General features: G+C 62.1%; 136 protein-coding genes, 4 tRNA genes and 1 pseudogene. 71 read left to right on the top strand and 70 right to left on the bottom strand.

Annotated features, from left to right (window positions below; all coding sequences use genetic code 11):
• On the top strand, positions 1-298 hold a 298-nt coding region (locus tag G3N61_RS08090; protein WP_205822122.1), incomplete at its 5' end, for a hypothetical protein.
• A gap of 79 nt (positions 299-377) precedes the next feature.
• Positions 378-854, top strand: a complete 477-nt coding sequence (locus G3N61_RS08085) for a hypothetical protein (protein WP_205822121.1) — start codon at positions 378-380, stop codon at positions 852-854.
• On the opposite strand, the gene G3N61_RS08080 is transcribed toward G3N61_RS08085, so the two are convergent.
• From G3N61_RS08080 to G3N61_RS07980, 21 genes are all read right to left on the bottom strand, one after another.
• Complete coding sequence (locus G3N61_RS08080; protein ID WP_205822120.1) at positions 848-1,051, bottom strand: hypothetical protein; 204 nt, start codon at positions 1,049-1,051, stop codon at positions 848-850. The genes G3N61_RS08085 and G3N61_RS08080 overlap by 7 nt on opposite strands.
• Positions 1,035-1,295: a hypothetical protein gene (locus tag G3N61_RS08075; RefSeq protein ID WP_205822119.1), complete on the bottom strand. Its 261-nt coding sequence runs from the start codon at positions 1,293-1,295 to the stop codon at positions 1,035-1,037. The genes G3N61_RS08080 and G3N61_RS08075 overlap by 17 nt, the downstream gene beginning before the upstream one ends.
• Complete coding sequence (locus G3N61_RS08070; RefSeq protein WP_205822118.1) at positions 1,292-1,597, bottom strand: hypothetical protein; 306 nt, start codon at positions 1,595-1,597, stop codon at positions 1,292-1,294. Before G3N61_RS08070 ends, G3N61_RS08075 begins: the two co-directional genes overlap by 4 nt.
• A complete protein-coding gene (locus G3N61_RS08065; RefSeq protein WP_205822117.1) occupies positions 1,597-1,818 on the bottom strand; it encodes a hypothetical protein in 222 nt (73 codons plus the stop codon). Before G3N61_RS08065 ends, G3N61_RS08070 begins: the two co-directional genes overlap by 1 nt.
• 52 nt (positions 1,819-1,870) lie before the next feature.
• Positions 1,871-2,671: a DUF4942 domain-containing protein gene (locus G3N61_RS08060; protein ID WP_205822116.1), complete on the bottom strand. Its 801-nt coding sequence runs from the start codon at positions 2,669-2,671 to the stop codon at positions 1,871-1,873.
• A complete protein-coding gene (locus tag G3N61_RS08055) occupies positions 2,668-2,877 on the bottom strand; it encodes a hypothetical protein (RefSeq protein ID WP_205822115.1) in 210 nt (69 codons plus the stop codon). The genes G3N61_RS08060 and G3N61_RS08055 overlap by 4 nt, the downstream gene beginning before the upstream one ends.
• A 41-nt stretch (positions 2,878-2,918) precedes the next feature.
• On the bottom strand, positions 2,919-3,137 hold the full coding sequence (locus tag G3N61_RS08050; RefSeq protein ID WP_205822114.1) for a hypothetical protein: 219 nt from the start codon (positions 3,135-3,137) through the stop codon (positions 2,919-2,921).
• A 128-nt stretch (positions 3,138-3,265) separates the two neighbouring features.
• A complete protein-coding gene (locus G3N61_RS08045) occupies positions 3,266-3,517 on the bottom strand; it encodes a hypothetical protein (protein ID WP_205822113.1) in 252 nt (83 codons plus the stop codon).
• Between the two features lie 35 nt (positions 3,518-3,552).
• Positions 3,553-3,732, bottom strand: a complete 180-nt coding sequence (locus G3N61_RS08040; RefSeq protein ID WP_205822112.1) for a hypothetical protein — start codon at positions 3,730-3,732, stop codon at positions 3,553-3,555.
• Between the two features lie 24 nt (positions 3,733-3,756).
• Positions 3,757-3,960 (bottom strand): hypothetical protein, encoded by a 204-nt coding sequence (locus tag G3N61_RS08035; RefSeq protein ID WP_205822111.1) that lies wholly within the window; start codon positions 3,958-3,960, stop codon positions 3,757-3,759.
• On the bottom strand, positions 3,960-4,184 hold the full coding sequence (locus G3N61_RS08030) for a hypothetical protein (protein ID WP_205822110.1): 225 nt from the start codon (positions 4,182-4,184) through the stop codon (positions 3,960-3,962). The genes G3N61_RS08035 and G3N61_RS08030 overlap by 1 nt, the downstream gene beginning before the upstream one ends.
• A gap of 98 nt (positions 4,185-4,282) precedes the next feature.
• The gene (locus G3N61_RS08025; RefSeq protein WP_205822109.1) at positions 4,283-4,924 is read right to left on the bottom strand and encodes a hypothetical protein; all 642 of its coding nucleotides are present in this window, start codon (positions 4,922-4,924) and stop codon (positions 4,283-4,285) included.
• Between the two features lie 28 nt (positions 4,925-4,952).
• A complete protein-coding gene (locus tag G3N61_RS08020; protein WP_205822108.1) occupies positions 4,953-5,165 on the bottom strand; it encodes a hypothetical protein in 213 nt (70 codons plus the stop codon).
• A gap of 104 nt (positions 5,166-5,269) precedes the next feature.
• Positions 5,270-5,806, bottom strand: coding sequence for a zinc-finger-containing protein (locus G3N61_RS08015; protein WP_205822107.1), 537 nt, complete (start codon positions 5,804-5,806; stop codon positions 5,270-5,272).
• Entirely contained in the window at positions 5,803-6,105 is a 303-nt protein-coding gene (locus tag G3N61_RS08010; protein ID WP_205822106.1) for a hypothetical protein, read from the bottom strand. The genes G3N61_RS08015 and G3N61_RS08010 overlap by 4 nt, the downstream gene beginning before the upstream one ends.
• A 59-nt stretch (positions 6,106-6,164) precedes the next feature.
• Complete coding sequence (locus tag G3N61_RS08005; RefSeq protein WP_205822105.1) at positions 6,165-6,422, bottom strand: KTSC domain-containing protein; 258 nt, start codon at positions 6,420-6,422, stop codon at positions 6,165-6,167.
• Entirely contained in the window at positions 6,419-6,637 is a 219-nt protein-coding gene (locus G3N61_RS08000) for a hypothetical protein (protein ID WP_205822104.1), read from the bottom strand. The genes G3N61_RS08005 and G3N61_RS08000 overlap by 4 nt, the downstream gene beginning before the upstream one ends.
• 5 nt (positions 6,638-6,642) lie before the next feature.
• Positions 6,643-6,879, bottom strand: a complete 237-nt coding sequence (locus tag G3N61_RS07995; protein ID WP_205822103.1) for a hypothetical protein — start codon at positions 6,877-6,879, stop codon at positions 6,643-6,645.
• A 57-nt stretch (positions 6,880-6,936) separates the two neighbouring features.
• On the bottom strand, positions 6,937-7,149 hold the full coding sequence (locus tag G3N61_RS07990; protein WP_205822102.1) for a hypothetical protein: 213 nt from the start codon (positions 7,147-7,149) through the stop codon (positions 6,937-6,939).
• A gap of 53 nt (positions 7,150-7,202) precedes the next feature.
• Entirely contained in the window at positions 7,203-7,937 is a 735-nt protein-coding gene (locus tag G3N61_RS07985) for an SAM-dependent methyltransferase (protein WP_205822101.1), read from the bottom strand.
• A gap of 28 nt (positions 7,938-7,965) precedes the next feature.
• The gene (locus tag G3N61_RS07980) at positions 7,966-8,145 is read right to left on the bottom strand and encodes a hypothetical protein (RefSeq protein WP_205822100.1); all 180 of its coding nucleotides are present in this window, start codon (positions 8,143-8,145) and stop codon (positions 7,966-7,968) included.
• A 159-nt stretch (positions 8,146-8,304) separates the two neighbouring features.
• Between G3N61_RS07980 and G3N61_RS07975 the strand changes: the two genes are divergently transcribed.
• Positions 8,305-13,284 carry a helicase-related protein gene (locus tag G3N61_RS07975; protein WP_205822099.1) on the top strand — a complete coding sequence of 1,660 codons (4,980 nt, stop codon included), beginning with the start codon at positions 8,305-8,307 and terminating at the stop codon, positions 13,282-13,284.
• A gap of 38 nt (positions 13,285-13,322) precedes the next feature.
• On the opposite strand, the gene G3N61_RS07970 is transcribed toward G3N61_RS07975, so the two are convergent.
• On the bottom strand, positions 13,323-14,282 hold the full coding sequence (locus G3N61_RS07970; protein ID WP_205822098.1) for an SGNH/GDSL hydrolase family protein: 960 nt from the start codon (positions 14,280-14,282) through the stop codon (positions 13,323-13,325).
• Between the two features lie 140 nt (positions 14,283-14,422).
• On the opposite strand from G3N61_RS07970, the gene G3N61_RS07965 reads away from it, so the two are divergent.
• Positions 14,423-14,686, top strand: coding sequence for a hypothetical protein (locus tag G3N61_RS07965; protein ID WP_205822097.1), 264 nt, complete (start codon positions 14,423-14,425; stop codon positions 14,684-14,686).
• Positions 14,687-14,691: 5 nt separating this feature from the next.
• On the opposite strand, the gene G3N61_RS07960 is transcribed toward G3N61_RS07965, so the two are convergent.
• From G3N61_RS07960 to G3N61_RS07820, 29 genes are all read right to left on the bottom strand, one after another.
• A complete protein-coding gene (locus G3N61_RS07960; RefSeq protein ID WP_205822096.1) occupies positions 14,692-15,246 on the bottom strand; it encodes a hypothetical protein in 555 nt (184 codons plus the stop codon).
• Between the two features lie 57 nt (positions 15,247-15,303).
• Positions 15,304-15,792: a hypothetical protein gene (locus G3N61_RS07955; protein ID WP_205822095.1), complete on the bottom strand. Its 489-nt coding sequence runs from the start codon at positions 15,790-15,792 to the stop codon at positions 15,304-15,306.
• Between the two features lie 103 nt (positions 15,793-15,895).
• Positions 15,896-16,180 carry a hypothetical protein gene (locus G3N61_RS07950; RefSeq protein ID WP_205822094.1) on the bottom strand — a complete coding sequence of 95 codons (285 nt, stop codon included), beginning with the start codon at positions 16,178-16,180 and terminating at the stop codon, positions 15,896-15,898.
• Positions 16,174-16,398: a hypothetical protein gene (locus G3N61_RS07945; protein ID WP_205822093.1), complete on the bottom strand. Its 225-nt coding sequence runs from the start codon at positions 16,396-16,398 to the stop codon at positions 16,174-16,176. The genes G3N61_RS07950 and G3N61_RS07945 overlap by 7 nt, the downstream gene beginning before the upstream one ends.
• Positions 16,388-16,621 (bottom strand): hypothetical protein, encoded by a 234-nt coding sequence (locus G3N61_RS07940; protein WP_205822092.1) that lies wholly within the window; start codon positions 16,619-16,621, stop codon positions 16,388-16,390. Before G3N61_RS07940 ends, G3N61_RS07945 begins: the two co-directional genes overlap by 11 nt.
• Complete coding sequence (locus G3N61_RS07935; RefSeq protein ID WP_205822091.1) at positions 16,618-17,016, bottom strand: phage protein NinX family protein; 399 nt, start codon at positions 17,014-17,016, stop codon at positions 16,618-16,620. The genes G3N61_RS07940 and G3N61_RS07935 overlap by 4 nt, the downstream gene beginning before the upstream one ends.
• Positions 17,013-17,411: a hypothetical protein gene (locus G3N61_RS07930; protein ID WP_205822090.1), complete on the bottom strand. Its 399-nt coding sequence runs from the start codon at positions 17,409-17,411 to the stop codon at positions 17,013-17,015. Before G3N61_RS07930 ends, G3N61_RS07935 begins: the two co-directional genes overlap by 4 nt.
• Positions 17,408-17,668, bottom strand: a complete 261-nt coding sequence (locus G3N61_RS07925) for a hypothetical protein (RefSeq protein WP_205822089.1) — start codon at positions 17,666-17,668, stop codon at positions 17,408-17,410. Before G3N61_RS07925 ends, G3N61_RS07930 begins: the two co-directional genes overlap by 4 nt.
• 96 nt (positions 17,669-17,764) lie before the next feature.
• Positions 17,765-18,190 (bottom strand): hypothetical protein, encoded by a 426-nt coding sequence (locus G3N61_RS07920; protein ID WP_205822088.1) that lies wholly within the window; start codon positions 18,188-18,190, stop codon positions 17,765-17,767.
• Positions 18,187-18,477 (bottom strand): hypothetical protein, encoded by a 291-nt coding sequence (locus G3N61_RS07915; protein ID WP_205822087.1) that lies wholly within the window; start codon positions 18,475-18,477, stop codon positions 18,187-18,189. Before G3N61_RS07915 ends, G3N61_RS07920 begins: the two co-directional genes overlap by 4 nt.
• Positions 18,477-18,701 (bottom strand): hypothetical protein, encoded by a 225-nt coding sequence (locus tag G3N61_RS07910; protein WP_205822086.1) that lies wholly within the window; start codon positions 18,699-18,701, stop codon positions 18,477-18,479. Before G3N61_RS07910 ends, G3N61_RS07915 begins: the two co-directional genes overlap by 1 nt.
• Before the next feature lie 247 nt (positions 18,702-18,948).
• Positions 18,949-19,497: a hypothetical protein gene (locus tag G3N61_RS07905; protein ID WP_205822085.1), complete on the bottom strand. Its 549-nt coding sequence runs from the start codon at positions 19,495-19,497 to the stop codon at positions 18,949-18,951.
• 1 nt (position 19,498) lies between these two features.
• Entirely contained in the window at positions 19,499-19,711 is a 213-nt protein-coding gene (locus G3N61_RS07900; protein ID WP_205822084.1) for a hypothetical protein, read from the bottom strand.
• A gap of 5 nt (positions 19,712-19,716) precedes the next feature.
• On the bottom strand, positions 19,717-20,121 hold the full coding sequence (locus G3N61_RS07895; protein ID WP_241017633.1) for a hypothetical protein: 405 nt from the start codon (positions 20,119-20,121) through the stop codon (positions 19,717-19,719).
• 7 nt (positions 20,122-20,128) lie between these two features.
• The gene (locus G3N61_RS07890) at positions 20,129-20,602 is read right to left on the bottom strand and encodes a Lar family restriction alleviation protein (RefSeq protein ID WP_205822083.1); all 474 of its coding nucleotides are present in this window, start codon (positions 20,600-20,602) and stop codon (positions 20,129-20,131) included.
• A 3-nt stretch (positions 20,603-20,605) separates the two neighbouring features.
• Complete coding sequence (locus tag G3N61_RS07885) at positions 20,606-21,121, bottom strand: hypothetical protein (RefSeq protein ID WP_205822082.1); 516 nt, start codon at positions 21,119-21,121, stop codon at positions 20,606-20,608.
• Positions 21,122-21,129: 8 nt separating this feature from the next.
• Complete coding sequence (locus G3N61_RS07880) at positions 21,130-21,315, bottom strand: hypothetical protein (protein ID WP_205822081.1); 186 nt, start codon at positions 21,313-21,315, stop codon at positions 21,130-21,132.
• Positions 21,309-21,506: a hypothetical protein gene (locus tag G3N61_RS07875; protein ID WP_205822080.1), complete on the bottom strand. Its 198-nt coding sequence runs from the start codon at positions 21,504-21,506 to the stop codon at positions 21,309-21,311. Before G3N61_RS07875 ends, G3N61_RS07880 begins: the two co-directional genes overlap by 7 nt.
• Complete coding sequence (locus G3N61_RS07870) at positions 21,503-21,847, bottom strand: hypothetical protein (RefSeq protein ID WP_205822079.1); 345 nt, start codon at positions 21,845-21,847, stop codon at positions 21,503-21,505. Before G3N61_RS07870 ends, G3N61_RS07875 begins: the two co-directional genes overlap by 4 nt.
• The gene (locus G3N61_RS39450; RefSeq protein ID WP_241017632.1) at positions 21,844-23,301 is read right to left on the bottom strand and encodes a hypothetical protein; all 1,458 of its coding nucleotides are present in this window, start codon (positions 23,299-23,301) and stop codon (positions 21,844-21,846) included. The genes G3N61_RS07870 and G3N61_RS39450 overlap by 4 nt, the downstream gene beginning before the upstream one ends.
• Positions 23,298-23,636, bottom strand: coding sequence for a hypothetical protein (locus tag G3N61_RS07860; protein ID WP_205822078.1), 339 nt, complete (start codon positions 23,634-23,636; stop codon positions 23,298-23,300). Before G3N61_RS07860 ends, G3N61_RS39450 begins: the two co-directional genes overlap by 4 nt.
• Before the next feature lie 137 nt (positions 23,637-23,773).
• Complete coding sequence (locus G3N61_RS07855) at positions 23,774-24,169, bottom strand: hypothetical protein (protein ID WP_205822077.1); 396 nt, start codon at positions 24,167-24,169, stop codon at positions 23,774-23,776.
• Positions 24,166-24,531, bottom strand: coding sequence for a hypothetical protein (locus G3N61_RS07850; RefSeq protein WP_205822076.1), 366 nt, complete (start codon positions 24,529-24,531; stop codon positions 24,166-24,168). Before G3N61_RS07850 ends, G3N61_RS07855 begins: the two co-directional genes overlap by 4 nt.
• Positions 24,528-24,806: a hypothetical protein gene (locus G3N61_RS07845; protein WP_205822075.1), complete on the bottom strand. Its 279-nt coding sequence runs from the start codon at positions 24,804-24,806 to the stop codon at positions 24,528-24,530. The genes G3N61_RS07850 and G3N61_RS07845 overlap by 4 nt, the downstream gene beginning before the upstream one ends.
• 41 nt (positions 24,807-24,847) lie before the next feature.
• Positions 24,848-25,171 carry a hypothetical protein gene (locus G3N61_RS07840; protein ID WP_205822074.1) on the bottom strand — a complete coding sequence of 108 codons (324 nt, stop codon included), beginning with the start codon at positions 25,169-25,171 and terminating at the stop codon, positions 24,848-24,850.
• Between the two features lie 66 nt (positions 25,172-25,237).
• Positions 25,238-25,801, bottom strand: coding sequence for a hypothetical protein (locus G3N61_RS07835; protein WP_205822073.1), 564 nt, complete (start codon positions 25,799-25,801; stop codon positions 25,238-25,240).
• A 44-nt stretch (positions 25,802-25,845) separates the two neighbouring features.
• Positions 25,846-26,394 carry a hypothetical protein gene (locus G3N61_RS07830; protein ID WP_205822072.1) on the bottom strand — a complete coding sequence of 183 codons (549 nt, stop codon included), beginning with the start codon at positions 26,392-26,394 and terminating at the stop codon, positions 25,846-25,848.
• On the bottom strand, positions 26,391-26,732 hold the full coding sequence (locus tag G3N61_RS07825) for a helix-turn-helix transcriptional regulator (RefSeq protein ID WP_205822071.1): 342 nt from the start codon (positions 26,730-26,732) through the stop codon (positions 26,391-26,393). The genes G3N61_RS07830 and G3N61_RS07825 overlap by 4 nt, the downstream gene beginning before the upstream one ends.
• 5 nt (positions 26,733-26,737) lie before the next feature.
• Positions 26,738-27,148 (bottom strand): hypothetical protein, encoded by a 411-nt coding sequence (locus G3N61_RS07820; protein WP_205822070.1) that lies wholly within the window; start codon positions 27,146-27,148, stop codon positions 26,738-26,740.
• 100 nt (positions 27,149-27,248) lie between these two features.
• Here G3N61_RS07820 and G3N61_RS07815 point away from each other — a divergent pair, with 100 nt between their 5' ends.
• From G3N61_RS07815 to G3N61_RS07635, 37 genes are all read left to right on the top strand, one after another.
• A complete protein-coding gene (locus G3N61_RS07815) occupies positions 27,249-28,448 on the top strand; it encodes a site-specific DNA-methyltransferase (RefSeq protein ID WP_205822069.1) in 1,200 nt (399 codons plus the stop codon).
• Between the two features lie 7 nt (positions 28,449-28,455).
• Positions 28,456-28,890, top strand: coding sequence for a Gp49 family protein (locus G3N61_RS07810; RefSeq protein WP_205822068.1), 435 nt, complete (start codon positions 28,456-28,458; stop codon positions 28,888-28,890).
• Positions 28,887-29,120 carry a hypothetical protein gene (locus tag G3N61_RS07805; protein WP_205822067.1) on the top strand — a complete coding sequence of 78 codons (234 nt, stop codon included), beginning with the start codon at positions 28,887-28,889 and terminating at the stop codon, positions 29,118-29,120. The genes G3N61_RS07810 and G3N61_RS07805 overlap by 4 nt, the downstream gene beginning before the upstream one ends.
• Positions 29,120-29,668 (top strand): hypothetical protein, encoded by a 549-nt coding sequence (locus tag G3N61_RS07800; RefSeq protein ID WP_205822066.1) that lies wholly within the window; start codon positions 29,120-29,122, stop codon positions 29,666-29,668. The genes G3N61_RS07805 and G3N61_RS07800 overlap by 1 nt, the downstream gene beginning before the upstream one ends.
• Positions 29,665-30,012 (top strand): DUF3307 domain-containing protein, encoded by a 348-nt coding sequence (locus tag G3N61_RS07795; RefSeq protein ID WP_205822065.1) that lies wholly within the window; start codon positions 29,665-29,667, stop codon positions 30,010-30,012. The genes G3N61_RS07800 and G3N61_RS07795 overlap by 4 nt, the downstream gene beginning before the upstream one ends.
• Positions 30,009-30,443 (top strand): hypothetical protein, encoded by a 435-nt coding sequence (locus tag G3N61_RS07790; RefSeq protein ID WP_205822064.1) that lies wholly within the window; start codon positions 30,009-30,011, stop codon positions 30,441-30,443. Before G3N61_RS07795 ends, G3N61_RS07790 begins: the two co-directional genes overlap by 4 nt.
• Before the next feature lie 75 nt (positions 30,444-30,518).
• Entirely contained in the window at positions 30,519-31,406 is an 888-nt protein-coding gene (locus G3N61_RS07785; RefSeq protein ID WP_205822063.1) for a hypothetical protein, read from the top strand.
• Entirely contained in the window at positions 31,403-32,089 is a 687-nt protein-coding gene (locus G3N61_RS07780) for a hypothetical protein (protein ID WP_205822062.1), read from the top strand. The genes G3N61_RS07785 and G3N61_RS07780 overlap by 4 nt, the downstream gene beginning before the upstream one ends.
• Before the next feature lie 84 nt (positions 32,090-32,173).
• The gene (locus tag G3N61_RS07775) at positions 32,174-33,568 is read left to right on the top strand and encodes a hypothetical protein (protein WP_205822061.1); all 1,395 of its coding nucleotides are present in this window, start codon (positions 32,174-32,176) and stop codon (positions 33,566-33,568) included.
• Positions 33,569-33,648: 80 nt separating this feature from the next.
• Positions 33,649-33,933, top strand: a complete 285-nt coding sequence (locus G3N61_RS07770) for a hypothetical protein (protein WP_205822060.1) — start codon at positions 33,649-33,651, stop codon at positions 33,931-33,933.
• A gap of 72 nt (positions 33,934-34,005) precedes the next feature.
• Positions 34,006-34,785 (top strand): hypothetical protein, encoded by a 780-nt coding sequence (locus G3N61_RS07765; protein ID WP_205822059.1) that lies wholly within the window; start codon positions 34,006-34,008, stop codon positions 34,783-34,785.
• A complete protein-coding gene (locus G3N61_RS07760) occupies positions 34,786-34,965 on the top strand; it encodes a hypothetical protein (protein WP_205822058.1) in 180 nt (59 codons plus the stop codon). It abuts the gene before it with no gap.
• Positions 34,965-35,600, top strand: a complete 636-nt coding sequence (locus G3N61_RS07755) for a hypothetical protein (RefSeq protein WP_205822057.1) — start codon at positions 34,965-34,967, stop codon at positions 35,598-35,600. The genes G3N61_RS07760 and G3N61_RS07755 overlap by 1 nt, the downstream gene beginning before the upstream one ends.
• Positions 35,600-35,929, top strand: a complete 330-nt coding sequence (locus tag G3N61_RS07750) for a hypothetical protein (protein ID WP_205822056.1) — start codon at positions 35,600-35,602, stop codon at positions 35,927-35,929. The genes G3N61_RS07755 and G3N61_RS07750 overlap by 1 nt, the downstream gene beginning before the upstream one ends.
• A complete protein-coding gene (locus G3N61_RS07745) occupies positions 35,926-36,741 on the top strand; it encodes a hypothetical protein (RefSeq protein WP_205822055.1) in 816 nt (271 codons plus the stop codon). The genes G3N61_RS07750 and G3N61_RS07745 overlap by 4 nt, the downstream gene beginning before the upstream one ends.
• A gap of 22 nt (positions 36,742-36,763) precedes the next feature.
• Positions 36,764-37,585 carry a hypothetical protein gene (locus G3N61_RS07740; protein WP_205822054.1) on the top strand — a complete coding sequence of 274 codons (822 nt, stop codon included), beginning with the start codon at positions 36,764-36,766 and terminating at the stop codon, positions 37,583-37,585.
• Positions 37,586-37,598: 13 nt separating this feature from the next.
• Entirely contained in the window at positions 37,599-37,916 is a 318-nt protein-coding gene (locus tag G3N61_RS07735) for a hypothetical protein (RefSeq protein WP_205822053.1), read from the top strand.
• Between the two features lie 14 nt (positions 37,917-37,930).
• On the top strand, positions 37,931-39,661 hold the full coding sequence (locus G3N61_RS07730; RefSeq protein ID WP_205822052.1) for a hypothetical protein: 1,731 nt from the start codon (positions 37,931-37,933) through the stop codon (positions 39,659-39,661).
• A 52-nt stretch (positions 39,662-39,713) separates the two neighbouring features.
• The gene (locus G3N61_RS07725) at positions 39,714-40,094 is read left to right on the top strand and encodes a hypothetical protein (protein ID WP_205822051.1); all 381 of its coding nucleotides are present in this window, start codon (positions 39,714-39,716) and stop codon (positions 40,092-40,094) included.
• 13 nt (positions 40,095-40,107) lie between these two features.
• Positions 40,108-40,410 carry a hypothetical protein gene (locus G3N61_RS07720; protein WP_205822050.1) on the top strand — a complete coding sequence of 101 codons (303 nt, stop codon included), beginning with the start codon at positions 40,108-40,110 and terminating at the stop codon, positions 40,408-40,410.
• Positions 40,395-41,027: a hypothetical protein gene (locus G3N61_RS07715; protein WP_205822049.1), complete on the top strand. Its 633-nt coding sequence runs from the start codon at positions 40,395-40,397 to the stop codon at positions 41,025-41,027. The genes G3N61_RS07720 and G3N61_RS07715 overlap by 16 nt, the downstream gene beginning before the upstream one ends.
• Entirely contained in the window at positions 41,024-41,524 is a 501-nt protein-coding gene (locus G3N61_RS07710) for a hypothetical protein (protein WP_205822048.1), read from the top strand. Before G3N61_RS07715 ends, G3N61_RS07710 begins: the two co-directional genes overlap by 4 nt.
• Positions 41,521-42,090, top strand: coding sequence for a hypothetical protein (locus G3N61_RS07705; protein WP_205822047.1), 570 nt, complete (start codon positions 41,521-41,523; stop codon positions 42,088-42,090). The genes G3N61_RS07710 and G3N61_RS07705 overlap by 4 nt, the downstream gene beginning before the upstream one ends.
• Before the next feature lie 70 nt (positions 42,091-42,160).
• Positions 42,161-42,367 carry a hypothetical protein gene (locus tag G3N61_RS07700; protein ID WP_205822046.1) on the top strand — a complete coding sequence of 69 codons (207 nt, stop codon included), beginning with the start codon at positions 42,161-42,163 and terminating at the stop codon, positions 42,365-42,367.
• Positions 42,368-42,370: 3 nt separating this feature from the next.
• Entirely contained in the window at positions 42,371-42,778 is a 408-nt protein-coding gene (locus tag G3N61_RS07695) for a hypothetical protein (RefSeq protein WP_205822045.1), read from the top strand.
• 167 nt (positions 42,779-42,945) lie between these two features.
• Positions 42,946-46,443 carry a glucosaminidase domain-containing protein gene (locus tag G3N61_RS07690; protein WP_205822044.1) on the top strand — a complete coding sequence of 1,166 codons (3,498 nt, stop codon included), beginning with the start codon at positions 42,946-42,948 and terminating at the stop codon, positions 46,441-46,443.
• The gene (locus G3N61_RS07685; RefSeq protein WP_205822043.1) at positions 46,440-47,951 is read left to right on the top strand and encodes a hypothetical protein; all 1,512 of its coding nucleotides are present in this window, start codon (positions 46,440-46,442) and stop codon (positions 47,949-47,951) included. Before G3N61_RS07690 ends, G3N61_RS07685 begins: the two co-directional genes overlap by 4 nt.
• A complete protein-coding gene (locus G3N61_RS07680; protein ID WP_205822042.1) occupies positions 47,951-48,700 on the top strand; it encodes a hypothetical protein in 750 nt (249 codons plus the stop codon). The genes G3N61_RS07685 and G3N61_RS07680 overlap by 1 nt, the downstream gene beginning before the upstream one ends.
• A gap of 10 nt (positions 48,701-48,710) precedes the next feature.
• Complete coding sequence (locus G3N61_RS07675) at positions 48,711-48,974, top strand: PAAR domain-containing protein (protein ID WP_205822041.1); 264 nt, start codon at positions 48,711-48,713, stop codon at positions 48,972-48,974.
• 29 nt (positions 48,975-49,003) lie between these two features.
• Positions 49,004-50,185, top strand: coding sequence for a hypothetical protein (locus G3N61_RS07670; protein ID WP_205822040.1), 1,182 nt, complete (start codon positions 49,004-49,006; stop codon positions 50,183-50,185).
• Entirely contained in the window at positions 50,182-50,796 is a 615-nt protein-coding gene (locus tag G3N61_RS07665) for a hypothetical protein (protein ID WP_205822039.1), read from the top strand. The genes G3N61_RS07670 and G3N61_RS07665 overlap by 4 nt, the downstream gene beginning before the upstream one ends.
• 1 nt (position 50,797) lies before the next feature.
• A complete protein-coding gene (locus G3N61_RS07660; protein ID WP_205822038.1) occupies positions 50,798-51,919 on the top strand; it encodes a baseplate J/gp47 family protein in 1,122 nt (373 codons plus the stop codon).
• Positions 51,920-51,922: 3 nt separating this feature from the next.
• A complete protein-coding gene (locus G3N61_RS07655) occupies positions 51,923-52,936 on the top strand; it encodes a hypothetical protein (RefSeq protein ID WP_205822037.1) in 1,014 nt (337 codons plus the stop codon).
• A gap of 55 nt (positions 52,937-52,991) precedes the next feature.
• Positions 52,992-53,435: a hypothetical protein gene (locus G3N61_RS07650; protein WP_205822036.1), complete on the top strand. Its 444-nt coding sequence runs from the start codon at positions 52,992-52,994 to the stop codon at positions 53,433-53,435.
• Between the two features lie 9 nt (positions 53,436-53,444).
• On the top strand, positions 53,445-56,753 hold the full coding sequence (locus G3N61_RS07645; RefSeq protein WP_205822035.1) for a hypothetical protein: 3,309 nt from the start codon (positions 53,445-53,447) through the stop codon (positions 56,751-56,753).
• Between the two features lie 11 nt (positions 56,754-56,764).
• Complete coding sequence (locus tag G3N61_RS07640; protein WP_205822034.1) at positions 56,765-57,190, top strand: tail fiber assembly protein; 426 nt, start codon at positions 56,765-56,767, stop codon at positions 57,188-57,190.
• 43 nt (positions 57,191-57,233) lie between these two features.
• Entirely contained in the window at positions 57,234-57,779 is a 546-nt protein-coding gene (locus G3N61_RS07635) for a hypothetical protein (protein ID WP_205822033.1), read from the top strand.
• Between the two features lie 91 nt (positions 57,780-57,870).
• On the opposite strand, the gene G3N61_RS07630 is transcribed toward G3N61_RS07635, so the two are convergent.
• The 19 genes from G3N61_RS07630 to G3N61_RS07540 form a co-directional block, all read right to left on the bottom strand.
• Entirely contained in the window at positions 57,871-58,182 is a 312-nt protein-coding gene (locus G3N61_RS07630) for a hypothetical protein (RefSeq protein WP_205822032.1), read from the bottom strand.
• 4 nt (positions 58,183-58,186) lie between these two features.
• Positions 58,187-58,474, bottom strand: coding sequence for a hypothetical protein (locus tag G3N61_RS07625; RefSeq protein WP_205822031.1), 288 nt, complete (start codon positions 58,472-58,474; stop codon positions 58,187-58,189).
• A gap of 4 nt (positions 58,475-58,478) precedes the next feature.
• Positions 58,479-58,916 (bottom strand): DUF29 domain-containing protein, encoded by a 438-nt coding sequence (locus G3N61_RS07620; RefSeq protein WP_205822030.1) that lies wholly within the window; start codon positions 58,914-58,916, stop codon positions 58,479-58,481.
• A 21-nt stretch (positions 58,917-58,937) separates the two neighbouring features.
• Positions 58,938-59,783, bottom strand: coding sequence for a plasmid replication initiator TrfA (gene trfA, locus G3N61_RS07615; RefSeq protein WP_205822029.1), 846 nt, complete (start codon positions 59,781-59,783; stop codon positions 58,938-58,940).
• 535 nt (positions 59,784-60,318) lie between these two features.
• Positions 60,319-60,690, bottom strand: a complete 372-nt coding sequence (locus G3N61_RS07610) for a hypothetical protein (RefSeq protein ID WP_205822028.1) — start codon at positions 60,688-60,690, stop codon at positions 60,319-60,321.
• On the bottom strand, positions 60,687-61,349 hold the full coding sequence (locus G3N61_RS07605; RefSeq protein ID WP_205822027.1) for a ParA family protein: 663 nt from the start codon (positions 61,347-61,349) through the stop codon (positions 60,687-60,689). The genes G3N61_RS07610 and G3N61_RS07605 overlap by 4 nt, the downstream gene beginning before the upstream one ends.
• A gap of 163 nt (positions 61,350-61,512) precedes the next feature.
• The gene (locus G3N61_RS07600) at positions 61,513-62,190 is read right to left on the bottom strand and encodes a metallophosphoesterase (protein WP_205822026.1); all 678 of its coding nucleotides are present in this window, start codon (positions 62,188-62,190) and stop codon (positions 61,513-61,515) included.
• 56 nt (positions 62,191-62,246) lie between these two features.
• A complete protein-coding gene (locus G3N61_RS07595; protein ID WP_205822025.1) occupies positions 62,247-62,858 on the bottom strand; it encodes a hypothetical protein in 612 nt (203 codons plus the stop codon).
• 339 nt (positions 62,859-63,197) lie between these two features.
• Positions 63,198-63,713: a hypothetical protein gene (locus tag G3N61_RS07590; protein ID WP_205822024.1), complete on the bottom strand. Its 516-nt coding sequence runs from the start codon at positions 63,711-63,713 to the stop codon at positions 63,198-63,200.
• Positions 63,714-63,788: 75 nt separating this feature from the next.
• Positions 63,789-64,073 (bottom strand): hypothetical protein, encoded by a 285-nt coding sequence (locus G3N61_RS07585; RefSeq protein ID WP_205822023.1) that lies wholly within the window; start codon positions 64,071-64,073, stop codon positions 63,789-63,791.
• A 7-nt stretch (positions 64,074-64,080) separates the two neighbouring features.
• A complete protein-coding gene (locus G3N61_RS07580; RefSeq protein WP_205822022.1) occupies positions 64,081-64,356 on the bottom strand; it encodes a DUF968 domain-containing protein in 276 nt (91 codons plus the stop codon).
• A gap of 15 nt (positions 64,357-64,371) precedes the next feature.
• Positions 64,372-64,800 carry a hypothetical protein gene (locus tag G3N61_RS07575; protein WP_205822021.1) on the bottom strand — a complete coding sequence of 143 codons (429 nt, stop codon included), beginning with the start codon at positions 64,798-64,800 and terminating at the stop codon, positions 64,372-64,374.
• A 49-nt stretch (positions 64,801-64,849) separates the two neighbouring features.
• The gene (locus G3N61_RS07570; protein ID WP_205822020.1) at positions 64,850-65,323 is read right to left on the bottom strand and encodes a single-stranded DNA-binding protein; all 474 of its coding nucleotides are present in this window, start codon (positions 65,321-65,323) and stop codon (positions 64,850-64,852) included.
• A gap of 49 nt (positions 65,324-65,372) precedes the next feature.
• A complete protein-coding gene (locus tag G3N61_RS07565) occupies positions 65,373-66,125 on the bottom strand; it encodes a hypothetical protein (RefSeq protein WP_205822019.1) in 753 nt (250 codons plus the stop codon).
• Entirely contained in the window at positions 66,122-66,751 is a 630-nt protein-coding gene (locus G3N61_RS07560) for a hypothetical protein (RefSeq protein WP_205822018.1), read from the bottom strand. The genes G3N61_RS07565 and G3N61_RS07560 overlap by 4 nt, the downstream gene beginning before the upstream one ends.
• A complete protein-coding gene (bet, locus tag G3N61_RS07555) occupies positions 66,727-67,761 on the bottom strand; it encodes a phage recombination protein Bet (RefSeq protein WP_205822017.1) in 1,035 nt (344 codons plus the stop codon). The genes G3N61_RS07560 and bet overlap by 25 nt, the downstream gene beginning before the upstream one ends.
• Positions 67,762-67,782: 21 nt before the next feature.
• Complete coding sequence (locus G3N61_RS07550) at positions 67,783-68,133, bottom strand: hypothetical protein (RefSeq protein WP_205822016.1); 351 nt, start codon at positions 68,131-68,133, stop codon at positions 67,783-67,785.
• A gap of 153 nt (positions 68,134-68,286) precedes the next feature.
• A complete protein-coding gene (locus G3N61_RS07545) occupies positions 68,287-68,535 on the bottom strand; it encodes a WGR domain-containing protein (protein ID WP_205822015.1) in 249 nt (82 codons plus the stop codon).
• 44 nt (positions 68,536-68,579) lie between these two features.
• On the bottom strand, positions 68,580-68,996 hold the full coding sequence (locus tag G3N61_RS07540; protein WP_205822014.1) for a hypothetical protein: 417 nt from the start codon (positions 68,994-68,996) through the stop codon (positions 68,580-68,582).
• Positions 68,997-69,139: 143 nt separating this feature from the next.
• Here G3N61_RS07540 and G3N61_RS07535 point away from each other — a divergent pair, with 143 nt between their 5' ends.
• The 30 genes and pseudogenes from G3N61_RS07535 to G3N61_RS07390 form a co-directional block, all read left to right on the top strand.
• Entirely contained in the window at positions 69,140-69,352 is a 213-nt protein-coding gene (locus G3N61_RS07535; protein WP_205822013.1) for a hypothetical protein, read from the top strand.
• A 37-nt stretch (positions 69,353-69,389) separates the two neighbouring features.
• Positions 69,390-69,875, top strand: a complete 486-nt coding sequence (locus G3N61_RS07530; protein ID WP_241017631.1) for a RusA family crossover junction endodeoxyribonuclease — start codon at positions 69,390-69,392, stop codon at positions 69,873-69,875.
• A gap of 133 nt (positions 69,876-70,008) precedes the next feature.
• Positions 70,009-70,923, top strand: a complete 915-nt coding sequence (locus G3N61_RS07525) for a helix-turn-helix domain-containing protein (RefSeq protein WP_205822012.1) — start codon at positions 70,009-70,011, stop codon at positions 70,921-70,923.
• The gene (locus G3N61_RS07520) at positions 70,910-71,719 is read left to right on the top strand and encodes an ATP-binding protein (RefSeq protein ID WP_205822011.1); all 810 of its coding nucleotides are present in this window, start codon (positions 70,910-70,912) and stop codon (positions 71,717-71,719) included. The genes G3N61_RS07525 and G3N61_RS07520 overlap by 14 nt, the downstream gene beginning before the upstream one ends.
• On the top strand, positions 71,716-72,102 hold the full coding sequence (locus G3N61_RS07515) for a hypothetical protein (protein WP_205822010.1): 387 nt from the start codon (positions 71,716-71,718) through the stop codon (positions 72,100-72,102). The genes G3N61_RS07520 and G3N61_RS07515 overlap by 4 nt, the downstream gene beginning before the upstream one ends.
• Before the next feature lie 5 nt (positions 72,103-72,107).
• The gene (locus G3N61_RS07510) at positions 72,108-72,569 is read left to right on the top strand and encodes a DUF1367 family protein (protein ID WP_205822009.1); all 462 of its coding nucleotides are present in this window, start codon (positions 72,108-72,110) and stop codon (positions 72,567-72,569) included.
• Positions 72,566-73,081: a hypothetical protein gene (locus G3N61_RS07505; protein WP_205822008.1), complete on the top strand. Its 516-nt coding sequence runs from the start codon at positions 72,566-72,568 to the stop codon at positions 73,079-73,081. The genes G3N61_RS07510 and G3N61_RS07505 overlap by 4 nt, the downstream gene beginning before the upstream one ends.
• On the top strand, positions 73,081-73,452 hold the full coding sequence (locus tag G3N61_RS07500) for a hypothetical protein (RefSeq protein ID WP_205822007.1): 372 nt from the start codon (positions 73,081-73,083) through the stop codon (positions 73,450-73,452). The genes G3N61_RS07505 and G3N61_RS07500 overlap by 1 nt, the downstream gene beginning before the upstream one ends.
• Before the next feature lie 75 nt (positions 73,453-73,527).
• Positions 73,528-73,806, top strand: a complete 279-nt coding sequence (locus tag G3N61_RS07495; protein WP_205822006.1) for an HU family DNA-binding protein — start codon at positions 73,528-73,530, stop codon at positions 73,804-73,806.
• Positions 73,806-74,417, top strand: coding sequence for a hypothetical protein (locus G3N61_RS07490; protein ID WP_205822005.1), 612 nt, complete (start codon positions 73,806-73,808; stop codon positions 74,415-74,417). Before G3N61_RS07495 ends, G3N61_RS07490 begins: the two co-directional genes overlap by 1 nt.
• Positions 74,418-74,478: 61 nt before the next feature.
• Complete coding sequence (locus G3N61_RS07485) at positions 74,479-78,357, top strand: ADP-ribosyltransferase (RefSeq protein ID WP_205822004.1); 3,879 nt, start codon at positions 74,479-74,481, stop codon at positions 78,355-78,357.
• Between the two features lie 37 nt (positions 78,358-78,394).
• Entirely contained in the window at positions 78,395-78,814 is a 420-nt protein-coding gene (locus G3N61_RS07480) for a hypothetical protein (RefSeq protein ID WP_205822003.1), read from the top strand.
• 69 nt (positions 78,815-78,883) lie between these two features.
• The gene (locus G3N61_RS07475) at positions 78,884-79,270 is read left to right on the top strand and encodes a hypothetical protein (RefSeq protein ID WP_205822002.1); all 387 of its coding nucleotides are present in this window, start codon (positions 78,884-78,886) and stop codon (positions 79,268-79,270) included.
• A 26-nt stretch (positions 79,271-79,296) separates the two neighbouring features.
• Positions 79,297-80,136 carry an NUDIX hydrolase gene (locus tag G3N61_RS07470; RefSeq protein ID WP_205822001.1) on the top strand — a complete coding sequence of 280 codons (840 nt, stop codon included), beginning with the start codon at positions 79,297-79,299 and terminating at the stop codon, positions 80,134-80,136.
• 55 nt (positions 80,137-80,191) lie between these two features.
• Positions 80,192-81,607 carry a phage terminase large subunit gene (gene terL / locus G3N61_RS07465; RefSeq protein WP_205822000.1) on the top strand — a complete coding sequence of 472 codons (1,416 nt, stop codon included), beginning with the start codon at positions 80,192-80,194 and terminating at the stop codon, positions 81,605-81,607.
• A gap of 231 nt (positions 81,608-81,838) precedes the next feature.
• Positions 81,839-82,069 (top strand): hypothetical protein, encoded by a 231-nt coding sequence (locus G3N61_RS07460; RefSeq protein WP_205821999.1) that lies wholly within the window; start codon positions 81,839-81,841, stop codon positions 82,067-82,069.
• A gap of 349 nt (positions 82,070-82,418) precedes the next feature.
• Positions 82,419-82,841 (top strand): hypothetical protein, encoded by a 423-nt coding sequence (locus G3N61_RS07455; RefSeq protein WP_205821998.1) that lies wholly within the window; start codon positions 82,419-82,421, stop codon positions 82,839-82,841.
• Between the two features lie 115 nt (positions 82,842-82,956).
• Positions 82,957-83,184 carry a hypothetical protein gene (locus G3N61_RS07450; protein WP_205821997.1) on the top strand — a complete coding sequence of 76 codons (228 nt, stop codon included), beginning with the start codon at positions 82,957-82,959 and terminating at the stop codon, positions 83,182-83,184.
• A gap of 25 nt (positions 83,185-83,209) precedes the next feature.
• On the top strand, positions 83,210-83,419 hold the full coding sequence (locus tag G3N61_RS07445) for a hypothetical protein (RefSeq protein ID WP_205821996.1): 210 nt from the start codon (positions 83,210-83,212) through the stop codon (positions 83,417-83,419).
• 84 nt (positions 83,420-83,503) lie between these two features.
• On the top strand, positions 83,504-85,354 hold the full coding sequence (locus G3N61_RS07440; protein ID WP_205821995.1) for a phage portal protein: 1,851 nt from the start codon (positions 83,504-83,506) through the stop codon (positions 85,352-85,354).
• Positions 85,354-85,872, top strand: a complete 519-nt coding sequence (locus G3N61_RS07435) for a hypothetical protein (RefSeq protein ID WP_205821994.1) — start codon at positions 85,354-85,356, stop codon at positions 85,870-85,872. Before G3N61_RS07440 ends, G3N61_RS07435 begins: the two co-directional genes overlap by 1 nt.
• Positions 85,869-86,243: a hypothetical protein gene (locus tag G3N61_RS07430; RefSeq protein WP_205821993.1), complete on the top strand. Its 375-nt coding sequence runs from the start codon at positions 85,869-85,871 to the stop codon at positions 86,241-86,243. Before G3N61_RS07435 ends, G3N61_RS07430 begins: the two co-directional genes overlap by 4 nt.
• Before the next feature lie 4 nt (positions 86,244-86,247).
• Positions 86,248-87,417, top strand: coding sequence for a hypothetical protein (locus G3N61_RS07425; RefSeq protein WP_205821992.1), 1,170 nt, complete (start codon positions 86,248-86,250; stop codon positions 87,415-87,417).
• Between the two features lie 89 nt (positions 87,418-87,506).
• A complete protein-coding gene (locus G3N61_RS07420; protein ID WP_205821991.1) occupies positions 87,507-87,653 on the top strand; it encodes a hypothetical protein in 147 nt (48 codons plus the stop codon).
• Positions 87,654-88,670: 1,017 nt separating this feature from the next.
• Positions 88,671-88,755, top strand: a tRNA-Ser gene (locus tag G3N61_RS07415).
• A gap of 2 nt (positions 88,756-88,757) precedes the next feature.
• Positions 88,758-88,834, top strand: a tRNA-Pro gene (locus tag G3N61_RS07410).
• Positions 88,835-88,937: 103 nt separating this feature from the next.
• Positions 88,938-89,011: transfer RNA gene (locus G3N61_RS07405), tRNA-Gly, on the top strand.
• 80 nt (positions 89,012-89,091) lie between these two features.
• Positions 89,092-89,191 (top strand) — tRNA-Thr (locus tag G3N61_RS07400).
• Positions 89,192-89,633: 442 nt separating this feature from the next.
• Positions 89,634-90,152: a hypothetical protein gene (locus G3N61_RS07395; protein WP_205821990.1), complete on the top strand. Its 519-nt coding sequence runs from the start codon at positions 89,634-89,636 to the stop codon at positions 90,150-90,152.
• A 69-nt stretch (positions 90,153-90,221) separates the two neighbouring features.
• Positions 90,222-90,485: pseudogene (locus G3N61_RS07390) on the top strand (hypothetical protein); the annotation flags it as partial.

Raw genomic sequence — 90,485 nt, 5'->3', positions numbered from 1 at the left:
CCCGAAGGCGCCGGCCGACGACTCGGACGGCTCGCACGGTCACGTCGATGGTGACGCTGGCGACGCCGGTTCCGACGCGGCCGGCGTAACCGGTGACGAAGGCGACGCGGGCGATGCAGGCGACGCGACGGGTGATCCGGCTGACGAGGCTGCAGCCGCAGCCGACGAATCGGAGCTCGGCAACCTGCGCGCCAAGCTCGCGAGCGCCAAGGCCGAGCTGATCGCGATCCTGACCGGCATTCGCACGCGCGCGCATAACGGCGAAGCGCATCTGGTGTCGCTCATCGAGCGCCTGTAAGCGATCACGCTGATGACCAAGGCCGCCCCGTGCGGCCTTTTTTTACGACTGGGGGAAGGCAGTGAATATTCGGGCTCTCATGGCTCAGCTGGTGGCGGCATACGCGACGCGCGGCGTCGGCCATACGACATGCGCGCTGCGTGGCATGGGCGAGCGCGTCGAGTCGGCGACGATTCGGCCGTTGCTCGTGGTCGGGACGCATTACCAGGGCATGCATCTCGCGCCCTCCATCGGGCGCGGCAACTTCGTCTCGCTCGGCAGTATCGAATCCGGGAAGCTGCGCGGGGTGCGCCGGCCGCTCGTGTGGGACAACCATGCGATCGAGATGGTGATCTGCGGGACTGAGCGCGAGCTGGCGCGGATGGACCGCGAGTGCGAAGAGAGGAAGGCGTACGGGCAGGAGCTGCGCCGGCAGCTGTCGGTCGCGGAGAGCGAGATGGATTGGGTGAAGCGTTCGCTTCGCGAGTCACAGAACGCAAACGCGCGCCTGCGCGAGCAGCTCGCGGACGCGAGCGCCGAGCTCGAGATGGCGCACGCGTCGTCGCCGCGCTACTGAGCGCGCAGAATCTCGTTCAGCGCTTTGGTCGGCGACACCCCCCACTCGGCGGCCAGCTGATCCAGCTTCGCGATGGCGTCGGCCTCGAGCATGAACGTGCGCCGCGCGGCGCCGGTGGCGAGCTTCTTCGCCACGCTGGCCGCCACATATTCGGCGTTGGTCTTGCGCGCCGGCGCGCGCTTAGCTTTTTCGGTCATCTTGCTTTCCTTCGAGTGAAACCTGGCCGGACAGGATGCGATCGGCCGTCGCCCGGTATTCGTCTTGATCCATGCGCGCCAGGTCGCTCACGGTGTGCAGCGGTGCCGCGTCCTGGATCTCGCGCCCGTTGATATAGAGCCGCGCTGAGCCGTCCGGCATGAGCACGGCGAAGCAGTCCTCAGTCGGGTGCCAGCCGGCCAGCTGCGCGCCATCTGGCGCGGCGGAAAGGTGCGTCGGATTCATGGTGACTCCAGGTCGATTGGTTCGCGATCGGCGATCTTCATCGCGTCACGCAGTTGCTCGCGCGAGAAGCCGAGCTGCTCGGCTGCGTCGCTCACGTTCGCCATGACTCGGTGCGCGTTGCGGTTGATGAGCGCGCGCTCGCGCGGCGTGGCCGGCATGATGCCATCGCGCGTCATCGGGCCGGTGCACACGTGGCGGTCGTAAATTTCAGTGTTGCGATAGTACGAGCGTGCGAGCTCGAGCAGCTGTGGATCAGTCGGCTCGGGCAGCGCGAAGTACAGGCTGCGGAGGTCTTCCGGCATCACTGTTTCGCCTCGACCAGTGCGAGGCGAATCGCTTTGACTATCCGGTCGCCATTGACTTTGCGGCGCTCGACTGCTGATTCAACGAAAATCAGTTCACTATTCGGGTAGGTGGTCGCGTAATAGGCAGCGCCCTGTTTGGTCGGCGTTGATGGAAATTCCACTTTCCACAGAGTTTTCGCAGGTGACTCGGACACCTTTGTAAGCTTCGGTAGCTTCATGTTGGTCGAAAGGTGAGAATGTTCGGGAGCCGCTCGTGCGGCTCGTTAGTGGTTATCGTACTTCAGATGCCAGGGCGTTCGGGAAATGCTTCGCCAGGATCAGGTTGAGCTTCTCTACGAGCTCGAGCCGCTTGAAAGTCACGTGGCCGTTGCCGTTCTTGAACCAGCGGATCTCGAAGTAGTCCAGGTTGATCCAGTGAGTGCGCGTGTTCGAAGCGTTGCTCAGGTGCATGTACATCGCGTGCCGGTGATCGGGCTCGGGCTTGCCGTCGAGCACGCTGAATACGCGCACGAGGTCGTCCATCTCGTTAGCCTTGTCATGGTTGACGTTTTGGTGAAACTTGCTGACCGCCGCGTAGTACAGGTTTTTGATGACAAGGCGCTTGCCGAACTTGAACGGCTGGTTGGTCTTGTAGTTCCAAGACAGCCGGCGGAAGCAGTTGATGACGCCTCGCTCGAACAGCTCGGCACGGCCGTCGTACAACATCCCGAACGTCGAAGTGACGTTCGCGAGCGTCAGCTCGGGCGTTTTGAACTCCATCACGCCGTTGTCCCATTCGCCACGCGCTTTCGCGTCCATCAGCGTGCGCAGGCCGGACTCGTCCATCAGGTGCTTCCAGCCGGCCGCATCGACGCGCTTGCGCATGCCGTCCATGAAGTCGGCCGAGCCAATGCGCGGGCCGTAGTGCGAGTATCGGTCGCCGATGTGGCCGCTGATGGAACCGAACCCGGCGGCCGCCGCGATCGTGTCGGCTTCATCAATCAGGTTCTTGGCTGTCGTCAGGCGCTCGATGATGGCGTCGCGTTGACGGAGCATGTTCTCGATACTGATGCTCTTGACCAGTTCGTTCATTGTGCGGCTCCTTTCTTCTTGGCGAATTCTGCTGCGGTCTGCTGGCGGATGCGCTCGACCGTGAACAGGGCGAACGCTTCCGCGTACTGGCGGCACATATCGCGCTCACCATAGGTCAGCGCGTTCTCGATCGTCCGCGCGCTGCGGTGGTGAATCGTGCAGAGCGCACGGAGCACGACGGTGCGGGTGGTTTCGTTGTCGGTCATGGCCGGATCCTTCTGATTGCCCGCTGAGCGGGAGCGGTTGGTCAGACAGCTGCAGCGCGTTGCGCTTCCTCTTGTGCTTGCGCAGCAGCGAGGATGACTGCGTTATCGATCCAGTCGCCAATCTGCGCCGGGCACCAGCCGTTGCGCTGCTGACGGCCTCGTGTCGTGCTGGCGAGGTGACAGTACGTCTTTCCGTCGCGCGTAGCGCCTTCACCGATGATTCGGTATGTATCGCCGTCGTGCTGGATTGTGATTGCCATCTTCGTTCGCCTTCGTGTTGCGTTGTCGATATGGCTATATTAGGCGACTAAGTTATTTGAGGCAAGAAATATTTATCTGACAGGTACACAAGAAACCCGGCGCGCGGCCGGGTTCGTCGGTTCGGGGCTTAGAATGGAAGCGCCCACTCTCCAGCGTTTATCGGGGCCGGCGGCCGCACTACGCGCTTGCCGTTTTCCCACACCTGAATGTTTGTGCCGTCCCCAAGGTCGAGGTGCCACTCGTCATGGATCAGCGCGGCTTTGCGCGTCGCCCATCCGAGTGTCTCGAACGCGCCGAACTCCGGAAGCGTGCTGGTGCGCGTGCCGACAATGCAATCGCGGTTGTCGAAGATGGGGGACTGGATCGCGAGCGTGTACATAGTGTCCTCAGTGCCAGGGAATCGGGGGCGATTGCTCAGACTGTCGATTTCATGTGGCCGTGCTTGATGAGCCATTCTTCAACATCGCCTTCGGCCGACGAGCATGCGCGACGGTAGTTTTGGAGCGTGTCCGGCCCGAATCGACGCGCGTGCATCAGGTTGTGTTTGAGCGCCTTCAGCAGATTCACTGCGCTCGCGAGTTGTTCTTCTGGCATGGTCTTTCTCCTGTAGCGGGGTGTTTAGCACCAAACGACGCGATCCATTTGCGCCAGCTCGCGGCCGGCGTTGATGGCTGCATCAGCTTGCTTCCACGTTCTCAGTTCGCGCGGGCCTTCGAACGCGATGCCCGATGCGCCGAAGCCTTGGCGGTGGTGCATGTCGTAGGCAATGCGGCAAGCCTTGACGCCGTAGTTGGCGATCGCGCGGGCGGTGGTCTTGGTCATCATCCTTTTCCTGTGGCCGGCGCGATTGTGTTGCTGACGGGCATCGCCAGTGCGATCGCGTCCAGAGCTGCGCGGTGTGCGCGCGGGTCATTGGGGTTGGCTTGCAGTTCGCGCAGCGCGATCAGCAGCTCGGCCGCACAAGACGACATCTCGGTGTATGTTCTCAGCCCTGCGTTGTTCAGGTGCGCGTCCGCATTTGCGATCGCTTCGGCTTTTGCATCCATCGTCGTACCCCATCAAGTTGCTGACGGCCATCGTCAGGCAGCGTCACACGCTGCGAACACGCCGCGATGCTCTGCGGCGGTCGTTTTCGGCCTTGTGGTCAGTCGGCAAGAGCAAAGCGCCGCCATGACTGCGTGCCTGTCCAGCTCTTGAAGCCCTTCGAATCCTTCCAGTACACCCGGCCGCCGCGCAGCTCGGTCGCTTCGAGGACGCGCCCGTTCCCGCTGCTGATGCGCTTCTCGCCGAGCTTGATCGGTGCGGGGCCGGCGTCCACCTTGACCTCGCGCAGCGCGGTGCCGTGCACCTTGTCGGCGAACTGCACCATCTCGTCGGCGAGCTTGAAGCCGTTGCGCGAGCGGCTCTCTGCGCTATAGATGGCGGAATCGATTGCCTGCCGCTGCTGGTACGCGTTGGCCTCGGCGAATGGGATTTCCTTTGCCTTGCTCGACGGGCCTTCCTTTGCCGTCTCCGGCTTCACGCTGCCGTCGCGGAGCGCGCGTGCGCGGCGCTCGAGGTTCGCTGAGTCCTTGCGGATAACGACGACGATCGTGTCGAGGTGGCTACGGTCTTTCTGCAGCGGACGGTGGTGCTGGCCGCTGCATATGCCCGAGAACCAGCCGTATCCGGGGCCGCCCTTGACTGTGTAGCCGTGCTTGCTCATCCGTCCAGTGTCGAGCACCGCTTGATCGCGCATGCAGCATTGGCAGTTGCCGCGCATCTGAGTCTTGTTCGTGGTGGTCATGGTCGCTTTCCGTTCGTGATTGTGTTGGTCAGGCCGAACGGTCGATAACCGACCGGAGCACCGCAAGCTCGTTGTCACGCACATCTGCACGCCACTTCGCGCGCGTGTACGAGAAAACGGTTGCTGCATTCAGTTTGCGTTCCGCAGCAGTAGCGGCGGCAAGCAGCTCGGAATAGGTTGGGAGGCCGGCATTGTTCAGGTGCGCATCTGCAATGGCGATTGCTTCGGTCTTTGCGTTCATCGGAGGTTCCTATCGGGCGATGCGTTGGCGATGTGTGAATCTTAGTCGCCTAATAGTCGAAGCGCAATACCTGTTGGGTAAATAAATTGCCCTGATTGGGAAATTTACGCGGCCCCTCCGTGGTCGCCTGAGGTGTGTCGTTGAGCGATCGCGTCGTGCGCTGGCTTGTCCTTGATGATCCACTCGACGCATGCGCACTCTTCGGCGCTGAACCATCCGAAGTGGCATTTCTCGAGCTCGATGCCGAGTCGGCCAGCGAGCCACGCGTAAGCCTCGGTGCGCGTCATGCGTCCGGACTCGTAGAGCGGAACGAAGAGCGCCTTCGCATGCTTGCGGGCCTCGCGCGTCGCCTTGTCGGCCAGGGTGCCGAGGGGAATGTTCGTGAACGGGTGCATGCCCACGTAGGCGCGGCAGCGCCACTCGGTGCACGCATAGGCCCAGGGCCATTCGCCGTATTCGCGGCCGTAGATTGCCTTGTTGTTGACGATGCCCACGGTCGCCCCGCAGTAAGGGCAGCTGGTCGGCTCCGGGAGCGGGTTCTTGACGCGCGCGGTCGCGCGGCGCGACGGGTTCCACGGCGAGACGGGCTCGCGGCGCGGCGCCACGCCGGCGCGCGAGAATGCTTGCTGGATGGCGTTCATTTGCGCGCCTCCCGGCCGAGGTGCACTTCGGCGCGGTCGAAGATGACGGCGCGCGACGACAGGTGCGCCATGTCGCGGCGCTCGCCAGTCGAGATGTTGACGAGGAAGAGGCTGCGCTCTTCGTCGTAGAGGCCGTGCGTCATGCCGGGGCGTGCTGAGCGCTTGTCCTTGTCGGGCACGACGCACACGAGATACGTCGAGCCTTCGCTGAGCATGTTGCCGTCTACCAGTTGCACAACGTCGCCGGGGTTGGCGTGGCACAGCTTTATAACGTCCTGCTCTTCGGTCATTACTTTCATGTTGGGCCTGTCGTTTTTGAGATGGGGGAGCCCGCCGAAGCGGGCCAGGTGTGCGTGGATCAGCCTTCGATGCGGGTGCACGGGAAGCGGTCGGAGTTCTTGATCGCCTTGTAGAAGTGCGAGCCAACAGATTCGGCGTCGCGCAGGGCGGCAAAGTCGGCCGGGGTGACGTTGCTGTAGTGGTACAGCGGGCCGGTGTCGTCGCCTTTGCGCGGCTTGAACCGGACGGCGAGGGTGTTGGTGGCTGCGTCGTGGCCGATCGCGTGCAGCTGCGACGAGGCGACTTCGGTGGTGGCGATGGTCGGGGGGGTGGTCATGCTTTTTTCTCCGGTGGGGGAAGGGTTGCAACTGCTTCGTCAATCAGGTCGGCGCGGCGCAGCAGGATCGACGCGTTGAGGCGCATGCTGGCGGCAGCGTCCGTCAGCGCATCGCGGGACTGGTCGCGCACCAGGACAACAGCCTCACGCTTCGGCGATCTGATGTGCGCGTAGAAGCCGGTTCCTTCATCCGCGCGGGTGTAGTTGATCTGCATGGCGCTCACTTGGTGGGTTGGGCCGTGTCGCGAACGCGCGCGCTGGTGCCAAAGCCGCCGCATTCGCTCACGCCGTACACCGTCTGATGCGGGCCGGCGGCGCCGATGAGGCGCTCGGCGACGAAGGTGCGCGTGTTGCCGATCAGGCGGAACTTGTCGCCGACGTTCAGCGCGTCGTTCAGCAGCAGCGGGGCGACTGGCTCGCCAGTGCGAGCGTCGGTGCGCTTGATGGTGCGGTTCATGATGAGGCTCTATAGGGTTGCGGTACTGGCAAAGCCCGCGCGCGGCGGGCTGTTTTGTCATGCGATGGGCGTCCACAGGCCGCCTCGCCACGTGTAGAGCTCGGGCGCGTGAACGTCGCGGTCGAGGCTGGCGTGGATCTCGGAAAGCGTCGCCTTCCTGAATCCCTTCTCGTTTGCTTCGCGCTCGAGGGCCGGGTATTCCGGCGCGGCCATGTATTGCTTGTGCGCCGCCTCGCGCTGCTCACGGGCGAAAACCGCCCACATGCTCATTCCCATGTGCTGGGCCCTCGGGGTAGAAGAGGCCCGTCAGCGCGGGCCGGCAGTTACGCAGGGATGGTGACGATCACGGTGTTGACCATCGTTCCGGACGACTTGAACGAGCCTTCGGGTACGGGCTCGATCGAGCCGCCGCGCTCTTCGATGAGCTCGCGAAACTCGGTGGCGAGCCGGTCGGTGCGGAAGCTGACGGCTGCCGACATGACGGAAACGAGCAGGCCGCCGGGGATGAGGAACTGGAGCGCATGCTGGACGTGGTGAATGTCGGCCCGCTTCTCGAACGGCGGATTCATGACGACGCGGCTGTAGACCGGCTTCGGTTCGACCTGCAGGAAGTCGGCTTGCGTGACGTTCCAGTTGGAGTGACCGAACGATTTCAGGGCTGCGACGTTGTCCGGGAGGATTTCGTAGCAGTCGATGATCGCCTCGGGGAAGGCGCTGGCGATGTTGCCACGGCCGGCGCTCGGTTCGAGCATGCGGTGTCCGGAGCGCATATCAGCCAGTTCGACAAGTCGCTCCACCACTGCCGGCGGCGTCGGGAAGTAGCCGAAGTCCTGCGGCACGGTGATTTCTCCGCTCAGGAGGATTTGCTCGATGGCGTCGCTTGCCTCGGCCGGGAACAGGTGAGCCTTGGCCTTTCGATTCCAGACGCCGCCGGCCGCTTCGATCACCTTGTTGGTGCGGGTGTAGAGGCCGCGATCGAGTTGCCCCGTGAGGGTAAGGGCGTGGCCGGCGGTGGTGGCGGACGAGAGTGCTGCGAGTACGTCAGTGGTGACTTTCATGATTTTTCTGATGAGGGTGGACGGCGGGTTAATAGTTCGCTTCGACGCGGCAGAAGTCGGAGAAGCTGAGCCAGCTTTCCGCGTCGCTGAACTTGTCGTAGTCCTCGTAGCGGACGCGCATCTCTTCGAAGGCTGCGACTGCCTCGGGCGGTGCTGCGACCGGTGCGCTGGCTGCGTGGGTGCGATCGTTCGTTTGCTGGTTGCTCATTTCTGACTCGCTTCGGTGCTGGTTTCGATGGGTTGAATCATAGTCGCCTAAGGTAAATCATGCAATACCTATCAGGTAAATACTTTACCTCAAGCGAACATCGGTTGACGAGCGGAAAAGTCGTGACGGGCGGCCCGGTCGTGACTCGACAATGGAGGCATGACTCAAGAAACCGTCTCCGCTTTCTGCCTGCGCGATGGCGCACTGGCGTTCTCGTTTGGCGTATCGCTGGCCGCGCCGCTGAAAACTGACTCGAGCTCGATCGCCGAGCCTGGCGCCGCAGAGGCGGTGCTGTCCAAGGCTGACGCGTGTGGGTGGCTGTACAACGGGAGCGCGGGGGAGTTCTGCGCGCAGCTGGTGGTGGCGGCCGGTGATGTGGCCGTGCGCCTCGAGCCCGAGCCCGCGCTCGCCGATATCGCGGCGAACCGGGTGACGCACTTCCGCCCGGTGGCTGTGTGCCTCAAGTCGGAGGTGGGCGGCCTGCCCGTGCTGGCGCCGGCGGCCGTGAGTGCTCACGACACGCCGCGCATCGGCATTCCGTTCGACTGGTCGCGCGTTGTGCCTCAAGGGTCAATTTTCACGCCTGAGGCCGAAGAGGGCCATTCCGTAGAGGGGGAGATACTCCAGAAGGCAGAGGGGGGAACAGAATCGACGCCGGCCGGTTCCCGGTGGATTACGGTGCATCCGCATGGGGAGGGCGCCAAGGGGGTTCCGGTGCTGGTGCAGGAGGTTCACCACGGCTCCGGGGTGTTCCACGTCATCGGGGGTGCGGGTGGGAAGCTGAACTACCTGAAGCTCAAGGGCGTCAAGTCGGAGGGGGAGTACCGACAAGAAAGCGCTGAACGACAAGCGTCCGCGCGACAAGCACGACAAGCTCAGGTCGATCAGGACAAGCAGAACGGCACGCACGAGGCGAAACAGCTTGCTCGCCAGAAGATAAATGATCAGAAGCGCGAAGCCGAGAACGACTTCATCTCTACCGTCGCTCAGGCAATGGGATGGGACGAAAGCTCTCTCTCACTGCCTGCCTCATCTGTAGCGGGCTTGTCCGACAAGGCGCAAAAAAAGGCTCAGGAGGCTTTCCAGCGCTCGCTTCTGGCCCGCGCCAAGGAGGCTGTCAACGTCCAGCGTCAAGCGCTTCTCGCTGATCCAGACAACATCGACCAGGCATTCGGGCCGGACGTGCCGCTCGTGAGCGACAACACGGCGCTGCTGTCGGTGGCCGATCTGGATCCGGTCAAGCCGGTGAACGAGAGCGGCATCGATGCGGATTTCAAGGGCCGCGCAGAGGCGAATGGACTGACGGACGACGCGCTTGATGATGAGGTGGCGGCGATCCAGCACAAGGACGCGACCGAGATTGCAGCCAGCAAGGAAGCGGCGCAACAGAAGCGCGACGAGGCGGCAAAGATTCAGGCTGAGATTGAGGCGGCGCAGCTCGACAAGCCGGACTTGACGCTGAAGGTGGCCGGCGTCAAGCAGGCGGCCGCGCTGCTGATCGCACAGAAAAAGCTCGCGTCGATCCAAGTGGCCGCGCGCAAAGCGCTGTCGGACGTGGACAAGGCCGCGATGGTCGAGCCGAAGGCCTACGTGCTCGAGGTGCATCCGGCGGCCGCTGAGCAGGCTGAGGCGTCGGTAAAGGACGATCTGCGCACCATCTCGACGCGCTCGTTTCTCGCCCAGGTGGCGAAGAGCAGCGAGGAATCGCTCGGCACGCACGTCGCGGCCGGCGCGTTCAACTCGTTCAATGCGCTGTCGCAGGCCGCCGGCGGGGCGTCGCTGATGGATCGGACGGTCGTGGACGTGCTCGGCGTCGCCGGCGCCGCCCAGGTGCTCGCCCGTCGTCTGCGTGCTGACTTGGGCGCGGACAAGGCCGACCAGATGGCCGACGCGTTCGCCGATTTCCACACGCACCGGTACATGGAAGTGGCCGGCGCCGCGCTCGATCAGGTCAAGCAGCTGCACGCGGAGGCCGAAAGCCTGACCATGCAGGCCGCCCAAGGCGCCGATGACGTGATTACCAAGGCGGGCATCAACAAGCGGCGTGTGAACGCTCTGGCGGCCGCTGACAAGGTGCTTGGCATGTCGCTCGGCGAGATGGAGGCGAATGCCGCGCTGGTGGCGGCGATGCGCGAGAAGAAGCGATCCATCGTCCAGGTGTCGCTCGGCAATGCGCCTCTCGATTCGGCTGTGCGCCAGGTGCGCGCGCTCGGCATGGTGCCGGGTGACTACAAGCTCGATCGCGTCGGGGTGAACGTGTTCCTGACGGTCGGCGAGTCGGGGCTCGACAAGCTCGCGAAGAACGTGGATCACGAGGGGCTGGCGCGAGTGCGCCGCAACCTCGACATCATGGAGGGAAAGCAGGATGAAAACGGATGGCTCCCTCAGGGCTTCGCAAACCGCGCCGATCTCGCTCTCAAAAGCGATCCAGGCGTTGCGCAGCGCCTGTCAATGCCTTTTGACGGCTCTTCGGACGACCTTCAAGCGGCTCTGCGCGACTATATCGGCGGGCGCTATGCGGATGGCGACGCGGCCGCTGACATTCTCTCTGACGTGCAGTCGGGGGATTTCTTTGCCAAGGTGGGCCCGGCGCGCGCGGAAGATTACCGCGCTGCGCTCGACGCAGTGGCACCAAACAAGGTCGGCGGCAAGCAGTTGCAGCGCGCCGAGCAGCTCGCGCCGCTGTTCGACGGCTACGCGAACGCGTTCGTGCAGGCGCACTACGGCGGCAAGCGCTCGACGCTGAACGCTCAGACGTTCGACGCCGACGACAAGGCGCAGGATGCGGCGCACAGGGCGCTCGCGGCCGTGCCGGAAGGGGTGATTGCCTACAAGGCGATCGGAAGCCTCACACGGGCCGATCGCGCGGCTCTGCGCGGGTGGTTTCATGCCAACGTCGCGCACGACTCGCCGGAACGCGCCGCGCTCATGGCGCAGTACGACAAGCTCATCGAGCAGGAGCCGGACAAGACCGTGCTCGACATGTTCGGCGAAGAGTCCGCGAATCCAAACTGGTCGGCGTGGGCATCGGCGCGCGACGAGCTCGCAGGGAACATCAAGGCATCCGGCCTGACGTGGGCGGACTACACGAAAACGCTGCGCTCGCAGCCGAAGGCCTACGAGGCCGTGCAGGACTTGATCCGCTCGCGGGTGACGGACGAGTTCGCGAAGGCGTACAACACGCTGAACAAGGACGCGCCGTTGAAGCTCGGCCGCACCGTCATCCGGCACAACCTGAACCACCTGGACGCGGTTGATCCAGCCGCGCGCGAAGAGCGCATGGCGAAGGAAAAGGGGCTGATGGCGGGGCTGCAGAAGGGCGCGGACGGCAAGTTCCAGTCGGGCAGCGTCAAGGACAAGCTCGACGCCGTGAAAGAGCAGAAGGCCGCGTTCGAACAGGCGCAGATGGGCTTCTTCAGCTCCGACGACGAGCCGGTGCACCAGGACAAGCCGCTGGCGCAGGACGAGCGCCGCACGATCGGCCACGCGGCCGAGAACAAGCTCGCCAGCGTCATCCAGACGATCGGCGGCCAGTTCAAGCCGGGGCAGCCGGTGAAGCTGTTCCACGCGTCGATGAGCGGGCCGGAAGGCATCAAGCGCCAGCGCGCGGTCAAGATGATCGGCGCCAATGAGCGGGTCGCGCTCGGTTTCGGCGTCGGCTCTGGCAAGACTGGCATCGGGCTCGGCGGCTTCGCGCAGCTGCACGGCGAGGGCAAGGTGAAGAAGGGCATCTTCGCGGTGCCGTCGATCGTGCAGGGGCAGTTCGGCGCCGAAGCGCTGCGGTTCCTGAAGCCTGGCGAGTTCAGCTGGCACTGCGAACCCGGCGGCACGCGCGAGAGCCGTATCGCGTCGTACAAAGACCCGGCGAACCATTTCACTGTGGTGACGCACCAGGCGCTGCGCGACGATCTGCTGCACCTGGCCGCGCTGCACGACGGCACGACGCCGGACGCGGTGCGCGACAAGCTCGCGTCGATGGGCCCGATGGCGCGCGCCGACTACATGAAGGCCGCCCTCGCGTCGCACGGCATCAACTTCGACTACACGATGGTCGATGAGGGTCACGGGCTGCTGGATCGCGAAGGGAAGGAAGACTCGGGAATGTCGCACGCGATCGGCGCCATGTCGCACGCGTCGCGCTTCTACGTGCACGCGTCAGGCGATCCGGTGAAGAACGACGCGTCGGAGGCCTTCTCCCTGCTGCAGAAAATGGATCCGGCGCGCTACAGCGACCGGGCCGCGTTCATGCGCATGTACGGCGGCGACACGATCGCGGCGAAGGACGGGCTCAAGCGCGAGATGGCGCGGCATCTGTACACGGCATCGATCAAGCCTGACGTGCAGGTCACGCGCAGCGAGGCGCACACCGACCTGTCAGAAGGGCAGCAGAAGGCGCTCAAGGCGCTCGACGCGAACCTGGGCAAGATCAAGGTCAGCAAGCTCACTGGCAAGCTCGACGTGGGTGCGGTGAAGGCGATCGCGCCGCATCTGTTCGAGGGTGCGCCGGCCGATCAGCACGCGGCAATCGCGGAAGAGGTCGGCAAGTCCGCCGGCCTGCTGCGCAATGCGGCTGAGCGGTCGATCATCTATGACCATCCGGACGCATCCGGACTCGATCGCGTCGCGCATGAGGCGATGAAGCGCAAGGGTAAGGCCGGCGTCGTGTTCGCCACGTCGCGCCGCGCCGTCGAGAATCTGCGCAAGCGGCTGGAGGCGGAAGGGCACCGCGTCGTCACCATCACGGGATCGGATTCGTCCGCCGACAAGGCTGCGAAGATCCGCGCGTTCAACCCGGACAGCGGCGAGCGGTCGGCCGATATCGTCGTGTGCTCGGATGCGGCCGCCACGGGCGCGAACCTGCAGTCAGGCCAGTGGCTGATGAACTACGACACGCCGGACACGGCGATGGTGCACGCGCAGCGGCAGGGCCGAATCAACCGGATCGGTCAAAAGAACGCGATCGAGCTGATTGACCATGTGCCGCGCCACGCGTCGGTCGTGCGGTCGCGTGAGCGCCTCGCGAAGAAGTACGTGCTGCGCGAGCTGCTCACGAGCCCGATGGAAGGGATGGACGATACGGGGCTCGCGTCGTTCCTGCACGGGCAGAAGGTCGAAGAGGCGCAGGGCTCGCTGCTGTGATTGCGTGAGGCGCGGCGCGATACCGCGCCGTCGCTGGCCTAGCGGCCCGGAAGTGCCGCGCGCGCAAAGGTGCGAACAAGATTGCGCATCCTTTCAATCGGTGCGGCGCCCCGCGTCTTCTTCGCCGATCGCTCGAAAATTGCGCCAAGTTCGCCGGCCATCCACCGGCCTACTTCACGAGCGCCATGCTCGTTCATGTGAATGTCGTCGTACAGCAGATCGCTGCGGCCGCTGAATTTCTTGTGAACGTCCAGCAACGGGACGCGCAGTTCCGAGCAAACGTCTCGAGTTGCCTTGTGAGTGCCTTTCCACCTTGAGAGGCGTTCTGCATATCGTTCGTCCGAATAGATGCGCTGCATCAGTTCGTCACCGTCGCGCAACCGGTGATGAGAGGTGGAAAACGCAACCGGAATGCCGAACTGATTCGCCAGATAGACCATCGATCTCAGGATGCGCTTACGATCCTCGAAGTCCGGAGACTGGCGCTCCTCAATGTACGGGTGATCCACATCGACATACCCATACGTGAACGGATCGAAGTACTCGTGCTTTGTCCAAAAGCTGCTTGTCTCGATGGCGCACTCCGTGTCAATGGTGCCGTTCATCACGAGAATCAGCTTGGGCTTCAGTGCCAAAACCTTGGACGCGATGACGTTCAGCGTGTGGAGGCTGCTTGCCCCCGAGACGCCACCATTCAGCACGCGGACACGGTGCCCTTGCTCTCGAAGCGCCAGCTCGATCATTCTGCACAGGCGTTTCTCTGCGGGAACGAAAGTGTTTTCTGGAATCGAGTCGCCCAGGACGATGATGTCGCCGAGGTCGTCGCTTTTCTCAAATGCCGAGGAAACGAACCCATCCGAATCGACTTCCATCACGAATGGCCCTGGGCCCAAGGTCGCATCCGCAAGGGATCTCTGATACTCGGAAACCGTGGCCTCCCATCTCTGGCCGCGCTGATGTTCCTTCAGGCGGATTTTTCGTTCTGGATAGTGTTCCATTTCAGTCGGCTAGATTAAATCGGGCGAATGCTATCACGGCACTTTTTGCCCTGGAAAGAATTGCGTTGATTATACCTGACAGGTAAACTTCCGCGCATGAGCCTAGCAATCACGCTGATCCATCTGAGCGAAGCGACCCAATGACCGATCTGAACAAACTGAGCCCGAAGGCACTTTCAGCAGCCATGCGCGGCGGCACACATGGATGGGGCGTGGTTGGGTCATCGACCGACCACATACGCTACAGCGAGCCGCTCGAGAAGCGGCCAGGGCGGCGCAAGCGCTGCTGGTGTGGATGCGGCAACCCTCGTACTCATCGTGGCATGGCGAACGGCGTCGCGCTCACGAGCGCATGCGAGCTCGGCATCGCCCGGTGGGTGAAAACGGGCAACGTGAAGCCGTAGACCGGTCACATGCCTGCCGGCCGTGCGTATCCCTGATTCAAGTAGGCCGCCGCGCGCCGCTGCTCTTCCTGATTGCGGTCTATGGCAGCCTGAGGCGGCGGAAGCGGTGCCGCAGGCGGGGCAGGGACGGCCGGCGCTTGCGCGGCGACTCTCTGGACGCACCGCGCGTCGCTCTTGTGGATCTCGAGCATCGCGGTCACGTCGCCGAGGTTGAGCGGCACGGTCGCGAAAACGGTCATGTACTGGTCGTCGGTGTCGTCAAAGACGTTGACCTTCTGCGACGGCAGGTAGGTCACGCCGTAGCAGTCGGCATCGCCGCTTTGCGCCTGCACGTTGCACGTCATCGGCATGGCGCGCGCGGCGCTCGCGCGGTTCGATGCGCGGTCGAGCTTGCGCAGGTACAGGGCTCGGCCGGCATAGCCGTGCACGACGGCGACGGCGCATTCCTGCTTGCGCGCCGCGCGCTTCTTCCAGTACGCGGCGGCGTCCTGGTCTTGCGCGAGCGCTGATCCAGCGGCGAATAGCACGCTGGCTCCGAGTAGCAGCGCGGCGGTTCTCATTGTGAATCCCGTGGGTGGTTTTCGCGAGATTCTACCCTGAGCGCCGCCAGCGCCTATTTATCGGGGCGGAGCTGCGCTTCGCGGCGCGTGGAGCACGGCGGCCGCCGCCTTATCCATCTCGGCCTGCACGTCTGCCGGAATCGTCCATTCCATGACCGACCACAGGTTCGACACGTCCGAGAATTCGAGCTCGACCGCATCGAGGGTCGTGCGGCGTGCATCGCGGTAGGCATCGCATGCAGCGTTGCGCTTCTCGCGCAGCTCTTCAATCGGGCCGTCGTGTGACTTCCCCACGTCGTCACGTTTCGCCTTCAGCTCTGCAATCTGCCTGTCTACCTCGCGAAGAGCGCTATCACGCGCCTCGATCGCCAGATTGAAGGCGTTTGCGGCGTCATCGCGGGCCGTGGCGCAATCGGCCTTGTCGAGCGCTTCCTCGGCGGATCCGCGCGCACGGTGATATGCGTCGCGGCGCGCGCGGTAGGCGCGATCGCGTACGCGGAAAGCCGCCTTGTTGGCTGCCTTCTGAGTGGGTGTAAGCTTTGCCATTAGGTTCCTGTTTTGTGTTGTGCTGGCGGCTACCGCTTGCCGACCATTCCGTTCAGTTTCAGCAGCATGAGGTGTCGTTCGGCGGTCACTTGCTGTTCGGGGCTCACGCGAACAGCTCCAACTGGCTTGCGTCGATCAGGCGATCGCCGTGCTGCCACACGTTCGTGCCGTCGAGCGTATAGCCGTTCAACCAGTACGTTTTACCCTTCTGGTGGCTCACCACGCCGACCACTGTCAGATGGAAATGCGGCTTCGACGGCGTGTGGTCGCCGTCGAGCTGGCGGACATACTCAGGGCACGTGCACGGGCCGCTGACCTTCCTGATGATGTACGGGCCCGTGTCGTAGTTCGTGCGGATGCAAGCCCCAATGTGGACGAGATTCACCACTCCCCCGCCATTCCATTGAGCTTCAGCAGCACGAAGCGCGCGTTGTGCGTCTCGGCGGCCGCCCGCTGCTCGTCGCCGCTTGCGTGGTGCGCCGGGATGCGCCGTGCCATGCCCGTCAGGTAGATCCGCTGCGTGCGCCGGATGAAGTCGTCCAGCTGAGGCATGGCGCGCGGTACGATCGGCTCGGCCGCCGGCGCCGCGAACAGGTCAACCTGCATCCGGCGCCCCTTGCTTGAGCTTCGCGAGGATTTCGCCACGGCGGCGCTCACGGCGCTCCTGCTTGAGTTCGAGCTCGGAATACCCCTGCACCCCACACGACGGGCAACAGATCCCGTCGTTCGCCCAAAAATCGCTCGCGAGCCGTGCCAGCGTCGCGTCAGTCCGCGCGATGTTCCGGTTCAGGCCTTCGAGCTCATGCCGCAATCCGCCTGGTCGCATCATGGCTGCACCTCGTCGCCAAACTTCGATGCGACATAGGCGCGCATGGCTGCAATGAGCGGTGTCGAACCCGAAACGCAGTCATCGTCTCGCGCATCGATGTAGTGGGAATCTCCGGGATAAGCTCCCCCATTGGCTCCCGGAAGGATTGCAGACCAACCGGCATCACCGCGCCAAATTGCAATGCGCTCGCGCTCGATGATCGGGCCGCCGTGGCCCCAGTTCGATGACGGCTCGAAGTATTTCGCGCAGTCCCATGAGGTCTTGGCAATCGAAAGCCGGCCAAGGTCGTTGATCAGCGCATTGCCCCATTCGCGCGGGTTCGTCGTGTAGCACTTTCCTTCGGCGCGAGCGACCCACAGGTCGAGCTGCGCACCGGTCAGTTCGGATACCTTCACTGGATCTCCTGCAGGTCAGCGATCGCGGCGCGGTTCACGAGGCAGCCGCGATCGAAGTTCTCGCACAGGTAGTCGGCCGGATTCCGCGACGCGCTTTCGACAAGGGTGCATCGAGCAACGTCGTCGGCCGTCGCATCGCGCAGCGTGAGCGTCGCGCCGGGGCACACGTCATGCCACCAGCCCAACAGCTCGCGCGGAATGTCGCGTTCCATCTCGGCGCGAGTCTTGAGCGTTGCCTTATACAGAGGCTTGGCGACCAGCCCAATGCCAGTCATGTCGATCATCTTACCGTCGAACGCGTGGTCGTATCCGGCATCGCGCAGCTGCTTCGCGATGTAGTCCCACATTTCCTTGGGAACGTCGAGCGTCGCGATGGTGTGCGTGTGAGTTCTCATGCGCCGTCCAGTGCGGTAAGGGTCTTGTTCGAGAGGATCGATTCTTTGACGGCCGCCGCAACAGCCTTGCGGCCGGTGCCATAGCGGAAGAAGCGATCCACTTCCTCGCGGATTGCGCTGTCGAGCGCCTGGCGCGCGGCAGTCTTGACGACGTGCGCGAGATTCTCGGGGGTGCAGTACCCTTCGACTGCGGCTTGAATGTCGGCGTCCATCTGCGCGGCGTGCTCGCTCAGCATGCGCTTGAGCGTATGCGTCATGCCTTCGACTTCGAGCCGGACGATGGGGACTGAGTGAGTGTGGGACATATCGGCGACCGTTGTGGTAACAGTCGCGAAGTTTATCCCACAGGTAAATTAAACGCCAGTGCGAAGGGGTGCGATGGTGATGTTGAGGCCGCGTTTGCGCATCTCGGCTGCCCATGCCTCCATGCGCGTGCGCTTGCCGAACTGGCGGCCGCTGTTGATGACGACGCTGCGGTCGCCGTGCACAACCGGGGCAGGGACGCGGTGCGCGAAGCAGCTGCGAATCTCGGCGCGATCCATCAGGCCGCGCACGATGGCGCGCGAGTCGGGTCGCTTCTCCTTGCCCCAACCGAACCACATGGCATAGAAGGCCGCACGGTCGAAGTCATCGACGTGCATCTGCACGGTGATGGGGCCGCCGTCAAAGCTCGCTTTGCCGTTGCCGGGTTCGAGCGTCTGGATCGCCTCGTCGTTGGCGAGAGTCGTGTAGGTGCGGCCGCCGAAGGTGACGGTCGAGGTGCCATAGGCTGCGTTCATAGAAGGCTCAGTTGTTTGAAGGGCACGACGTTCTCGAGCTCGCTCTTGACGCCGCCGGCATCGCGGAACGCCTGCCACTCAGCGAAGTGCGTCGCGCAGTAGTGCAGGTTCGGGCCAATCTCGTGCGCGTGCGCATCGCAGATAGGCCGATCGCACGTCTTGCCCTTGCCGACCGGGAAGTCGCACAGGTTCACGCCCACGTCGGCGCAATCGGCGCAGTGCGGGCCGAGCTTGCCGCACAGGAACATGCTGCCGCCGTCTTTCATCGGCACGCGATAGCAGGGCATCAGCCGTCCTCCTTCCCGAAATGCACCCGCGCGTCGTTGACGAGCCGATCCACGTCGGCCTTACCCATGCGCAAGATGAGCGTCACATCGATGCCGAGCATGTCGCTGAACACCTGCGCCAGCGCGCCGGCGGCGGCCTGCATATCGGGCAAGTCCGGCTCGCTCTTCTTCACGAGCTCGTGCACGGCTTCGACCAGCTTGCGCTTGTTGGCGATGGCACTCACGAATAGCTCCTGTCTCTCAAGTCGCCCGTGTAGACTGGCGCGCGCGCTAGCATTCGGTCGATCGCTCGACGCATGCCCTCGGGTGTTGGTGCCGTCGCTTCCTCATCGGTGCAGTAGCGGCAGAACGAGCCCCACTGAGGTTGCATTTCTCGGATGAATCCGATCGTCCCGGATCGTGTTTCGTTGATGCCGAACTCGACGCCACGGTAAGTCTCGCGATGCAAGTTCCGGGGAAGTGTCGAATCGCTCATACTGGCTTCGCCTCGAGCTTCAGCTTCGCCACATCGCGCGGCACGTCCGCGAGCACGCGCACGACGGCATCGAATGTGCCATGTGAGTCGTGAACCGTGCACGTCAGGTTGCTCGGCATCTCGATGCCGTCTCGCCACGCCTGAACGTCCACGCGGACGGTCAGCGGGCCGCCGATCTTCGTCTCGAACGGCAGCTGCTCTCCGCGATCGATCCACGCGCAATAGGCGAACGTCTTTTCGTATTCGCCGCCACCTGCGCGCAGAAGCCGGCCGGTGGTTTCCCACCAGGTGCCGAAGTCGATCGCTACGCGTTGTCCCTCGACGTGCTCGGGATCGACAGCCGGCGCCATGTTCGGGCTCACGATGGTGTAGCACACGAGATTCGCGCGCTCGGCCGCTACAACGGCATCCTCATGCGTGTCGAAGGGCGCGGCGTGGCGAAGCGACGGGATGAATTTGGGCCTGCCGTCGTTGATGCCGGTGCCGTAGCACAGGAAACCCGGCTCGTTGTCGTTCGATACGACGTAGTGCGCTTGCTTGGTCATGTCAGCTGTCGTCCTTCGGTTTGTTGCAGGCCTCGCACGGGATGCCGCGCTTGGCCTCGGTTACGGTGTCGCACTTCATCCAGTCGGTTCTCGCGCCGCACTTGCCGCATTCGAACCTTGCAAGAACGTCATCGGCGCCATCGCCGCCCGCGTCGAATACGTGCATGAGGACGCGGCGCGGCCGGCGCGGCTTTTCGCCGAACAGGTCGCGCATCTCGGTTACTCGACCTTCGTGAAGGTGCGGTGGATGATCGTCTTGGGCTCTTCGGTCACGTTCAGGTCGTAGGCGTGCTCGATCCAGTTGATCGCCGCCGGCTCAGCGTGCTTGCCACCACCGTACCAGTACGTCCAGCCGACCCACGATCCATCGGGCGCTTGCGCTGCCACCGCGTCCGACTCGTAGTGTCGCGACCAGTCGCACGGCAGCCCCGTCTGTTCGCCGGTGCCGCGCACTTGTTCGCGCGCGTCCTGCAGCGCGTTGTCGTCTCCTTCGGTTTGCTCGTAGAGCTCATCGACGTTCTCGGCCGTCACTTCCGGCAGCGTCGTTTTTTTCCACTCGGCGTGCTGCGCCAGAATCATCCATTTGAGCTTCTGCTCGGCGGTCATCTTCGTTGCTTCGGTCATACAGTCCTCACTGGTAGGCGGAGCCGGGTTGTCCGGGCTCGTTGGAGTTGGTGCAGGTGTTGCGGTGGTCGTTCGCGTGCGGGCAGCGCTTGTTGCCGCAGCGCGCGCAGACGATCATCCGCGTCATCGCGACGGGTATTTCGAAGCCCATTCCGGAATCGACAGTCTTTCCCATCAGGCATGTGCGGCACTCGCACTGCGCCGCCGGCGTCGGCTGAATGACGACGGCGGCATTACTCGTGCCGTGAACGGGCGGCAGGACGATACCGGCACTCATTTGCGCGGACGCTGCGCGTGTGTTCCACGCCTCGGCCGCCTTTTGCGGCGAGTCTTGAATCAGCGGGCCACGCGCGCGGCACTTGCCGCAGATCCCCTGAAAGTAGCTGCCCACGCGCCGATAGTTGCCTCGCCGCTTTTCGGTGAGGCGGGCTTTCCCGCCATCGAACGGGCAGGGCGCGAGCGCAATTTCCGTGTCGGTCATCACTCAATCCTCCAGCGCGCGCTTGATTTGCTTCGCCGTCGTAAGGCCAGCAGCGCGGCAGCCGGCCTCAGTGGCGCTGTAATAGGCCATGCCGCCTTCGCTGGTGTAGCCGAGCCGTACCAGGCCGAGCGCCTCCATGCGCTTCATCGCCTCGGTCGCTTCGCCACCGCTCGTCGCGTAGTAGTTGCGCCACCCCCATTTCGCTTTGGGGTAGTGCCCAGGTACGGCGCCGAGCATGTGCTGCAGCTTGCGCATGTCGCCATCGCTGACTTCCGCCATGCTCACGCGCACCCAACCTTTCGGCGTTGCCTTGATCTTTCCGCCTACGCGCAGCGCCTGAAGCCGGCGATCGACAATCCGCCATGCGACTACGGAGCCGCGCGTGCGCGGCGTGGCTTCTTCCAGTGCGATTCGCTGGCTCTCCGCGCGCACGGCGCCGCATTCGATTTCGATGAATCGCTTCGGATCGTCGCCGATGCTCGCGAGAATCAGCGCATCGAGTTGTTCGTACTTGCTCATTGGCTTCCTTATGCCTGTGTGGGGTTGAGCGGGCAGTCAAATCCCTTGCAATACGCGCCGGCCGATACGGTCGCGCCGCACTTTCCGCATGCTTGCTTGGCAGGTTGAGCATCGAGCTCCGGGTAGAGCCGCGCGCGGACATGCGCGGGCAGGCCGACTGCGCGAATCGCGAACACTTCAACGTCGGTCAGCATTGGCGGCCGTCCTGGCGGCGCTTCGCCTGATTCGCGTACAAGTCGTTCCAGGCCTTCAGGGCAACGTCCTCATCGACCACACCATCCAGCTCAAGAAGGTTTCCGCGCGCCGTGCGCATCGAAAATACGACGCGAATCTCACCTTGCTTCGGCACGTCCCGCCCGATTCGAGCCTTGAATTCGCCGCTCATTGGTTCTCTCCAGTGCGGACTGCATCAGCCGGCCCTGCGGGCTTCGGCTGCCAGTGCGTGTATTCGGGGAATCCGGCACTGACGAAGCTGGCCTCAACGATCGTGGGAAAGCCGGGATCGTTGTTCCAGGCAAGCACGTCGTCATCCGGAGCGATTCCTGCATCACATGGCCGCTGAATCGTGACGCTGATCCAGCTCGCTTCTGCGCTATCAGCGACTTCGTATTGCCAGCACCCGCCGTCATGCGTGGCCAGGAAGTCCTCGGCGACCAGTTCCGCGTGTACGTCGTCGTAATCTTCGGGCCGCTTGACGCGGATCACGATGAATTCGGGATGGCTCATTGCTTGGCTCCTTCGAGAAGGTCGAGGGCAGCCTCATACTCCAGCGCGCCGGGGCCGTATCCCTTGACCTTCTCGACTCGCCAGCAGGTAATGTCGGCGGTCTGTTCGACCCACTGCTTGATCGAGTCGGTGAGCGGTTTCATCTCCGATTCGTCAAACGGGCCAACCGTATCGGCGAGCTCCCCGACCTGTTCGTAGACCTGTTCCTCAATACGCTCAACGACTTCCTCCGCCAGCGAGGCGTGATTGATTTCGACGGGCGCGTTCTCGCCGACGTAGACCACCTGACCGTGACTGTTGTTGCTCAGGGCTTCGGCGATGGCGGCAGGGATCGAGTCGAACGGACCACTCCAGCGCTCCGCGTCGGGGCAGCTGGCATAGCTGTATTCGATGGACGGAGCCGGTGCTTGCTGCACGTTCGTCAGGCTGACAGGAGCGGATGCCGGAGCGAGAGGGGGTGCGGCGGCTGCGACCATAGCGGTGTAGGCCGGTTCGGCGAGGTGATGGGTTAGATCGGTTGCATTGAGCATTTCGTCGGTCGGCACCAACGGTACGAGCGCATAGCCGGCCGGGATCGCCACCGGCTGCGGGCCGGCGAACAGATCGCGCACTTCGATGGCGCCCGCGTAATCCGGCTTCCGCAATTCATCGGCATGCGCCTTCGATGCGCAGCGGTGCCAGTCTGCCGTTACATCGCCGGAGATCATGCGGAAGTCCCACGCCACCGGTTCCGCCGCCTGCGCGGGGGCGATCGCGCCAGCGATAAAGCCGTCGCGATATGCGAGCGCTTCTTTGATCGGCGTGTTCGAGTTCGCCCACTGTCCGGCCGCGAGCGTCGCGCGCTCGTTCAGGTCGGCAGTCCCTTCCGCCCCCGCCGCATTGGCTCCGTCGCAGAACGCTACCGGTCGAACTTGCCAGCCGGCGACGAGCTGATCGTGTTTCCCATCGAACTCGACCGTGAAGCGTGAGACATGGCCGGTCGGCGAGATCCACGCCCAGCCGATCTGCGCCCCCGCCGCATTGGGCGATGAGGCGCGGGCCTGCCACTGATCGGCCGATTCCTTGGATGCGAACAGCAAGCCGATTCGCGTGTCGGTATCGCGCTGAATTCGCGGCGTCGCCGCCCGCTCGTCAGCCACTGGCGGTTCGGGCTGCACGGCATCGTGCAGTCGCTGCTTCAGCACGTCGACCATGTTTTGATACCGCTTCACCGAGGCTTCAAGCTGCTCGATGCGCTCGTCGGCCGGCGCTGCTTCGTGCTGCTCGACAGGGGATGCGGCGAGCAGAAAGTCGCGGACACGCTTTCCGAGCGGATAATCGTGGTCGTCATCCTCCATTCGAGCGACGACCCGAATCAGGCCGCCGTGGCCGTTGACAGCAAACTCGTACCAGTCCCCGTCGCGTTCGGTTTCAACGATCGTTAGCGCATCAGCGAGGCTCTTTTCGGTGGTCATGCCTTCGCTCCCATTTCTTCGATCATTGCCTGGTAGATGGCTTGTGCCGGCGCGCGGTAGCGGGCCTGGCCGATCGGCGCGTTGTCGTTGAGGTGCTCGGATGCGACGTGTTCGCCCCGATCGAGGCCTGCCTTCGTCGGTTCGATCGGAACGATCACGCAGCCTTCCGGCGCTTTACCTTCTGCGGTCATGTGCGCGGCGATGGCGGCCGTGAGGCGCAGGGACAGCTGGTTGAGTGCGTTGTGACCCGGTTGATTCGGGTCAAAGTACAGGGTGATGGTGCCGTGCTCGATGATGTGCGGGCAGTCGAGCGCCGCCATGTAGATCGCCTTCATGTTGTTCTCGCGGTGGTTTAGAGCGGAGCCAATCTTAGGCGCCTAACGCCTCAATGGCAAGAGAAAAGTGTATCTACGGGGTAAATATTTTACCCGAGGTTCACGGGGTGGCGGCGCAAGACTGCGCCGCGCGAGGGTTACGCCTTGGTTGGGGCCTTGGCCGGCTTCACGCAGGCGTCGTAGTGACCTTGGATCGCCTTCAGCTTGCCTTCCGGTGTGAGGCTCGATCGCAATGCGATACCGATGAAGCCGATCGTGTGCTGCACGCGGCTCATGTGCTGCCGGTAGCGCGCCTGTTCGTCATCCGGCGCCTTCAGCCTCTCGCCGAGGTCGATGAACACCTTCGACGCGTCCCAATCGAACCCCGGATAGATCGCGCGCACGAGCTTCGACGGCGTGCCGCCCATCGTCGCGTGTCCTGGGTCATACGCGACGCACAGGCGCTGCGTGCGATGCGAGCGCTCCGCGATCGCAGCGAGGCGCTCAACGGCTTCCTCGACGGTTATGCCGTCCGGGTAGGTGGGATAGCTCACGACGGCAGCCCGCACATTTTCGCGATCAGGCTGAACACGATCTGATTCGCCTTGCCCTGTTCCGTACCGCTAATGTGGTCAACGCAGAAGCGGCCGTTGTACTCGTCCAGCCTCCCTTCAACCGCACCGGCCTTGATGAGCGCGCCATACAGGCTGTATTCCCATCCGCTGTTACCGAATGGGCTCTTGCTGCTGAATCCTTCGCCCTCGTCCCACAACGCTTTCAGCAGCTCGCCCAGGTACTCGCGAATGCTCACCTCGCGCTCCAGATCCGTGCAATGGAAAACAAAGTCCAGCAGCTCGGGGTTTTCGCACGGGGCCGGCGCGGGGATATAGCGCACGCCGTCGATGATTACGTTCATTGTTGGAGCTCCTTCAGGTGGTGATTGATCGCGGCACGCAGTCGCGCGCGCTCGCGACGTGCCGTTGCGCTCGCTTCGTTGCGCGTGTTGTAGAGGGCGATGAGCTGCTCGTCGTCCGACTGGTGCGGATCGCCCTCGTAGCTACCGTTGTGGTCGCTGTAGAACTCGTTCAGGCGCTTGCGGTGCGCGGCCTGAGCGCGGCGCATGGCAGCTACAGCGGCTTGCGTGACGATCGCCTGTTCGCCAATGGCCGCGAGCCGCTTCTGCGGCTCCATCAGCCGCAAATTCCGCACGAGAACGCGAAAATTGGCTCGGCTCATCGCAGTTGACCCATGAGCCTCGCTGCCTTGCGCGCGCGCTTCGCCTCAGCGGCCGCCAATCGGTGCTTGTCGTCATCTGTCACGGTAGGGCGCCAGTTGCGATCGGCGTCTTGGTTGAGCCGGTGCAGGGCATCCAGCGGAATAGGCGAGCCGATCGCGGTCAGTGCTTCTCCGAGCAGGAGAATGCGTGACGACGGCAAGCCGAGGCGGTAGCGCCGGCTGATATGGGGCGTCGCAACGACGGCGACCCGGCGCTCAGTCTCCGCAGGCTCGCGATTGGTTTCGTTCAATTCGGCTCCTTCGGCGGTGGTGGCATCCACGCGTTCGCCAGGGCGAGCACGAGAAGCCAGTAAGCGGTCAGTGGGTTCAACGTGCGCCTCCATTGGTCAGAAATTTTCCTTCAGCAGAGCACTCAGCTCGCGGAATTTCGAGAGGCGCCGCTCGGAGTGCTCGACGCGCTCTTCGATGCCGAGCGCAGCCGTGTCGATCCTGTCGGCGATCTGGATCAGCTCGGCGGCCTGCTCGCGGAGCGCCGACGCGATGCCACCCAGGATCGAGATAGGGGTGCTCTCATCGGCAGTGGTCTGGATGGCGGCCGGCGCCACCGGCTCGACAGGGGGCAGACTTTGCTCGCCGGCGGGGAGTGAGATGGTTTCGCGCTCGCGCGGCGTTACTCGCTGGAAAGCGCCCCGTTCGGGTTCCTTGATCAACCCCGCGTCCTTCAGGCTGTCGAGGCAGCCTTGCGCAGTGCGAAAATCGACGCGCGTGCTGCTTCCCATGCGCGACATCTCGGTGACGATCTTGTTCGCGCTCCATGCCTCCCGGATTGGAACCCCCTCGAATATTTTGCGTGCGATCGCCGTTTGGCCTTCGAGCGCGATCTTGAATTTGGCTGGTGTCATCTCTTTATCTGCTGCTTTCAGTCCGTCATAAAAGCCCTTGGCGTACACCCTCCGGTGTGCGCCTGGCTCACGATCAGTCGCGGGCATGGCAGTCAGGCTTTCGCCGCCGGTCGGGTGAGCATCAGGCGGCTGAGGGAATCCCGGTAGTCGTGCGCGGTCACGCAATTCGCCAGCGCTTTCGCAACGGTGGCCGGCTTCTCGGCGGCCATCTGGATCCAGAAGCGGAACAGCGCGCCGTCGCGCTCCGTACCGGGCGCGATGAATTCGGCATCCACTACCTCGTCCGCCGGCACGCCGCGAATCGCGAGTGCGTGCGCACGCGCGGCGTGGTGATAATCGAGATTCGCGTTCTCGCCGTAGAAATGGATCAGCCTGTCCGAAAGGAACTGCAGCATGTCGGCCGGCGTGGACTTGCCGTAAAACGTCGGCGCCGCCTTCGTCAGCGCCATGCTCGTTCGGAAACGCTCGAGCGAGCGTGACCAGACGCGGCCGTCCGGCGCGCGGTAGACGACCGTACGCGGGAATTTCTCGGCGCGCTCGCCGTCGTCCGGCTCACTCGTCACGAGTAGTACGGTGTACGTGTTGCCGTTGCGATGCAGGTACTCTGCGCCGGCCTGCGGAATGGGGATCAATTCGCTCATTGCTGCATGAGTTGTAGGTAAGGGTTCAAAGGGGTGACGCGAGCCTTCGCGTTGATGATGGTTCGCATCTTGTCTCGGTACCGCGCGCACGAGGCAACACGGTTCAGGCGTGGCATCGGCTTGCTTTTCTTGTCGCCGGCAGACCACACCGGCGTGTGGCGACCGGGGCCGTCCGGCGGGTTCCAGTCCGATACGTAGGAAAGCTTGGCGTCTCGCAGACCGTGCAAATGATCGCGAACGGTTCGCTCCTTCAGCCCGGAGTGGGTCTGCAGCTCCAGGTTCGTCAATGCACCATGCCGCTCAAGCAGCGCCAGGATGACGGTTCGATTCGGGTGCATAGCGCTCACTGGTCATCCGCCTTCTGCGACATGATTCTGGTGAAGGCCTCTTTGAGAGCGCGCAGCTTGGGGAGGTCAATTTTTCCGGCCGGGTACGTGCGCTCCAGTGACCCGAACCACCGACGCAGCTCGGCCAACTCATTCGCCTCGGTGACCTCGACGGTTACAGGCGTAAGCCGCGCCGAGCGCGACGATGCGCCTTTCTCATACCCGGCCCTGCGATCGAAGCGACGCTCTTTACCGCTTCCAGGGGCCACGCAGATCACCAGCGTTGCGGTGACGCGCTGCACTTCGAGCAGGGCATACGTCGTTTGCCTGCTCCAGCCAGATTGCTCCGGCAGCGCAGCCCAATCACCGGGTTTCAGCGACCGCAGCCAATTCATCCGCGTGGCTTGATCCTTTTCGCACTCTGACATTTGACGCTCCCTAGGTTTATTTACCGCCCCGGTGAATTTACCCGAAGGATAAACTAATTTCCTTGCCTTGTGGGTACCGTCGATGGAAAAATGACGCCCCATGAAGAGTGATAACTACTTTCTGTATCACGGCGATTGCCGCACTGGTCTTGGCTATGTGCCCGACTCGTCGGTGGATAGCATCGTGACTGATCCACCGTACGAACTGGGCTTCATGGGTAAAGCTTGGGATAAATCTGGTATCGCCTACGACGTGGCGATGTGGGCCGAATGCCTGCGCGTGCTCAAGCCCGGCGGGCATCTGCTCGCGTTCTCTGGCACGCGCACGTATCACCGGATGGCGACCGCGATCGAAGACGCCGGATTCGAGATCCGCGACATGACGCCGTGGCACTACGCGCAGGGCATGCCGAAGTCGCGCAATCTCGATGGTGAATGGGAGGGGTGGGGCACGGCGCTCAAGCCTGCTACTGAGCCGATCTGCGTCGCGCGCAAACCGTTCAAGGGCTCTGTTGCCAACAACGTAGCCATTTATGGGACGGGCGCCCTCAATATCGACGGCTGCCGCGTATCGGCTGGCACCCCGCCGGCGCCGACCGTCAACCCGGACGTTCGAGGTGGGCGCTACAACTCGGACAACTCTGACCGGGCGCGCGTGGGTGAATACGTGCCGTCCGAGCTCGGCCGCTGGCCGGCGAACGTGCTGCACGACGGATCGCCGGAAGTGCTTGCGATGTTCCCCGATGCGAAGGGTCAGCAGGGCGATCTGAATGAGACTGGCCGCGATCGCCCATCATCTGGCCGGTTTGGTGACATAGCTCCCCCGCGCGCGCATAAAGCGCGCGTCGAGGATGACAAGTCCGCCGCCCGGTTCTTCTTCTGCGCGAAAGCCTCGCCGACCGATCGGCACGAAGGCCTCGACCGTCCAGGCCCGCAATTCAAGAAAGGCACGACGCTGCGGCAAGTTGAAGTCGCGGCGGCGGCCGGCGCGCTGAAAGGCAACACGCATCCGACCGTCAAGCCGACCGAGCTCATGCAATTTCTGACGCGCCTGGTTACGCCGCCAGGCGGCATCGTGCTTGATCCATTCGCCGGCTCGGGCTCGACAGGAAAGGCCTGCATGCGCGAAGGCTTCCACTTCATCGGCTTCGAGCTCGACGCCGCGCACATAGCGATCGCGGATGCGCGCATCAAGCACGAGCTGCTCAAGCTCGGCATCGAAGCGCCGGCCGATCCCATCGTCACACTCCCGCAACCTGAGCCAGCCGCCGACGAAGCGCCGCAGCTCGCCCTTATCTGAGGATCGAATGAGCAATAACCGCATCACACAAGAAGGCATCGAAGCAAAGATCGATTGCGAGTCGTACGAAGTGCTGGCCGATGGCCGCACGACGCTGTGCACGCTCACGCTTAAAAACGGCTGGACGCAGGTCGGCATGTCATCGTGCGTGGATATCGCCAACTTCGACGCCGATAAGGGGCGCCAGTACGCGCGCGAAAAGGCGATCGAGCCACTGTGGGCTCTCGAAGGCTACCTGCTGCGAGAGAAGCTGCACCGCAATTCGACCCTGCAGAAGTGGTGCCCGGAAGGCGCGAATCCGCACGTGCACCAGTGCGCGAACGGCGACGTGGCGATCATCGACGCGAACAAGGCCGAAGTCATGCTCGTGCTCATAGCGCGCAAAGGCAGCGGCGCAAACGCGTACAAATTCCTGAACGCGCTGACGCAGGAAATGGCGTGAGCGATATCGAATCCGTCCGAGCGCTGGCTACCGAAAACGCGCGCCAGATCGCGCAGGCGAACACGCAGGGCGCGCAGATAAAGCGCGCTGCACAGGCCGAGCTCGCGCAGGTCGAGGCGAAACTCGCCGCGATGACGGCCGGCGCCGTCGTCGCCGATCCCGCCAAGCACGGCGAATACCAAACCCTTGTCACGCAGCGCGACCAGCTGCGCCGCGCAGTGGAGAACTGATGGCATCACTTTCGCAACAACCAACTGTCACTGTCGAGGCGGCGCTCACGCTGGACGAGGCGGAGATGCGCGCACTGGAGGCGATCACTGGCTACTCGGCGAACGATTTCCTATCGCACTTCTACAAGTACATGGGCAAATCCTATCTTCGGCCCCACGAGGCAGGTTTCTGTTCGTTCTGGAATTCGATTCGCGAGCCGCTCAAGCTCATCTTGAAACGCGCCGACGCCGCACGGGACGCGTTCGGGCCCTCGAGCGATCCACGGCCGGAGCTCCCGCCGCTCGGCGCGAATGTCTCCGCACTCCTTCAAGCGCGCGTGGTGCGCGCTGAGCGCGCGCTGAAGAGCGCCGGATTCGAGGACAAGGGCGGTGAGGATTGGAGGCCGCCGCTTGGCCGGCCGCCGTTGTCGCCCGAGCGTATCGCCGCAATCGCGAAGGACTGCGCGGACAGCCTCGGCGAAGACAAGACGGTCGGCGTTGCTCCTGAGGCATACATCGAGCGCGCTATCCAGCTCGCGCTCGCTGAACAACAAGGACGGAAGCCATGATCCAACTTCACCTGACGTTCTTCCCGCTTCTCTTCTGGCTGGTGGTCGGTCATGTCATCGCCGACTATCCGTGGCAGGGTGACTTCCTCGCCACCGCGAAAGACCGCAATACGCCGATCGGCAAGCTGTTCTGGCCGCACGCGCTCGGCGCGCACGCGATGATCCACGCCGGATTCGTCGCGCTCTTCACCGGCTCCGTAGCCCTCGGGCTCGCGGAGGCCGTCATCCATGCGCTGACCGACTTCCTCAAGTGTGAGAAGCGCATTTCGTTGAACACCGATCAGGCGATTCATTTCGCTTGCAAGGTACTTTGGGCCGCGATCGCGGCAGGAGCTTTTGCATGAAAAGGATTTTCGATTGGGTGATGGGTTTGTCAGGGGCTGCGTTGCTGCTGATTAACATTCTGCGCGCCGTTCAGGAATTCGACGCCGGTCATTACTGGTGGGGCGCGTTCCTGGTTGCATTCGCGCTCTTCTGGTTCGGTTCCATCGCGGCCGATTTCCCACCCAAACAAGGCAGTCGCCGCGCTCACTTTCAAGAGCGCGCCAGCAATTACACCCTCTACCGCTACTTTGCCTTTGTGCTCGGGATCCATGTAACGATTTTCGCGCTTCCCTATCGGCTGGCGGTGGACGTTACGGTCGGTGCTGCGGCAGGTGTGTTCTACGCGACCAAGCGAACGTGGCATGAGCTGCGCGATATCTTCATCCTCGCAAGAGCGATCGAGCGGCACCGGCGCGTGTCTGCCGATCCCGATAACCGATATCCGGTTTGAGCAAGACCGAACGAAAGCCCGCCTCGTGCGGGTTTTTTTGCACCCGAAAAAAAGTCGTGACGGCAAATTTCCGTCATGCAAAGCGCAGACGATCAAGCCCTTCTGAGTGCCGTTCCGGCATTCATCAGCATCTCCGACATGCTGAAGGCGACGCCCATAACTGAGGGCGCCGATCGCTTCGTGTATCTCGAAGCATCGAATGAATCAACGGATCAACAGGGCGAGGTAGTGCTCGCGAAGGCGCTCGCCGATTCGGCTGCCTACTACCTGAAGTTCGGCAACCTCGATATCGACCACTACACGCAGATTGGTGCGAAGCAGGGCATTCCCAACTACGAGCTGTACGAGATTGGGCGCCCGATCGAGGTGCGCGCGGACAAGGGCACGACGTTCGTCAAGGCGCAGATTTACACCGGCTCAGGCGCGGCCGCCGAGCGCGCAAACAACTTCTGGTCGTCCCTCGTGGATCTGAACCCGCCGAAACGCTGGTTCCCATCCGTGGGCGGCGCCATTCAAGAGAAGGAAGTTGGCATTGACCCGGCGACGAAGAGCAAGCGCGTGCTCATCAAGCGCGTTCGCTGGACAAACATCGGCCTGAGCCTCACCCCCGTCAACCCGAACCTCGCGACCGTCTCGACCGTTCCGTTTGGTGCCCTTACGAAGTCGTGGGGCTCCGATGGGTTCGATCTGGCGAAGGCGCTCGAGGCTGGCTATGGAACGGACTCCGCATCGCTCACTGGCGGTGCGGCTCTGCGGGTGCAGTCGCTCGATCGCGCGCTGCACTCCTATTGGGATATGCGCGATCACATTTCGGACTCGATCCTCAAGGGCAAGGTCAAGCCGCGCCCGGACGAGATTTACCGTGAAGCTCAAAAGCGTTTCGGATTGTCAGCCAGTGAGGCAGGTGAATTCGCAGAGCGGTTTTTGGGCGACCTGAAACACAACTTGAAGGAGAAGGAATGAGTTTCAAAGCTCTGTTGGATCGTTTCGAGGCGCTCCAGAAGTCGGCGCCCGCCGATGGTGGTGCTGACGACGACAAGATTGCCGCCGCTGCGGCCGCTTCGGGTGATACGGCGAATGCCGATGGCGCCGCCGGTTCCGGCGACGCTGGCGCGGGTGCTGGTGATGGTGCCGGCGACGCTGCAGGTTCGGGCGCCGGCGAAGGCGAAGGTGAAGGCAACGAGCTCCTGGGCAAGTCGTTCACGATCCAGCTCGATGACGGCTCGGAAATCGAGGCGCACGACGGCACCGAGCTCGTCAAGTCGCTGGTGGAGCAAGTCGGTGCGTTGCGGGGCAATGTCGATGGCTTGAACACCGAGCGCGAGGAAATGACGAAGGCGCTCACGACGGCGTGCGAAGTCATCGAGAAGCAGGATTCGCTGCTCAAGTCGCTGTCGCAGAAGGTCGATGCGCTGAGCAAGCAGGGCCGTGGCCGGTCGTCCGTCTTGACCGTGACCGAAAAGCCTGCCGCAACGCAGCTGACGAAGTCGGAACCGGCCGGCGTGACCGGCGAGGACTTCATGGCAAAGGCGATGCAAGCGTTCGACGCTGGAAAGATCGTCGGTCGTGACGTTGCAATTGCTGAACACGCGATCGCTGCCGGGAAGGAAGTTCCCGCAGATATCCGTACGAAAGTTTTGTCCTAATTCTTCGGGAGAGAAGGGAATATGATCAACCCGGCACTTTTGCAGGGACTCGCCAGCGGTCGCGTCATCACTGGCGACATGGCGATGGGGGACGCCGAAGCGCTGCAAAAAGCGCTGACGGCGGGCTACGGCACCGACGTTTCGACGCTGACCGGCGGCGCTGCGCTGCGCATCCAGTCGCTCGACAAGACGATGAAGACCGTCATCCAGGAGAACAAGCACTTCGTGCTGTTCAACGAGCTGGCGAAGTCGAACGCAACGGCGACGGTTGACGAATGGACGGAACAGTCGGGCGTCGGCGGTTTCCTCGGCGGCTCGACCAATACGGAACTCGGCAACATCAACCAGGCGACCGGCGACTACGCACGTCGCGTGGGCATGGTCAAGTTCCTCATGACCCAACGCCAAGTTTCGTTCGTGCAGTCGATCACGAACAACATCGTGGAAGCGGAAGCGGTCGAAGCGCAAAACGGTGCTCTGCAGCTGCTGACGGACGCCGAATACCTGTCGTTCGAGGGCGATTCGACCATCGTCTCGACCGAATTCGACGGCATCGGTGCGCAGATTGCCAGCCTGAACTCGTCCGATCACGTCATCGACGCGGCCGGCGGCCAGGTCAACAAGATCGACCTGATCGACCAGGCAGCCGCGACGATCAGCGGGTTCGGCAACTTCGGTACGCCGACGCACTTCTTCAGCTCGCAGCTGGTGCAGTCCGACCTCAACACGTCGCTGGATCCGGCATTCCGCGTGAGCCTGACGAGCGTCGGTGGTGGCGGTATCGAGCTCGGCGCACCGGTCGTCGGCATGCGCACGTCGTGGGGCGAGATCAAGAACTGCCCGGACGTGTTTATCCGCGACGAGAAGCAGCTGACGCCGTTCGAACTGCGCTACCCGGCATACGCCGTGGCTAACGCAGCGCTGCAACCGGCAGGCGTCGCGGTCGCGGTCAACGCGTCCGGCGGTGCATCGAGCAAGTGGACGGCTGGCCAAGCGGGCAACTACTACTACGCTGTCACGGGCCTCAACGCGAACGGCGAGTCGCAGGCGGTTGTCACGGCTCAGGCTGCGGTTGTGGCCGGCGGCAACGCAGTGCTGACGATCTCGCGCTCGGCCGGCGGTCAGGAAACCGGCTATGCGATCTATCGCGGCCGCCTGAACGGCACGAACCAGCTGTCGGATCTGCGTCTGATGAAGCGCATCCCGTCGTCGGGCGGCGCAACGACGGTGTTCACGGATCTGAACCAGGACATTCCGGGCACGACGAAGGCGTACATCCTGAACATGCGCTCGGGCGCCGATGCGATCAACTGGCGTCAGCTGCTGCCGATGACCAAGTTCGCGCTGTACCCGACGAACGCGGCTGTGATTCCGTGGGCTCAGCTGCTGTTCGGCTACCTGCGTATCGCGAAGCGCCAGCAGCACGTCATGATCAAGAACATCGTGCCAGTCGGCGCGCAGTGGCGCCCGTTCAACTAATGGGTGGCGGGCCGGGGAAACCCGGCGTGTAACAACGACTCAGGCCGGCTCGTCCGGCCTGAGTCATACCTGAGACAGACATGACCATCAAAGTCCTTTGCACGCTTCCCAATGCGTCTCTGCTCATCAATGGCGTGAAGTTCGAGCACGTCATCGACGGCGTGGTTTCGGTTGACGAGCTGAGCCAGGCGCATATCGATCACTTCGGCGCGATCGCCGGCTACACAATCTTCGATACGGACGCCGATAGCGCGGCCGCCGACACCCCCGGCAACGCTGGTGAGGGCGCCGAGACGGCGGCGCCCGAGAGCGCGCCAGATGAGGCTGCGCAGCGCCCGCGTGGCCCGCGCAAGGCGCGCGGCTGACCCGTTTAGTGCGTGCGTCCGTTCGGCGGCCTTCGGGCCGCCGTTTTTATGTCGTGACGGCATTCTGGTTCCATGCCTACTCCGACCAATTCCGCGCTGTTCGTGCTCGCCGACGCGATCGCCGAGCTGCAGAACTATCGCCTGCCGATGATGGCGGCGAATTTCCCGCTCCCCGTCATCCCTGACGCAGCGACTCTCACGAAGAAGATCCTCGCGGCGGAATCCGAGCTCGCGCGCAAGCTCGGCATATACCTGCAGCCGACGACGATCTTCGGCGGGGCGGATCCATCAGCTGATGCCATCGCTGCACTCAACGGCGCACCGTATGCGGTCGAGTCCGGCTATGACATGACGCCGGACTTCTTCAGCACGTGGCAGTGGGGCACGTTCCTGCTGCGATCCCGCCCGGTTCAGTCGGTCGCGTCGATCAAGTTCATCTATCCGTCGCTGAATGCCCAGGTCGTAGACATTCCGACAACGTGGATGCAGGTAGACAAGCGCATCGGCCTGGTGAACCTCGTGCCGGGGCCGGGTGGCTTGAATATTCCGCTGAACATTTTCTCGATGCAGGCGATGAATAGCGGCTCAACCGTGCCGAACATGATCCGCGTCGTCTACGTCGCGGGGCTTGACCCGTCGAACCCCTTTTACGCCGATGTGCAGGACATGGCGATGAAGCTCGTTGCGCTGCGCATTTTGAAAGACACCTTCCAGCCACAGTCGGGATCCATCTCGGCCGATGGCCTTTCTCAGTCCGTATCTACCGACGTGACGAAGTTCGGAGCGGCGATCGACAGCGAGATTGCCGATCTGCGCGAGCGACTCGTCGGCCCTATCCTTGGAACCTTCTAAATGGAACCGCACATTCCCGGCGATATCGTTTTCCACCTCGGCCGCACGTGTCGCTATCTCGGTCATGGCCGCTACGAGCCGATCGAAACGCCGCTCGAGAAGCAAAGCTCGATCGCCGATGACGAGATGACTGCCGGCATGCGCGCGGCAATGGATCGGTTCGTTTCCGAGACGCCGTAATGCAGCTCAACCCCTCGAGCTTCAACCAGTTTCTCGACCGGATCGGCCAGCTCGTGACGTGGGCGCGCGGCTACGCGTGTCCATGCGTGAACCCGTCATCGGGTTCGCCGAAACCCAGCTGCCCGGTATGCCGGGCAAAAGGGCATACCTGGGACGCGCCGGTGCCGTGCAAGACGGGCGTAGCCGGCCGCGACCTTCACCAGAAGTGGGCTCAGTTCGGCGTTTGGAATCAGGGCGATATCGTGCTCTCCATTCCGTCCGATTCGGCGATCTACAACATCGGGCAGTACGACCGCGTGGTAATGCTCAATCGGTCTGAGGCTTTCTCGATCAACATAATCGCAGGCGTCAACACGAGCGTGCCCATCCCGTACGTGTCTGTCGATCGCGTCGCGTGGATGAGTCCGGACGGCAAGAGCGAGATTCTCGGGACTCCACCCGTCGTGAACCCGGACGGATCGCTTTCGTGGCCTGGTGGGATGCCGCCAAGCGGCGCAACGTACTCGCTCTCCGGCCGCCGGCGTCAGGAATTCTTCTGCTTCAACGATCAGCCGTGGGATCGGCCGCACTTCGGCGGCGCACAACTGCCACGCAACGTCGTGCTGCGCCGGTTCGACCTCTTTGGGAGAGGGTAGTGGCCGTCTTGCTGCAATGGATCAAGCGCGCGCGCTGGCATGCTTCCCTGTCGCACTGCTTCGAGGGATTGCTCATCCAGATCCCGATGACCATCGTGACGAGCAGCCACTGGTACGGCGCCGCATCGGTCGTCGTGTGGTACTGGTCGCGGAAGAAGCTGGAGGTCGAGATTTCCAGCCAGGGCGCCGGCGACACGCACGTCGATGTGTGGACGTGCGGCTGGTTCCCGTGGGAGTGGGATAGGTACAAGGCGCTCGACGTGCTCCTTCCGGCTGCTTCATCCTTTGCCATCGCTGCACTGGCCGTGCACCTGGGCATCCCCGCATGACCGCGAAGTACAAGATCGGCGTCGATCTATCGGGCGTGCTTGCCGCGCTCGATCAGAAGGCGCTGCAGCTGCTCGGCGCCGTCGCCGAAACCGTCCAGGCGACTGCCGAAGCAACGTCACAGAGCTGGAAGAACGCGGTAATGAAGGCGCCGCTCTACCAGGGCGACAAAGCCGCGTATGTCAACTCGATCAACTGGTTCAGCGTCAACCAGTTCGAGGCGATCGTGGAGTCGGATTGGGATCGCGCAGCACTCATCGAAACCGGGCAGCCCGCGCGCGACCTGAAAAACGCGCTCAAGACTTCCCTGAAGGTGCGCATTGTCCAGAAAGGGAAGCACGCCGGCCAGCGCTACCTCATCATCCCGTTCCGCCATAACACTCCAGGGAACGACGCGCACGCGGCCGCCATGCCCGACGACGTGTACGCGTTCGCGGTACAGCTCAAGCAGTCGCGCATCACCGGCCAGAGGCTCGTTCCAAATCAGCAGGGTGCATCGGTTGGTGGCAAGCCGTTGCTCATCAAGCGCAATACGTACAAGTGGGGCGGGGCGCTGCCGGCGGGGCTCGGGCCAAAGCTCAAGCCACACCACAAGACCGACCCATACGCCGGCATGGTGCGCATGAAAACGAACGCTATGGGCTCGGCCACGTCATCGGCCTATCTGACGTTCCGCGTGATGGGCGAATGGTCGAACGGGTGGATCGTGCCGCCGAAGCCTGGCATGTATATCGCGCGCGGCGTCGCGGCAAAGATGCAGGTCAAGTTCGATGAAGCGATCGGCATGGCGCTGAAGTCTGCTGCGGGGGAGTAGGTCGTGACGGGACGATCCCGTCATGATCTCGTTTCTCAACGCGCTTGCCGCTGGTAATGCTGTCTCGCTGATTCTTGCGCCGCCGCAAGGCGCGCGACGCTGGTCTGTCCTGCGCAAGCCGAGCGACGATATCAGCGGCATCAACGACGCCGGCGCGACGCTGGTGTACAGCGGATCCGAGAAGTACATCGTAGACGTGACCGGCCTGTACAACGGCTCGGCTTACTTCTATCAGCCGTTCTATTTCGACGGCACGACGTGGACGACCGCCGCGTCGGCATCAGTTACCCCTCAATGCTCCTTCGAGTTTATCGACTGCGACGTGCTCACGTTCGTTCGCGACCGCATTGCGCTCGGCCTTCAGGCAGCCGTCGAGCGTGAGGCGCTATTCCCCTCAAGCGGCTCGATTCCCGTCCTGACTGCCGCGCCGACCGAAGAGAACGTGAGCTTCCCGGTCGTGACGGTACACCTGCAGTTGAACGCATCAGCTGATCGCGCCATCGGCGAGGTCATCGGAATGGACGAGCAAGTCGATGCGAACGATGTCATGTCGTTTGACGGCTGGCTCGAACGCCATCAGCTGGCGCTCGGCGTGTGGTGCCTCAACTCGGATGAACGCATAGCAGTGCGAAATGTCGTGAAGGCGATTGTCCTGAGCAACTTGCAGGTTTTCGACGCAGCCGGGATGCAGCAAATCGACCTTCAGTTCGTGGATCAAGAGGATTTCGAAACGTACAACGCGCCGATGTACCAGGCGATTGGAACGATCAGCTGCATCGCGCCGGCAGCGATCGGAATCACGGCACCAGCCATTCAAGTGATTACCGCGCAAAACGCTTTTTAAGGAAGGAATGTCGATGACGACTACCACTGCAGCAACGGACGACGCTGGCACGTCCGCCAAATCGACCGGGAGCGGCTCATCCGCACCGGCCGCGCCGGCTGCGTCGCCCGCACCTAACGCGAGCTCGACCACCTACACCGCAACCGGCCCGCAAATCGTGACCGAGTTCGCACAGAACGCTGACGAGTTTTGCGCGTCGCTGTCCGCTGGCGACAAGCGCGTCGAGCTGATCAGCGCGTTTCACTCGATGGAAGTCGCTGCCGGTCGCGTACGTGATGTGCCGTCTGCCTATGCGGCGCGCTTCCAGGCGTTCATCAACCAGCCCGCCTAACTGGAGGCAGATACATGGGTATGTTTTTCAATGGGCGCTACTACGTTAGCCCCGCCGTCGTGAGTGCGGTAGACGACTCGGCGATGTTCGACCAGGGGGCAAGCGTTGGCAATACGCTGCTCCTGATTGGGCAATCGACGGGTGGCCTGCCCAACACACCGCTTCCGTTCGGGTCGCCGGCTGAGGCCATCGCGACGCTGCGCAGTGGCGAGCTGATGGAGGCATGCCGTAAGGCATTCTCGCCGAGCAACGAGACTGGCGGCCCCTCGAAGGTCATCGCCATTCGCGTGAACCCTGCCGTTCAATCGACGATGCAGCTGCTCGACGCTCAAGGCACGCCGACGATTACGATCACGTCGAAGGACGCGGGCCTGTACACATCGCAGATCAAGGTGAAGATCGAGAATGCGACGCTGAATGGCCTGAAGCTCACGCAGCAGCTCAGCCAGAACTACACCGTGCAGGACAACGTGTACCGCAACGCGTTTTCGGTGCAGTACAACGGCGTGCAGGCAAGTGCGACGATGACCGTAGGAGAGTCGAGCGTGACACTGTTCGCGCCGGCCGGCACCCAAGTCGCATCGATCGACCTCACGCAGTTCCCGACCGTTGGCCAGCTCGCCGACCGCATCAACGGCGTGACGATCGCCGGCGTTCAGCCATTCAGCGCGACCGTGCTCGATGGCAACTCGAATGCTCCGGCACTCAACGGCCTCGATGCAGCAACGACGGTGGATGTGAAAACGGCCGCCTATACGGCGACGGCGCACGTTCAGGCAGTCGTGGACTACCTGAATAGCGCGTCGAGCCCGTACATCAACGCGACGCGGCTGGCTGGCTCGGACAAGGTTCCGGCACTCATTCCGTTCACGTACCTGACGGGCGGATCGGATGGCGTGACGACGCTCGCGAACTGGTCGAACGCATTCACGACCGCTCAGACCGTCGATGCCCAATGGCTCACGCCACTGTCCAGCAATCCCGCGATCGCGGCGATGGCGGATGCGCACGTCCAGTACATGAGCACGATCGCGTTCATGGAGCGTCGCTCGATCGTCGGTACCGCGCTCGGCACGACTGACTCGGCCGGCGTGCTGGCAGCAAAGGCGCTCAATTCGGATCGCACGGGACTCGTCCACCTCGGCTACTACGGCTACGACGTGAACGGCAACTACACGTTGTTCCAGCCGTACATGACGGCCGCGCTGGTTGCCGCCGGCTTTGCGGGCCTGTCGCCGGGTGAGGCGATGACGAACAAGTCCCTGACGGTTTCGGGCTTCGAACGCGTTCTGCGCAATCCGACCGATACCGATGCGCTGATTCAGGGCGGCGTCATCCCGCTCGAGAGCAACTCGAGCGGCTACGTGGTCACGCAGTCGGTTTCGACGTGGCTGACGAACAGCAACTACAACCGCGTCGAGCTGAGCTGCGGTGCCGCGCTGGATTACGTCTCACGCACGGTTCGCGATGCGATCAAGCCGATGCTCGGCAAGGGCGGCACGCCGCTGAACCTGAGCGCAATCCTGGCGCGTGCCGATACCGCGCTGCGCCTGTGCGCGACGGCTGCGCCGGCCGGCCCTGGCGTTCTCGTGGGTGACGCGAAGAGCCCTGCGTACAAGAACCTGACCGCACAGCTGAACGGCAATCGCGTGTCGGTTTCGTTCCAGGGCAGCCCGGTCATTCCGATCAACTACGAGGACGTGACGATCCACGCTGTTCCGTACAGCGGCACGGCCTCGGCATAACGGAGGATAGATGCGCACCAACGTAAAAACGCGCAGCGGCAACCGGGTTGTCGTGCAGTTCGACGGCAACACGGTCGGCTTGCTGCAAAACATCCGCATGTCGGACGACTATGCGCCGGAGCCCGCGAGCGGGATCGGCGATATCCACGCGATCGAGTACGTGCCGACGATGGCTCGCCACACGGTCACGGCGGAAACCATGATCCTGTTCAACGGCGCGCTGCGTGAGATGGGCATTGCGCCGGAAAACGGTGATGCGGTTCTGCAGGGGAACGTGTTCGATATCTGCGTCATGTCGAAAGACGACGGCTCGATCCTTCGCAAGATCATGTCGTGCTCGTTCGCGAGCGGTGACACGGAAATTTCGAAGCACGCAATTCTGACCAGCAACTGTACTTTCAACGCGCTCGACGTGTCGGGCACAAGCATGTAACTAGGAGTCGCGCATGAAGAAGTTCCTTCAGCGCGGCCTGCATGACTGGCGCATGGTGGCACTGCTGATTCCGGCAGTGCTCATCCTCTGCACCAACATGCCGGTCGCACTCACCATCGGCTATTCGTTCTCGGTCGCGTTCATCTTTGCGGCGGCATCGCACCTGCTGCGCAAGGTGTTGTTCCCGTATGTGGATCTGCGCGAGCTGGTCGCACAGGCGGCCTGTACACCGCTCGGCTCGGCTGTCGTGTTTATGTCCGTCATGATCGTGCTCAGCTCGATCATGCTGGCTATCTCGCTATGGCTGTCGCACTGACGCCGCCGGACGCGTCGCTTGCGTATCTGCCAGTTGTCCGGTCAGAGCTTGTCGTGCTCTGGCCGGATCACCCGCACCCGGCCTACGTGCCGGCGCAGATTGAGCAGGAGACGTGCCCGTCGCTCAAAAGCAAGCTCTGCTGGAACCCGCGCGCCGAGCTCAAAACCTCCCGCGAGTACGGTTTCGGGCTCGGCCAGCTCACGATCACCTCAAAGTTCAATAACTTCCTCGAGGCGAAAAAGTGGGACAAGTCGCTGGCCGACTGGCAATGGAGCGATCGCTTCGACGCGAAGTATCAGGTTCGCGCGCTCGTCGCGTATGACCGCAATCTGTACCGGCAGATCAAGGGAGCCTCCGATCCAGACAACCAGTACGCGTTCGCACTGTCCGCCTACAACGGCGGCCTCGGCGGGTTGCTGAAAGACCGTGAGCTCTGCCGGCAGACCAAGGGGTGCGACGAGTCCCGCTGGTGGGGCAACGTCGAGCACACGAGCCTCAAAGCGAAAACCGCCGTGAAGGGCTACGGGCAGAGCTTCTTTAAAACGAATCGTGACTATGTGCTGAACGTCATGCGCGTGCGCTCGCCGCGATACGAAGAAGCGATGAGGAAAAAATGACCCACGAAGTCAAACACACGTTCACCGAGTACGTCGAAACGCCCGATCACGAGAAGCGTACCGAGAGCGCGCTGTTCCGCAAGAACAAGCGCACGCTCGTGCGCCAGCTCGGACTCGGTTGCTGGATTTGCGGCAGGAAGGAAAGCCCGGAGGTGCATCACCTCCACGAGTGGTCGGTATGGGGTGCGCTCGATCCGGAGAAGGTGCTCGACACCCTGCACGTCTTCGACCCCTACGGCTACACCCACAACATGGGCGACATGCCAATCGAATCGCCCGACGACATTCGGAACCTGCTCGTGCTGTGTGGCGAGTGTGAGATTGACGGCGTTCCGGTGCCGGGCGGCCACCATCGCGGCATCGACGCCGGCGTGCATGACGTGACGTTCCCGACGTGGGTTGCGCAGCGTGCGGTGAGGGACGGCATGTCGATCACGAAGGCGATTCAGCACGTCAAGGCGGTCGATCACCACCTGCAGGGGAGCAAACAGGCATGAGTCCCATTTCCAAGGTGCTTTGCGCGATCGCAGCCGTCGCGCTTCTTTTCGGCGCCGGTTACTTCGCCGGAATCCAACATGAGTCCGCTCAGTGGGCCGCCGAGAAGGCGAAGCAGGCTGGTACGAAGGCCGCCGTGACGACCGCCCAAACGGGTGTTACGCAATCCGTGGCGGTCGAGGCAAAGGCCGCCGAAACCAAGATCCAGACCGTCTATCGCGATCGGGTCGTCGTTCAGACAAAGGAGGTGCCCCATGAAGTCATTGTTCGCCAGGATGCTGGCTGCGTCGTCCCTAATCGCTTTGTCAGCGTGTGGAACACCGCCAACCGCCTGCAAGTTCCCGATTCCGCCGATCTACTTGATGAGCGCGCCTCCGGAGTTGTCCTCTCTGACATTGCAGCCGAGCACGACGCCGAAACGCAGCTCGCCCACGCAAACGCCGGCAAACTGATTCTCTGGCAGAAGTGGGCGCGCGAGCAGTGTGCCATCACCGGACAGTCCGGGTGCGACGCGATCGGTGCGGCCGAAATGCCGGGTGTCGCATCAGGTGCCGAGCCGGCGAAGTAGCTCACGGCAAGTCGTGATTGAACACTAGAAGGGCGATCAAACCGATCGCCCTTTTTGCATTTTCCCGACTATGGATGACCTTGACCGTGCGGCAGAACTGGAAGAGCGCACGCGCGCGGCAGAGATTGCAGCCGCGATCGCGGGGCCGAAGCTCAAGCCCGTTCGCTGCTGCCACTACTGCTTCGAGACGATCGGCGAGACGCTGCTCTTTTGCGACAAGGATTGCCGCGACGACTACGAGCGCAGTGCCCGAGCCGCCCGTTTGAATGGACGCTGAACCATGCGACAACCTTCCGATACCGATTTCTTCATCGACGTTTCTAGCGTCGGCAAATTCCGCTTCGCGCGCCGCACGTACGGCGACAAGATCCGCGTCCGCTCTGAATACCTGAGGCTCGTGCAGGACGTAGGGGACGAAGACCCTGACATCCGCGCACAGGCAGCCATCATCGCCGCGCACAAGGTTCTGTGCGTCGAGGCGCCGTCCGGTTGGGATGACCTCGAAAACCTCGACATGCTTGCGATCGACAACGCGGAGGGCAAGGTGCTCGACGTGTATCTGGCGCTCAAAGCAAAGGAGGACTCCTTTCGACAAGCGGCAAACAAAGGAGGCGCGCATCGCGGCGCGGGAAACGTACCAGACGATCAGCTTCTGGTTCCGCAAGCAGTACAACCTGAGCCCGCGTGACCCGCGCTTTCTCGAGCTGACGCCGGAAGAAGTCGAGGCCGAATACTACCGCCATCAGTTCGCCGCACGGCCGCCGGCATCCGAAGAGTTTGATGACGACGATTTCGATGCGGACGACATTCTCGCGCATCTCGAAGAAACGAACGGTGATTGGGAATCGCTGATAAATGACCAGTACGCAGATTAAGGTTTCAGCCGACGTAGCGGCCGTTGAAGCAGCACTCGATGCCGTCAACAAGAAGGTCGGCGAAGTCGATAAGACGCTCAACGCCGGCGCTGTCGGCATCGACACGACGGCCGCCGGGAAGCAGCTCGACGGGCTCGAGCAGAAGGCTGGTGACCTTTTCGATTCTCTGGAGGGGGGCGCCGTCAAGATCGACACGACGGCGGCTGAGAAGCAGCTTGACGAACTGGTTAACAAGGTCGATGACCTGGCAAAAGCAACCAAGGAGGCGGCCAGCGCTGGCGCCGACCTGGACTTTGATGCAGTCGCCAAATCTGCCGAAGAGGCGGCGAAGTCGGCCGAGGCGCTCGGCAAAGCGATCGACCAACAGGGCTCGGGCAAAGCATCGGGCATCCAGCAAAAAGTCGCCGAACTGAGCAATCTGCGCGAGACGATCGAGCGCGTTCGCAAGGTGCAAAACGTGCTCGCGAAGGAGGGCATTCAGCTCTCCCGCCGGCAGGCGCTCGAGGCGAAGAAGCGTTATGACGAGTGGCGGAAGTCCGGCGCGCAGGGCACCAGCAAGATTCGCAATGTCGAGCTGGACGATTTCGTGGATGGCGGTTGGCGCAAGATGGCGCTCGCCGAGATTGACGCTCGCCGCTTCCGCCGAAACGTGCTCTCAGCATCAGGTATCGATGCAACTCTGCCAGGCTCTCATGGTGCGCCGCAACAGGCGTCGGCGACGCCACGTCAGCCGGCCCGCGAGCTGAAGGAAAAGACGCCCGCCCAGGTGCGTACGCTTGCGCAATTCGCGGCGGGCGCCGTTCGCGACGCGCTCGGAGGGGTCGTAGATACGGCCATGCCGGGAGGCGGCGGCATCGGCGGCCGCATTGCCGGTCGCGGCGTCACGGCGGCGGCCGCGAGCGAGGGAGGGCTGTTCTCGATGGGCGGCCTCGGCCGGATGGCGACGGGCCTCGGTATCGGTGCACTCGCGTTTGGCGCCGTAAAGGCGATCGGCGCCATCAAGCAGAAGGTCGGCGACGCCGAGGATGAATCGACGGCTTACACCGATCTGCGCCACGCGCTCGGGCAGACGCGCACCGACTTCGATCTGCTGCGCGCCTCTTTACGTGATTCAGTGAAAGGGCTCGGCGTAACGAACAACGAAGTCATCGCGCTCGGCTCGCAGTTCGCGCGCATCGCCGGCTCGGCGCCTGGGCACGAGCGCGAGCTCGGCGCCGACGTACGCACGAGCATTGCGTTCTCGCGTAGCTACGGGCTGGATCCGTCGCAAGGCGTCGGCCTGTTTGCGACGGCGCGCCACTTCGGTGTCACGCAGAACGATAGCCAGAATCGCAGGCTCGCCATGATGATCGGTGATGCGGTCGGCAACGCTGGGAGCTTCGCCCGCATGCCGGACATGATCGCCGCCGTCGAGGGCTTTACCGAGCGCGCGGGCCGCGCGACGCTCGGCGAGGCGCCGAACTTGGACGCCTATCTGGATCAAATGACGAAGCTCACGGGCCTTCACATGAATGGGCTCGATACGCGCGGCGCCGGCAGCATCCTGAGCGGCATTACGAACGCGTGGCACGCCGGCGGCGGCTTCGGTGAGGCCTCGCAAAATTTCCGCATGCGCATGTTCTCGAACGCGCTTCCCGGCTTTACGGCGCTCGACCTCGGCGCGATCAACGACGCGGATCCACTCTCGACCGTCGATCAAGTATTCGGCAAGAAGTCGCCGTTTTACCGACTCGCGGAGTCGCGCGGCGACAAGGCCCGCATGACGCAGCTCGACGGCTACGTCAGGGCGGCCGGCAAGCGCTCGCTGCTCGATACCGAAGTCGATGGCGTCATGCGGGAGTTCGACAAGCAGCCGGGAATGCTCGAGGACACCCTGTCGCGCAACTATGGAATCTCGCACCAGCAGGCGGCCGCGTGGGCTCTGTCGCGGCGCCAAGGGCGAACGATCGGCATGTCGGAAGTGACGCTGCGCAACATGGGGATCGACCCGCGCAGCATGCATGCCGACTATTCCGCGCTCGCGCAAATGAACAGCGCGAACCCGGACGAGCTCAAGCAGACGGCGCGCACCTACCTGAAAGACGATTCGATCAGTCAGAAGCTGCGCGGCTCGCTCAAGGAGCGGCTCGACGGCGCGACGGACGACGAGGGCGTCGAGACGCTTCGCCGGTCGCTCATGCAGATGGCCGCAATGGTCGGCTCGCCCAAGGACGAAGGCGAGAACGTGCGCAGCGCCGTCGTTGACCTGAAGAATGTCACCCAGGACATGGCGTCGCACCTCGTTCCATACACGAACGATATCCGCGACGGCATCTTGGCGCTCGCGATGAAACTGGCCGGCAGCGACGACCGCGTAAAGGCGATCCAGCAGCGCGAATTCAGCGCGCCGGAGCGTGCCGTCGTCGGCGAATACGACCAGGCGCTCAAAGCGCGCGACACCGCATCCGCTGCGCTGTCGGCGGGGCCGAAAGGGGCGATTTCCGATCTGGACAAGCAGATTGCGGATTTCGAGCGCGAGCACACCGATCGCAACACGCACGCGCTCAACCTGAATACGGCGCAGCGCGCGCAGTACGACAACCTGAAGAAAATGCGCGCGGCGGCCGCTGGCGACGGCTACTCGGCGAAGCTCCAGAAGGATCTGGACGACGCAACCAAGCACCTGGCCGATGTGCGCGAGCGAGCCGCGAAATTGGCATCGACGGCCGGCGTCCACTTCAAGGATTGGCAAGTCGGCATCGGCGATGGCTCCGACGAGTCGCGCATCAACGATCAAAACCGGCTTGCGGATCACCTGGGGCAAATGGTCGGAAACGAGGGCATGGGATCGGGCGGCGCAGCCGGGAGTGCCAAGGGCTTCTCGAAGAAGTACGGGCCGGCCGCCGAGATGGCGGGGAAGGCGCTCGGCGTCGATCCCAAGGTCATTCTCGCCCAATGGGCTCACGAAACCGGGTGGGGCCGGTCGGTCATCCCCGGCACGAACAACCTCGGCAACATCAAGGACTTCAGCGGTGGGGGTGTCCAGGCACGCGACAACGCGACGGGCACGCTCGACCGCTACCGCGCCTATGACTCTACTGACGCCTTCGTGAAGGATTACGTGAAGCTGGTGAAGGGGAAGTATCCAGGCGCCGTTGGAGCGGGCTCTGACGCACGCAAATTCGCCTCGGGCCTCCAGGCCGGTCACTATGCCGAAGACCCCCGCTACGTCGAAAAGTTGGTCAACACGACTGCCGCATTCGCCAGCGTCAATCCGGATCCGGCGGCTGATGCCCATGTGAAAAACAAGTCTTACGGGAACATGCAAGTGCCCGCGTCGGCGGCCGCCCAAGGCCCGAGCGGAGCAATGGCCAGTGCGATGCAGCGCTACTCATTCGACCACAAGATCACGCTCGTGGATCAGAACGGCAAGCCGCGCGCGGCGCCCGTCTTCACGACGGTACAAACGAGCCCGACACCTAGCGGGGCGAAGTCGTGAAGCTCTATCAACCCCAAATTCAGGTGCGGCTCATCAAAGCCCGCCCGCGCGCCGAGATCGTCAACGGAAAGCAGGCTGCCGCGTCGCGCTATGGCGCCAACTTCACCGGCATGGATCTGACGCCGTACCTCTCCGAAGACGGGCCGGTGGCGGTCACCAAGTCTGTTCGCGAGGCCGCCGGCGCGTTTTCCTTCACGTTGGTGGATCGGCCGAACGGGCTGTTCGCCGAGACGTTGTACGCAATGATCGAGCCGATGGACGTTATCGAAATTCGCATGGCTCGCTCAGTCGCGGACTATCAGGGCCAGTCGTCGTCAGGCGCCGCGTACAAGCTGCCGATCGTCATGCGTGGGTTCGTTACGACCGTGACGCGGAACCGATCGATCGAGTCGGGCACGCCTCAGCGCGCGATCACGGTTAGCGGGCACGACTACGGCAAGCTTCTGCAGATTATCCGCATTTTCTACAACACGATGAGTGGCGGCTACGTCGCGGACGACATTCTGACTGGACTGAAGTATTTCTGGCAGTACGCCTCGAACAGTGCCCCGAAGATGATGGACGCGCGCACGTTTCTCGCCAGCGTGGTCAACGACATCATCAATCCGTACCTCACGAAACTCACGTCTTTGCAGGCTCCGAGTGAGCGCGACGTGACCATCGTGAAGGAGTTTCTCCCTGCCGTGTCTGTCGAGTCCGTCGTATCGCCGCTGTCCGTCGCGGCTGCGCCGGAGGGATCCGTTTACGATTTCTTGGCAACCTTGCTCGATGTGGGCCCATTCACTGAGCTGTACACAGAGGACACCGAGGATGGCGTAAATCTGATTCTTCGTCCGGCTCCGTTCAAGGACTACGCGACAGGGAAATTCATCGATCCGGACGCATGGGCCGAGTCTCTTGTGTTACCGATGGGCGTCGTGCAATCGGACTCGCTCAGCCGGACGGATGCGAATGTCGCCAATTTCTTCTGGGTAACGAATTCGAACTGGCAGCTCACGAGCAACGATACGCAGCGATCGCTCGCCAATCAGGGCTCCGTCGAGTCGTTCTTCAAGAAGGATTACATCAACACGAACCTGTCGATCTACGGGCTTCGCAAGATGCAGGCAAGTGTCTCGATGGCGCCGCCAGGGTATCAGGGTTCGGACTCGCCAAAGGCGCCGCAGTACGCTGCCGATAGCACGTCGCTGCTGTCATGGCTTGCGATCAAGCGTGAGTTTCTTGCGCTCTCGAACAAGGACAACGCAGTGCTCGAGAGCGGCACGATCAAGGTACGCGGGAACGAGAAGATCAAGGCAGGTATGTACGTGACGATCCAGACGCGCGAAGTGCTCGATGACATTCAGCCGGCGGGGGAGTTCTACGTGACGAGCGTGCTTCAAGAATTTCAGCCGTATCACGGCTATTCCACAACCATGACCGTGGAGCGCGGCACCAACTTCGCGAACCGCGCGCAGTCGCAGGGCACGCCGTATTTTGACGAGCTCGACCTCGGAGGTATCCGCTGATGTTGGATCTAGGCAAGGTAGTTGGCGTCCATCGCGAGTCGCAGAAGGTCGATCTGATCATGCTGTCGAATGACCGCCCGCTTTCAGGCGTGAAGGTCATGAGCGGGATGGCGTCGGGTGACGCCGGGTACTCGGACATTCCGGTGCCGGACGTGAACAACGCAGCAAACCCATTTCATTCCACGAATACGGGCGGCCGCGATATGTTCGCGGTGGTCGCGTTCTTCTCCGGCGCGGGGCCGATCGTCATCGGCTTCTTGTTCCCGGAAACAGCGCAGTGTCTTTTCCCGGACGCGAACCGGATGATCTACCGGCATGCGTCCGATGCCTACTTTACGATCGACGGCGCAGCCAATACCGAATTCGCGCACCCATCCGGGCTATATCTTCGCGTGGGTGCGTCGCCGGCGCATGAGGACTTGACGGGCAGGGATTACAACGGTCGATTCAAGGTGACGCGCAACACCTCGCCGAATGTGCATTTCCATCTGCAAATGGGCGGCAACACCATGTCGCTAGACGTAGACCCCTCCGGGAATGTCGCGCTTTCGTCAAGCGGCACCGTCACCGTCAACGCGCAAGGGGCGACAACCGTCAGTTCAGCCGCAGCAGTGAATATTCAGGGTGCGGCGGGCGTCAACATCTCTTCGACCAATGGCACTCCTGCAAACATCACGTCCCAGGGGCCGGTGTCGATCACATCGCAAGGTGCGGTTTCAGTGAAAGCCACAACCATCAATCTCAACTAGTGAGGAAAATTTGGGAAATGCAATTGCTCGCCTCGGCGACTCTAGCGATCACGGCGGCACGATTACCAGTGCTTCCGGCGACGTGCTGGTGAACGGTATCGGCGCCGCTCGCGCGGGTGACACTCATGTGTGTCCGATCAGTGGGCACGGCACCACTACGCTTTCATCGACCTCGACAGTAATGGTGAACGGCCGTGCGGTCGTGCGCATCGGCGACACCGCTGGTTGCGGCGCAAAAATCACCAGGGGAAGCCCATCCGTCTCGGCTGGATAGCGTGCCAGTCGTGACGCGACGATCGGGGCATGAGCTTCTCAAACGGTGCCCCTTCGTCGCAGAAGGCCGACTCTCGGCCTATCAGCTTCACCCTTCAGGACGTTTCGAGGGGAAGCCAGCCCCTGCTCGTCGTCCCGATGTACGTGCGGCCGGAAGAGCTGACCGTGGTGAAGCCGTCGCGCACGCAGGTGCATCAAACCTTCGGTGGCGACGGCGGATGGGCGGACTCGTTCGGTGCCGGCGTCCCGACGCTCGATCTGGCCGGCACGACTGGCTGGCGGCCAGATGAAAGCGGCGACGATGGCCTGGCGCGGTTCCAGAAGCTGCACCAGGCCGTCTTTTCCGCGTATCACGGCGCGCGCGCGGCGAAAGTCACGCTCGGGATGGATCCGGACGATATCAAGCTGATTTTCTGCGACTCGATGGACAACATCGCCTGGGTCGTCACGCCGAATCAGTTTGTACTGAAGCGCGACAAGCGGCGTCCATTGCTTGCGCAGTTCCATATCTCTCTGACGTACCTGTCTCAGAACGTCTCGGGTTCAGGAGGATTGGGCTCGACGTTCGGTGCGCTGCAAGCGCTCGGGCTGGATTCTCTCGCAGCATCGCTGCAAACCGCCTATGACTTCCTGAACAACCTGGCCGGCGGCGTCGCATCCGCGCTTGGCGGAATCACGTCGGCTGTGAAGGGCTTCGTCAATACGGTCTGTGCTGTCACGTCGGCAGTGAAAAGCGTCATCGCGGGCGGCCTGAACGTCATCAACACGTTCACCTATGGGCTCATCTCGATCGCCAAGGATCTCACGCGCGCCGCGTCGAGCGTGTTTTCCGTGTTCTCGATGATTACGGGTATCCCGAGCTACGTGAAAGCGCAGTTCATGAAGGTGCGCAGCGCGTTCACCAACATCTTCTGCGTGTTCAGCAACTGCTTCTCGCAAAGCAAAACGCTGCAGGACTACTCGGGCGTCTACGGCTCTTCGAACTGCTCATCGACTGCCGGCGGCAGCCCGCTCTCGGCCTATCTGAACGTAAACACGTTCGAAGCGATCCAGGCGGCATCACCAAGCACGCAGCTCTCTACAACGCCAGCGTGCGCGAATTCGATCAATGCCTGCAAGCAGTTCGACCCGGTGCTTAACCCTCCCTCGACGCAAATGATCATGGGTCATCTCGTGAACATCAATACCGGCCTCACGGTGACGACGGCATGACTGTTCAGTCGATTCCTTCCGGCTTCCGGCAGATCCGGGTACTCCAGACCGACACGCTTCAGCGCATCGCATTGCGCGAGCTTGGTGACGCGTCCCGGTGGCCCGATGTGGCGCAGTTCAACAATCTGCACCCGCCGTATATCTCGGCCGACCCAGGCTACGCATCCGATCCGCAAGTCGTTGCGCCTGGCGCGACGATTCTCGTTCCATCCTCGACCAGCCAAGTAAGCAGCACGAGCGGTGACGACATTTTCGGTACCGACCTCGTTCTGAACGACGGCGAACTGAATGTGGCGAATGGCGATCTGGCAACCGTTTCCGGTGTCGCAAACGTGGATCAGGCGCTCGGCATTCGTGTTTCCGTCGTGAAGGAGGAGCTCGTCAATCACCCCGAGTACGGCTGCTGGATTCGCAGGCTTATCGGAACCGGTGCAGGCCCGACGACCGCGCAGCTCGCGGCGCTTTACGTCACGTCCTCACTGAACGAGGACGATCGCGTCCAGAGCGCTTCCGGAGTGACCGTAGTCGTCAGGGGCGACCGATTCAGCATTTCCGGGTCAGCGCCGCTGAACAGCTCTCAGGCCGTTTCCAACATCAACGTCTCCCTGTGATATGGCCTTTCAGGTAAAAGATTTCGCCTCGATTGCCGCCTCGTGCGTCAACTACCTCAAATCGGTTCAGACCGCGATCACTGACTTCCGCATCGGCGCCGTCGCGCGCACGCTGATGGAAGCATTCGCGGCCGAAGCCGAAGAGTTGTACCAGCAAATGTTCGTCGGGCTGAGGGAAGCGATTCCAGTCGCGATCTACAGCTCGTTCAACTTCCCGAAGCTGGCTGCAGTCCCGGCGAGCGGCAACGTGCGAGTGACGATCGCTGCGCAAGCGACCGATTTGACCATTGTTGCCGGTACGATCTTCGCGCCCACGGCGCTCTCGCTGACGTACGCGTCTCAATCGAATGCCGTTATCCCGGCAGGGCAGACGTACGCTGACGTGTACGTGGTGTGCACTTCGACCGGCTCGGCCGGGAATCTCGCGCCTGGCACCCCGTTCTCGATGCAGCCGCAGCCGGCCGGCTTCGTTTCGGCCGCCAATACCGGACAGTTCTTGACTGGCACGGATGCTGAAACCGACGCGCAGCAGAAGGCCCGCTTCATCTCGTTCATCGAGTCTCTTCAGCGCGGCACGGTCGGCGCAGTTCGGTATGGGCTGTCACTCGCGACTATCTCCGACGCCAATGGCGTCGTTACCGAGCAAGTCATCGCCTCGAACGTAGTCGAACCGTGGATCTCCGACAACACGCAGCCGGTCGGCTACGTCCAGGCATATATCCACAACGGTGTGAATGGGGCGTCCGCTGCCTTGATCGCCCAGGCGAGCAAGATCCTCTACGGCTACTATCGGACGGACGGCACGGCCGTCCCAGGCTATAAAGCAGCCGGCGCGCGCGTCGATATCTTCGCGGCGACGGTTCTGAACCTGAATGTGACCGCCGTCATCACGGTCGCGGCCGGCAATATTGCCTCGAGTGTGCAGGCATCCGTTCAGACTGCAATCCAGAACTACCTGACCGGGCTATCGGTCGGGCAGCCCGCGCTCTTCGCGACGATCATCCAGCTCGCGATGGATACGCCTGGCGTCGCAAACTTCGCGCTGTCGTCGCCGGCGGCCGACACCGCCGCGAGTGTGAGCCAAAAGATCATGCCGGGTACGATGAACCTCACCACGCAATAACCGATGAAGCTCACGCAAAAGCTGCTCGGCTCGATCTACCGGGCCTTCAATAAAGACCCAAAGGCGTACCTTGCGTTACGCGTCAATTACGGCAATGGCCCGTTCACCTGGACCGTGCAGGACGGCACGCTGACGGGCATGAGTGGCGTCACACAGCTCTTCTCGTTCGACCTTTCGCAGTACACGCTCGGCCAGCTGATCAATGCGCTCGTCGCGGTGCCAGGTGTCACCGTGCCTTACTCCGAATCCGGCTCGTGGAACCTCTCGGCGCTCGTCTTGCTCGACGCAACGGGCGACCAGTCCCAATCGAACGGCGACCATCTCATGGCGTATTCGTCGCTCCTATGGGCACTACTGGAGCCGTGGGCGCGCGAGCTGGCAGCGATCGCGACGCAGATCCAGCAAGCGCTCTTGCAAATGTCGCTCAAAACGGCAAGCAATGAGTGGGTGGACGAGTGGGGCGGCTATTTCAACGTACCGCGCCAATCGGGGGAGCTGGACGCAGCGTATGCTGCGCGCATCATTATGGAAGTGCTTCGTCCTCGCGGTAACAACGTCGCGATCGAGGCCGCGCTTTTTGAGCTGCTCGGCCAGAAAGTGACCGTGACAGACCTATACACCGAGCCGAGCCAGAGCGCGAACGCCATGTCGCCTCAGGTGCTCGGCCTGTTCGACGTCCAGGCCGGCTATGACCTTCTCGGCGGTGACGATATCAACACCTACACCGACATGGTGAAGGCCCGCATCGAGACGTTGCGCGACGCGGGAATGCACCTGAATTCGTTCTCCCTCGTCGGTAGTGTGCTGGCCGACTCGATGCCGAATGACCCATCGGACAGCGGATCGATCATCGCCATGAACGTCGGCGTGCCAATCACTGAGCCCGCAATCGGCGACCCGACCGAATCGGCGTCGATCCACTGGACACAGGCAACGCTCTACAACGGCCTCCGCAAGTTCGATGGCAGCATCACTTACAGCTCTGGTAGTGCATTCAATGAATCGCTTTCCGGCTAATCCACGCGCCTGGTCGTGACGTGAGCATCGCATGGACGCTCTTTGGAGTCCATGCATGCTAATCCGCGACGAAGTACGCGATCGCCCGACCGGGCACTTTATTCTCGACATTTACCGAAACGGCTCGCTCATCGAACGGATGGACGAGCCGAATCTTGTCGTTACCAAGTCGAAAAAGATTCAGGCGCAAGCCATCTCGGGCGTGGCCGCGTACGCAGTCACGCAGATGGGCTACGGATCGAATGGTGCGAACCCGCAGCTCACCGATACCGCACTGACGAACCCTTTCTACAAGGCTTTCGATTCGATCGCCTATCCGGCCGACAACCAGATTCAGTTCAACTTCTCGCTCGGCGTGAACGACGCGAACGGTTACACGATTCAGGAGTTCGGGCTGGTTTCTGGCAACACCAACCTGTTTGCGCGCAAGGTTCGTCTCGCGCCACTCGTGAAGCAGAACGACATCACGGTGTCGGGCTCGTGGATCATCACGTTCTGAGGCGGCTAAATGGCAAACATCGTTGAAACCGTCAATTACGATTCCGGCGTCTATCTCATCGGCACGTCCGATGCAGTGGTCGGCGGGGCGGGTGGCATCGCGAATCTGGCTGCTACCAACCTGGCGAACCGTACGGCCTACCTGAAGAGTCAGACCGATACGATCAATGCGACGCTGCCGACGCTCGCGCCGAAGCTGTCGCCGGCACTCACCGGCACGCCGACGACGGCGGCGCCGAACGTGGGCGATAACAGCACGCAGATTTCGACCACGGCCTTCGTGCAGATCACGTCGAAAGGGCGCTATGCGCTGAACGTCGCCGGCAACTCGAACGTGTGGCTCAGCGCGACGCAGGCGGGCTACGCGTACATCGAAATCGTTGGAGCGCTGACCGGTAATATCGGGCTGTTTGTGCCAGCGTCGGCGTCGCTGTGGACGATGAAAAACTCGACCACTGGCCCGTACACGGTAACGATTTTGAGCACGGCAACGGGTGGCGCACAGCTGGTGCTTCCTCAGGGCAGCTCTCAGGAAGTCATCACGGACGGGCAGAACGTCTACTCGCTCGGCTACGTGCCGCTGACCGGCGGCACCATGCAGGGGCCGCTGTCGGTCATGTACGCAACCGGCTCGACCAGTGCGCAGCTCAACCTGTTGCCGACCAGCGATAGTCTTGGCCGCGAAAGCAAGCTCCGCATGTGGGGCACGTTCGGCAGCAGCTCGGATACTGGCGCGCGCCTCGTTGCTTCGCTGCGGGCCGGTTTCAACGGCGGCACGTGGGGCACCGAATACCTCGACTTTTACATCAACAGCCAAGCGAATGACGCGGTGAGCGACGCGAACACGGCCAACGTGATGCGCCTCACGTACGGCGGCCGAATGCTGCTCGGCGTTGGGGCACCCGATGACGGCGTAACGACGGCTCAGATTTTGTCGAGCATGTCCGTTTCTAAGAACGGAGCACCTAACCAGAAATTGGCGATGGTCGCTGCGGGTGGTAACAACAACTTTACGTCGTATTCCTACGCGAATAGCGCGGTTCCCCTCGTTTTTAACTCCACGACGGACGGCAGCAACACGGCTGTTTCCGGCGGCAGTATTGGCTTCGCGTTCCAGCTGCTTGGCGTGAATAAGCTGCAAATCCCCGGAACGGGCAACGTTCTGCTCGGGGGGACAACGGATGATGGCAGCAACATGCTGCAAGTGCCGGGCAGCGTGCGCGCATCTAACTATCTGATCAACGGCCAGTTTGCAGGCGATGCAGGCAGCGTAGGGTTCAACAACACAAACGGCCCTGCGATCTCGTTCTACGGGAGCTCCACGGCAGGCGCTGGCTCGCTTATCTTTCGGACTGCAACCGTCGAGCGCGCCCGCGTCAGTGCTGCTGGTCGGCTCTTGATTGGCACGACTACAGACAACAACACGGATCTGCTGCAGGTTAACGGGTCGGCGCGGTTGGGGAACGCCCTCTCTATCTACTACCCGAACAACGACACAACCGCCTCTATTTCAACCACCGCGTGGTCGGGCGGCACTGTGATTGAGTCGTTCAACGGCGCAAACACGACCAAGAAAGTCATCGCCATGGCCCCGTATGGTGGCCGTGTTCTGATCGGCACCACGTCTGATGATGGCTCCAGCTTGCTGCAGGTGGCTGGCAACACTTATTTCTACGGCGTTTCGTACTTCGGTCAAACGTCGTCCAAGGCATACATCAACTGCGACGCAAACCAGTACTACCTGTACGGCCAAGGCAATGCATATATTGGCTCGGTGGGTGCGTCGGGCTATATCGGTCTGGTGTCCGGAAACGCGGAGCATATGCGCGTCACAGCGTCGGGCCGCATTCTGATCGGCACGGTTTCGGACAACGGCGCGGACTTGCTCCAAGTGGCCGGAAGCGTCAGAGGGACAAACGGTGTTGGCGCTCTTATCGCGTCGAACGGCAGCGGTTCGGGCCAAACGTCGATGCTGTTCAAGCGAGAAGGGGCTGCTACCGACCAAAAGACGTGGGAGGTCATGCATGACTCTAACGGTGCTTATGTGGTGCGCACCGTCAATGATGCATATTCGAGCGCATACGCAGCACTGCAGATCGCCCGAGGTTCCGGCGCGACGCTGGGGGCTATGTCGCTGATGCCGACTGGCGGCCGGGTGTTGATCAACTCCAGCAGCGATGACGGCATCAATTCGCTGCAGGTCCAAGGAAACGCAAAAGTATCGGGCACTATCCTTAGTGCTGGCTCGACGGCCAACGGCACTACGGTCGGCAACGCGAGTGCCGGTGACGTGTTTGTTGCCAACCAAAGCGGCGCTCATGCGTGCTACGTTGGCAACCTCAGCAGTGGTGGGTGGTACAGCTACTACAACTACAACGGCTCTGCGGCGGGTACGGTCACCCCGAACAACATCGGTAGCACGGTCGGCTTGTCGATGGTTGCGGTTGGCCCCCTTGTTCTCGGCGGGGGTAACAACCAGCAAATCACGGTGAACACGGCTGGCCGGATCCTTATGGGTACGACCGGCGACGACGGTTCCTCGCTGCTGCAAGTAAATGGCATTGCCACTGCTTCGACCCCGGCAAACGGCGACAGCAGCAACAAGCTGGTGACCTCTTCGTTTGTCCAAAACCGGGTATACGGGCGTTTACTCAACGTTCAGGTTTTCACCGCGTCGGGCACGTACACGCCTACTCCGGGGACAACTCGGGCCGTTATCGAGATGGTGGGCGGCGGAGGCGGAGGCGCTGCGGGCCCGGCAACAACCGGAAACTCGAGCTACTACGGCACGGGTAGCGGCGGCAGCTCGGGAGCGTACGCGGCCGTGAACTACCCGAACCCCGTCTCACAATCGGTGACCATCGGCGCGGGCGGTGCGGGTGGCACTAGCCAGTCTACTTCTTCTGCCTCATACGGAGTGGCGGGTGGGTCTACTTCATTTGGCTCGATTTGCACCTGCCCAGGCGGCCCTGGCGGTACTTCTGGCGGCCCGTCTGTCGTGCCTTTCACCCCAGCAGGGACTGGCATCGCGAGCGCCCCATCTGGCACGGGTATTTTCCTGCAAAGCCGAGGAAACCCCGGCACTTTGGCTCTTGCTGACTCCGCACCCGGCGTTATCGGTGGCGGTGGCGGCGCTGGCCCGTGGGGGGGCGCCGGCAACTACGTGGCCATAGGCGTTTCAGGGGCTGCCGCTTCTGCGCCTGGTGCTGGCGGTGGCGGCTCTTCCAACTCTCCCAATGCAGTAGGCGCTCCCGGTGGCGCAGGTGCTGCCGGCATCGTCGTTGTCTATGAGTACGGCGCAGCCGCTACCACCTCTTAATGAAGGTATGCATGACTAAATACGCAAATGTGGCAAACGGCCGGGTGATGGAGGTTCACCCGGAGTTTGCAGACTTCGACGGAGTGCTCGTGGGCATCTCTGACCGGTTCCACGCAGACTTCGTGTCCAGCCTGATTAAATGCGAAGACAACGTTGAACCGGGCTGGTTCCACGACGGTAAGTCATTCTCGGCACAGGCTGCCATCGACTTGGTACAGGTAGAGGCCAATGCTCGACGGGAACGAGATACTCTCTTGTCGGGCAGCGACAAAATCGTGACTCAATACCGCGACGAGCTGGAGATGGGTGGCCAAACATCCATCGACGCAACCACGTATAAGGCATGGCTGAAGTATCGCCGTGCACTTCGCGACGTGCCGCAACAGAAGGGATTTCCGACGAAAATCAACTGGCCCAAAGCACCGGCCGCCTCCTGATTCGTGACGGTATGGTCTGGGTGATATCAAACCCGAGGACGCTATGCCGCCCGAAAACCGAATTCCTTCGTCCGATGCGGCCGTCGTCGCTGTCCAGCTCCAACAGATTCACGAGTGGATGGCCGAAATGCGGCCGGCCATTTTGGCGATCCCGGTTTTGACGGAGCGCTACAACGGCTTCGAGCGGCGCCTCTCCGATCTCGAGCAGCGATACGCATCGTCGCTCGAGCAGATCCCGACCGCGATGGGGCGTGTGCACGCGCGCATTGACGAGGTGCGCGACGAGTTTCGCAGAACGCGCGACGAGAGCCGCACCGAGACGGCCGCGATGCTGCACAAGGAGCTGGCCGAGCTGCGCCATACGATGAGCGAGATGGACAAGGCCGCCGTCAGCACGAAGGAGCGCGTCGATGCGTGGGTGAATCGCGGCAAGGGCGCCTGGTGGGCGATCAGCTGCATTGCCGTGCTCGCCACCGGCATCTTCGCGTATGTGCTGAGCGATATCAGCGCCGCGCACGACTGGCGCATTCAAGTCACTGAGGCGCTACGCGGCAAGGGGATCATGTCGCCGGCGAGCAGCGGCCACTAACAACAAGGCCCGCGAGATGCGGGCCTTTTGTTGTGCGCACAACCAATTTGACATAATTCTATCTATCGCCGAAAAAACGCGACAGTTCGAATCAACGTTCTCCAGCGAGGACATTGAGTGCATGCAGCCCAGCCTCGGCCCATGCGATGAAGCCATCGACTTCATCGCGCAGTTGCTGCAGCTCACTGGCGCCGGCGGTTGCGGTCATTGCGCGCAGCATGGCCTCCCAAGCCTTCCCGGTCTTGACGAAGCCGAGCAGGATCGGCCGCCGGTTCTGCATGAAGTGGATCTTGAACTCATCCATCATCGGAATCTGCAGATCGGTGGACTCGCGCCATAAGCTCATGCTCGCGCGCAGATATTCCGGGTCAAACTCGACAGTGATTTTCCGAGAATCGGTCATTGGACTATTCGCCGGCAGGGGTCCAGCGCGGCGTCGCCTGGTCAGTCACGCGCGCGCGCTCGGTGAACCCCAGGTCGAGCAGGAACTCGCGCACCTGGGCCTCGCTCTCGAAAGGCATGAAGTACTGTGTGCCAGCTGAAAAACCCGGCTGACACGTCTCCACGACGGGGCGATTGCTGCCGCTGAGCGGCAGGCGCCCGAACCGGAACATCGCGCCAGGCGCCGCACGCTTGCCGACTTCATCATTCATCGCGATCACCCAACCGTCGATCGGCTCGCTGACGTATGTCATATTTTCAGTCCGGCCAGAACGTCTCTTCGATAGCCTGGGCCATCGTCCACGGGCACGCCTCGGGAAACGTCAGAATATCGAGCCCGGTTTCGTGACTCGCTGCCACGCGAGCATCGCCCCACCAATCATCAATCTCTTCCGGATCCGCCAGCAGCGGGCGCAGGCTTGGCGTCTTGCTCAGCCGGCGCGCGATGGCGGTGCGCTGCGTCTTGATCGTCACCTGCCAGCTCGCGCTGCGCAAACCCGGCTGATGCACCCACTTGAGAAGGTGCGCCAGCAGAACGACCATACGGCTCGCGAGCTCGCGCTGTTCGGATTTGCCCACGTCCTCGATTTCCTCTGCGATGTGCTCAATGTCGAGTTCGGACAGCCGGCCGGCGCGCAGCAGTGCGGCCTGCTCAGCGGACCAAGCGACGATGTCCTTGTCGTATGTGGTTCCCATGATGATCCCCAAAAAGACGAATCATTCCGGCAGTGCGGCGCGCGCGGTGCGCGTCACGATAACTGCGTCGGTGTGAGGGTCGATCCGCGCCTCAGAAAAGAAGCCGATTGCCACGAGCTCATCAAGCGACTCTCTCAGCTTGTAACGGAACTTCGCCAAGTGCTTCGCCTTACTACCACAGAGCTTGTGGATCGTCTCGACCTTGTAGGCGACCGGTTCGCGGTGCGTGAAATAGAACGAGTGCAGCCACTTCGCCAGCGAGCTCAATGAGAGTCGTTGCTCCCAATCGATCAAGCTGAACATATTCTCACCGAACAGCGCGACGATATCTTGGTCGAGGAACAGCTTCCACCGTACGCGCTCGCCCGTCTCTGAATCGTCACGCCACTTAAGCTTGTCGATTAGGCGCCCCGTATAGCCGGTTCGCCCGTCATCGAACGATACCCATATCGTACCCTCCACGAGACGCGCTATCGTCCGTTTCAACCGCTCGTAGTTCGGTTTCGACCGCCCCCACCCTAATGCCGTCAGCAGCGCATGCCCACTCACTTCGATCTGGTTGCCGAGCGGGAACAACCGCGTCAAGTGGACGGCCTGCAGAAACACGTCCTGGTCATCCTGCCTGAGCTCTTCCCCGGTGTAGTAGACGGTAATGCCCTTCACCGATACGACCTCGTGGCGCGTGTACTGCGCGCGCAGCTCGGTCTTGCCGGATGCCGTGAAAAGAGCGCTGCGCGCCAGCGCATTTGGTAAACCGCGTACGCGCTCCGACCAAAAGCCAAGCTGCTGCTGCGGCTTCGCCGGCGATTGCTTTCGCGCGGCCGCCCTTCCCCGCATCTCATTGACTTTCGCGACGATCTGGTTCATCGGTATAGCTCTCCAGTGCTCGTGGGACGATACCACGGGCGATTCGTCTTTTCGGGGGCAACATTCGTCTTTTGGGGGACGGCCAAGTTCGTCATTTCGGGGATCGTGGATTCGTCTCTTTGGGGACTACGGCCTTCGTCTTTTAGGGGACTATTTTCGTCCTTTGGGGGAATGGTTCGTCATTTCGGGGACGACCATTCGTCATTTTAGGGACAGCTATTCGTCTTTATAGGGACGGGGGAGGAGAAATAAACATTCAAAATCAACGGCTTACGATCACTATCCACAAGCGTTAACTGTCTTTTAATCCTTCTTAATCCTTCCCCGGAATGTCCCCCAAAAGACGAATTCAGCACGCAAACCGCATCATGCTGCCCTGAGGCGATCCCCCAAAAGACGAAACTCCGCAGCCGATCAACGATCCCCCAAAAGACGAAAGACATGCCCCCCAGTGAGTGCTCACTATCGATTCAAGCCCCGCCAGCATTGGCGATCCCCCAAAAGACGAAAACCGGCTTTGCAGGAAGGGAGGGCATCAGATGCCGTAGCGCTTCTTCAACCGCGCCAGTTCCGCACGCGCCCCTTCCACCAGCACATGCGACATTGGAATATCCGTCAGCTTGGCGAAGTCGCGCATGTCGTCGTACAGGCTCTTCGGCACTTTCAGGCTCATGGTCTGCGTCGCCTCTTTCACCGGCAGCTTGAGCTGCGTCACCGGATGAATTCGAACTGAAGGCACGCCGGGGCCGGCGCCCTGCTCTGCCTCGACGCCGGCCGGAAGACCGGTCTGAACCTCTACCTGAGCTTCTGGCAGGGCGGCTGGCGGCGCAGCATCGATCACGCCCGAATTGCGCTCGAGGTCGCCGAACACGTCCTTCCCTCGCGGGACACCCATTCCTTTGCTCATTTTCCGAATACTCCCAAATAGAGGTCTTTGATTTCGTTTGCGGCTTCCGCGTCAAACCCGTCTTTGCGGCTCAGCTCGCCGACGCCCTTCCCTGCGACCTTCGCGTATTTGAACGCGACTCGTGTGCCGATTGTCCTGGGCATCAGCGGCAGCACGTCAGAAAACGCGAGCATGCCCGACTTCATATCCCGCAACATGATCGGCTGCCCCGACGCCATGTTGAGCACGACGCGGATATCGAGCTTCTTCTGGTACCCGCGCACCACGTCGGCCAGGTCTGGAACGGTGTCGAGGTCATCCGGCGAAGGCGTCAGCGGCACGACAATCTTGTCCGAGACGGCGAGCGCGGCGCGGAAAACGGCCGTATCAGCGCCCCCAACGTCGATGAACACATCGTCGTAGTTGTCGGCGAGCTCCTGGATCAGCTTGCCGAATTCTCTTACGTCCGCGCGTTTCTCCACCGGCAAGCGCCGCACAACGATCTTAGGCAGCGTCGGGTCTTCGTCTCTACGCGATATCCACTTGCTGCACGTGCCTTGATTGTCAAAGTCTGCGATAGCAACACGAAACCCCACCGTCGCCCGGACTGCGGCCATGTTCTCGGTCAACGTCGATTTCCCGACGCCACCCTTCTCTGCGCCAAACGTGTAGACGCCCACGATCCACCCCTCAGGTTAATGAATCGTCATCGTACCCCAAGGAACAGCACAAGGCAACTCGATCCGGTTCCGGTATATACGGCTGTATATACGTATATGTTGGCGTATATACAGCGTAGCGCGATGGGTGCCGGTGAGGCGCGCGGTGCGCCTCGCTGAGATGCTACGATTCGAGCGTGGCCAGATCAACGATTGTGAGTGCGCCGCTTGCGAGGTACGCGCCCGTGTCGATATAGAACACGTTGCCCAGGCTGACTGGCTCTTTTACTGGGGTGTGCCCGACAAACACTGCATAGATGCCTTGCACGTCGCGCGTCTCCGCCGATTCGTAGCGATCACGATTCCACGTCATCATCGTCTTGAACGACGCAGAGTGCTCGCTGTTCAGTGCTGGTTCGATATCCGTCCAGCTGACAAACGGGCACTCGGCATGCACGACGCCCACGGTCCCTTTCGGGGTTTGGATCTCGATCGCATAGGGCAGGGCATCGAACGCGTCGGCGAACGGCTGACGCTCGGCCCTGGTCATGGCGACGAACCATGCACCGCCGCTGGCCAAATACCTGTCGGTCGGAATGAGATCGCGGTAGAACCCGATCGCCATCTCTTCGTGATTGCCGCGCACGGCGTGGAACCAGGGCTTTGCGAGCCAGGTCAACGCCTCGGCGGAATCGGGGCCACGATCCACCAAGTCGCCGACACTGAACAGGCGATCGGTGTGTGGGTTGAAGTCGAGCTGCGACAGCGCCTCGCCGAGCGCGGCAAAGTGGCCGTGGATATCGCCCACGACAAAGTCGCGACCGGCCGTGTTGGCTTCGAATCGCTGGATCAGATTGGTCATTGCTGGAGTGAGGGGAGGGGGGATAGAGAAGGCCCGCAGTTGATCGCGGGCGACGCTCACTGCATCGAAGCTGGCGGCAGTTGGCTCGGCACGACGACGATGCTTCTGTTCGTCAGTGCAGCTGCAAGCGAGACAATCGCATACAGAGTGTTGGCCCGGAGGCCGATTGACTGCGTGTTGCGCTTCCCGGCGCTGCCGGTGCTGGTCACATTGATCGAGAAGGCGGCGCCGTCGTCGGTCGTCGCGACCTTCACTGATGTGCCGGCTTCGGTGATCACCTTGGCGATGTGCGTGAAGTGGAACAGTTCGCGGCCGTCACCCTCTTCCTTGGGCGCCTCGCTGGCTGCCGGCTGCTTCTCGGATTGAGGGCCGTAAGCCCTCAAGAAGAACTCGTTGATGATCGGCGCGACGGGCGTGCCGCGATGCGCGCCAAACCGATCCACATCATTCGCGATGAGCTCGAACGTCGGCAACAGAGCTTCGGCGAAGCCGTCGATGATGGCGCATTGCGCGTGCGCCAGTTTCTGCCAAGCCATCAGGCCCGTGCACGTCTGTGCGCGCTGCAGCTCGATCGTGCGCTGCGTGAGCTGTGCCTCGAGCTCGGCGATACGTGCGTCTTTTGCCCGCAGCAATTCGTCGGTTGGCGTGCATTGGAATTTGTCACTCATCTATCATCCCCCGCGCATTAGGCGCGATTCTGGTTTACCGGCACGGGAAACCGTACCGGGTTCGGGGAGTGATTTTAGGGTGGGGAGGGTAAAAAGTAAATCTGATAGGTAAATTTTAGCTGGTGTGATTTACCTTGCTGTCGCATCCCGAGCAGGCTGGATCGTTCGGCGTGTCGCGCTGATATGCGCAGCCCCGGCTCATCGGATCAGGGAGCTCAACCATGCGCGGCACGCGCGTCTGGATGAGTCCATTGTGGGTCGAAACGTCAACCTCGACCCATCCATCTTGCGCCACGATCGTCTCGCGAGCCGCTGGAAGGTTGTAGCATCCGTACCGCTTCATTGAGTCACCTGGCGCGCGTCGAACTCAGCTTTGATCTGCGTGGTCCGCATGAAGCTCGACATCTTTTCCGGGGTCAGTGTGTCCGTGAGCTCGCGCATCCATGCGATTGACTGCAGTGCGGCGGTCGTGTCGCGCTTCTCGGTTGGCATGTCGTAGTTGAGCTTGTTCAGCAGACGCCGCATCGCGGCCGTTTGAGGTTCCACGTGCTCGCGCTCGGCAGCAATCTCGAAGGTGGTGCACATCTGATGGAGCGTCGGCACGATCGGGTACCACATGCTGTCTTGCTCGTGAAAAAACACGGGCGTTCCCTGATGGACATGAATGTCACCCGTTTCCTCGATCGATCGCACGATCGCCTCAATCGGGCCGAACACTTTGTCAGCCATCTTGGCGTTGAGGGGGTGCGAGAAGGGAAGGGTATTGCGCCGCTGCTCCTGCCGCCGGACGTGCTTTGCGATGCGCTGTTGCGTGGTGGGGGTCTTCCCCTTCGTGCGTTTTTTGCTGACTGGCATGTTGCTACTCTGCTGAGGGCCGGCATCGGCCGGCCCTATCGATCAAATGTCGGCCCGCGCTTCTTCGGCGCGCATTTATTCTGCGCGCCCGTCCACAACAGTGAACCCGCCGCGCTTGAGCAAATCGATCGCCGCTTGGATCTCGTCAGGTGTGGAAGCTGCACGCAGCGCAGCACGGGTGCGATTTCGCTCCTTGAGGAGCCGCTGCACGTTTTTGCGAGCCTCGTCAACACGAGCCTTGAGGGTGTCGTATTCGCCGCTCGAAAGCGTTTTCACGCGCGCATTGAAGGTCGCGATAAGAGGGTCTTGAATAGCGAAGGCAGCCTTCAAATCCGCTTCGATGTGTTGAATCTCACGCATACTGTCCTCAAAACTTTAGAAGCCCGGTCTCTACGAGCTGAATGTGTGTCTGCGCGATCCATTGGTGGGTCAACGCCTCGGCTTCTTCACTTTCGACGCCGCCCTGGTCGAATTCTCGATGGCAGTCGTCGCAAAGGGGAAACGTCGCCGCATCGCTTGCCTTGATCGACTTCCCCTTTCCGTGGATCAGCAGGTTCGAGTGGGCCGCCTGCACCGGCTTTCGACCGCACTGCGCGCAAGGCAGCTTGCGCACGAGAGCCAGATACCGCTCTGAGCGATACACTCGAACCGCTCTCCGTTACTGCTTCGCTGCCGCGCGGCGGCTTGCGCGGTTCAGCGGCGTGACAGTGGCGCCGACCTTCTTTGCGGGCGTGCGCTTGACCGCCGGCGTGCTCGGCGCTGCGCCTTCCCTGCTTGCCTGACCTTGCTGCGGAACCTGAACGGGAACCAGGTCGATGAAGAGTCCTTTCGGCGTGTTCTCGATGCGCAGATCTGCACCCTCGAGGTTCGCGCCTTGGCCGGTCACGTCCGCCTTGATGGATTCCTGCGCCTTTGCCGACACTTCGCGCTCGATCTGTGCATACGCGTCGATCGCTTCACCGAACGAGCGTGCGCCGCGCACCAGGATTTGTTGGCACTGCTGGAGCGCCGTCAGAAAGCCGGCCTCGTATGCTGCCTTCGTGGAGTTGATCGGGAAGCGGGTTTTCTTGCTTGCTGCACGTGCCACGGAAGTTCTCCTTCAGATTGGGTGATTAAAAGATACGGACTACTTACGGCTAGAACGGAATGTCGTCGTCATACTGATCGAAGCCTCTGCCTGACGACGGGTGGCTGTTGCCCTGCGATCCCGCCGGCCGGTTGCTTGCTACGCGGCCATTCCCGTGCGGTTGGTGCGGTTCGCCGCCACTCGATCCCCCGCGGACGCCGAGCATCTGCATTTGATCAGCGACGATTTCGGTCGAGTAACGATCCTGGCCGTCCTGGCCCTGCCACTTGCGCGTGCGAATGCGGCCCTCGATGAACACTGACGAGCCTTTCTTCAGGTACTCGGCGACGATTTCAGCGAGCCGGCCGAAGAACGAGACACGGTGCCATTCGGTCACTTCCTTGAAGTCGCCGCTCGCCTTGTCCTTGTAGCGGTCGGTTGTTGCGAGACGGATGCTTGCAACCGCGTCGCCGCTCGGCAGGTAACGGACTTCAGGATCGGCGCCGAGATTGCCGACCAGGATCACTTTGTTGACGGATGCCATACGTCCTCTAAAAATTGCGGCGCAGTGTCAGTGCGCCGCGCGTGTTGAATCAGGTGCGAACGGCGAGGCTCTTCTTCTCGACCGGCTTGACGCCCGGAATCTGCAGGGCGCTCTTCAGCGATCGCGCCAGACCATTCAGCGCGGTCGTGTTGACGGACAGAAGGTTGATGTGCTCCGGATGCTCGGCGACGTGCTTGACGAGCTCGAGCATGTTCGTGACTTCCGCACTCCAGCTGCTGCGCGACGACGTGCCGGTGCCTTTTGTCGGGATGCTCGATTGCACGACGGGCGCAACCATGACTTCGGCCGCGACGGCGAGCGCGGATGCCGTCTCCGCATCGCCGGTCTGCTGAGCGGCCTTTGCCTGCTCTTCGAGCTTGCGGCGCTCGGCTGCGGCCGCCTCGTTGGCCTTGCGCTGGTCCTCGGCGACGCGTGCGGCTTCCGCCCGCTGGAACTGGAGGATCTTCGGTTCGAGGATCGCGCGCGCTTCCTTCAGGCCTTCGATGTGCGGTCGGAACGTGTCGTTGATGAACTTGACCTCATCGTTCAGCGGCTTCACGAACGATGTGCGCAGCTCGTCCATGTCTTTCGTGGCGCCGGCGATTTCCTTCAGGTCATCGTTCGCGAGTGCAAGCACGTCCACGCTGTCGATCGTGTAGCTCTGCGCCATGTCCTTCGCGTCCGACACCTGCTTGGCGAGCTTTTCCTCGTCGGGCAGGTTGACGGTGATGGTCTTGCCGGTGAACGGCTTCGCCTCAACTTGGGTGACTGCCTGCATCTCGTCGCTGTTGATGTTCGTCATTTCTCTTCCACTCCGTTTCGTTGATTCCACGCCATGATCGTTTTCAGTGCCAGGAAGGTCGGCCAGTCGGTCGGTTCCCGGTACTCCTTCAGCTGGTACTTTCCAGTCGGCTTGAGCTGCAGCGCATATCGCTTTTTCGGCATTGGATGCTCGAATGCATCGCCTTCGCATTCGAGCGCGGCTTTATAGGCCGCTGTCTGCACGCCGGTCGCCGGACTTAGCTGTGCAACGCACTTCAAGTCGAGTAGGGCAGGGTCGTCGTAGATGAGCCCCGTCCTGTCGAGCGTGCCGGCGTAGACGTGTGTCGTATGCAGCACACGACGCTCGATCGCATGCGGCACAAAACGCGTATCGACCTTGAACTGCGCGTATGCTTCGATGTACGGAAGCGCTTCTGCGGAGATTCCAGACCAGTCCAGATCGTCCTGATCCAGCAACTCGCACGCGAAGTGCACGGCATGGCCGAGCGCCGCCTTGCGTGCCAAGACCTCTTGCTTGATGAACGAGAAGTCAACAAGGGGCGCGAGGATTGAGGTGACGCCGGGTACCTTTTGCTGGCCAAGCCAGTAGGTGTGCGTCGCCTCATCGAATCGCATCGCGATCATTCCTTGTTCGCCTTGGCCCATGCGATGACCTTGTTCGCAGTCGCCGTCGAGATTCCATCGAACGATTGCAGGCGATGCGCCTTGAGCGCTTCCTCGTCGCTCAGGCCGGCGGCTTTCACCTTTGCCTTCACGGTGTTGATGAGGCCGCTTGACGCGGGAGGGCTCGCGCGACCAGCATCATCGACCGGCTCAGCCGGCGGCGGATTGCTTTGCTTGGTCTGTTGCTGCGCGGCGGCCTCGCCGGTCGATGCACCGGTCTGCTGTGCAGCCGGCGAAATGATTTCGCCTGTCTTGCCGTCCACCACATCGCTCGCAACGTCGGCCGGCTTCTGCTCGGCAGCCGCGCCATCCGACTTGCGCTTGATGCCGTGCGCCGCTTGCTGCTGCCCGGTCTGCTCAGGCTGTTCGGCGGCCCCCATGTCGATCTCGGTGTGGCGGCCTTCCATTTCCTCGGCGGTCGGCTGCGCACCGACGCTCTCGGGGAATGCCTTGCGAAGCGCTTGGGCTTCCACGCACTTGCCGAGTTGTGCGCGCGGTCGTTTGCGCCACATATTGTTCGGAGCGGCCGTGTCCTTGCCGGCGACCGCGTAGTTCTCGATCCAGTATTCCGTGGCCGTGAAGCGCGCGACGGTGCCGTTGGGCATGAGCTTCTCGACCGTCACCTTCGCCCACTCGGGATAGACGACGCGAACGCCGCCCAACTCTTCGGTCATGAGTGGGCCGTATTCGACTTCGGTCATACCCGCGTATGCGCCGGTGCGCGCTGCGTTCGTGCGATACAGGCCAATACCCGGCATGACCGTATCCCGCATGCGTTTCGCGTTCTTGTCCCAAATCGGAACGATGTGAACGGGCTTCATCATCGGGTCGAGATTCGACGCCTTGCAGTAGCCGAGCGCGAGTTTGATGCTGTTGTGCGAAGCGCCGGGGTAGAGGCTTCCTTCGAGCGTCTCGATCAGCTCGTCCTGCGGAATGTTGAAAGCAGCGATCGCGCTCGACTGCGCGAATTGGGTAAGTTCACTTGCGCCCATAGGTAAAGTCTCCGATGCGAGTTAGATGACAGCGCGGATGGCCGCTGCGCGGTGGAACGCCGGGTTGCGCTCGCGATCGGCTCGCGCGCGATGGACGATGAGGTTCAGGAATTGTTCGCGTGCCGGGACGTAGATATCCGGGTTGAAGCTGTGGCGCGGGTTCGGCTGGTAGTCGGGGTGCCCGACCCAATTGGTGCCGAGAATCTCGTACATGCGCTTGTGCGCATCGGTCGGCACGAACGTTGACTTGCTACGGACGAGGGGGCGGTGAAGGGGGTCTGCGTGAACGACCGTAAGGTTCTTCGCACGCTCGCGACGGCTGTATTCAACAGCGCCGCTCAAGACCTCAAAGGGCTTTGCGACAACTTCCATAGCAGTTCTCCTGTTGGCGGGCCGTACCTTGTGTGAGCCCGGTGAACAGGATTATGCTGAACTTTACCTATGAGGGCAAGTTATATTTACCCGTCAGGTTTATTTTACTTTGCGTTGCCGTGCTGGCGTGAGCCGGAGTGCCCTAGGCGGCCATCAGGCTTGGGACACGAGCTGATATCCGTGCGCCTTCCTCACGCGATGAAGGGCGCTCATAAAGACTCGCGCGTCTTCGGGGCTGTTGAGGGGGTGGACTGCCTGGCCGCCGATGTGCCAGTTATCCTCGGATCCCCACGTGGCGATGATCGACCATCCTCCGAAAAGATCGCGCTGAACTGTGGCGGCGTAGCGGCGGCCGTCCTCGCGCTTCCAGCATGCCCAGCACTCTTTGAGAACCCGGCTCATAAAACACTCCGTTCGGAGAACCTCTGGTTGGATGCAGTGGGCCCCTATTTGCTGCCGTCCTCTTCTTCGCGACGCCGGCGTGGCACGGGCGCCCGTGTTGCCGCGCGGTCGGACTCGATCTTTGTGAATTCTGATGCCATCTCGTAGACCAGGCTCTTTATTCGCTCGCGGATGCCTTCGGGAAGGGATGCCATCGCGTACGCGACGCCGATCACGTCTGAGGGAAGTGTCCTCGATTGTTCTTCGCTCCGGTTGTGCGGGGTATCCATCCACCCCTGCGGTAACTCGAGAGCTGTCTCGATACGAGCGGCGAGGTCGTCGCCGATTACCTTGGTGCCGCGTTTGACCTGGCTGTAGTAGCTCGGCTGGATCTGTATGACTCTGCAGAAGTCAGCAATCTTTGGGTAGTCGGCCGCCAAAAGCAGAAAGTTGTCGAGCCGCACCTGCTTAATTCTGATCATTTCCCAGTTCCTTCCTCAATCGGACTTTGCCGCTTTTGTTCTAGTTGCCTTGTTAGGTGCACAAATTCACCTAATCCCCCAACAATACGCATGCACTTGCCTTGAGTGTTGCAAAAATTAACCTTGCAGGTAAAATGCCGCGCATGACCCTATACGAATACTACTTTGTCCACGGCACGGACGGCCTTACCAAGCTGGCCACTGACGCGGGCACCAAACTCTCCTATCTCCGCCAGCTCATCTACGAGACGCGCAAACGCCCGTCAATTGAGATGGCTGCAAAGATCATCGATGCGTCGGGCGGCAAGATCACTCTGCATGGCCTGTGCAACCCTTCAGTGCTTGAGCCGTCCTGAGCCGACGAAGGAAATTATACCTAATGGGTAATCACCCTTGAGCCAAAATTTGACAAATTGGGGACTTGTCAAGGCGTCGGGAGGAGTAGCGATCGTCAAATTCCGGGCGCTGCTTGTGCCGACTCCTAAGGCTCGCGCTCGGGTGACGACGCGCCGGGTGAAGGGAAAAGTCGTCGCTCACGCCTACACCCCAAAGAAAACAATGGATTACGAGCTCTCGGTTCGCACGGCTGCGCTGCGCGCCATGCTCGGAAGGCCGGTTCTCACGGGGCCGGTTTTCGCTCGTATCAACTGCGTGATGCCTGTCCCGGCGTCGTGGCCGAAGGCCAAAAAGGAGCGCGCCTTGTCAGGTCAACTGTGGCCAACAAGTAAACCGGATTTGGACAATCTGAAGAAGGCAGTTTTCGACGCCATGAACGGCGTCGTGTACGTGGATGACAGCCAAGTGGTCGGTGATGCGGGCTGGAAGAGGTACGGCGAACAGCCGCGCGTTGAGGTAACAATTCGGGGGTTTGACCAGTGAGGCAGGCAGGATTCTCAGGGGGCGTGCTCCGTGCAAACGGAGCAAGGTTCTCGACCAAATTCAAGCAACAGCTCGTAGAGCGGATGCGCGGCCGATTTCGGATGGCCGAGCGGGGTGGCGCATGAGTCGCGCAATGCCCGAATGGACGTTCCGGGCGGCGGTTCTCAAATCGCCACCTGAGGCACTGTCGAGCCACGAAAAAATCGTGCTCCTTGTGCTCGCTTCTCACGTCAATGACCTGGGCTCGCCGGCGTGGCCGAGCTTCAACACGATCGCAGAGATGGCGAGCATTTCTCGCTCGTCGGCTATCCGTGCGGTCAAGTCGGTGACGGTGAAGGGCTGGATTGCGGTCACGCGCCGGCGGAAAGCGAACGGAGTCAACAAGAGCAACGTGTATCGGCTCAAAACGCCCGACAACTCGTTCATTTCAGAGCCGGCCGTTGACCCGGTGGACTTCGATGACGGCAGTTCTGATGACTGTATCGACCCGGTGGAAAAAGGTAGTGTCAGCCTGACACCATCGGCCCCGAGTGGTGTCACGCCGGAACTACCGTGGTGTCACGGTGACACTACCGTGGTGTCACATGGACACCCGAATAAACCCAATGAAGTACCAAATGAACTAAACCAAAACCCCGGTACCGGCCGGGTCGCTGGCGCGACGCCTGCCGGCGACGGGAAAAAGAAGTCCGCGCAGGCGAAGGAAGTCGCCCCGAGCACGGCCGCATGGGATGCATTCAGCGCCGCATACACGAAGCGCTATGGCGTCGAGCCGCTGCGCAACGCGAAGGTCAATGCCGCGCTGAAGAAGGTGGTTGAGTCGGTCGGTGCGGATAAGGCGCCACTTCTGGCCGCCCACTACCTGACGATGGGCGGCTTCTACGTGCAGTGCCAGCACGACGTAACCATTCTCGTGCGCGACATTCAGATCGTCTGGAACAACATGCACAAGGCGTCGGCTGCCGGCGCTCAGCGGAAGCCGGCAACGATGGCCGACTATGACGCGATCGACTACAGCAAAGGGGTGAAGGCAGATGGCAGTTTCTAACCACAACGAGGTTCGCCCGGTGGGCGCGCTGCTCGGAAATTTCGGAATCGAATACCGCAACTCCGTCTGCGACAAGCATGGCTCGTATATTGAGATGTCATCGAATTTCGGCGGGGTGCAGCGTTGGGCCGGCTGCCCGAAGTGCATGGAAGAGCGTGACGCGGAACAAGCGGCACAGGATGCGGCCGAGATTCGCCGCAACGCGCGACGCACGAGCCTGATGACCGGTTGGCAGGAGGCCGAGATCCCGAAGCGCTTCGCCAATGCGTCGTTCAAGTCGTACACGGTCGAGTCGCCGGCGCAGCAGACCGCACTCGATGCGTGTGCCGAGTACGCGCAGTCGTGGGAGGCAATCCTTGAGTCGGGCCGGAATCTCATCATGTGCGGCCGGCCGGGGACGGGAAAGACTCATCTGTCCGTCGCAATCGCGCGCGTGGTCGCGCGCAAGGGAGCGCTGCCTTTCTTCGCGCGTACGTACGAGGCGGTGCAGTTCGTGCGCGAGTCGTATCGCCCTGGGTCGAAGCTCTCTGAGCGCGAGTCGATCGCGCGGTTCGTGGAGCCCGATCTGCTGATTCTTGATGAGGTTGGCGTGCAGGGCGGGGGCGACAACGAGCAAATGATCCTGTTCGCAATTCTCAACGGCCGGTACGACGCATGCAAGCCGACGATCGTCATATCGAACGAGCCCCTCGAGGGCATCGAGAGGTATCTGACGCCGCGCGTAGTCGATCGCCTTCGCGAAGGCGGCGGACAGGTGCTGACGTTCGAGTGGCAGTCGTACCGGGGGCGTGCATGAGCGCGAGCGAGCTCGTCACCCTGCGCTTTCAGTCGGGAGGTCAGCTCTCCGGCAATGACGGTCGGACGGTCAGGAAGGGCATCTATTGGGATGACTGGTGCGAAGCTATCTACCAAGGCGCTGCCGCCCGCCTGGAGTTTACGGACGGCAAGTCGCGCGAGGATGCGGAATACGAGGCAGTTGACCATGTGGTTGCACTCGCCTGCGGCCGAGCGCTAAAGCGGGAATTCTCGCGTGCACGGGCCTGTGCGACGGACAGTGAGAAGCGGGCGCTCTACGCTGACTGGAAGTCGGTCTATGGCGACGAGCCGGCGAAGCGCATCGCGGCCGGCTACAGGGACGAAGAAATGCGCGAGCGTGTTTTCGGAGGGGTTGGGCGGTGAGAGCGATGTTTCAGAAGGTGAGGGGAAACCTGCTCGCGCCAGTTGACCCGGCGGCCGAGAAATTTCTTGCGGGCTTGAAGCTCGGTGACGGGGCAAACGTCGAAGTCACGAAGGGGCGAAACGTTCGATTCCACAGGAAATTCTTCGCGCTGCTTCAGCTGGCGTTCGATGTTTGGGATCCGCCGGCGGATCGCACATACAAGGGCGAGCCAATCGGCAAGGAGTTTGAGTCGTTCCGTGAGGACATTCTGATTCTCGCGGGGCACTGCGAAGCGCATTTCGGTATCGGCGGCGCAGTGAGGCTCAAGGCGAAGTCGATCAGTTTCGCAAAGTGTGACGAGTACGATTTCAACGACGTGTACGGGTCGGTGCTCAAAGTGGTGTGGGACAAGATCCTGCGTCACGCGAAGTTCGCCTCAGAACAGGAGGTCGAACAGGTGGTGAACCAACTTCTGGCTTTTGAATGACCGATATCGAATATTTCACCTATCCCGGCGTCGAAGGTCGGTACTTCGAGTGCGTAAAGCTGCGCGCAAGCCTGTCCGTCGATAGCTGCGTCACGCAGTTCAACGGGTCGCAACGCGGGGGCGGCTACCTGGCATGTGCCGGATGCCCGATCGGCGCGAGCCACGCGAACGTCGAGGTCAAGGTGACGGCGATCAAGCGGCGCACGTGCGCGCGCTGCCTGAATCCGGCCACGCGTCTCGTGCGCGATCGCATCTGCGTCAGCTGCTACAACCGGACGCTCGAGACAAAGCGCGGGCGCAACGCGAAGGGTGGGCGCCCGCGCAAGCTCGCGAAGGTGGGTCGCGCAGCTGTCATGTGTGTCTCGCGCGGTCGCGCGACGGTGCACGTGGTCGATGATGTGGCAAGCGGAGTGGAGGCGCTCGTGTCGGTCGCGCGACTCGAATCGACAGTGCTGTCCTTCGCGTGCTCGATTCCGCATCCGGTGTGCGTCATCCCTGAACGGAGTGTTTGATGCAACTCGATTTTTTCGGTGGCGACGTTCCAGACGGCCCGGCCAATCCGCTGCCGAAGCCGGCACGCGTCGATCGGTGGCGGCTGGTGGATCACGCATGCCGTCACTGCTTTGGGCGCTTACTGACTTCCGGATCCGGCAAGACGGCATCGGTGCATTGTGCGCAATGCGGCCGGCACGAGGATGGGCCGGTAGAGAGCCTGTGTGCGTGCGGCGTGCATACGGCCGGCGGCCGGCAAGTGCTCGAGTGCTACCGCAATCCGGAAAGGACGCTCGAGGTGCCGCACGAAGTGCTTGTGCGCGTGCGCGAGCTCGAGGAAGCCGGCGACCCCGCACCAGGCGCGCGAAAAGTTTCCGTGCCCGGTTTTTGATCGCATAGCGGCACCGCGTGAGTCGTGATGCGACATTGTGGATGCGGCGATGGTCGTCGTTTCCACGAAACCGATATGAAAAAAGAGTTTTTCGTCAGAGTGCTTGCCGACCACGCGGGCGTTTCCCACCAGGACGCCGGCAAGGTGCTCGATTCCCTCGCGAGCCTCATCGGCAGCGCGACGAGCGGCAAGGGTGGTCTGCGCGTGCCTGGGATCGGCAGTTTCAAGGTGTCCGAGCGCGCGGCACGCAAGGGCGTCAATCCGCGCACGCTCACGCCGATCGATATTCCCGCGCGGCGCCGCGTGAGCTTCAAGCCGGCAATCGACCTGGCGCGGGCGGCCGGGGCTGAGTAATGGCAAAGCTGACTGACGCCGAATGGGCTCAGGCGCGCGCGGTATGGGAGGCTGACCCGAAGGTCAACTACGTCCATATCGCGACTGAGTTCGGCGTGACGAAGCAGGCGGTCGCGCTGCGCGCGAAGAAGGACGGCTGGCAGAAGCAGGCCGACATGCCGCACATCGTGCGCGAGGCGCATCGCGCGGCAGACGCGAAAAGCAAGCCGCCGACGAAGATCGGGCGCAGGGAAGCCGCTGACGTAGGCGAGAAGGGCGAGAAGCCGAAGGCGGAGCGAACGCCGCCGGCGATGCTGCCCACACCGCAGGATCGCGCCGAAGCCGTCAATCGCGCCGTCGATCATCGTGCCGAGTTGCTCGGCCGTCACCGGGCCGAGTGGGAAGGCGTACGCAAGCTCGTGAACGATGCGATCGATGAAGAGGACTTCGACAAGGCCAAGCTCGGCAAGATCACGAGCGAGGCGACGAAGATCATCCAGGAAGGCGAGCGCAAGGCATGGGGCATCGACCAGGAACAGGGCGACGACAAGGGCAAGACGACCATCGTCATCGAGCGGCGGGACGACAGCGCCGGCCGCCTCGCGCCAAGGGCTGATCCACAACCGTCGTGACAGTACGGTGCCCCTCAGGCAAGTTACCTGAGGGGCATTAGTGACTCCGCGCATTCTTTTCATGCTCGATCCAGGCGCGATCGACATGCTCAAAGCCACGTCCAAGAAAGAGATGTGGATTCCCACGTTCACGAAGCACGACGGCACGACCGTTCAAGGTCATTACGCGCACGTCAACGTTTCGGACGACCACGACGACGCCAAGGTGCTCGGCGGCCAGGGTTCGGCAACGCAGAAGGAGGCGCACAAGAACCTGACCAAGCATCAGTGGTTCAACGAGATGCCGGATCAGCACAAGGTGCCCGTGCTGCTGAAGCACGCGACTGAGCTGCAGGACGCGGCCGGCATCCGCGCGCGCGCCGCGAAGTTCCGGATCGCCATTCTCGGCGGCCAGAAGCCGATCGCATCGCAGACGAAGGCTTTCCTCGCGCTCGACGCGGACAAGCAGGCGAAATTCACGGCTGAGTTCGAAAAGGCCGGCAAGCTCGATGCGTTCAATGAGGCGATCGCCGCGGCCAATGTCTCGCCCGCGCAGGAGGCGCCCGTAGAGACGACGCCAGCACCCGCGCAGGCCGAGGGGCAGCAGGGCGCCCAGGAGGCCGCCAGCGAGCCTGTTGTCGCTCCGGAGCCGACGCTCATACAGCAGGTGGCGCCGCAGTCCGATGAGCTGAAGAAGGTCAAGGTCGAGATTGCCGCGAAGGTCGAAGGCCTGAAGGGTATGGGGCTCGACGCGATGAACGAGCTCGGCGACTCGCTGCCGCCCATCGCAGCAACGTTTCTGTACGGCATTGCTGCGGGGAACGACGACTGGATCCTGGATGGCCAGGCGGCTTGGGAAAGCATGCCGTCCGAGCAAAAGGCCGCTTCGTTGCCGCTTCTCGAGGCGTGCATCAAGGTCAATGCCGAGTTCGACGTGAAGCACGCGGAGAAGCTCGGCGCCGACGATGTTGTGAAGTATGGCCACGCGATCACGATCCTCAATGGGCTCAAAAAGCAGTACGGCGCGTCGGCTGCGCCAGTGAAGCTGCCTGAAGGCTGGAATGGTTCATTGAACGGCCTCGCCACAAACAAGGATCCGATCCACGGCGGCATCGTTGACAAAAATTCCGATGGCTGGTTCGTCATTCCCAACTCGGATGATATCGACGCGATGCACGGGTTCCCGTCGCAGAAGGCCGCGTTCGAGGGGCTGGCTGGTGCGGTAGCGAAGCAGCAGGCCGGACAGAGCGCCGAGCCGGCCGCCGCCGCGACCGACGATGGCCCGAAAGAGGGCGATACGAAGACGGAAAACGGCGTCACGTACGTGCTGAAAAACGGCCGCTGGCACAAGGTCGGCGGCGACCAGACAGCAACGGACGCGATCGGCATGCCGGTGTTCGTCGGCAAGACCGTCGCGTACTACGACAAGGTCGCGGCGAAGGTTAAAGGCCTGTTCGATACGGGCGATTGGGCGGGAATGCAGAGCCTGCTCAAAGAGGACTCGAAAACGTGGAACGGGACAAGCCCGAACAGCAAGCTGCTGATCCAGTACACGAACGACTTGCTCGGCGCGCACGCGGGCCAGCAGGCAGTCGAGCCCGCTGCGCCGGCGCCGGAAGCGGCTGCCGCAGAGCCGGTCGCGCCGGCGCCGAAGGAACCCGCGCCGGATGCGCCTGAGTCGATCGATGGATGGGTGAAAACGGGCGGCCAGAAGGGATCGAATGAGGGGGGTGAATTTACCGATCCAGCTGGCCAGAAGTGGTACTGCAAGTTCCCGGCCTCCGAGTCGCACACGAAAAACGAGCTGCTCGCGGCGAAGCTCTATGAGGCCGCCGGCGTCGAGGTTCCGGCGCTCAAGCTCATCTCGCACAATGGCAAGGTCGGCATCGCATCGAAGATCATCGACGGTGTGGAGAAAGACGCGGCCGCGCTCGCGGCCGGCGCGCCTGGCGTTGCAGATGGCTTTGCAGTCGATGCATGGCTTGCGAATTGGGATGTGGTTGGCACTGGCTTCGACAACATGCAGCTGAAGCCGAGCGGCCACGCCGTGCGCCTCGACGTGGGCGGCTCGCTGCTGTACCGCGCACAGGGGACGCCGAAGGGGGAGAAGTTCGGCGAGCACGTCGGCGAGCTGAAAACGCTCATGGATGGCACGAACGAATATGCCGCGCATGCGTTCGGAAAGCTGATGCCGCAGCAGATCGCCGAGTCGGCGAAGAAGGTCGAGGCCGTCTCGCCAGCGGAGATACAGGATCTCGTTTTCAAGTATGGGCCGGGGAGCGCCGCTGACAAGGCGAGTCTCGCCAACAAGCTCGTCGCGCGCCGATGGGACGTGCTCAAGCAGGTGCAGGGGGCAACGACGCCGCCGGCGCCGGCGGCGGAGGCAGCGCCGGCAAAGCCGAAGGCGCCACGCGTTGTCGCAGCCAGCGCGCCGAGCCCATCAACGCCGCCGGCGGACGCGAATGGTTCGGCAGCTGGATCGTCCGATTGGCCGAGCCTGCCAGCGTTCGAGGGCGACAAGGCGGAGAACTACGCGGCCGTCGCGCAGAAGTTGCTCGAGGCGGCACAGGCACAAGGCAATCTGAAGGGCCTGCACAAATTCATGACGGCCGGCAAGAAGCACGTTTTGTATGTGCCGAGTGAGGGCGCGCCTGGCAAGTACACGCAGGTTGCGACACTCAGGGATCCAGCCAAAACGCCGAATGGAGCGAAGCTGCTCGAGTTCTGGAAAGAGCTGGAAGCGAAGCACGCAGGTTCGCCGAAAAAGAAGGCCTCTCCGAAGGTCGTTGCTGCAACGGTTGCAAAGAAGGGGATCGCCGGGGCGCCAGAGTTGAGCGCGGCCGACCTGGGCATTGCCGCGCTCTCGTCTGACCCGGCCGGCAAGCCGAAGAAGGAGCCAAAGCCGCCCGTGTACGTGATTCCGCACGCGCCGGACTTCGCGAACTGGCATGGCCCTGGCAAGGGCTTGTCATCGAAGGCGAAGCTGAACGAGCAGAACACGCAGCTCGCGAACCAGATCCACGATCTCGCGGAAGGCCAGAAGCAGGACGAGCTGAACAACCTGCACTACCAGCCGATCAACGCGCAGACTGGGGATCCGGAAGGCCCGACGAAGCCCATCAGCGAGCATCCTTCGCAGCACATCAAGGGCTATTGGGCCGACGCGAAGCATGCAATGGTCACGCCCTACAAGGAGTTCCGCAAGGCTGCTGCGGGCGTCCTGACGAGCGTTGGCCATGCGATGATGGCGATGCTCGCGGCGGCTGATGATGTTGCCGAGCTGCTGCAGGCGAAGGCCCGCATCGGGCGCTACGCGGTACTGTCGAAGTTCAAGGACAATCCGCTGGCGGACTGGCAGCCGGCCGAGCTGTCGAAAAAGAATGGTCACGTCAGTGCGCAAGTGCTCTATGACCAGTCGAAGGCAAGTTTCGCGAAGCTCACGAACACGCAACAGAAGGCCGTGAAGGATTACACCGGCCCGCACTATCAGACGATGAACAACCCGGAAACGGGCAAGGGCACGCATGACAAGACGGGGGAGGCGATCGCGGCGATCGAGAACGCGTCGATCCCCCTCGAGCCAGGCACTGTGCTGTCGCGCAAATTCACGCCAAAGGACATGGCCGATCATCCGCTTCTGCTTGCATCGGAGGGCTGTGTGCTGAAGGATTTCGGCATCATCTCGACCAGCCTCAGGCCTGAGGTATGGGGCGGCAACATTCAGCTGAGGATTACCGTCGGCGAGAACGTGAAGGGGCTTTACGTCGCGCCGAACCCTGGCAAGGGCGGCGGCGCCATTTCTTCGCATCCAGGTGAGGATGAGGTCATCCTGCCGTTCGGCACGAAGTTCTACGTGAAGAAGGTGCACAAGACGGACACGCCGATGCACGATCAGCACGGCTCGTGGGGCGCGGGGCATGGTCAGACGATTATCGAGGTCGTCGCGTTGCCGAATATGTGAGCGATATAATCGCGCGAACACCTGAAAGGTAAATTGTATGTTTGAGCAAAATGTGAAGGACGTGAAGAGCGAGAGCTACCTTGGCAATGCCAAGGTAGTCGGTCAGCTCGTACGTCAGTTCGTGCACAACGTGCTGTCAATCGACGCGAGTGCCCTGGTGGGCGAGTGCAACCGGATGGCCGATATCTTTGCTGGCATGAACGCCGCCTATACGTCGATCCCGGACTGGTCGAATCGCGACGGCATTGGCCGGTCAGTCGCAGAGCAGTACGGCGTCGATCCGACGCAATCCACGCACGCAATCTTGCGCGCGGCCTTCGCTGTGATTGCGACGCGACTGTTCGGCATCGTGAAGCAGCACCACAACGATGCCGACGAGGTTTGGCAGCCGCTTGTCGATCAGCTGGTGAGAGATGCGGCGGCCGCGCTCGTCGGCGTGAGTGGCGCCAAAAGGTAAAAAAGAAAATTTACCCAATGGGTAAATCTCGGGGTATAGTGTAGCCACTAACACAAACAAGGAAAAACCATGTGGCTCACTCTGTCCGACGCGTTCCTGTCCATCGTTGCGATTCCTGGCGATGCCGAGCACCTGAAGGTGCGCGCGCGCCGCAAGGGTGATATCGAACGTGTGTTTAAGGACTGCTCGATCAAGGTCGAGCGCACGCCGGGGCGTGACTATCTGTACCGCGCTGTCGTCCCGCGCGCGCTCGTCGGCCTGGTCATCTCCGAGCATGTCATGTCGATCAACTACGACAACTTCAAGAATTCGGTGCGCGATAGCCGGCTGCACGCGGCATGCAATCGTGTGTGGCACGTCATGGCAGATTTGCAGGAGATTCCGCCGTATGCGCGCGACATGCGTGTACCGGCGCGACGCGTGGCGCCGGCGAAGAAGTCCGTCGTGACGCAATAATCGATCAACACAACTGAGGACTCGGCATGCGTCCCATCCTGCTTTTCAAATCGCACATCGACGGCTACGTGAAGAAGGACGGAACGTACGTCAAACCGCACAATGACAAGCGGGTGAAGCTGGTTGCGGCGAAGATCAGGGCGCTGACACCGGGCATTTTCGAGTCACCCAAGTCTTATGTGGCTGCGCCATCTGAGGCGCCTGACGCCTACTGGCATCCGCAGACGGACGACAAGGGCAACCACGTGCGTGTGCGTTACCCTCACAAGGAAAGTGCGCCGGCTGATGTGCGTTTCTCCGATTCACTGGCGACTTTCACGCCAGGTGGAGACGTGCCGGCCGCGCTGAATGGTGTGCCGTTCAAGCCGTGGACGGATACACCAAGGACGCACGAGGAATGGGGTAACGTCCCCGGTCAGGTCGAGATTGAAGAGCCGACGATGGAGCTGCCGAAAGACAAGACGGCGGCGTCCGGCGTCGTGATTGTCGAGCCAGATGGTCGTTGCTGGCTCATGAGCCCGACGAACCGTTTCGGCGGCTACCATCAGACCTTCCCGAAGGGGCAGGCTGAGGCGGGTTTGTCGATGCAGGCGAACGCAATCAAAGAGGCATTCGAGGAAACGGGTCTGAAGGTGCAGATCGTCGGCTTCCTCGGTGACTTCGAGAAAACCACTTCCGTCGCGCGCTACTACATTGCGCGGCGAGTCGGCGGCACGCCGGCTGACATGGGGTGGGAGGCGCAGGCGCTGCGGCTTGTGCCGAAGGACATGCTCTACAAGATGCTGAACATGCCGGCCGATCATTCGATTGCTGAAGCGATCGGCGCCGGCCCGAAACCGAAGGGGCCGCCGAAGTCCCTGTTCTGAGAGAAGCCCGCCTCGAGCGGGCTTTTTGTTGTGGGTCGTGACGCGAACGTGCGTCATGGCTTACACCGTTCAACTACCGATTCTTCACGCCGGACAGCGCCAGCTTCTGCACGAGTCGCGGCGCTACAACACGGCGAGCTGCGGCCGCCGGTTCGGCAAGACGTTTCTGGCTCAAGAGATCCTGCTCGATGGGCCGAATCAGAAGGGCGCGCTCAACGGGTATCCCGTGGCCCTGTATGCGCCGACCTATCAGACGATGCTCGAGAGCTGGCGCACTCTCACGAAAACACTGCGGGACGTCACTGCTCAGAAGTCCGAGCAGAACAAGCGTCTCGACCTGATTACCGGTGGATCCGTCGAATGCTTCTCGCTCGATGATCCAGACACGTCGCGCGGCCGCAAGTTTGCCGTCGCCGTAGTGGATGAGGCCGCAATGATCAAGCGGCTTGAAGAGGCGTGGGAACAGACGATCCAGCCGCTGCTGCTGGACTTCGCCGGCGAAGCGTGGTTCTTCAGCACGCCGAAGGGCGACAACTATTTCAAGAAGCTCTTCGACAAGGGCAATCCGGCGAATCCAAACCGCGATGACGAGTGGATGAGCTGGCAGCTGCCGACTACGACGAACCCGCATATCTCGGCACGTGACGTTGCGAAGATGAAAGAGGGGCTCCCGCGCCTGGTCGCGATGCAGGAGTTCGACGCGCAGTTCGTGAGCTTCGCTGGCACGTTCATCAAGGCCGAGCATATCCACGTCGGGCAGGCGCCGCGCGGCATGCGCCTGTATCAAGGTGTTGATCTGGCGATCAGCATGAAGCAGAACGCCGACTATACGGCGATCGTGACGGTTGGGGTGGATGATCAGGGGCGCGTGTGGATCGTGGATGCTGAGCGCCGCCGCGTCGGTTTCCGGGACGCGCTCGCGTTCATCAAGGAGAAGGCCGCGCGCTACCGGCCTCAGGAAATCGCGATCGAGGCAGTGCAGTACCAGGCGGCGGTTGTCGAAGAGCTCCTGCGCTCGACGGATCTGCCAGTGCGGCAAGTCAGGCCGGACAAGGACAAGTTCACGCGGGCGCAGGGGCTCATTACGCGCTACGAGAACGGGCTCGTATGGCACAACGAGACGCTGCCGGCGTACTTCGTGGAAGAGATGCTCGCGTTCGGCCCGGACTGCGAGCACGACGACCTGCTGGACGCGGCCGTCTACGCATACTCGCTCTGCGGCGAATTCGGTAGGACGCAATTTATCTTGCCGGATCAATCTTCATATGAATCTAAAGTGGAAATTGTCCGGACGATGCACGGCCTGCCGAGTCAGGTCGCGCAGCTCGTGGATGAGGGGGTCGATCAGGCGCGCGGTCGTGCCGGGACGTGCGGCGCGTGCACGGCCTTTGACGGGATACGTTGCATGGAACGCAACCTGCTCGTCAGGGCAGCTGATGCGGCGTGCCCTTTATTCCAGGGCGCGGCGTGACGTGTCAACGGCTTTTGGCGGAATACACCTAAGGGTAAACCCTTGATCTGTAAAAGTCTGAAACACTGGAAACGATTGGTAAGCACCTATAGAATGCAGCCCTCAGGTAAATGTTCTTCTGGGTCGGAAGCACAAAAAGAACCGATCGTTTTATGATGTCGATGTAAGGGGCGCGCGCACGTTGTAAGGTGGGTGCGTGATGTACAGCTAAACTGGGCCGAGCAAAAAAACATGCCGTCGTATAGAACGAAAGAAGCAGAACTGGAAGAAGAAGTGTCGCTCCTGCTGGAAGAGATTCAGGCAATAAAGGACATGCATGTAGCGGAAATTGCTGCAATCAAGGCTGCGACGCGGCGCGAAGTGTTGCGCGAGGTGCGAGAGAAAATGCGTTCGGCGGGAGGCGGGAGCAAGGTATGGGGTCGTGCGCTCCACTTCGTGGACGTTGAGATCATGCAGCATTGACCAGTCCGGAAAACGAGATCGATGAAGGCAATGAGAAAGGCGCTCGAGAGGCGCCTTTTTTTATCAAGAAAGTAAACTAAAAGTTTATCTAGCGGGTTGACTCCCTATTTGTTAGTGGCTACACTTCTTTACATGCCGTGACCCTATGGGGAGCGGAAGCGGAAGGCTCATCATGATCCGGCGGTGTCCGTTTTGAGATGGGTGGAGATGTGGCAATAACATGCGCGCGCGCCGAACATTTGAGTGAAGTTTGCGCGACGCGGGAGTGGAGCGGTACCACGCGACAGCGGGTGATGGGTGGCTCGGCCGGCCGTGACTTGTGAGCGTGACATTTACCTGAGAGAAGAAAATGAAGGCGATTGATTTCTCATCGAAGCATTCTCAAGAACGTCTCGACCTGATCGTGGGCACGCTGGATATGGACGGCCCGATGACGGTTCGCGAGCTGGCCCCGCTCATTGGGGTGTCGGCAGTGACGCTGCGCCCGTATCTGGCTCACCTGGAGGAATGTCGCGTGGTTCACGTCTGCGATCGGCGGTCGAACAACCCGAACAGCGCTTCGCCTGGTCGTCCATCGCCGGTTTTCGCGGTGGGCAAGTCCGGCACGATCACGAACAAGGGGCCGGATGGTTCGTCGGGGTCTGCGGCGCCGCTCGCGCTGGCCGGCGGCCGGCACATTCACACGCAGTTCGATCGCCCGGATTGGACGCCGCCGATCGTGCGACGCGACCCGATGGTTGCTGCCTTCTTCGGTTCGGCATGCGCGCGCTGAAGCTGGTGATGTGGATGCTTCGCGTCCTGGGGACTGCACCGCTTATGGCGTGCTTGTGGCTTTTGGCCAAGGCGTTGCGTGCAGTGTTGCGTCGCATGGGCGAGGGGAGGGCATAATGCAGCGACTTTTCGAGCTGTACAAGCTGGTGATGGTGCCGAGATTTCAAGAGTCGGCGCCGGCGAACGAGCCGAAACCGATGGCCTATCTCGTGCGATGGGCGAATGGGGAGCAGTCACTGAAGTTCCCCGGCTTCTTTCTGCCGGGGATGCGAGCTCGAGCGATCGAGCGTGGAGCGGAAGTGATTGCGCTCGGCCCGATCACGGTTACGGAGAAAAGCGGCTGAACCGATGTGTCTGAAGGGGGTGGGGATGGAGCGAACGAGGGAGCGGCTGAGCGGGGCCGAGCGTGTTGAGAAGCACCGAAAAAAGGTGCTGAGCGAAGGTGGCAGGCGCACAACGGTGACGATTCGGCCAGAGGCAGTGCTCGCAGCCGAAGAGCTGGTGGAGTTGGGATACGCTGGCGATTTGACGAAGGCGATCAACAAGGCGCTCATCGATGCGCGAAAACGACTGGAGTAGTTCCGCCTGAAAGCCCGCCACGTGCGGGCTTTTCTCTATGCGGTCGTGACGCGAAGGTGACTCCATTCAGGAGAAACCTATCGTATGAGCAGAGCCGAAAACGTGGCGTTCGACGCCGACGCGCCCGTTGAAGAGAGAACGGACGCGCTCGCGCAGCTGCAGAAGGCGCACGCACCGTCGTCTCTGTCCGGGCTGCTGCCGAATGATGCCGTGCGAGACGTGATTTCGTACATTCAAGACGGCATGGCAGAAGCCGCGATGAACAAGGCGATCAACCCTGGCATCGTGCCGTTTCCGTCGAATCGCTCGAAGGACAGGGAGCCGGGGATGCAATCGGTCTTTCTCGATGAATGGGCCGTGCAGGTGCAGGGCGAATATTGGGATCGACCAGGCGGCCTCGGCTTCGACTCGCTACGTGCGATGGTGGATCAGACGCCGATCCTCAATGCAGTCATCCTCACGCGCATCCGCCAGGTGCAGCGCTTCTGCCGGGTCGCCGAATCTGGCGTGGACAAGCCGGGTTTCGAGATCCGGCATGTCGATCGTAAGCACAAGCTCACGCCCGAAGAACAGAATTCGATCCAGCTGCTCAACCGCTTCATCACGAATTGCGGATGGGAGTTCAAGCCGCGCCGGCGCAAGGCGCTGCGTCGCGACGCCTTCAGCCAGTTCATGGCGAAGTTTGTGCGCGACTCGCTTACGCTGGACTCCGCGCCGATCGAGCTGGAGTGGAAGCGCGACAAGGCGCTGGGCATCGACGGCTTCTATTCGGTGGATGGCTCGACCATCCGCCTGTGCACCGAACAGGGCTATCAGGGCGATGATGAGGTGTTTGCGCTGCAGGTCGTGCAGGGCCGCATCTCGACGGCCTACACCTTCGATGATTTGATCTATGAGCCACGCAATCCCCGCACTGATGTGACGGCGGCCGGCTATGGTCTGTCGGAGACGGAGCTGCTTATCCGCATCGTGACGGGCTTCCTGAACGCGCTCACGCACAACATCAAGGGCTTCGACTCGAACGCGATTCCGAAGGGCATGCTCCACCTCTCGGGAAACTACACCAACGACGATATCGCCTCGTTCAAGCGCTACTGGAACGCGATGGTGAAGGGCATCAACAATGCCTGGACGCTGCCTGTCATGGTGTCGAAGGATCAGGAGTCGCGCGCGGCCTTCGAGAAATTCGGCGTTGACTTCAACGAGATGTATTTCGCGAAGTGGATGACGTTCCTCACGTCAATCATCTGCGCGGTCTATGGCATGAGTCCGGCCGAAATCAACTTCGATTCGTTCACAGGTGGCAGCACGTCGGCACTCTCGGGCTCGGACACGGATGAAAAGCTCGCGGCGTCGAAGGATTCGGGCCTTCGCCCGCTCATGGCATACGCCGAGAACACGCTGACCGACTACATCATCAGCGACTTCTCCGACAAGTTCGTGTTTCGCTGGACGGGGCTTGATCCGGAAGATGCTGAGCGCCAGTTCGAAGAGAAGAAACTCATCATGTCGGTCGATGAGATGCGCTCTGAGCACAACCTCGGCCAGTATCCAGGCTCCGCGCTCATCGGTGGTGCGCCGCTCAATTCTCAGCTGGTGAGCCTGTATCAGCAGGAGAACGCGCCGCAGCAGCCGCAGCAGCAGGCCGACTTCGGGCAGCCTGGCGCTGGCCCCAAGGGCGCGGATGCGGCGAGCGGCGATGGCGACTTCGGCAAGGATGGATCGGACGACTTCGGCAAGGGGGATGACCCGAATGCGAGCGCGAACGCGGACTTCGGCAAGAACGGCGCCGGAGACTTCGGTAAGGGCGGGAGCGCGCCGGCGGCCGACGCTGCGACGGGCGATGTTCCGGCCGACGACGTAACGCAAGGCGATCGGCAGGGCGAGCTGGACTTCGGCAAGGCGATGCCCACCGTCTACACGCTGGAGGACTGATGGCGCGCGAGATTCCCGTCAAGGCGAGCACGCCGCACAGCGTGGTTGAGGGCGATGACCTGTACTTTAAGCACGCGACGCATGGTGTCGCGACCGGCAAGGTCGTCGCGGTCGGTGCGCACGGCGTGCAGCTCAAGCACGACTCGAGCGCCGAGCCGCTCAAGGTGGTGTGGGAGCACGTGCTCGGTCACAAGGCGCGCGCTCAGCGGCGCTTCGTCGTTGTGGATCGCGGCGAAGATGGGTCGATCGCCGAGGACGAGTCGGGCAAGCGCGTCTATATCGCCGGCAAGCTGTCCGGCGAATCGCAGCCGATGACGAAGTCATTCGAGCCGGCCGGCGCCGCAACGCGTGATGAGCTCGAGGCGGTGCAGCTGGTTGCGCTCGAGGCGGCCCGGATGGTGGCCGAGCAGACCGCGCTGATCCAATCCCTTGTCGTCCAAACGCAGCGCAATGAGGCGCTTCTGCTGGCGCTGCTGGCGAAGTTTGGCATTCAACCTGATACCCCTGGAGCCGTATGAGCAAGATCCTTTTTTTCAAGTCCGTGAAACCCGCGCAGGGCGATGACGAGCTGCACGGCAAGAAGCCGGCCGTGCAGGAGCCGAAAGGGCCGGCTCAGCCGGACAAGCCCGAGGATAAGCCGGCGCAGGAGCCCGCAGCGCCTGCCTCGAAGGATGGCGAGGCGCAAGGCGACGGTGGCGGCCAGAAGGATGGCTTCGGCCCGCATAACGTCGAGCCCGGTCATCACGTTGCGTTTGCCGCCGGCGACTTCAACGGCGCTGGCAAGGTGACGGCATCGGGCGAAGATGGTTGCACCGTGGCCGATAAAACCGGCCGCGAGCATCGCGTGCACTGGCACGAAGTGCAGGGCCATCACGCGGGGGCGGAATAAGCGCATGGCGCTCCTTCTCGACATTGGCCCGGTGGCATGTGACTGCACGAATCACGCGCTCGAACTGTTCTCGAAGGCCTTGAGCGGCGAGAACGGCTCGGACGATGGGATCTGGCAGCCGCACGATTCGCCGTTCATCTCGCACCTGATCGAGTTGTTCACGCAGAAGGGCTTGACGAAGCTGTCGGACGTGCATGCCGAGCTTCAGGCGTGGATCGCTGGTCAGCGTTATCAGAAGGACGCCTGGGGCAAAGCGAGCAAGCCTGCATCGGGCGTTTATCGCGCCTGGACACCGGCCGAGATGGATCTGGTCGAGCTTTACCTGTCGAGTCTCGCGCCGGAGCAATTCGCCCTGGAGGATTGGGGGTTCCTAATCGACTACCTGATCCAGCGGTATCTGCCGCTCGGCGAGCTGCAGAAGGATACCGAGGCGCTCGCCGTGCGCGCGGCGCTCATGGGAAAGGCGCAGTCGATCGTAGAAGCCATCACGCCGACGCAGGCCGCGCATCTGCTCGAGGTGATGCCCGAGTCGGAGGCCCGCGCGAAAGCCGCCATCGACAAGAGCCGCCATTTCGAGGCTGCGATGGAGTACGGGCGTCAGCACGCGGGCGAAAACGTGAAGTACTTCACGGAGAGCGCGCGGCACCGGCTGCGTGCGACCGTGCTCGATCACGTTGCGCTCAAGATGCAGGGTGATCCACACGCGCTGTACGACACGAAGCTGCAGCAGGAGCTGCTCGATGACTTCGGGACGCTCAACCGCGACTGGCGTCGCATTGCCGTGACAGAGGCCGGCGAGATCGCGAACCAGGGGCTCGTCGCTTCGCTTGAGCCTGGCGCGCGCGTCAAGCGCATGGAGGTCTACAACGGCGCCTGCGCGTTCTGCCGAAAGATCGACGGTCTGGTGATGAACGTCGTGAGCGCGAGCGACCCGGACAAGGACGGCTGGCGCGACGTGTGGCCGGGAAAGACGAACATCGGGCGATCGGCAGCGAAACGCAAGCGCATCGGGAATGAGCTGGTCGAGCGCGATCGCAGCGAGACATGGTGGCCAGCGGCCGGCGTGCAGCATCCGCATTGCCGTGGCCAGTGGCACGTCGTGCGCGACACGCCTTCAGCGGGGGATCCGAAATTCTCGGCATGGTTGCGTGCGCACCTTGCCGCCATTGAATAGCCCTGACAGGTAAAAAGTAGTTGTACCTTAAAGGTAAAGTGTTTTATGATTCATTCCATCGACGGCGCAGTACCAAAACGGGGATGAACATGAAGAACGCTGATTTCGGGTTTGACGATCGCAAGGCTCTGTTTGTACGCAAGCCATCGCGCTCTTTCACGCTTGGCGGCCAGTTTTTCGGTGTCATCCTGTTCGGTGCGTCGTTGGGTTTCGTGTTCGCAAACCACATCGGCTGACGCTTAGCCTGCCACAAGCGGGCGGAAGGGGAAGGGCGGCTGCGCCCCCATTCGAGTGAATCTGGCAAGGCAATGGTGTTGCCCGCCTTGCGGAGTCAGGTGAGCTTGAGTAGCTGCCTTTCCCTTTCCCTAGCGGTTGGCCGTGAGGACCGTAGCCGCGGCGGCCCGAAAGGGATAGCGCGGACAGTGCGAGTGGTACGTGTGCTGGAACAAAAACGGCCTCAGCGTAGGGCGGGAGCGAATAGACCTGGCTCCGTGCCTATGCCGAAAGCAGCTAGACCGGTGCAGGTGGGGTCGAGGGCCGAAAGGCCCGCGCACTGATGCCCGAAGGTGCTGGAGTTGCGAGTAGGTTAGCGGACAGCCGAGAAAGAACGGCCGAGTGGCTCACGTAATGAGCCGCATCAAGTGAGCGGCCCGTCGTCGTCGCGCCGACGTAAAACTGGCCGTAGCAATATGTGCATTCGGAGAAGCGCGAGGGTGCCGAAAAACCCCGTTCATGGCCTGCGCGGGACTCGCGGGCATACCTTCGCGTGGGCCGCTCACTTGAGGCTTGAAAGTTGACCGAATGAAGCGCCCGGCATGTTACCCGCTTTGCTGATCCTAGACCGGGTTGGATCAGCCCCGAAACTGCACCGGGTATTGCGCTGAACGACGTACAGCAAGAGGCAGGTTAGCGCTCCGTCCGATTGACTGCCGTAAGCAGTCTCCTGCAAAGCGCATTCGCTGAGTGCTCTTTGCAGGACTGGATGACTACCCTTCAAGACGGTCCTCAAATGTCCACGAAGGGCGAAGTGATTCCTCCGTTATTCGGGATCCGACTGGCCGGCGTAAGCGGCCGCCCGCCAAGGGCATTCGGTGAGTGTCTTTGGCGGGCTATGGTGTTCGCAGGGTCCGTCGAAGTCTTGGGTTTGATCGATGAACGCTGCGGCTACCGCGCACTGGCCACAAAGTGCGCCGACTGACAGCCGTTAGCTGTGAACGGGGGGAGCGATTCCGGGAAAAACGCTCGCCAGTTATGGAAGTGTGGCCGAGTGGTTTAAGGCTCCGGTCTTGAAAACCGGCGACGGGAAACTGTCCGTGAGTTCGAATCTCACCACTTCCGCCCGGAACGTAGCGCAGCCCGGTAGCGCACCTGATTTGGGATCAGGGGGTCGCAGGTTCGAATCCTGTCGTTCCGACCAGTTTCATCAGACAAGCCGCTTTGTGCCCGTTGCAGCCGGTCGAGCCGAGAGCCTCGATTGGGTTGGCGGGGCTCTCCACGAGGCGGCCTCTCTGATGGAATTTGCGGGCATGGCCGAATGGTCAGGCAGCGGCCTTCCAAGCCGTTCACACGAGTTCGATTCTCGTTGCCCGCTCCAGCATAAAACCGGCCGCAAAATCGAGCGGACGCACGAGCCTCGTAACGTGCAGATTGACTGGCTTAAGCAGTCGCCTCACAAGAGCCGTAGCTCAGTCGGGTAGAGCACCCCGTAGAGGGGGAGGCTGGTATTCCAGATAGGCGCCGGCGCCTAGCGCACGTTCAAATCGTGCCGGCTCTTGTGAGGGTGAATCCGCGAAAGTGGACGACAGTGGTCGGCTCTTGCGCTGCGCGCAGGGAAATGCCGGCTGATTGGCAGTGCGAGCCACACCCTCGACTGCTGCAAGACCTTTCGAGATGGAGAAGCGAGGGACTGGTGAAAGAGGCGCGCTGTTGGCGTCAAATAGCCGGTGAAGCGAGGAACCGTAAGAAGTGAGCAGGGCGCTAAAGTCCAAGCTACCGGGACGCGAGCGGGGGAAGGGCCCGCACCTTCACGCATGGCGACTTAGACGGCAGATCCGGGGAAGGGTCATAACCCCCTGGCCGCACCGAGACAGTCCCCCTTGACGGGATAGTCGCCATGACGTGAGGGTAAAGCGGGCGAATGCGGCGCCGAGCCGCATTAACGACGTGGGTTGGGGATTCCCGGCCGCCCTCTACCAACAACCATCGCCGGAGCGCGCATGTCCCGTAAGTTCAAGCTCGGCATCCTTGCCGCAGCCCTGATTGTTCTCACCGTTTTCCTCATCACGTCCTGCGATCGCGGCCAGCAATACGCTGTCGCGCCTCAAGTCGTTCAGCCTGCGCCTGTCATCGCGGCAGCGCCCGTGGTGCAGGCGCCCCCGGTCATCATCCAGCAGTCGCACGACGACGGTTTCTGGCACGGCGTCGCGCTCGGCCACATGCTCAGCAGCGGGCCGACCGTGATCCACCACTACCAGGCGCCGCATCCGGCCTACGTCGCACCGCGCACGACGATCGTGAACCGCACGACGGTCATCAACAAGACCGTGCACCAGGCCGCGCCCGTCTACACGCCCCCCGCGCGATCGCCGGCGCCGATGTATGTCGCGCCGCGCGCCACATCGGTATCGGGTGCCTATTCGCCGCGATCGAGCTATTCGAGCTCGTCCTACAGTTCGTCGTCGCGATCGTACAGCTCATCGTCGTACAGCTCACGCTCATACAGCTCCCGGCGCTGATCCACATTCGCGGGCCTCGCTAAGTCGCCCGCTCCAGATCCATTCACTCATTTCCTGATAGGGGAAAGCATGTCCGAAGTTCAAGGCGGCGCAGCAGCGTCGGAAGCGGTCGATACCGCAGTGCAAGACAAGGCTGACCAGGCTGCCGCACCGGCTGGCGCGGTGACGGAAATTCCGGGCGGCGTCGAAGTCGATCCCGCGTCGATCCCGAAGGCGCCGGCCGACGACTCGGACGGCTCGCACGGTCACGTCGATGGTGACGCTGGCGACGCCGGTTCCGACGCGGCCGGCGTAACCGGTGACGAAGGCGACGCGGGCGATGCAGGCGACGCG

The organism is Burkholderia sp. Ac-20349 (assembly GCF_017104865.1).
Classification (GTDB): domain Bacteria; phylum Pseudomonadota; class Gammaproteobacteria; order Burkholderiales; family Burkholderiaceae; genus Burkholderia; species Burkholderia aenigmatica.
This window is presented reverse-complemented; position numbering and strand designations above follow the sequence as displayed.

Coding starts and splice junctions, on each gene's coding strand:
- G3N61_RS08085 (WP_205822121.1), top strand. CDS start 378: ATGGCTCAGCTGGTGGCGGCATACGCGACGCGCGGCGTCGGCCATACG.
- G3N61_RS08080 (WP_205822120.1), bottom strand. CDS start 1,051: ATGACCGAAAAAGCTAAGCGCGCGCCGGCGCGCAAGACCAACGCCGAA.
- G3N61_RS07895 (WP_241017633.1), bottom strand. CDS start 20,121: ATGACCGAAGCAACGAAGATGACCGCCGAGCAGAAGCTCAAATGGATG.
- G3N61_RS07930 (WP_205822090.1), bottom strand. CDS start 17,411: ATGAGAACTCACACGCACACCATCGCGACGCTCGACGTTCCCAAGGAA.
- G3N61_RS07765 (WP_205822059.1), top strand. CDS start 34,006: ATGCCTACTCCGACCAATTCCGCGCTGTTCGTGCTCGCCGACGCGATC.
- G3N61_RS07740 (WP_205822054.1), top strand. CDS start 36,764: ATGATCTCGTTTCTCAACGCGCTTGCCGCTGGTAATGCTGTCTCGCTG.
- G3N61_RS07550 (WP_205822016.1), bottom strand. CDS start 68,133: ATGGAAGTTGTCGCAAAGCCCTTTGAGGTCTTGAGCGGCGCTGTTGAA.
- G3N61_RS07640 (WP_205822034.1), top strand. CDS start 56,765: ATGACTAAATACGCAAATGTGGCAAACGGCCGGGTGATGGAGGTTCAC.
- G3N61_RS07505 (WP_205822008.1), top strand. CDS start 72,566: ATGACCGATATCGAATATTTCACCTATCCCGGCGTCGAAGGTCGGTAC.
- G3N61_RS08020 (WP_205822108.1), bottom strand. CDS start 5,165: ATGAACGCAAAGACCGAAGCAATCGCCATTGCAGATGCGCACCTGAAC.
- G3N61_RS07705 (WP_205822047.1), top strand. CDS start 41,521: ATGAGTCCCATTTCCAAGGTGCTTTGCGCGATCGCAGCCGTCGCGCTT.
- G3N61_RS07960 (WP_205822096.1), bottom strand. CDS start 15,246: ATGAGAACCGCCGCGCTGCTACTCGGAGCCAGCGTGCTATTCGCCGCT.
- G3N61_RS07920 (WP_205822088.1), bottom strand. CDS start 18,190: ATGAACGCAGCCTATGGCACCTCGACCGTCACCTTCGGCGGCCGCACC.
- G3N61_RS07455 (WP_205821998.1), top strand. CDS start 82,419: ATGAAGGCGATTGATTTCTCATCGAAGCATTCTCAAGAACGTCTCGAC.
- G3N61_RS07735 (WP_205822053.1), top strand. CDS start 37,599: ATGACGACTACCACTGCAGCAACGGACGACGCTGGCACGTCCGCCAAA.
- G3N61_RS07690 (WP_205822044.1), top strand. CDS start 42,946: ATGACCAGTACGCAGATTAAGGTTTCAGCCGACGTAGCGGCCGTTGAA.
- bet (WP_205822017.1), bottom strand. CDS start 67,761: ATGGGCGCAAGTGAACTTACCCAATTCGCGCAGTCGAGCGCGATCGCT.
- G3N61_RS07870 (WP_205822079.1), bottom strand. CDS start 21,847: ATGAGCCATCCCGAATTCATCGTGATCCGCGTCAAGCGGCCCGAAGAT.
- G3N61_RS07510 (WP_205822009.1), top strand. CDS start 72,108: ATGTTTCAGAAGGTGAGGGGAAACCTGCTCGCGCCAGTTGACCCGGCG.
- G3N61_RS08035 (WP_205822111.1), bottom strand. CDS start 3,960: ATGACCAAGACCACCGCCCGCGCGATCGCCAACTACGGCGTCAAGGCT.
- G3N61_RS08050 (WP_205822114.1), bottom strand. CDS start 3,137: ATGGCAATCACAATCCAGCACGACGGCGATACATACCGAATCATCGGT.
- G3N61_RS07860 (WP_205822078.1), bottom strand. CDS start 23,636: ATGAAGGCGATCTACATGGCGGCGCTCGACTGCCCGCACATCATCGAG.
- G3N61_RS07450 (WP_205821997.1), top strand. CDS start 82,957: ATGCAGCGACTTTTCGAGCTGTACAAGCTGGTGATGGTGCCGAGATTT.
- G3N61_RS08075 (WP_205822119.1), bottom strand. CDS start 1,295: ATGAATCCGACGCACCTTTCCGCCGCGCCAGATGGCGCGCAGCTGGCC.
- G3N61_RS07470 (WP_205822001.1), top strand. CDS start 79,297: ATGCGTCCCATCCTGCTTTTCAAATCGCACATCGACGGCTACGTGAAG.
- G3N61_RS07775 (WP_205822061.1), top strand. CDS start 32,174: ATGGGGGACGCCGAAGCGCTGCAAAAAGCGCTGACGGCGGGCTACGGC.
- G3N61_RS07525 (WP_205822012.1), top strand. CDS start 70,009: ATGCCCGAATGGACGTTCCGGGCGGCGGTTCTCAAATCGCCACCTGAG.
- G3N61_RS07520 (WP_205822011.1), top strand. CDS start 70,910: ATGGCAGTTTCTAACCACAACGAGGTTCGCCCGGTGGGCGCGCTGCTC.
- G3N61_RS07680 (WP_205822042.1), top strand. CDS start 47,951: ATGTTGGATCTAGGCAAGGTAGTTGGCGTCCATCGCGAGTCGCAGAAG.
- terL (WP_205822000.1), top strand. CDS start 80,192: ATGGCTTACACCGTTCAACTACCGATTCTTCACGCCGGACAGCGCCAG.
- G3N61_RS07785 (WP_205822063.1), top strand. CDS start 30,519: ATGCAAAGCGCAGACGATCAAGCCCTTCTGAGTGCCGTTCCGGCATTC.
- G3N61_RS07495 (WP_205822006.1), top strand. CDS start 73,528: ATGAAAAAAGAGTTTTTCGTCAGAGTGCTTGCCGACCACGCGGGCGTT.
- G3N61_RS07665 (WP_205822039.1), top strand. CDS start 50,182: ATGACTGTTCAGTCGATTCCTTCCGGCTTCCGGCAGATCCGGGTACTC.
- G3N61_RS07905 (WP_205822085.1), bottom strand. CDS start 19,497: ATGACCAAGCAAGCGCACTACGTCGTATCGAACGACAACGAGCCGGGT.
- G3N61_RS07540 (WP_205822014.1), bottom strand. CDS start 68,996: ATGATCAGAATTAAGCAGGTGCGGCTCGACAACTTTCTGCTTTTGGCG.
- G3N61_RS07760 (WP_205822058.1), top strand. CDS start 34,786: ATGGAACCGCACATTCCCGGCGATATCGTTTTCCACCTCGGCCGCACG.
- G3N61_RS07940 (WP_205822092.1), bottom strand. CDS start 16,621: ATGATGCGACCAGGCGGATTGCGGCATGAGCTCGAAGGCCTGAACCGG.
- G3N61_RS07660 (WP_205822038.1), top strand. CDS start 50,798: ATGGCCTTTCAGGTAAAAGATTTCGCCTCGATTGCCGCCTCGTGCGTC.
- G3N61_RS07715 (WP_205822049.1), top strand. CDS start 40,395: ATGGCTGTCGCACTGACGCCGCCGGACGCGTCGCTTGCGTATCTGCCA.
- G3N61_RS07770 (WP_205822060.1), top strand. CDS start 33,649: ATGACCATCAAAGTCCTTTGCACGCTTCCCAATGCGTCTCTGCTCATC.
- G3N61_RS07955 (WP_205822095.1), bottom strand. CDS start 15,792: ATGGCAAAGCTTACACCCACTCAGAAGGCAGCCAACAAGGCGGCTTTC.
- G3N61_RS07945 (WP_205822093.1), bottom strand. CDS start 16,398: ATGCAGGTTGACCTGTTCGCGGCGCCGGCGGCCGAGCCGATCGTACCG.
- G3N61_RS07650 (WP_205822036.1), top strand. CDS start 52,992: ATGCTAATCCGCGACGAAGTACGCGATCGCCCGACCGGGCACTTTATT.
- G3N61_RS07560 (WP_205822018.1), bottom strand. CDS start 66,751: ATGGGCCAAGGCGAACAAGGAATGATCGCGATGCGATTCGATGAGGCG.
- G3N61_RS07535 (WP_205822013.1), top strand. CDS start 69,140: ATGACCCTATACGAATACTACTTTGTCCACGGCACGGACGGCCTTACC.
- G3N61_RS07625 (WP_205822031.1), bottom strand. CDS start 58,474: ATGACATACGTCAGCGAGCCGATCGACGGTTGGGTGATCGCGATGAAT.
- G3N61_RS07590 (WP_205822024.1), bottom strand. CDS start 63,713: ATGCCAGTCAGCAAAAAACGCACGAAGGGGAAGACCCCCACCACGCAA.
- G3N61_RS07990 (WP_205822102.1), bottom strand. CDS start 7,149: ATGAGCATGTGGGCGGTTTTCGCCCGTGAGCAGCGCGAGGCGGCGCAC.
- G3N61_RS07545 (WP_205822015.1), bottom strand. CDS start 68,535: ATGAGCCGGGTTCTCAAAGAGTGCTGGGCATGCTGGAAGCGCGAGGAC.
- G3N61_RS07710 (WP_205822048.1), top strand. CDS start 41,024: ATGACCCACGAAGTCAAACACACGTTCACCGAGTACGTCGAAACGCCC.
- G3N61_RS07885 (WP_205822082.1), bottom strand. CDS start 21,121: ATGAGCAAGTACGAACAACTCGATGCGCTGATTCTCGCGAGCATCGGC.
- G3N61_RS08000 (WP_205822104.1), bottom strand. CDS start 6,637: ATGCAGATCAACTACACCCGCGCGGATGAAGGAACCGGCTTCTACGCG.
- G3N61_RS07695 (WP_205822045.1), top strand. CDS start 42,371: ATGCGACAACCTTCCGATACCGATTTCTTCATCGACGTTTCTAGCGTC.
- G3N61_RS07570 (WP_205822020.1), bottom strand. CDS start 65,323: ATGGCATCCGTCAACAAAGTGATCCTGGTCGGCAATCTCGGCGCCGAT.
- G3N61_RS08025 (WP_205822109.1), bottom strand. CDS start 4,924: ATGACCACCACGAACAAGACTCAGATGCGCGGCAACTGCCAATGCTGC.
- G3N61_RS07515 (WP_205822010.1), top strand. CDS start 71,716: ATGAGCGCGAGCGAGCTCGTCACCCTGCGCTTTCAGTCGGGAGGTCAG.
- G3N61_RS07610 (WP_205822028.1), bottom strand. CDS start 60,690: ATGAGCAAAGGAATGGGTGTCCCGCGAGGGAAGGACGTGTTCGGCGAC.
- G3N61_RS07445 (WP_205821996.1), top strand. CDS start 83,210: ATGGAGCGAACGAGGGAGCGGCTGAGCGGGGCCGAGCGTGTTGAGAAG.
- G3N61_RS07720 (WP_205822050.1), top strand. CDS start 40,108: ATGAAGAAGTTCCTTCAGCGCGGCCTGCATGACTGGCGCATGGTGGCA.
- G3N61_RS07420 (WP_205821991.1), top strand. CDS start 87,507: ATGAAGAACGCTGATTTCGGGTTTGACGATCGCAAGGCTCTGTTTGTA.
- G3N61_RS07425 (WP_205821992.1), top strand. CDS start 86,248: ATGGCGCTCCTTCTCGACATTGGCCCGGTGGCATGTGACTGCACGAAT.
- G3N61_RS08070 (WP_205822118.1), bottom strand. CDS start 1,597: ATGCCGGAAGACCTCCGCAGCCTGTACTTCGCGCTGCCCGAGCCGACT.
- G3N61_RS07780 (WP_205822062.1), top strand. CDS start 31,403: ATGAGTTTCAAAGCTCTGTTGGATCGTTTCGAGGCGCTCCAGAAGTCG.
- G3N61_RS07900 (WP_205822084.1), bottom strand. CDS start 19,711: ATGCGCGACCTGTTCGGCGAAAAGCCGCGCCGGCCGCGCCGCGTCCTC.
- G3N61_RS07480 (WP_205822003.1), top strand. CDS start 78,395: ATGTTTGAGCAAAATGTGAAGGACGTGAAGAGCGAGAGCTACCTTGGC.
- G3N61_RS08010 (WP_205822106.1), bottom strand. CDS start 6,105: ATGAAAGTAATGACCGAAGAGCAGGACGTTATAAAGCTGTGCCACGCC.
- G3N61_RS07850 (WP_205822076.1), bottom strand. CDS start 24,531: ATGAACGTAATCATCGACGGCGTGCGCTATATCCCCGCGCCGGCCCCG.
- G3N61_RS07800 (WP_205822066.1), top strand. CDS start 29,120: ATGGCATCACTTTCGCAACAACCAACTGTCACTGTCGAGGCGGCGCTC.
- G3N61_RS07790 (WP_205822064.1), top strand. CDS start 30,009: ATGAAAAGGATTTTCGATTGGGTGATGGGTTTGTCAGGGGCTGCGTTG.
- G3N61_RS07975 (WP_205822099.1), top strand. CDS start 8,305: ATGACTCAAGAAACCGTCTCCGCTTTCTGCCTGCGCGATGGCGCACTG.
- G3N61_RS07485 (WP_205822004.1), top strand. CDS start 74,479: ATGCTCGATCCAGGCGCGATCGACATGCTCAAAGCCACGTCCAAGAAA.
- G3N61_RS07595 (WP_205822025.1), bottom strand. CDS start 62,858: ATGAGTGACAAATTCCAATGCACGCCAACCGACGAATTGCTGCGGGCA.
- G3N61_RS08060 (WP_205822116.1), bottom strand. CDS start 2,671: ATGAACGAACTGGTCAAGAGCATCAGTATCGAGAACATGCTCCGTCAA.
- G3N61_RS07755 (WP_205822057.1), top strand. CDS start 34,965: ATGCAGCTCAACCCCTCGAGCTTCAACCAGTTTCTCGACCGGATCGGC.
- G3N61_RS07845 (WP_205822075.1), bottom strand. CDS start 24,806: ATGGAGCCGCAGAAGCGGCTCGCGGCCATTGGCGAACAGGCGATCGTC.
- G3N61_RS07585 (WP_205822023.1), bottom strand. CDS start 64,073: ATGCGTGAGATTCAACACATCGAAGCGGATTTGAAGGCTGCCTTCGCT.
- G3N61_RS07645 (WP_205822035.1), top strand. CDS start 53,445: ATGGCAAACATCGTTGAAACCGTCAATTACGATTCCGGCGTCTATCTC.
- G3N61_RS07875 (WP_205822080.1), bottom strand. CDS start 21,506: ATGAGCGGCGAATTCAAGGCTCGAATCGGGCGGGACGTGCCGAAGCAA.
- G3N61_RS07815 (WP_205822069.1), top strand. CDS start 27,249: ATGAAGAGTGATAACTACTTTCTGTATCACGGCGATTGCCGCACTGGT.
- G3N61_RS07635 (WP_205822033.1), top strand. CDS start 57,234: ATGCCGCCCGAAAACCGAATTCCTTCGTCCGATGCGGCCGTCGTCGCT.
- G3N61_RS08040 (WP_205822112.1), bottom strand. CDS start 3,732: ATGCCAGAAGAACAACTCGCGAGCGCAGTGAATCTGCTGAAGGCGCTC.
- G3N61_RS07730 (WP_205822052.1), top strand. CDS start 37,931: ATGGGTATGTTTTTCAATGGGCGCTACTACGTTAGCCCCGCCGTCGTG.
- G3N61_RS08030 (WP_205822110.1), bottom strand. CDS start 4,184: ATGGATGCAAAAGCCGAAGCGATCGCAAATGCGGACGCGCACCTGAAC.
- G3N61_RS07490 (WP_205822005.1), top strand. CDS start 73,806: ATGGCAAAGCTGACTGACGCCGAATGGGCTCAGGCGCGCGCGGTATGG.
- G3N61_RS39450 (WP_241017632.1), bottom strand. CDS start 23,301: ATGACCACCGAAAAGAGCCTCGCTGATGCGCTAACGATCGTTGAAACC.
- G3N61_RS07460 (WP_205821999.1), top strand. CDS start 81,839: ATGCCGTCGTATAGAACGAAAGAAGCAGAACTGGAAGAAGAAGTGTCG.
- G3N61_RS07630 (WP_205822032.1), bottom strand. CDS start 58,182: ATGACCGATTCTCGGAAAATCACTGTCGAGTTTGACCCGGAATATCTG.
- G3N61_RS08055 (WP_205822115.1), bottom strand. CDS start 2,877: ATGACCGACAACGAAACCACCCGCACCGTCGTGCTCCGTGCGCTCTGC.
- G3N61_RS08045 (WP_205822113.1), bottom strand. CDS start 3,517: ATGTACACGCTCGCGATCCAGTCCCCCATCTTCGACAACCGCGATTGC.
- G3N61_RS07435 (WP_205821994.1), top strand. CDS start 85,354: ATGGCGCGCGAGATTCCCGTCAAGGCGAGCACGCCGCACAGCGTGGTT.
- G3N61_RS07820 (WP_205822070.1), bottom strand. CDS start 27,148: ATGTCAGAGTGCGAAAAGGATCAAGCCACGCGGATGAATTGGCTGCGG.
- G3N61_RS07440 (WP_205821995.1), top strand. CDS start 83,504: ATGAGCAGAGCCGAAAACGTGGCGTTCGACGCCGACGCGCCCGTTGAA.
- G3N61_RS07430 (WP_205821993.1), top strand. CDS start 85,869: ATGAGCAAGATCCTTTTTTTCAAGTCCGTGAAACCCGCGCAGGGCGAT.
- G3N61_RS07915 (WP_205822087.1), bottom strand. CDS start 18,477: ATGCCCTGCTATCGCGTGCCGATGAAAGACGGCGGCAGCATGTTCCTG.
- G3N61_RS07980 (WP_205822100.1), bottom strand. CDS start 8,145: ATGAGCAACCAGCAAACGAACGATCGCACCCACGCAGCCAGCGCACCG.
- G3N61_RS08015 (WP_205822107.1), bottom strand. CDS start 5,806: ATGAACGCCATCCAGCAAGCATTCTCGCGCGCCGGCGTGGCGCCGCGC.
- G3N61_RS07670 (WP_205822040.1), top strand. CDS start 49,004: ATGAGCTTCTCAAACGGTGCCCCTTCGTCGCAGAAGGCCGACTCTCGG.
- G3N61_RS07475 (WP_205822002.1), top strand. CDS start 78,884: ATGTGGCTCACTCTGTCCGACGCGTTCCTGTCCATCGTTGCGATTCCT.
- G3N61_RS08065 (WP_205822117.1), bottom strand. CDS start 1,818: ATGAAGCTACCGAAGCTTACAAAGGTGTCCGAGTCACCTGCGAAAACT.
- G3N61_RS07830 (WP_205822072.1), bottom strand. CDS start 26,394: ATGAGCGAATTGATCCCCATTCCGCAGGCCGGCGCAGAGTACCTGCAT.
- G3N61_RS07970 (WP_205822098.1), bottom strand. CDS start 14,282: ATGGAACACTATCCAGAACGAAAAATCCGCCTGAAGGAACATCAGCGC.
- G3N61_RS07825 (WP_205822071.1), bottom strand. CDS start 26,732: ATGCACCCGAATCGAACCGTCATCCTGGCGCTGCTTGAGCGGCATGGT.
- G3N61_RS07965 (WP_205822097.1), top strand. CDS start 14,423: ATGACCGATCTGAACAAACTGAGCCCGAAGGCACTTTCAGCAGCCATG.
- G3N61_RS07700 (WP_205822046.1), top strand. CDS start 42,161: ATGGATGACCTTGACCGTGCGGCAGAACTGGAAGAGCGCACGCGCGCG.
- G3N61_RS07395 (WP_205821990.1), top strand. CDS start 89,634: ATGTCCCGTAAGTTCAAGCTCGGCATCCTTGCCGCAGCCCTGATTGTT.
- G3N61_RS08005 (WP_205822105.1), bottom strand. CDS start 6,422: ATGACCACCCCCCCGACCATCGCCACCACCGAAGTCGCCTCGTCGCAG.
- G3N61_RS07600 (WP_205822026.1), bottom strand. CDS start 62,190: ATGACCAATCTGATCCAGCGATTCGAAGCCAACACGGCCGGTCGCGAC.
- G3N61_RS07995 (WP_205822103.1), bottom strand. CDS start 6,879: ATGAACCGCACCATCAAGCGCACCGACGCTCGCACTGGCGAGCCAGTC.
- G3N61_RS07880 (WP_205822081.1), bottom strand. CDS start 21,315: ATGCTGACCGACGTTGAAGTGTTCGCGATTCGCGCAGTCGGCCTGCCC.
- G3N61_RS07810 (WP_205822068.1), top strand. CDS start 28,456: ATGAGCAATAACCGCATCACACAAGAAGGCATCGAAGCAAAGATCGAT.
- G3N61_RS07795 (WP_205822065.1), top strand. CDS start 29,665: ATGATCCAACTTCACCTGACGTTCTTCCCGCTTCTCTTCTGGCTGGTG.
- G3N61_RS07500 (WP_205822007.1), top strand. CDS start 73,081: ATGCAACTCGATTTTTTCGGTGGCGACGTTCCAGACGGCCCGGCCAAT.
- G3N61_RS07655 (WP_205822037.1), top strand. CDS start 51,923: ATGAAGCTCACGCAAAAGCTGCTCGGCTCGATCTACCGGGCCTTCAAT.
- G3N61_RS07745 (WP_205822055.1), top strand. CDS start 35,926: ATGACCGCGAAGTACAAGATCGGCGTCGATCTATCGGGCGTGCTTGCC.
- G3N61_RS07985 (WP_205822101.1), bottom strand. CDS start 7,937: ATGAAAGTCACCACTGACGTACTCGCAGCACTCTCGTCCGCCACCACC.
- G3N61_RS07620 (WP_205822030.1), bottom strand. CDS start 58,916: ATGGGAACCACATACGACAAGGACATCGTCGCTTGGTCCGCTGAGCAG.
- G3N61_RS07925 (WP_205822089.1), bottom strand. CDS start 17,668: ATGACGCATACGCTCAAGCGCATGCTGAGCGAGCACGCCGCGCAGATG.
- G3N61_RS07565 (WP_205822019.1), bottom strand. CDS start 66,125: ATGACGAACATCAACAGCGACGAGATGCAGGCAGTCACCCAAGTTGAG.
- G3N61_RS07890 (WP_205822083.1), bottom strand. CDS start 20,602: ATGACCGACACGGAAATTGCGCTCGCGCCCTGCCCGTTCGATGGCGGG.
- trfA (WP_205822029.1), bottom strand. CDS start 59,783: ATGAACCAGATCGTCGCGAAAGTCAATGAGATGCGGGGAAGGGCGGCC.